Raw genomic sequence first — 113,970 nt, 5'->3', positions numbered from 1 at the left:
CCAGCCTCGCTGCTGCGCCGATCGGCGTTACGTCGCCTGCGCGCGCCGGGCGCGCACCAGCTCGATGACGATCGGGAGCAGCGACAACGCGACGATGAGGATCAGCATCATCTCGATGTTCTCCCGCACGAAGGCGAACTGGCCGAGCCAGAACCCGAGAACGGTGACGCCTGCCGCCCACACGACGCCGCCCAGCAGCGAGTACGTGAAGTAGCGACGCGCATCCATCCGCCCGACGCCCGCCATGACCGTGATGAAGGTGCGCACGATCGGCACGAACCGCGCGAGCACGATGGCCCGGTTGCCGTACCTGTCGAAGAAGCCCTGTGTCTTGACGACGTGCTCGGGCTTGAACAGCCGGGACTGCGGCTTGTCGAAGATCGCGGGTCCGGCCGCCCGGCCCATCCAGTAGCCGGTGGCATTGCCGACGAACGCCGCGGCCACGAGGATCAGGCAGACCAGCCAGAGCGGCGTGTCGATCGCGCCCTGCGCGACGAACAGGCCCGCCGTGAACAGCAGCGAGTCGCCCGGCAGGAAGAAGCCCAGCAGCAGGCCGCACTCGGCGAAGACGATCAGGGCGAGCCCCACGAGCGCCCACGGGCCGAGCCACGCGATGATCGAGTCGGGCTGGAGCCACTCCGGTCCGAGTGCGAGCGTCGTCACGGGAGGAGAACGTACCTGGCGGGGCGGTTCACCCGAGAGGCGGTAGCACCCCCGGGGCCAGGAGGGAGATCAGCGCGAGCACGGTGCCCAGGGCTGCGCCCCCGAGCAGGGCGACCAGCAGGGCAGCGGTGAGGTTGGCGCCGGGGGGTGTCCGCGCGGGCCGCGCCGCCCGCGGGGTGCCCCGCGGGGCACCCGAGGCCCGGGCGCTCAGCGCCTCGGCGACCCGGCGCTCGGACTCGTCGCTCGCGGTCACGGACGTCATGGTGCCGCACGCGGTGTCACGTGCGCGAACCCATCACCCGTCCGACCGCGTCGAGCGCGCGACTCGCCGTGGACTTCACCGTGCCCCTGCTGATCCCGGTGGCCTCGGCGATCTCGGCCTCGGTGAGGCCGCCGTAGTAGCGCAGCACGAGCACCTCGCGCTGGCGCGGCGGCAGCGTGGCCAGGGCGTCCACCACGGCCTGGTGCTCGGTGGACAGCATCGCCAGCGACTCGGCGGAGCGGGCGTTCACCTGGTGGGGAGGCACGTAGTCGCGGGCCGTGCGCCTGCGCCGCAGGACCGAGCGCGAACCGTTGACGACCGCGGTGCGCAGGTAACCCACGGCGGCGGCTTCGTCGCGCAGGCTCGACCAGTGCCGGTGCAGCCCGGTGAACGCCTCCTGTACGACGTCCTCGGCGGTGCTCGGATCGTCGACCAGCAGGACGGCGAGCCGGACCATGCGCATCCGGTGGTCGCGGTAGAGGTCGGAGAGCGTGAGGGGGGCGCCCGGTGTGGGCGCAGGGGCAGGCTGCGCGTCGAGGCGCCTCAGCCGAGAGAGCGTCGCCTCGACGGCGTTACCCCCGCCGCCACCCAGCACCCGACCGAGCCTAGTGCTTCCCGCCGAACCTCCGGCAGGGAGCACCGGTGCCCGCGCCGCTCCGCTCCGCCACGGGCGACGCCACGCGGGTGGTGCGCGATACTGCGCGCGGAAAGCTGCGGACGTCGAGGAGGGCCAGCCGTGCCGATCGCCACCCCCGAGATCTACAACGAGATGCTGGACAAGGCCAAGAGCGGCGAATTCGCCTACCCGGCCATCAACGTCACCAGCACGGAAAGCCTGAACGCCGCGCTGCGCGGGTTCGCCGACGCCGAGAGCGACGGCATCGTCCAGATCTCCACCGGCGGGGCGGAGTTCCTGTCCGGCACGAAGGTCAAGGACATGGTCACCGGTGCCGTGGGGCTCGCCGAGTTCGCGCACGTCGTGGCGAAGAAGTACCCGGTGAACATCGCGCTGCACACCGACCACTGCCCGAAGGACAAGCTGGACACCTACGTCCGGCCGCTGATCGCCATCAGCCAGGAGCGCGTGGACCGGGGTGAGAACCCGCTGTTCCAGTCGCACATGTGGGACGGGTCGGCCACCGAGCTGCACGAGAACCTGCGCATCGCGGCGGAGCTGCTCGACACCGCGGCCAAGGCGAAGATCATCCTCGAGGTCGAGATCGGTGTCGTCGGCGGCGAGGAGGACGGCGTCGCGAACGACATCAACGAGAAGCTCTACACTGCGGCCGGCGACTACGAGGCCACGGTCGAGGCGCTCGGGGGCGGCGAGAAGGGGCGCTACCTGCTGGCGGCCACCTTCGGCAACGTGCACGGCGTCTACAAGCCGGGCAACGTCAAGCTCCGGCCGGAGATCCTCAAGCAGGGCCAGGAGGTGGCCACCGCGAAGCTCGGGCTCGCGGCGGGCTCCAAGCCGTTCGACCTGGTCTTCCACGGCGGCTCGGGCTCGTTGCTCGAGGAGATTCACGAGGCGCTCACCTACGGCGTGGTGAAGATGAACATCGACACCGACACCCAGTACGCCTTCACCCGGCCCATCGCCGCGCACATGTTCTCGAACTACGACGGCGTGCTGAAGGTGGACGGTGAGGTCGGCAACAAGAAGGTCTACGACCCGCGGTCGTACCTGAAGGCCGCCGAGGTCGGGATGGCCGAGCGCGTGGCGCACGCCTGCGAGAACCTGAAGTCGACGGGCACCACCGTGCGCTGACACCCCCGGGTCGTGAGTGGGAACGAGTGCCAGGGCCCTCGTTTCCACTCACGGGTCGCGGAGCGGCAGGATGGCCCCATGAGTCTTGAGGGCAACCTGCTCGGGCCGGAACCGACACTGCTGCCCGTCGACCCGGCGGCCGCGGTCCTCGACCGGGGCGACGACCCGGCCGAGGTGGCGGCGGCGCACCCGACGTCCAGCCTCGCGTGGGCGGTGCTCGCCGAGGGCGCGCTCGCCGAGGAGCGCACGATCACCGCGTACGCCTACGCGCGCACGGGCTACCACCGCGGCCTCGACCGGCTGCGCCGCTCGGGGTGGAAGGGCTTCGGGCCGGTGCCCTGGTCGCACGAGCCCAACCAGGGTTTCCTGCGGGCCCTGGCGGCCCTGTACCGAGCGGCGGCGGCGATCGGCGAGGCCGACGAGGCGGAGCGCTGCCGCGTCTTCCTCGCCGACTCCGACCCGGCCGCGCCGGCCGCCCTCGGCCTGAGCTGATCGGTGCCCGCGGCCGCGCGGATGCGCGCCCGGCTCGCCGACGGGACCCGCCGGCTGCAGTTCTCCGCGCTCCCGATCGGGCAGTGCGCGGTCGCCGCGGGCCTTGCGTGGTTCGTGGCGAGCGACCTCGTCGGCCACGCGCGCCCGTTCTTCGCGCCGATCGCCGCGGTGATCTGCCTCGGGGTGTCGCTGGGCAGCCGGCTGCGCCGGGCGGCCGAGCTGGTGGTCGGGGTGGCGCTCGGCGTGCTCGTCGGGGACATCCTGATCTCGTTGATCGGCAGCGGTCCGTGGCAGATCGCGCTCGTCGTGGCGCTCGCGATGGCCACGGCGGTGTTCGCCGACGGCGCCACCCTGCTCGTGGCCCAGGCGGGCGCGTCGGCGGTGCTGGTGGCCACCCTGCTGCCGCCCGGTGACGTCGGCGGGCTCGACCGCTGCGTCGACGCGCTGATCGGCGGCGCCGTCGGCCTGCTCGTGGCCGCCGTGCTGCCTTCGGATCCCGTCGGCCCGGTCCGTCGAGAAGCGCGTGCTCTGCTCGACGAGCTGTCCAACGTCCTCGCCCGCACCGGTGACGCGCTGCGGGACCGCAACCCGGAGGCCGCGGCCGCGGCGTTGAACCGCGCCCGCGAGAGCCAGCCGCTGATCGACGAGCTGCGCGGCGCGTTGCGCGGCGGGCACGAGGTCACCCGCGTCTCGCCGTTGCTGCGCCCGCGGCGGCGCGTGCTGGGCAAGTTCGCGGAGCTGGCGGAGCGGTCCGACTACGCCATGCGCAACGCCCGCGTGCTCGTCCGGCGCGCGTACACCGCCCTCTGCGACGACGAACCGGCGGCTGCCGAGCTCGCCGACGTCCTGGCGGAGCTGTCCACCGCCGTCAAGGTGCTCACCGCCCAGCTCGGCCGGGACGGGGACCGGGAACGGGCGCGCGGACCGGTGCTCGAGACGGTCCGGCACGCGCGGCGGCTGCAGGCGACGTGGAGCCCGGGGCCGTCCGAGGTCGTGATCATGGCGCAGCTGCGTTCCATCGTGCTGGACCTGCTGCAGGCCACCGGGTTGACGCGGACCGAGGCGCTCGCGGCGATGCGGGACGCACCGGACGGGGGAGGCGACGCGAACTCCTGATGGAGGACGCATCCCGAACCCGGGGCTGACCGTCCGCGGTCGCGGCGCACGCGACACGCCGCGCCGTGCCTCCGTCCGGGTGGTCGTGGACCCGTTCGGGAACCCGACGCGGGCGCTCACCGTTCCCCGCGCGTGCATCTGCTCATGCGCTGGCTCCTCGCACCGCTCGCCCGGCTGATCTACCGGCCGGTCGTGCACGGGCTGGAGTGGGTGCCGCGGGAGGGGCCGGTCATCCTGGCGGCCAACCACCGCGCGGCCGTCGACACGGCGGTGATCGCGCTGACGACCGGGCGCCCCGTGTCGTTCCTGGGCAAGGAGGAGTACTTCGTCGGCACGGGCCTGCGCGGCCGCGCGCTCGCGTCGTTCCTGTCGGCCCTGGGGTACGTGCCGGTCGACCGGACGAACGCCAAGGCCGGGCTGGCCGCGTTGACGGCCGCACGCCGCGTGCTCGACGAGGGCGGCGCGTTCGCGATCTATCCGGAGGGCACGCGGTCGCTCGACGGGTGCCTGCACCGCGGCCACACCGGAGTCGCGAGCCTCGCCCTGGGTACGGGTGCCCCGGTGGTGCCGGTCGGGCTGATCGGCACCGAGCGGGTGCAGCCGGTCGGGGTCCGGATCCCGCGGCCCCGCCGGGTCGTCGTCCGGTTCGGGCCGCCGCTGGACTTCACCCGCTACGAGGGTCTGGAGGGCTCGAGCGCGATCCGCCGGGCGGTCACCGACGAGGTGATGGACGCGATCGTGCGGCTGTCGCACCAGGAGTACGTCGACACCTACCACGAGCGCCCGGCCGCCTGACGACGCTCCGTCGCGGTGCGTCACGGCTGGTCGAGCCGGTGATGTCGGGCATCGCCCGTCCGAGTGGCGCCGGAGGTGCGGCACCGCGTGCAGTAGGCGTCGCTCGCCCGTGAGAGGGTGCCGTGGTGAGCGAGCCATCCCGGTGGGGCCCGCCCGGCTTCGACGCGGCTTCCGGCCCGACGGTCCCCCTCCCGACAGCCCCTCGACAGCCAGTGCCCAGGCCGCCCGTGGCGACCCGACCGACGGCACCGCACCCCACGCGCCAGATGGCGCCGCACACGCGCCAGATGGCGCCGCCCCCTCCGCAGGCCTCCCGCAACGCCTACGCCGGCTACGACGACCCCGCGGGTGACGACGGCGCGGACTACGGCCGGGCCGACTACGAGCGGGCCGACTACGACGACACGCGCCGCGACGATCGCCGGCCTGCGCGGTCGCAGAGCCGAGGACAGCTCTTCGCCTGCGTGGTCCTGGTGCTCACGCTCATAGTGTCCGCCCTGCTGGGCGTGCTGACCTACCAGGCGCTCGTGTCGGTCGACCTCATCTCCGCGGACCCGTTCGGCAGCATGGCGGGCTGGGCGAGCACCCTCGGAGCGGTGGCGGTGGGCGCCATCGTGGTGTTCGTGCTCGCCGTGGTCGCGGTGGCCGTCGCCCGCCCGAAGGCGCTGGCCGGACTCGCGCTCGGTGCCTCGCTGCTGCTTCCCCTCGGGGCCGTCGGAGTGGGTGTCTGGTACGGGGGCGACGTGCTCCGCCAGAACGTCCAGAACGACATCGAGGCGGAGAGCGCCGAGGCGGCTCGCGCCTTCGTGGCGGAACTCGAGCGCAACGTCCCGGACATCGGGCCCCTGCGGGACCTGGTCCGAGGCCTCGCCGAGCAGAACGGCTGAGCCGCACCCGGCCCCTCCCACTCGGGGTCAGCTGTCGGCGACGCCCGGCGACGAGGGGTAGTCCAGACCCTCGGCCAGCAGGTCGAACGCCTCGTCGAGCAGGTCCGACAGGAGCGCTTCCGGACGGTGGACCTGCCACCCGCTCACGGTGCTCTCGAGCGCGCACAGGGTGATCGTCGCCACCAGCTCCGGTCGCCCGTCGCGCGCGGGGTCGACCCCCATCCGCAGCGCCAGCAGGCGGGCCAGCTCGCCACTGCGGAGCACACCCTGGTGCAGGGACGCCGCCCGCACCGTCGCACTGGTGAGGAGTAGTGCGCGGACGTCGCGGAGGCGGTGCTGGCCGTCTCCGGACCTGTCGTCCTCGTGCGAGCGTGCGACCCCGACGACGGCCCGGCGTAGCGCCGTGAGCACCGACTCCGCGGCCGGCCGCGCCTCCAGCGCTCGGATCACCGCCGTGACCTGGTCGTCCAGCAGCGAGACGGCGACCTCCTCCTTGGAGGAGAAGTAGCGGAAGAAGGTGCGAGGTGAGACGTCGATGGCTGCCGCGATCTGCTCGACGGTGGTGTTCTCGACGCCCTGGCGCGCGAACAGCGTGCACGCCGCCTCGGTCAACGCCTCCCGCGTCCTGCGCTTCTTGCGTTCACGCAGCCCCGCTTCGCTCACCGCAGCACGGTACGTCGAGCGGGGTGCGCCGGACAAACAGAAGTTGTCACTTGCTGACAAATGTCACGACATGACAGAATTTCGCCATGCCGAAGGCTCCGCACGCCGCACACCCGTTCTGGACGCTGCACCGTCAGGGCGCCCGACTCAACCGAGCGCTCTTCCGTTGGAGCGGAGGCCGCGTCGGAGGGACGTTCCGCGGCGTACCGGTCCTGCTGCTCGACCACGTCGGTCGCAGATCGGGAGTGGCCCGCACCAACCCCTTGATCTACCTCGACGATGCCCCTGACCTGGTTGTCGTGGCTTCGAAAGGAGGGTCCGACACGCACCCGGCCTGGTTCCACAACCTGATGGCGATGCCCACGACGGACGTCGAGCTGCCGGGAGGCGTTCGGCGCCGGGTGCGGCCGCGGGTCGCCGATGGGCCGGAGCGTGAGCGGCTGTGGGGCCACCTCGTGCAGATCTACCGCCCCTATGCGAGCTACGCGACCTACACCGACCGGGAGATCCCCGTCGTCGTCCTGGAACCCGCATAGGGCGAGATCGGCGGAACGCGGCTCAGGGCCGCACCAGCAGCCAGTCGTCGGTGTGCCGGTACCAGGTCCAGCGCGGCACCGCCCGCGGGTGGGCCACCCCGTCGACGATGACCGTGTTCGGCTCGAAGCCCACCTGCACCGCGCGCCCGCGACTCGAACCCGTGCCGCTCGTGGCGCGCGACGACACCGGACGCGTCCGGCCGTCGGGAGCCCGCCCGCTCCACCCGGCCCGTACGGAGATCCCTTCCGGACCGGGGGTGACGACGAGGCGCCGGGCCGGCCCGCGCAGCACGAGCACGTCGTCGCAGTAGCACTCGCCGCGCACGTCGTGCAGCTCCCCGCGGCCCACGAGCACGCCACCGCTGTCGTCGCGGACGAGCGGGACGCGCGAGGCCTTGCCCTCCACCGCCAGCGTGGCCGCGTGCGCTCCCGTGGGCAGCCCCCACGCCGCCGTCGCCGGTGACGGTGCTTGCGGCAGGTAGGCGACCTCGGTGCCCAGCCGGTCGGTGCGCAGCAACCGCAGCAGCACGGCCGCGAGGGCGGCGTCGGTGCCGCTCACCACCACGCGGCGGGGTCGGTGCTCGGCGAGTACGGGGTCGAGCGTGGCCCGATCCGGACGAGCGGGCAACGCCACTACCGGGAGGGCGGCGAGGGAGTCGGCACGGCGACTACCGTGCACGGGGAGCCGCGGTGCCTGCTCGGTGTCGGAGCAGGTCAGCAGCACCACGTCCGAATCGATCGGGTTCACTTGATCGGTTACCCTTCCCCGCCGCGTGTCGATGCGCGGCCAGGAGTGGAGTTTCACATGCCGGCGATCGTGCTGATCGGCGCCCAGTGGGGCGACGAGGGCAAGGGCAAGGCCACCGACATCCTTGCTGGCCAGGTCCAGTGGGTGGTGCGTTACCAGGGCGGCAACAACGCCGGCCACACGGTGGTGCTGCCCGACGGCCAGGACTTCGCCCTGCACCTGATCCCGTCCGGGATCCTCACGCCCGGTCTGCGCAACGTGATCGGCAACGGTGTGGTGGTGGACCCGGGGGTGCTGCTCGACGAGCTGTCCGGGCTCGAGGCCCGCGGCGTCGACACGAGCAACCTCATGATCAGCGCGGACGCGCATTTGATCATGCCGTACCACGTGGCCATCGACAAGGTCACCGAGCGGTTCCTCGGCAAGGCCAAGATCGGTACCACCGGCCGCGGCATCGGCCCGGCCTACCAGGACAAGGTCGCGCGCGTCGGCGTCCGGGTGGCCGACGTGCTCGACGAGAAGATCCTGCGCCAGAAGGTCGAGGCCGCTCTCGACCTCAAGAACCAGATGCTGGTCAAGGTCTACAACCGCCGGGCCCTCGACGTCGACGAGGTCGTCGACACCGTGCTGCAGCACGGGCGCCGGTTCGCCGAGCGGATCGCCGACACCCGCCTGCTGCTCAACAAGGCGCTCGAGAACGACGAGACCGTGCTTCTCGAGGGGTCGCAGGGCACCCTGCTCGACGTCGACCACGGCACCTACCCGTTCGTGACCAGCTCGAACCCGACGGCGGGCGGCGCGGCCGTCGGCTCCGGCATCGGGCCGAACAAGATCACTCGAGTGATCGGGATCCTCAAGGCCTACACGACGCGTGTCGGCTCCGGTCCGTTCCCCACCGAGTTGCTCGACGCGATGGGTGAGCACCTGCGCAAGGCGGGCGGCGAGGTGGGCGTCACCACCGGGCGGCCTCGGCGCTGCGGCTGGTTCGACGCGGTGATCGGGCGCTACGCCGTGCGGGTCAACGGGATCACGGACTTCTTCCTCACCAAGCTGGACGTGCTCTCCGGGCTGGAGAACGTGCCGATCTGCGTGGGCTACGAGGTCGACGGCAAGCGCGTGGACGACATGCCGATGACGCAGACCGACGTGCACCACGCCCTGCCCGTCTACGAGGAACTACCGGGCTGGTTCGAGGACCTGTCGGCCTGCCGGACCTTTGACGATCTCCCCGCGAACGCGCGGGCCTACGTGCAGCGGATCGAAGAGCTCACCGGGGCGCCGGTCAGTGCGATCGGTGTCGGGCCCGGGCGGGACCAGACGATCACGCGGGACGTCTGACGTCGGTGGCCTCGGCGACCGCGGTCGCCGGGGCCGCACGGCCGGCACGAACACGGCCAGTACCGCCACCACCACGAGCGTCGCGGCCGCCACCACACCCGCCTGCCCCGGCAGCGACGGCCGTTCCGGCCAGCCGAGCAGCATCACGCAGGCGGCTGCGGCGACCGCTCCGGCCAGGAGGGGTGCGACGGTCCGCGCGGTCGTCACCTGCCGCCTGGTCGATCGCTCGGAGCGGGATCGGGGATTGGCGTAGTTCACGCTAGGACAATCGGTCCAACGCGGGCTGGCGTTGCACCCGTCGTCGCTGCGTGACCGCGCGTGCGAGGCCTGTGACCAGCAGGAACAGGCCGTGGCGTGATCGCTGCTCCGGGTCAGACCGCGCAGTTGCCGGTGTCGACCTCGCGCCGCAGGCCCGAGGCCTGCTCCACGGCGCCCGCGACCTGGTCGACGGTGAGGACGAACCCGGTCTCCTGGTCGTCGAGCGCCGCACCGAACACCACGCCCACGACGCGGCCGTCCGGCGCGATCATCGGCCCACCGGAGTTCCCGGAACGCACGACCGCCCGCACGGTGTACACCTCGCGGGTGACCTCGCCGGAGTCGTAGATGTCCGGGCCCTTGAGGTTGATCAACGACCGGACCTTCGCCGCCGTGGCCGTGTACGGGCCGTCCAGCGGGTAGCCCACGATGATCGCGTCGTCGCCCGCGGCGGCGGCACCCGGATCGAACGACAGCGGATCGGCCTCCAGGTCGGGCACGCGGATCACGGCGAGGTCGACGGCCGGGTCGTAGAGCACCACCTCGCCGTCCAGCTCCCGCACCTTGCCCCGGCTCGTGCGGATCTCGACCCCGGTCTCGGCGGTGCCCGCGACGACGTGGGCGTTGGTCATGACGAGCTCGGGGCCGATCACGAAGCCGGTGCCCTCGAGCTGCCGGGCGCACGATGGCGCGCGCCCGCGGACCTTCAGCACGCTGCTCGCGACCTCGTCGACGACCGCGCTCTGGGCCAGCGCCGGGTCGGGCACACCGACCTCGGTGATCGGGGTCTCCGAGAACGGGCTCAGCACGTTCGGGAAGCCGGAGTTGTTGAGCAGCTGGCCCAGCTCGGCCGGCAGCGCCTTGGCGGCCTCCGGCATCACGTTGTCGACGGTGCGCAGGACGTCGGAACCCCGCACGGCCGACGCGAGCCCGGGGAAGCTCGCCGAGGCCAGCGGCAGGGCGACGAGCCACGCCGCGACCACGACCGTGAGGGCCTGCAGGATCGAGCCCAGCGTGGAGTCGACCTGCAACGAGCGCGCACCGGTGATGCGGTCGCGGATGCGCCTGCCGAAGAAGACGCCCGTGGTCTCCCCGAGCGCCACCAGCAGCACGACCACCGCGATGCTGACGATGATCCGCGTGGTGGGTGCCTCGACGCCCGCGGCCAGCAGGGGCGCCAGCCGCACGCCCAGCACGGCACCGGTGAGCACCCCGACGAACGACAGCAGCGCCACCGCCATGCCGTGGCGCCACCCGGAGACCGCCGCGATCAGAGCGAGCAGGACGACGACGACATCAACCCAGCTCACGTGGTCCCGGCCCCCGAGTTCATCCTGCGACCTCCCGCCGACCGGCCCGTGCCGCCGACCACGCAGCGTCGAGGCCGACCACCCGAGTGGTGTCCCACGAACGCGCCCATCCCCCACGATCCAACAGCGCGGACAATAGGCCCCCGGTGAAACCCCACACGAGCAGACCCGCCACGGTGAATGCCGGGCCGGTGTAGCCGGACGGGTGGCGCACCCGCAACCGGTGGGCCGGATCGGCGAGCGCGGCGACCGGCACGCGCACCACGCTCGCGGTCTCGCGCGGATCGACCGCGTGCACCGCGACCGGGCGCTCCCAGTGGGCGAGCACCGGGGTGACGACGAAACCCGACGGTGGGACGAACAGCTCGGGCAGCAACGCGAGCGGGACCACTCCGGACGGCTCCACGCCGGCCTCCTCCTCGGCCTCCCGCAAGGCCGTGGCCACCACGTCGGCGTCGTCGGGATCGGCCCCGCCGCCGGGGAAGGCCACCTGACCGGCGTGGTTGCGCAGCGTGCTGGCCCGCTCGACCAGCAGCACGTCCGGGCCGTGCGCGAGGTCCTCACCGAAGAGCATCAGCACCGCCGCGCGGCGCCCTCCGGTCGCAGGAGGGATCCTGCGGTGGCCCAGGGTCGCTGCGTCGACGTCCTCGACGCCCTGAAGCAGGGGCTGCAGCCACGCCGGGGCCCGCTCGGGTCGCAGGACGGGTGCGGTCACGACAACCGCTCCACGGCCTCGGCAACCTCGTCGGCGGTGGCGAACGGGGTGGGCGGGTCGACCCGCACCGCGGTGCCGTCGGCGCGCACCACGTACGAGGCGGGCAGCGCGGGTGGAACGTCCAGCGCGGCGCGCAGCGCGCCGTCCGGGTCGGTGACCGACGGGAGGGCCACGCCGAGCTCGGCGAGCAGGCCCAACGCGGCGCGCGGATCGTCGCGCACGTCGATGCCGAGCACGGGCACGGCGCCGGGCCGCGCGGCGTACTCGACGAGTGCGGGCAGCTCGTCGCGGCACGGCTCGCACCAGGAAGCCCAGACGTTGAGCAGGGCGGGGCCGCCGGCGAGCGCGGCGCCGACGTCGACGACGCCGGGGGCGCCCAGGCAGGGAACGGTGACCCCGGCCAGCGGGCCTGCGGGTGCCGTGCCGGTGGGGCCGGGGCAGGCCACCGAGCCCGCGGCCGCGCGCGCGTCGGCGAGCTCCGCGTCGGGCACCGGGGCCGGCTCGCCCGTGGCCGCGGGCGGGCGTTCGGGGGCCGGGGCGTCGTCGCGGGGCCATAGCGCGAACACGGCGACGGCTGCCAGCACCGCGACCACGACCGTGGTGACGACCTCCGAGCGGCGCATGCCCGCGCCAGGACCGGTCACGCGCTCGCCCGGACGCGGTCGCACACCGACTTCCGCGCTGCCACACCGACTGCAGTCGGTGTGGCAGCGCCAGGATCGGTGTGCGAGCGACGGCGGGCGGCGGCGGCGCGAAGGGTCACGGGGCGTCCGCGTCCTCGCGGCCGACCGGCGCCGGCGCGTCGTCGTCGGGGATGCCGACGATCTCGAGCAGGTGGGCCCGCGACGGGCCCTTGAGCAGCGCGGACGCCGCGATCGGGTCGGTGGGGCCGGCACCGAAGGTGGGGCAGTCGGCACTGAGCGAGCAGGCCCCGCACGCCGGCTTGCGCGCGTGGCAGACCCGACGCCCGTGGAAGATCACGTAGTGCGACACCATCGTCCAGTCGCGCTTCGGCACGAGCGCACCGATGGCGTGCTCGACCTTGACCGGATCCTCCTCCTCGGTCCAGCCCCAGCGCCGCACCAACCGGCCGAAGTGGGTGTCGACCGTGATGCCGGGGACGTCGAAGGCGTTGCCGAGGATGACGTTGGCCGTCTTGCGCCCGATCCCGGGCAGCGCCACGAGCTCCTCGAGCGTGCGCGGCAACTCGCCGTCGTGCTTCTCGACGACCGCGGCCCCGAGACCGATGAGCGAGCCCGCCTTGTTCCGGAAGAAGCCGGTGCTGTGGATCATCTCCTCGAGCTCCGCGCGGTCGGCCTGCGCGTAGTCGAGCGCGCTGCGGTAGCGGCGGAACAGCGCCGGTGTGACCGAGTTGACCATCTTGTCGGTGGATTGGGCCGACAGCACCGTGGCCACGGCCAGCTCGAGCGGCGTGGTGAAATCGAGCTCGCAATGGGCGTCGGGATGGGTGGCGGCGAGCGTGCGCAGCATCCGGCCGACGCGCCGGGCCCGGCCCAGCGCGGGCTCCCCCGCGGCGATCCGCTTGGCGAGGCGGGCCGCGCTCCGGGCCGTGGCCCGCGGTGCGGGAGCGGGCTCTGCGGCGCCCCGCGCCGACGTGCTGCGGGAGGCGGTGGTCACGGTGTGAGAGTACGGAAGCCCCCCGACAGTGTTGGATGGCCTCCGCTTCGCTGCGGCGGGTCGATCCGACGCAACGGACGGCACTCTCGTTGGCTAGGTAGCGACGGGAGTGCCGTTCGTTGGTGGTCACCGCGCTGTTCGTGGCGACATTGGTCACGAAATGGTCTCGGGATGGGAACGCGCCGACCCCCGCCGCCGCGTCGCCGGGCCCGGTGCGGGAGCATCAGCGTCGACATGACTGCCTGGTTGTCCGTCCTCGTGCCGCTGCTGGTGATGTTCTTCGCGCTCGGAATGGAGCGCGTGGAGTCCAAGCTGCGGGAGACCACCGTGCGCCCGGAGGAGCTCGAAGAGCTGCTCGAACGGCCCCGTCCCGACGAGGTCCGTGCCCTCTTCCGGCAGGGCTCGGGCCGCGCTCTGGAGCTGTTCCGGCTCCGCAACCGGAGTTCGCGAGGGCGGCGCCCCGGGCGTCGCAGTAAGGCTGCCTGAGCGGCAGATCAGGGCGATCCGGGGTGAATGTCCCCCGGTCGTGGGAGCAAATCGGCGGTTGCCGCGTCACCGACGGTGCGCGCACCCCCTAGACTGACGCGCCGGTGATCCGCCGCGGGGCAGCGGCCGGGACGAGGAGCGGTGCAGTGGACGAAGTTCTGATCCGCGCAGGGATCTTCCAGGGCGTCGAGCCCCACGCGGCCGACGCGCTGGCCCAGGCGCTCGAGCCTGCGGAGTTCCCGCGTGGGCACGTGATCTTCGCGGAGGGCGAGCCGGGCGACCGGCTCTACATCGTGGGCAGCGGCAAGGTGAAGATCGGGCGGAAGTCGCCGGACGGCAGGGAGAACCTGCTGATGGTGGCCGGGCCGTCGGACATGTTCGGTGAGCTGTCCATCTTCGACCCGGGGCCACGAACGTCCTCGGCCACGGCGGTCACCGAGGTCCGCACGTACACGATGGACCGGCCCGCGCTGCGGGAGTGGATCGGCAAGCGCCCGGAGATCGCGGAGCAGCTGCTGCGCGTGCTCGCCCGGCGGCTGCGGCGCACCAACAACGCGCTCGCCGACCTCATCTTCACCGACGTGCCCGGTCGCGTCGCGAAGGCGCTGCTGCAGCTGGCGCGCCAGTTCGGGTCCCAGGAGTCGGGCCTGCTGCGCGTCACGCACGACCTCACGCAGGAGGAGATCGCCCAGCTGGTCGGCGCGAGCCGTGAGACGGTGAACAAGGCCCTCGCCGACTTCGCCCACCGCGGCTGGCTGCGGCTGGAGGGCAAGAGCGTGCTGATCCTCGAGCCCGAGCGGCTCGCGCGCCGCGCCCGCTAGCTCCCCGCCTCGACGTACGAACGGCACTCTCGTCCGATAGACCGGGACGAGGGTGCCGCTCGTACGTTGCTTCGTCGGAACTGAGTGGTACGGCCGTACCAGAATGTGTCACGCTGGACGCGTGACAGCCGCTCCCGCCACCCTCGCCGACTACCGCGCTGCGCTCACCGCACCGGGAGCCGCCGTGCCGGTGCTCGCATCGGCTGTCGGCCGGTTCCCCATCGCGATGCTGTCGCTGGCCACGCTGCTCTACATCCAGCAGGTGAGCGGATCGTTCGCCGTGGCGGGGCTGGTCTCGGCGGGCACGATGATCGGTGTCGCGGCCGGGTCGGTCACACAGGGCCGGCTGATGGACCGGTTGGGGCCGACCCGGCCGTTGCTGGTGATCATCGCGTTGTTCGTGGTGGCGGTGTGCGCCCTGGTGGCCGCCGTCGAGACCGGGCAGCCGGTGCCGGTGCTGGTGGTGTTGGCCACGTTCTCGGGCCTGGTGCACCCCGCGCTCGAGGGCGCCTCCCGGTCGCTGTGGAGCGTGCTCGTGCCGCCGGGGCCCGCCCGTGCGGCGGCCCTGAGCTACGAGGCGATCAGCCTGGAGGCCTTCTTCATCCTCGGGCCCGCCACTGCTGCGTTCCTCGTCACCGCGCCGTGGCCCGGCCTCGGCCTGGCGGTGGCCGCCTCCGCGATGACGCTCGGCGCCACCGGCTTCGCGCTGAGCCGGCCGGCTCGTCGGACGGCGCCGATCCCCACCACGGGCCGGAGCACCCTGCTGGGCCCGCTCGCGAGGCCGGGGATGCGGACGGTGGCGCTCGCCGCGCTGGGATTCGGGCTCGTCGTCGGATCGGTGGAGGTCGGGGTCCCCGCCGTCACGGCGGCTGCCGGGTCGCCCGCGATGGGTGGGGTCCTGCTGTCCGCGTGGTCGGTGACGTCCGTGCTGGCCGGCGTGCTCTACGGCATGCGCCCCTGGCCCCGCCCGCTGCACCTGCGGATGCCGGTGCTGCTCGCCGTGTTCGGCGTGCTGGTGGCGGCGATGGCGTTGTCCGGGCCGACGGCCTCGCTGCCGGTGCTCGTGGTCACCATGCTCGTTGCCGGTGCGCTGATCACCCCGCTCGTCACCGGGCAGTCACTCGCCGTCGACATCACCGCCCCTCCCGGTACTGCCACCGAGGCGTTCGGGTGGGTGATCACCGCGGCCACCCTCGGCATCGCGACCGGGCAGTCGAGCGCCGGCGTCGTCGTCGAGGCGTATGGGCCGACTGTGGCGTTCCTCACCGGCGGCGCGGCGGGCGTGGTGCTGGCGGCGGTGCTGTGGTTGCGCCGCGCCACCCTGCTGCCCGGCCCCGTGGGACAGCCGGCCGTCGCGGCCTGAGCGGGGCTCGGCTAGGCGGTGCCGCGCAGGTGCTCCAGCTGGGCCCGCACCGACAGCTCCGCCGCGGGCCACACCGCGCGGTCGACGTCGGCGTAGACGGTCTCGACCACCTGTCGTGGCGACGCCTCGGGCCCCAGCCGGGCCAGGGCCGCCCGGACCTGCTCCAGCCGCTCCGCGCGATGGGCGAGGTAGGCCCGGGCGACGGCGGGAGCGTCGGGCAGTTCGGGTCCGTGGCCGGGCAGCACGGCCGTGCCGGGTGCGAGGTCGGCGAGCCGGTGCAGCGAGTCGAGATAGGGCCCCAGCGCGCCGTCCGGGTGCGCGATCACGGTGGTGCCGCGCCCGAGGATCGTGTCGCCGGTGAGCACGACCGGATCCGCGTCCGGCCCGGTGAGCAGGAACGACAGCGAGTCCGACGTGTGGCCGGGGGTGGCCACCACGCGCAGCTGCACCCCGGACTCGGCCACGACGTCGCCGTCGGTGAGGGCCTCCGAACCGAGCACGAGCGAGGGGTCGAGGGCCCGCACCGGCGCCCCGGTGAGCTCGGCGAACCGGCGCGCACCGCCCGCGTGGTCGGGGTGGCGGTGGGTGAGCAGCACCAGTGCCACCGGTCCGTGCGCGGCCACGCGCTGCAGGTGCCCCTCGTCCTCCTCGCCCGGATCGACCACGACGCACGACCTCGTGCCGGGCGCCCGCAGCACCCAGGTGTTCGTGCCGTCCAGCGTCATCGGAGAGGGGTTCTCGGCGAGCAGCACCGCGGCCAGCGGGGTGACCGGTCGCAGGACGCCGTACGCGGGACGGGTCATGCGCGACGATCCGGGAAACCGGTGGCGGGCACGGTGGTCTCGTCGGGCAACACCGCGACGAGGAGGTCGCCCTCCTTGCGCACCCCCGGGACGATGGGGCGGATCTCGCGCCCGGCCGCTGCGGCGAGCACAGCGGTGCTGTCGGCGTGCTCGGCGATCTCCTGGAGCGTGTACGACGTCGGGGGCATCAGCTGCATCTCGCCCCGCCGCCAGTGCTCCAGCGCCTCGTCCGGGTGCCACCACGTGGCTTCGACCGCCTCGGTGGTGTGCGCGTCGGCCTCCTGCCCGTCGGGCACCAGCGCCGCGAAGAACGCGGTGTCGTAGCGCCGCGGAGGGCCGGGCGGGGTGATCCAGCGGGCCCAGGGGCGCAACAGGTCGGCACGCAGCGCCAGGCCGCACTCGGTCAGGACCTCGCCCAGCGTGCGGCGGCGGGCCACGAGGTCGTCCCGGTGCCGTCCCACACCGGCCGGTGCGTCGGGTCCGGCGAGCAGCACCCCGCACTCCTCGAACGTCTCACGCACCGCGGCGTGCACCAGCGCGCCGCCGAGTTCGGCGGGGAGGCCGAACCGGTCTCCCCACCACCGGGGGTCGGGCCCGGTCCAGCGCGCGGCCTCGGTGCGGTCGCCTGCGTCGACGCCACCGCCGGGGAACACCGTCATCCCACCGGCGAACGCCATCCCCGCGACACGGCGCTGCAGGAACACCTGCAGGGGTGTGCGTCCGGGGGGCGGCGCGGGATGGTCGCGCAGCAGCAGCACGGTCGCCGCCGGTCTGGGATCGACTGGCGGGGAGGGCACGCCTGCACACTAACCCGGACCGGCAGGATGTGCGCATGGATGGGCTGCGGGTGGGTCTGGTCGGCGGTGGGCCGTGGGCCCGCACGGTGCACGGTCCGGGGCTCGTCGCCCACCCCGCCACCGAGGTGGCGGCGGTGTGGACGCGCCGGCCGGAGGTCGCCCGTGAGCTGGTCGGCGAGTTCGGCGGCCGCGCGTTCGCCGATCTCGAGGTGTTCCTCGACGCCGTCGACGCGGTCGCCTTCGCCGTGCCGCCCCATGCGCAGGGCCGGCTGGCCCTGCACGCCGCGGCTGCGGGCAAGCACCTGATCTGCGAGAAGCCGCTCGCGGGCTCGGTCGCCGAGGCGCGGGCCGTGGCGGACGCGGTGGCGGCCGCCGGGGTCCACTCCACGATGGTGCTGACCATGCGGCACGCGCCCGGCGTCCGAGACTGGCTCGCCGGGATGCCCGAGGAACCGGCGGGCCCGGACACCGTCGCCTCGGCCCGCTGGCTCTCCGGCTCGCTGCTGGGTGGGCCCTACGCCACATCGTCCTGGCGCATGGAGCACGGCGCCCTGTTCGACATCGGTCCGCACGTCATCGACCTCCTCGACGCGGCCGTCGGGCCGGTCGTCGAGGTGGCGTGGGCGCGGCACGACGAACCCGACCTGTGGCGCTTCGGCCTCGTCCACGCCGGCGGGGCGCAGAGCACGGTCACGCTCTCGATGAGCCTGCCCGTGGACCCGTCGGACATCGAGTTCACGGTCCTCGGCGGGGCCGGGCGCCACCGGCTCGCGGGCCGCGGCGCGGACGCGGCCACCTGCTACGCCGCCCTGCTCGACGAGCTGGTGGCTGCGGTCGACGGCTCCGGCCCGCCCCCCGCGCTGGATGCCGCACGCGGCATGCGCGTCCAGGAGCTCGTCGAGGCCGTGCGCACCGCCGTCCGCTGATTCGGCCCTGCCGACGGGTGATCGTTGCGGCGCGTGCACCGTGGCGGTCGGAATCGTGCTGGTGTGCGGGTGGGAACGACCGCGGGTCGGGGTGGGCCCGTGGTCGTCCCGAGGCGTGCGTCGCGGGCGTCGACCGCCGCGAGGTCGGCCGGATGTGGGCAGGTCAGCCGGCGAGGTCGGGTGGTGTGCTGCGCCGGCTGCCGTTCGTCATGGGGCCGGCCCCGCGGGCGAGGTCGGGCCGCCGGGTGAGTCGCGGCTTGCGGCCCTCCACCAGCTCGGCCTGGAGCCGGGCCAACAGCTGCCGGTCGGCGTCGCTGAGCCGGGCGAGCGATTCGGGACGCAGGCCGAGTTCCGGCCGGTCGGTCCCGGGCCCCGGCCGGGTGGGGGTCCGGTCGCCGGTCGTGTCCCGGCGGTCGTTCGGGTGGTCGCGCCGGTCGGGCCCGTCGTCCACGCGCTCGGGCTGGTCGGTGCCGTCGTCGGCGTCCTCGGCGTGGTGCTCGTCGGAGTCGTGCTCGTCGGGGTCGTGCTCGTCGGGGTCGTGCTCGTCGAGGTCGTCGGCGTCGGAGTCGTCGGCGTCGGAGTCGTCGGCCGAACCCCGGCCGTCCTCGCCGCCGGTGCCCTCGGCGACGCCCTGGTCCCCGGCGAACCGGTGCCGGGGCGTCGGGCGCGGAGCAGGGTGGTCCGCTGGTTCCGCGTGCCCGTCGTCCTCGCCGGTGCTCCGCGGGTGCTGGCCGTTGCGGTCGGGCCGCTCGTCGAGAGCCGACGGCGCCATCGCCCAGGTGCCGGAGAGCCACTCCTGCGACCACTCGTCGTCGGGCTCCGGCTCGGGCTCCGGCTCGGGCTCCGGCTCGGCGGCGGGCGCCGGACGTCGCGCGTCCAGCCCGAGCGGGTCGTCGTGAACGGTGGGGTCCAGCAAGGGGTCGAGCAACGGCTGGTGCAGCGGCCCGTTGAGCGGGTCGCTCAACGAGTTGAACGCGGGCGTCTCGCGCCGCTCCGATGCGTCGAGCTTCCGAGGGGGGAGCTGCGCCCGGTCCGGTGTCGCGCCGAGCGCGGTGCCGGTGGGGCCTGCGTCCGGTGGCGGGTCCTGGTCCCGGTCGTCGTCGTCGAGACGGCGCACCGTGGGGCGGGGTTCGGTGACCGGCATGGGCCGAGGGGTCGGGTGCGGGCCGGTGCGCCGGACCAGCGGGATCGGAGGCGGGACCGGGGCGCGCGAGATCGGCATCACCGTCGGCCGTGGCCGGGTGGTGGGTGCCGGGCGAGGCCCAGGCCGGGTCTCGTCGCGCACCGGGACGGGACGGGGTGGCGCGAGCGGGTGCGGCGCCGGTGGTTCGGTGGGGGACTCGTCGCCGCGTGCGGGCGGTCGTTCCTCGTCGCGCCGGTCGTCGCGCCGGTCGTCGCGCCGGTCGTCGCGGATGTCGTCGGCGACGTCGTCCTCGCGCCAGTCGTCCTCGTCGTCGCGGTGGTTGTCGCGGTGGTCGAAGTCGTCGTCGTGGTCGGCGTACCCGTCGACACCGCGGAGGCGGCGGTCGTCGCGGGGCAGGACGGGGACGTCGGCCGGCCAGACGCTCCGGAGCTCGTCGCGGGAGTGCTCGTCCTGGTGGTAGCCGTTGCGGGACTCCCCGCGGTAGCCGTCGCCGAGATCATCGTGGTAGCCGTCGGGCCGGTCGTCGTGGCCCGTCCCGTCGCCGTCGGGCCTGCCGTCGGCGGCGGGGCCGTCCTCGTCCACGGTGCCGTTCCACTGCTCGCGGGGCGGCGTCATCGGGTCGTGCTCCGGGCCGGGTACCGGGTCGTCGTCCGCCGGCCCGCCAGCCGGAGGCCGGCCGTTCTGCCCCGCGAGGGGGAACCGGTCGAGCCGGTGCGTGCTGGCGACGTCGTCGACGAGCGGCCGGGGAGAGGGCGCGGGGGTGCGGCGGTGGTCGAGCGGCGCTTCCTCGCGGGGGTGTGGTGGCGCGGGCTCGGGGTCCCGCTGCCACGCCGGCGGCTCGTCGTCGGCCAGGGCCGGGGGCGCGGCGAGCACGTGCCGTTCCGGTGCCGGGCCCGGGGTGGGCCGCTGGACGGCCGCGCGCGTGGTGGTGGGGAGCACCGCGGTCGCCGCGGTGTCGTCCGTGGCCGCGGGCTGCAGCGGCTCGCCGTCGTCGCTGCGCAGCAGCACCGCGTTGTCCAGCGCCGCTGCGTGGTAGTCGGACAGCGGACCGTGCGCGGCGAGCACCTCGACCGAGCCGCTCGCGCCCGCCCGTTCGAGGGCCGCGGCGAGCTGGTAGGCGAGCACCTCGGCCGGCCGGGCGGTGCCCGGCAGCTGGACGAGGACGACGGGGTGCGGGAGCGGCCCGGGCGCGGTGCCCGCAGGGGTGACGCGGCGGGTGAGCAGGACCCGGCAGCCGGCGAGCGTGCGGGCCGGGAGGCCACGCAGGGTGGCGGCGACGGGGTCGTCGTCGTGGGGGGCGGTGAACCGGTGCTCGGTGCCGTCCTCGTCGCGGGGCGCCGGGAGCGCCGCCGCGGGACCCAGATCGGTGCGGGCCACCCGGGCCGCGGCGACGAGCGCCTCGCGCAGCGGGCCCGGCAGCACGGCGCGGGCGGCCACGAGGCTCGCCGTGAGCATCTCGACGGCCCGGGCGTCCTCCCCGACGGCCACGAGCTCGCGTGCCCAGTTCAGGAGGTCGTCGTCCACCCTGCCGGCCAGTGCCAGCAGCAGGTCGTGCGTCGTCCCCTGCGACGTCCGGTCCCCCATCTGGCCTCCTTCCGTCCCGTCGGCGGCTCCCCTCACGCGCCGACCAGCGCCGCGGATCTCCAGAGCGGCGCCGAACCGATGATGGCTGCCTGGTGGTACGCGGGGGGTTCTCCGTGCGGTGGGAGCACCTCCACGCACGGTGTGCGGTCGCCGTGGGCGCGCAGCAACCGTTGGAGCGTGCCCGCGAGCTCCCAGGGCCGCTCGGCGCCGAGCACGAGCACGACGCGCTGGCTGCCGCGCCAGCACTGGCGCAGTTCGACGCAGCCGGGGTGGGACCGGACGACGGCGAGCACGGCCAGGGCCGGGGTGTCGACGGTGCGGTCGCCCGGCCGGAAGGCCGCGGGCGGTTCGTGCGGCGCCGACGCGGGCAGGACGGCGTCGAGCAGCGGGTGGGTGGAGCCGACGGCCGCCTCGAGCAGGCCGCGTTCGTCGTCGGTGAGCCCGACGCGGTGACGCAGCAGCTCGCGCGGCACGGTGGCGCCGAGGACCTCGCGCCCGCCGTCGGCGAGCCAGTCGCGCATGCGCCACAGCAGCTCGTCCGGCAAGCGGCCGGCCAGGCGCAGCAGCAGCTCGTGGCAGGCCGCGTCGGGACCGGTCACGCGGTGCCCAGCTCGACGATCAGCTCCACCTCGACCGGTACCCCGAGCGGCAGCTCCGCGACGCCGACGGCGGACCGTGCGTGCAGGCCCGCCTCGCCGAAGACCTCACCGAGCAGGTCCGACGCACCGTTGATCACCTTCGGCTGACCGGTGAAGCCCGGCGCCGACGCGACGAAGCCGACGACCTTCACGATGCCGGCGACGGAGTCGATGCCCACGAGCGAGTGGACGGCCGCGAGCGCGTTGAGCGCGCACAGCCGGGCCATCCGGTAGGCCTCGTCGGCGTCGACCTCGGCGCCCACCTTGCCGAGCGCGGCCGGCTTCCCGTCGACGAACGGCACCTGGCCCGCGGTGAACACCAGCGAGCCGCTGCGGCGCGCCGGGATGTAGGCACCCGCGGGCGCGGGCACGGACGGGAGCGTGATGCCCAGCTCGGTGAGCCGCGCGCTGGGGGAGGTGGCCGCGCTCATCCGCGCACCGGCCGCTTGAACCACGCCACCAGCTGCTCCGGGTTGGCGGCGGCGGTGACGGCGACGAGCTCCCAGCCGTCGCGCCCGAAGTTGTTCAGGATCGCCTGGGTGTTGTGGATCAGGACCGGTGCGGTGAGGTACTCCCACCTGGTGACCTCGCCATTGCTCATGGAAAGTCACTGTAGCCAGCGCCTCACCCGCTCGGGCGGCCGGTCGGGCTCACCTTTCGTAATCTGGGACGGTGACGTCTTCCGGTTGGCCAGCAGCGCTGTCGGCCGCCCGCCTCCACGTCGTCTCGGGGAAGGGCGGCACGGGCAAGACCACCGTGGCCGCAGCCCTGGCGCTGGCGCTGGCCTCGGGTGGCAGGCGCACGCTCCTCGTCGAGGTGGAGGGGCGGCAGGGCATCGCGCAGCTGTTCGACACCGCCCCGTTGCCCTACGAGGAGCGCCGGATCGCCGTGGGGCCCGGTGGTGGGGAGGTCCGCGCGCTCGCCGTGGACGCGGAGGCAGCGCTGCTGGAGTACTTCGAGCTGTTCTACCGGCTGGGCATGGCCGGCCGGACGCTGCGCCGGATGGGGGCGATCGAGTTCGCCACCACCCTCGCGCCCGGCCTGCGCGACGTGCTGCTCACCGGCAAGGTCAAGGAGTGCGTCAACCGGCGCGACGCCGATGGCCGGCCCGTGTACGACGCCGTCGTCCTCGACGCTCCGCCGACCGGGCGTGTCCTGAGCTTCCTCGACGTCACCAAGGCGATGGCCGACCTCGCCCGCAGCGGGCCGATCCACAGCCAGGCGGAGGGCGTGGTGCAGGTGTTGCACTCGCCGCTCACCGCCGTGCACCTGGTGACGTTGCTGGAGGACCTGCCGGTCACCGAGACGCTCGAGACCGTCGACGAGCTCACCGAGGCGGGTTTCCCGACCGGCGCCGTGTTCGTCAACCGGGTGCGGCCGCAGTGGCTGCCGGAGCGCTCGGTGGCGGCCGCGGCGGGCGGGCGCGTCGACGCCGCCCGCATCCGGTCCGGCCTCGCGTCCGCGGGCCTCGACCTGCCGGCGGACGTGGTGGACGGGCTCGTGGCCGAGACGGTCGAGCACGCCGTGCGCGTGCACGGTGAGGCGGCGGCGCTCGGACGGCTCGAGGCGGCCACCGCGTTGCCGCGCCTCGAGCTGCCCCAGCTCGTGGAGGGGGTGGACCTCGGGTCGCTCTACGAGCTCGCCGAGACGCTGGCGATGCAGGGCGTCGGCGTGCAGGACGCCGAGGTGACCTCGTGAGCCCGCGCACGGCGCCCGCGCTGGAGATCGACGCCCTCCTCGACGACCCGCACACGCGCATCGTCGTGTGCTGTGGCTCCGGTGGCGTCGGCAAGACCACCACGTCGGCGGCGCTGGCGATCCGCGCGGCCGAGCGGGGCCGGCGCACGGTCGTGCTCACGATCGACCCGGCGCGGCGCCTCGCCCAGGCTCTGGGGCTGGAGGCCCTGGGCAACGACCCCGGTCGGGTGTCGGCGGCGGACGGTGATCTGCACGCGATGATGCTGGACATGCGCCGGACCTTCGACGAGATGGTCCACGCCCACGCCGAGCCCGACCGCGCCGAGGCGATCATCGCCAACCCCTTCTACCAGACCATCTCCACGTCGTTCTCCGGCACGCAGGAGTACATGGCGATGGAGAAGCTGGGGCAGCTCGCCGCCACCGGCGAGTGGGACCTCATCGTGGTGGACACGCCGCCGTCGCGTTCCGCTCTGGACTTCCTGGACGCCCCCCAGCGGATGTCGACCTTCCTGGACGGCCGGATGATCCGGTTGCTGTCGGCGCCCGCCCGTGCCGGCGGGCGGAGCCTGCGCAAGCTCGTGGGCGCGGGGTTCACGCTGTTCGCCAAGGCGGTGTCCAGCATCCTCGGCGGGCAGCTGCTGGCCGACGCCTCGGCGTTCGTGCAGGCCTTCGACACGATGTTCGGCGGGTTCCGGGAGCGGGCCGCCACCACATACGCCCTGCTGCGGGCGCCGGGCACGGCGTTCCTGGTGGTGGCCGCCCCCGAGCCGGACGCGCTGCGCGAGGCCGCCTACTTCGTCGACCGCCTCTCCGATGAGGAGATGCCGCTCGCCGGGTTGGTGCTCAACCGCACGCACCCGGTGCTCGCCGACCTCTCGGCCACCAAGGCCCGCGCGGCCGCCGACGAGGTGCGCGCAGCCCCGCTCGCCGCCGCCGTGCTGCGGCTGCACGCCGACCGCATGGACCTCGCCGAGCGCGAGGAACGCCTGCTCACCCGCTTCACGGGCGCCCATCCCGGCGTGGCCGTGGCGAGGGTGCCGGTGGTGGCGCGCGACGTCGCCGACCTCGACGGCCTCCGCGAGGTCGGCGAGCGGCTCGCCGACACCCGCGGGTCGGCTGCGGAGCCGCTGCGCAGCGCCCGCTAGGGGCGTGGGCGGCGAGAACCCTGACGTCGACCTGATCATGGAACGGGCGGCGATGATCAGCGAAGCCGTCGGTGACCCGGCTGACCTCGACGCCGTGCCGGCCGGCCCTGGAGGCTCTCAGGCCGATTCGTGCAGATCCGGCTCCTCCTCCTGCTCGTCCACGGCCGCGAGCTCGTCCGCCGTCTCCTCCGCCGAGGACGCGTAGTGCGCGGCGCGGGCGTCGTGCAGGAGGTCGTACCAGGACCGGACCTCCGGGCGGGCCCGCAGGAGCGCGCGGCGCTCACGCTCGGTCATCCCGCCCCAGACGCCGAACTCGATGCGCCGGTCCAGGGCGTGGGCGAGGCACTCGGTGCGCACCGGGCACGCCCGGCAGAACCCCCGCGCCTCACGCTGGCGTGCCCCCGTGACGAAGAGCCCGTCGGCGTCGGTCGTCCGGCACCGCGCGGCTGCTCGCCAGTTCCACCGCCCCGTCATGGTCGTCCTCCCCGGATCCCCGTACGCATGAACCCTGTGCTCGTCATGACCAGCACAGACGAATTCTGAGAGCGCGCGGTTCCATCGGAAACCGAGCAAAACTACTCAATCCGTGGACGGGTCACCCGCCCGGCGAAGGGGGGTCACCCGCGTACCCTGACGACCTGTGAGCTTCCCGCGCCATCTCGCCCGGCCGATCGGCCTGCTGCTCGGGCTCGGGCTCCTTGCCGGGATCGTCGTCGGGGGCATGGCCTTCCCGATCACCGCGGGACTCGGGCTGGTCGCCAGCGACACGGGCGACAGCGTCAACACCGTCTCCGCCGACCTCGTGGACGGTCCCCTGCCGCAGACCACCACCGTCACCGACTCGGCGGGCGCCCCCATCGCCCGGTTCTTCGAGCAGAACCAGAACCGTCATTCGGTCACGGCCGCCGAGATTTCCCCCGCGATGAAGGCCGCGATAGTGGCTGTCGAGGATCGGCGGTTCTACCAGCACCAAGGCGTCGACTGGCAGGGCACGCTGCGTGCGCTGGTCGCGAACTCCGCCTCCGGTGACGTCGTGCAGGGCGCGTCCACGCTCACCCAGCAGTACGTCAAGAACTACATGCTCTACGTCGCGGCGGAGACCGAGACGGAGCGGCTCAAGGCCACCGAGCAGACACCGGCGCGCAAGCTCAAGGAAGCGCAGATCGCGCTCCAGATGGAGCAGTCGCTGCCCAAGGACGAGATCCTCACCCGGTACCTGAACATCGTCTCGTTCGGCAACGGCGCGGCGGGTATCGCCTCGGCTGCGCGGCTGTACTTCAACACCACGCCCGACCAGCTCACCGTGCCGCAGGCGGCCCTGCTCGCCGGCATGGTCAACAGCACCTCGGCGTTCGACCCGGTGCGCAACCCGCAGGCGGCGACCGAGCGGCGCAACATCGTCATCCAGCAGATGCGCGACCAGCAGATGATCGACGAGGCGCAGGCGCAGGCCGCCTTCGCCACCCCGCTCGGCCTGGCCGACCCGCTCAACACACAGCCCAACGGCTGCAACGGCGCGGGTGACGCCGGCTTCTTCTGCAAGTACGTGGTCGAGTACCTGACCGAGGCGGGGTTCTCGCTCGAGCAGCTCAACCGCGGTGGTTACACGATCAAGAGCACCCTCGACCGCAACGTGCTGCAGCAGATGAAGACCGCACTCGACGCCGAGGTGCCCCCGGACCAGCCCAACGTCGCGAACGTCATGTCCTTGGTGGAGCCGGGCACCGAGAAGCACCGGGTCCTCGCGATGGGCTCGAGCCGCACCTTCGGGCTGGACGCCGAGGAGCTGGAGACGAGCTACGGACTGCCGTACGAGCCGGTCAACCTCGGTGCCGGCTCGGTCTACAAGGTCTTCACCTCCGCCACCGCGCTGGAGAAGGGGCTGGGCATCAACTACCAGCTCACGGTTCCGCCGAGCGGGTACGCCTCGCCGATCTACACCGACGGCGGCGGCCGCCCCCTCCCGGTGGCCAACTCCAGCGACAACTACGCGCCGCGGCTGAGCCTCACCGACGCTCTGGCGCAGTCGCCCAACACCGCGTTCATCAAGCTGGAGGAGTTCACCGGCGTCCCGCCGGTGGTGGACATGGCGGTCCGGCTGGGCATGCGCTCCCTGGCCACCACCCCGTTCGTCGACCCGGGCACCGGCCGGGCCACGGACCGCTCGATCGCCGAGGTCACCAAGGCCCAGAACCTCGCCTCGTTCACCCTCGGGGTGAGCCCGACGAGCGTCCTCGAACTGTCCAACGTCGGTGCTACCCTGTCCAGCGACGGCACCTGGTGCCCGCCCAGCCCGATCGAGTCGGTCACCGACTCGGAGGGCAACCCGGTTCCCATCACCGAGGCGCCGTGCGAGCAGGCGGTCGAGCCGGGGCTGGCCAACGCGATGGTCAACGCGCTCAGCAAGGACGACCTCCCCGGCGGCACGGCGGCCCGCGCGGCCGGTGAGGTCGGGTGGAACCGTCCGATGTCGGGCAAGACCGGTACCACCCAGCAGCACAAGTCGGCGGCGTTCCTGGGATTCGTGCCGCAGATGTCCGGCGCGGTGATCACGTTCGACAACTCGCGCGCCCCGCGCCCGCTCTGCGACAGCGGGGGCGCGCCCTTCGCCTGCCGCAGCGGCAACATCTTCGGTGGCAAGACCCCCGCGGAGACGTGGTTCGGCACGATGCAGTCGGTGCTCGCGAACCAGCCGGTGCTCCCGCTGCCCCCGGTGGAGGAGCGCTACCTGGAGGGCGGCGCGGAGTCGCGGGTGCCCGACGTGATCGGCGACCCGGAGAACGAGGCGCGTGGGGAGCTCGAACGGGCCGGTTGGGCCGTGTCCGCGCGCAGCGTCGACAACGCCGCCGAACGCGGCACCGTCGTGGGGCAGAACCCGAACGGCTCCGCCCTGCCCGGCGAGACGATCGAGCTCAGCGTCAGCAGTGGCACCGTGCCGCCACCTCCCGCCGCTCCCGGCGAGGACGACGACGGGGATGACGGGGACGGCGGCGATGGTGACGACGGGGACGACGGCGGCGGCGACGGCGACTGAGCGCCGGCGACACACGCGCATCGAGACCCCGACTCGCGGAAGGGGTGGCACCCCACCCACCCGCGAGTCGGAGTCTCGCCGTACGTGAGTCGCGCTGCGGGATCGACCGACGGTGGGATCGGCGCGGCGCGCGCTCCGCGTCCTCCCGGCATCGGACGGATCACCGATCTACCATGCGTCCCCGTGACGGTGGGGCCGGGTGATCGGCGGTTCGGCCGGGACGGCTCGGGCGCCGACGCCGCCGTCCCCGAGCCTCGGGCTGCGCCTGCCGGGGACGGGCCGCCGGGCGACGACGTCCGGGCGCCGGCGCCACCCCCTGTGGTGCCACGGCAGCGCCGCCCCGCCGTGCCATCCGACCGCCACGAGCTGCCGCCGCGTCCCCGGGTCGTCCCCGACCCGGCGATCCTCGGGTTGTCGCGCATCACCCGGGGCCGGGTCGGATCGCGGCTGTTCACGTTGTTCTTCGTGCTGGTGTTCACGGTGATCGTCGTGCAGATGGTGGCCGCGATCCTGGACCACCCGTGGTGAAACGCCCGCGCACCGGGTACCTGGAGGTCGTGCTGAGAGGCCACTGTGACTGGCTACCGCCCAGGTCCGGAGCCTGTCAGCACCGCCGACTACCCTGTCGGCGGACGGCGAGCCCGCGTCCGGCCTGAGCACCCGCTGGTACGCGGCCCGCCCGCCGAGGAGGTGAGGAGCGATCGCGCCCGAGCCCTCTCCATCCCGCAGCGCGGGGGAGGTGCCGCGGTTGTCCGCGCCCACCTCCCACCGGGTCCGCAGCGTGCTGGCCATCCCGGCGTTCCGGCGGCTGTGGCTGGTCACGTCCGTCGCGGGCATCTGCGACTGGATGAGCCTGCTCGCATTGTCCGCGCTCGCCACCCAGCTCACCAGCGGTTACACCGCGCAGAGCTTCGCGCTCGGCGGCGTGGTGGCCACCAAGCTGCTGCCCGCGCTGGTGCTGGGGCCGTTGGCCGGCGCGCTCGCCGACAAGTTCGACCGCCGCCGGGTCATGGTGGTGTGCGACCTGCTGCGGTTCGTCCTCTTCGTGTCCATCCCGCTCGTCGGATCGCTGTGGTGGCTGTTCATCGCCACCTTCCTGATCGAGATCTGCGCGCTGTTCTGGATCCCGTCGAAGGACGCGTCGGTGCCGAACCTGCTGCGCAGGCCCGACCAGGTCGAGACGGCCAACCAGCTCAACCTGGTGATGACCTACGGCGTCGCTGTGATCACGGCGTCCGGCCTGTTCACGGTGTTGTCCAGCGTCGGTGGGTTCTTCGGGGGCGCGGATTCGGCGTTGCCCACCGTGTTCCTCGCGCTGGTGCTCAGCGGGGTGGCGTACCTGATCATCGCGCTCACCGTGCTCTTCCGGATCCCGGAGATCTCCGGACGCGCCACCGAGCAGCGCGCCGCCGCGCCGGGCCTGCTCGCGCTGCTCCGTGACGGCGCCACGTTCGTCGTGCGCACCCCGCTCATCCGCGGGCTGGTCATCGGCATCATCGGCGCGTTCGCCGCCGGCGGCACCGTGGTCGGATCCGCCACCCTGTACGCGGCCAGCCTCGGTGGCGGCAACGCGGCGTACGGGGTGCTGTTCGCGTCGGTGTTCATCGGGCTCGCGCTGGGCATGGGCGCGGCGCCGCGGATGGCCCGCCGGATCCCGCACAACCGCCTTTTCGGGGCGGCGATCGTCGCGGCCGGCGTCGCGCTCGTGCTGGTGGCGGTGAGCCCGCACCTGTTCGTGGCCATCGGCGCGGTGATGCTGGTCGGCGGGTTCGCCGGTATCGCGTTCCTCACCGGCCTCACGATCATCGGCTTGCAGGTGGCCGACGAGATCCGCGGCCGGATCGTCGCGTTCGTGCAGTCCATCGTGCGGCTCACGCTGCTCGGCTCGATGGCGCTGGTCCCGGTCATCGTCGGCCTCGTGAGCGCCCGCCGCGTCGACGTCTTCGGCTACCCGTTCCTGATCGACGGCACCCGGGTCGTGATGCTCGCCGGTGGTGCGGTGGCCTCCGTCGTGGGGATGTTGGCCTACCGGCAGATGGACGACCGGCGCACCGAACCGATCCTGCCCGACCTGCTGGCGGCGCTGCGGCGTGGCGAGCCGCGCCAGGGTGCGGGCGTGCTGATCGCCGTGGAGGGCGCTCCCGCGGAGGAGACCACCGAGCAGGCCGCGCGGCTGGCCGAGCGGTTGCGCGCGGCGGGCTACCCGGTCGTCGTGCCCGACGGCGGCCAGCGCGACCGGGAGCGCTGGAGCGCCGCCACCCGGGAGGCGGCGCTGTCCGGGGCGCGTGCGAAGGCGCTGGCCGCCGCGGCCGTGCGGGCCGACCAGGTCGAGCGGGTGATCCGCCCGGCGCTGGTGCAGGGCGCGGTGGTGGTCGTCGACCGCTTCCTGGTCAGCCCGCTGGTGCAGTTCGGCGTGGCGGCGGGCGGGCACGTCGAGCTCGACACCGGCGAGCTGGAGAACCTCGCGGCGTGGGCCACCGGCCGGTTGCGGCCGGACGTGTCCGTGCTGCTGGACAGGGCACCGTCGGATGCCGCGCCGCGAACGGTCGGCGTGGCCGGGGAGGAACACGTGCGGGTGCAGCGCCTGCTCACGCGGATGGCGGCCGCGGAGCCGCACCGCTACGTCGTCGTCGACGCCGACGGCTCGCCCGACGAGGTGGCCGAGCGCGTCTTCCGCGGGCTGGCACCGGTGCTGCCCGAGCCGGCGCAGCGGCCGGCCGACGCGGAGGTGGCGCCGTGACGGTCTGGGACGAGGTGGTCGGCCAGCCCGCTGCCGTCGCGGAGCTGAGCGCGGCAGCGTCCGACCCGTCCGCGATGACCCACGCGTGGCTGTTCACCGGGCCGCCCGGCTCCGGTCGCTCCGTGGCCGCCCGCGCCTTCGCCGCGGCACTGCAGTGCCCGCAGCACGGGTGCGGCGAGTGCAGCACGTGCCACACCGTGATGGCGGGCACCCACTCCGACGTGCGCGAGGTCGTGCCCGAGGGGCTGTCGATCTCGGTGAAGTCGATGCGGCAGCTGGTGCAGCAGGCGGCCCGCCGCCCGGCCACCGGCCGCTACCAGATCCTGATCATCACCGACGCCGACCGGCTCACCGAGAACGCGGCCAACGCGCTGCTGAAGTCGATCGAGGAGCCGCCGGAGCAGACGATCTTCCTGCTGTGCGCTCCGTCCGACCACCCCGAGGACGTGTCGGTCACCATCCGGTCCCGGTGCCGGCCGGTCCCGCTGCGCACGCCGGCGGCGCCTGCCATCGCCGACGTGCTGGTCCGCCGCGACGGGATCGATCCCGAGACCGCGAGCTGGGCCGCGTCCGTCTCGGGCGGGCACGTGGGCCGGGCCCGGAGGCTCGCCCGCGACGACGCCGCCCGCTCCCACCGCGAGCTGGTGCTGGGCCTGCCGCTGCGGGTGCGCACGCTGGGCGACGCGTTCTCCTACGCGGGCGACCTGGTCCGCGACGCGAAGTCGGAGGCGGGCGAGCTGAGCGAGAGCCGTGACGCCGCGGAGCGCGAGGAGCTCGCGGTCGCGATGGGAGCCGGCGGCACCGGCAAGGGCGTGGCGGCCGCCGCGCGCGGGGCCCGGGCCGCGGAGCGCGACCTGGAGCGCCAGCAGAAGTCGCGCAACACCCGCACCCAGCGCGATGCGCTGGACCGCGCGCTCGTCGACCTGGCGGGGTTCCTGCGCGACGCGCTGGTCGTCGGCAGCGGGGCGCAGGTGCCGCTCACCCATCCCGACCGGGAGGCCGACACGCGCCGCGCCGCCACGGACTGGAAGCCGGAGTCGGTGCTGCGCCGGTTGGAGGCCGTGCTGGCGTGCCGCACGGCCCTGGACCAGAACGTGAAGCCGGAGATCGCGGTCGAGGCGATGATGAGCGCGTTGCAGCGCGGCTGAGCGTCGCGGGAGGCAGGGTTCGTCGGCGCCGTCCGGCAGAATCGACCGGGTGGGGCACACCGCGGACACCTCCGTCTCGGCACGTGAGGCCGAGGTGCTGTCTGCTGTCGGGGAGCACCTGAGCAACGCCGAGATCGCCGCGCGGCTGTTCATCTCGGTCCGCACGGTCGAGAGCCACGTGTCGTCGCTGCTGCGCAAGCTCGGCGCCCAGGACCGCAGGGCGCTCACACTCCTCTCCGGGCAGCGCACGGCGGCGGTTCCGTCGCCCGCGCTCCCGCCTGCGCTCACCTCGTTCGTCGGCCGCGCCCGGGAGCGGGCCGAGCTGGCCGCCATGCTCCACGGGGAGCGGCTGCTCAGCGCCGTCGGCCCTGGTGGCGTGGGCAAGACCCGCCTCGCGCTCGCCGTGGCCGGTGACGTCGCCGAGCGGTTCGCCGACGGCGTCTGGTATGTCGATCTCGTCCCGGTCACCGACGCGTCCATGATCGCTCCGACGGTGGCGGCGGCGTTGGGGCTGGCCGAGCAGCAGGGCCGCACCCGCCAGCAGACGGTGCTCGACTGGGCCACCCGGCGGCGCACGTTGCTGCTCCTGGACAACTGCGAGCACCTCCTCGACGGCGTGGCCGAGCTGGTGGAGCGGTTGCTCGCCCACGGTCCGGACGTCGTCGTGCTGACCACGAGCCGGGCGCGGCTGCTGCTGCCGTTCGAGCGCGTGTTCCCGGTGGCCGGCATGTCCGCGGCCGAGGAGGACCCGGACGGTGACGCCGTCGCGCTGTTCGCGGAGCGTGCCGCGGCCGCCGGCGTCGAGATCGGCGACGGGGACCGGCGCCGGGTCGCGCGCGTGTGCCGCGCTCTCGACGGCGTGCCCCTGGCCATCGAGCTGGCTGCCGCCCGGCTGCCCGCGCTCGGCGTCGACGGGCTGGAGACCGGGCTCGCCCACCGGCTGCAGCTGCTCACCGGGGCGCGCCGCGTCGACAGCAGGCACCGCTCGCTGCGCTCCACGCTGGACTGGAGCTGCGCGCTGCTGGATCCGCAGGCCCGGGCGGTGCTGCGGCGGGTCGCGGTGTTCGCCGGCCCGTTCCGCGTCGGGAGCGCGGCGGCGGTGGCCGGCTCGCCACCGGTGTCGGAGCACGATGTCGGCAACCACCTCGCGGCGCTCGCCGACCACAGCCTGCTCGTGCCCACCGCGGGCCCCGACGGCACCCGCTACCGGGCGTTGGAGGCGGTCCGCCAGTACGGCGTGGAGCAGCTCGAGGACGAGGGCGAGCTCGACGGGTGCCGGGCGCGTCACCTGGGGTGGGCGCGGGAGGCCGGCGCCGAGCTGCTCGCCGACGGCTCCGTCGACACGGCGGGCTGGCGAACGCAGTTCGACCGGCTCGCCGACGAGCTGCGCGCTGCCCTCGGCTGGGCGGTGGCCACCGGCTCGCCCGACGCGTACGAGGGCAAGGCCCTGCTCGCCACGCTGTGCCACCGTCGCGGCATCGCGGGCGAGGCGCAATGGCGCTTCGAGCAGGCCGCCGACCTGGCGCCCGACCCGCAGCGCGCGGCCGCGGCGCTGCACCGGGCCGCGAGCGTGGCCGGGGGACGGCTCGCGGGTGACGACGCGATCCGGCTGCATCGCGCGGCCGCCGATGCCGCGGTGCGCGCGGGCGACCCGGCCGCCGCGGCCGTGGACCTCGCGCGGGCCGCGGAGCTGTGGAACCGGGCGGCCGGCACCATGACCGCGCCTCCTTCCACGGTGTCGGTGAGCGCGTTGCTCGACGAAGCCCGCCGGTACGCGGGCGACGACCCGCAGGCCCTGGCGGGGATCGCGGCGGCGGAGGCGTTCGCCGTCCCGGAGACCGATGGGGACGCCACGGAGCTCGTCCGCGCGGCGCTGGAGGTCGCCCAGCGCTCCGGTGACCCGCTGTTCGAGAGCGGTGTGCTGGACCGGCTCACCACGATCCAGCTCTCCCGCGGCGAGAGCCGCGCCGCCCTGGCGAGCGCGCGGCGCCGGATCGAGCTGCTGGCTCCTGTCGCGCTCGACCCCGGCGCCAGTTTCGAGCTCTCCGACGCGCACGTGATGGCGGCGGAGTCGGCCATCGCAGCAGGTGACCTCGGGGAGGCACGCCGCCTCGCGGAGCGCCTCCGCGACCTGCCCCTGCACCGCGAGGTCGGGCACGTCGCGGTCGCGCGGCTGATCGTGGTGTGCGTCCTGGAAGGCGATTGGCACCGCGCGATCGACGCGGGCACGCGCTTCCGGGAGGGGTGGGAGCGGGCCGGGAACCCGCGCGTGCCCACCCTCCGCCGGGCGGCGCGTGCGATGGCCACCGTGCACGGGATGCGCGGCGACACCGAGGCTCGCGCCGAGTGGCTGCAGATCTTCTCCGCGCTGGTGCCGACCGCGTGCCAGACGGACGACCAGCACTGCACCGTGTTCTTCGAGGGGCTCCTGCTGCTGCACCTCGGCCGCGCCGACGAGGCGGTGCGGTTGCTGGAGGTTCCGCCGCAGGAGCTGCGTCGGCGCTGGTACCAGAGCATCTGGCGGCCGTGGTACACCGCGACGTGGGCGGAGGCCGCGGCGCTGGCCGGCGCGCCCGACGCGGCCGAGCGGATCGCCTCGGTCCGGGCCACCACCGGCGACAACGTGGTCACCTCCGCCCTGCTCGACCGGGCCGCGGCCCTCGTCACGGGCGATCGTGGTGGCATCCTCGCCGCGGCCGACGCGCTCGACGCCGCCGGCTGCCACTACCAGTGGGCGCGCAGCCTGGTCCTGGCCGGCGGCGCGGAGCGGGAGAAGGGCGCGGCGGCGATGGCCGCGCTGGGTGGCGTGGTCGTCTGAGGCCCGCACGCACGGAGCGCACGTTCCGTGGTGGCTCCGTGCTCGGCACGGATGTTCCGGGGGCCGCGGCGGACGACCGTTGCAGGCATCGCCACCGCAACCCCGAGGACGTGACCACGATGCTGAACCAGCTCCACACCGCCGCCGACATCGCCGCCGACCGCCGCCGCACCCTGCTGGCCGAGGCGCAGGCGTACCGGCTCGCCCACGCCGCCACGCTCGGGGCGTCGACCGCCGCCGCCCGGCCGCCCCGTCGGGGGTGGCTCCGGGTCCTACCCGCCCGACGGGCGGCCGGCACGGCGTGACGGGAGTGCGCCGGCGTACCGCACGGCGAGCGCACGGACGTGCTCGACGAGCTCCGGCGGTTCGGTGACGTGGAAGTCCAGGCCGAGCATCCCGATCCACACCGCCACGATCTCCAGGCTGTCGCCGCCGGTCACGAGCACGCTGCGGTGCTCGTCGACGGTCTCCACCACGCCGACCGTGGGATTGATGCGGGCCAGCACCTGCTCCGCGGGTGCGTCCACCTCGATCCTGGTGTGCACCGACCAGCCGGTGAAAGCCACCTCGCGCAGCACGAACGCCGTGTAGTCGCCCCCGGGGAGCGGGTCCGGCGTGAACCGGGGCCCGCCGGGCACCTTGATCCGCATCCAGTCGGCGCGGTAGCTGCGCCACTCCCGCGAGCGGCGTTCCCGCGCCACCACGTACCACCGCTGCTGCCAGCTCACCAGCCGGTACGGCTCGGCGTCGATGTGCTCGGCGTCGCGGTACGCGAAGCGGATGCCGACGCCGTCCCGCACCGCGACCGCCAGCTCGGTGAGCAGGCCCGGGTCGACGGGCGGGTCCGCCACGTTGGTGCCGGTGTTCGCCGGGCCGGTGGAGGTGCTGTCGTGCAGGGCGCGGACGCGGCGGCGCAGCCGGGACGGCAGCACGTGCTCGAGCTTCGCGAGAGCCCGCGCCCGCGCCTCCTCGACGCCGCGGACCGCCGTGACCGCCTGCAGCCCGACCGCGACGGCGACGGCCTCCTCGTCGTCGAGCAGCAGCGGCGGGAGCTTGCCGTGGTCACCGAGCCGGTAACCGCCTGCGGGGCCACGCAGCGTGTCGATCGGGTAGTCGAGCGCCCGGAGCCGCTCGACGTCCTTGCGCACGGTCCGCTCGCCCACGCCGAGCCGGGCGGTGAGGTCGGCGGCCGACCAGGTGCGGGGCGTCTGCAGGAGGCCGAGCAGGGCGAGCAACCGTCCGGACGTCTCGCGCACATCGCCTCCGAGTACAGGAACGAAACATGCCGGTACTGGTCATAGCGTAGCCACCATGACCAGCACCCAGACGCTCGACATCCGCTCCTTCGAGGTCGCGATCCCGCAGGCCGACCTGGATGCGCTGCAGCACCGGCTCGAGATCACCCGCCTCCCCGAGCCCGCCCCCGGCGACGACTGGAGCTACGGCACACCGGTCGGCTACCTGCGCGAGATGGTCGAGCACTGGAGCAGCTCGTTCGACTGGCGGGCCCAGGAGGCCCGGATGAACGAGTTCCCGCACTTCCGCACGGAGGTCGAGGGGCAGACCGTGCACTTCGTCCACGTCCGGTCGGCCGTCGAGGACGCCACTCCGATCGTGCTCACCCACACCTACCCGGGCTCGTTCGTCGACTTCCTCGACGTGATCGGCCCGCTGACCGACCCGGTGGCCCACGGCGGCCGCGCCGAGGACGCCTTCCACGTCGTGATCCCCTCGATCCCCGGCTTCGGGTTCAGCACCCCGCTGGCCGACGGGGACTGGACGATGGCCCGGGTCGCCCGGACCTGGGACGCGCTGATGCGCGGGCTCGGCTACGACTCCTACGCTGCGCACGGCAGCGACGGCGGGGCGATGGTCTCGCGCGAGCTCGCGATCCTGAACCCGCCCGGGTTCCTCGGCGCCCACGTGCTGCAGCTGTTCTCCTTCCCGTCCGGCGACCCCGCCGAGTTCGAGCGGATGACGCCCGCGGACCACGCGGCCCTGGAGTTCGCCGGCTGGTTCCAGACCGTGAACGGCTACGCGCTCATGAACGCCTCGCGGCCGCAGACCATCGCCGCGGCGCTGTCCGACTCGCCGGTCGGCCAGCTCGCCTACAACGAGCTGTTCGAGAACTTCGGCAACGGCACGAGCCTGGTCGGCCGGGACCAGGTCCTCACGCAGGTGTCGCTGTACTGGCTCACGAACACCTCGTCGACGGCGGTGCGCTACCACCACGCCGAGCGCAACGCCGCGCCGGTCGTCAACCACGGGCCGATCGGCGTCACGGTCTTCGCCGACGACTTCAGGTCCATGCGACCGTTCGCCGAGCGGGACAACACGAACATCGTGTCCTGGACCGAGCGGCCGCGCGGCGGCCACTTCGCCGCGATGGAGGTGCCGCAGGACCTCGTGGAGGAGATCCGCGCCTTCTACGCGTGACCGCTGGACGGCATCTCGAAGAAGATCATCGGGTTGTCGCCCTTCCCCCTGATCGGCTTCAGACCCAGGTCGTCCCGCAACACGGTGAGCGTGTCGTAGGCCGTGCGGCTCTTCGCCCGCGACGGTGTGAAGAACGGCACTCCGCGCTCGTCCAGCCAGCGCACGACGACCTTGCCCTCGTGCAGGGGCAGGGTGGCGCGGAAGTGGTAGACGTCGTGCACGCTCACCGGGATCCCGGCCGGCACCCGCGGGAACAGGTGCTCGAGGTACCAGCGGGCGAAGCGGCTGTTGTGCGCCGCGTCCACGAACAGGTAGCCGGTGTCCGCCGGGACCTGGTCGAGGTTCTCCTTGATGTCGCCCCGCACGAACGTCCACCGACCCTCGGCGAGGTCCCGGGGCACGTTGCGCACGACGTTGTCGATCCGGTCGAAGCTGTGCAGCTGTCCCGACCCGTTGTCGCGCAGGGCGCTGAGGATCCAGGACGTCGACCACCCGTGGAACGTGCCCAGCTCCATGACCACCGCAGGCCGCGCCTCCCGCAGCAGCAGGTAGGTGATCTCCGCCTCGAGGTCGTCGAGCTGCGGCGTCATCCGCGACCCCATCGCCTCCGCGAACGCCCGCTGCTGCGTCCCGACCGCGGCCAGGTCGTCGGAGTAGGCGCGGTAGAGCGCCGTGACGAACCCCAGGTCGATCTGCTTCAACGGAGGGACCTCCAGGCGGTTCGGGACGGGCGGCGCCACTGTATCGGCCGGTCAGCGGCGGGCCGGGGAGGGCGACGGGGCCCGCCGGGCGGTCGCTACACTGGGCCGCGCACCACCTGCCGCCTTAGCTCAGTCGGTTAGAGCGACGCACTCGTAATGCGTAGGTCTGGGGTTCGACTCCCCAAGGCGGCTCCAGTCCAGGGCCTCGATTAGCGATCTTGGCCGCTCCAAGTGGAGCTATACGTGGAGCCATCCCACGCTTACCGTGAGTCTCATGGCCAAGACGGGGACGGCCGGTAGGCGGCAGCGAGGCGAGATCGAGACGCTGCCCAGCGGCTCACTGCGGGTCCGCGTGTACGCCGGGATCGACCCGCTCACCGGCAAGCGGCACCACCTGACGGAGATCGTCCCGCCCGGTGCACGCGCGGCGAAGGCGGCCGAGAAGGCGCGGACGCGGCTGCTAGCGGAGGTGGACGAGCAGCGCAACCCGCGCACCCGCGCCACGGTGGGGCAGATGCTCGACCGGCACCTGGAGATGCTGAACGTCGAGCCGACGACGCTCGACAGCTACGAGGTGTTCGTTCGCAACCACATCAAGCCGCTGCTCGGACACGTTCAGGTAGGCCGGATCGACGGCCAGATTCTGGACTCGTTTTACAAGCAACTCCGGCGCTGCCGAACCCACTGCAAGGGCAAGGCGTTCGTCGAGCACCGGACGGACGCCGAACACGAGTGCGACAAGCGCTGCAAGCCGCATGTTTGCCGTCCGCTCGCGGCAGGTTCGCTTCTGAAGATCCACGCGATCCTGAACGGCGCGGGCAAGCGCGCCGTCCGGTGGGGTTGGGTCGGTCGCAACCCGTTCGAGCAGACGGAGCCGATCCCGGTGCCGCACCCGGACCCGCAGCCGCCGACGGCCGCGCAAGCCGCCGCGATCGCAGATGAGGCATGGCGCGACCTCGACTGGGGCATGATGGTCTGGCTCGCGATGACCACCGGCGTGCGACGTGGCGAACTGTGCGCCCTTCGTTGGGATCGGGTCGACTTCGAAGCGGCCGTCCTGAGCATCCGGTCGAGCATCGGTCAGCGCGGTGCGCGGACGTGGGAGAAGGACACCAAGACCCACCAGCAGCGCCGGATTTCGCTCGACGCGCAGACCATCGGGCTCCTCGCGGCGTACCAGCGGCACTGCGCATTGCGGGCGGGCTTCGGCACGTCGATGCCCGGCGCAGCCCGGATCTTCTCGTTGATGCCGGACGGCTCGACCTGGATCAAGCCGGACACGGCGAGCCAGCGCTACGAGCGCATGTGCGCGCGTCTCGGATGGGACATGCACATCCACCAGCTCCGCCACTACTCCGCAACCGAGCTGATCGCTGCTGGTGTCGACGTGCGCACCGTCGCGGGTCGGTTGGGCCATGCTGGTGGCGGGGTCACGACGCTCAGGGTCTACAGCGCGTTCGTGGCGGAGGCGGACCAGCGGGCGGCCGGGTCGCTCGCCAGTCGTATGCCTGCTCTACCTGTGCGCCTCACGGTGGTTGGTGGTTCGCCCATGCATGCCCCTCCCGAGGAGGATAAGGAACCGGCGAACCCCTACCAGCGTATTGCTGCCGACCTCCGCGGAGCGATCGCCTCAGGGGCTCTTGTAGCGGGCGCACAGCTTCCTACCATTGAGGAGTTGACTGACCGGTACGGCGTATCGCACGGGACGGCGCAACGGGCCATTGCAGACCTGCAAGCTGATGGCCTCGTAATCGTGAGCCGCGGCCGACGAGCCAAGGTCGCCGGGTAACTGCGCGCGTTGAAGCCGCTGTGGGAACGAGGTGTCGTCTCATGTCTGTCCTGTCGGGAACGGCGATCTCTGATGTGCGAAACGCGGATCACTGATTTGCTGGGGATCGCCTTCGTGGCAAGGCGGATTGGCGACGCCGTATGGTAACGGCCTAGGAGCGTTCGCTCGACGAGACACAGTAGTAGCTACACCGCGAGATTGGTCAGGCTAGTCAAATGAGAACCCAAAGATTCCACCTCCTTCGACGTCGCTCAAGCCAACGTCGAGATCGTACGGATTCGGATCAAAGCTGCCTTCAGTTACAACGGACCCAACAAAGTCTGAGTTCATGGTAACGATGTATTGAAAGCCGTACTCTTCCGCAAGCCTGGCCCCGATATTAAGGCAGGAAGCTACTTGCCGGTGATCGACCGCATCAAATAGATGACTATCGTGAACAAGTAGGCCGGGGCTGCGGCCAAGTGACATGGAGGTGACCATAAGTGTCATGTCCAGGAGGAACGTCTCGACACCGCGAATGCCGTCACTCGCGTCTCCAGATATGTGTGGAGTTACTTTGACGATACCGTTCTTCGTTGGACTCACAAGCAGATCGGCAGTCCGGTCCACGTATACTTCCGACCCCAGCTCGCGAAAGAGCGCAAGAGGGCCGGACACCAGAAATGCCTGCCGCTCCTGCAGCTCTTGACGAACAAGACGCTCGGACTCTGCTCGCTTTGACTTGACTGTGTTCGCCATCTCGCCGACAGATGCGGCGACCTCTAAGCGTCGTTCGAGATCCGAAATTTGACTGTCAAGCTGCGAAACGCGTGTTTGTGCGCTGACGAAAGTGTCGAAGGCTACCGAGCTCCGCAGGATATTCATGACATTGGCGCGGTCGGCATCTTCCTGCACACGCCTCGCTGAAAGTAAAGCAATCTGAGTAGCAACTTCATCTTGCTCAGCCCTCAGATACTGCGCCCGGTTCCTGGCGACGGACTGGTGAAACGCAACAACTTGATCGAACCTTTTTGAAACTTGATCGGGCAGAACTAGCCCCAGTTCGGAGTACATTCGTCCAATGCGCCGCTCTGAAAGGTCCTCCCCGAGATTGGGAAGCTCGGCATTGATTGCTCGTTCTAGCTCGCTAGAGCGATTCGAGAGCGCGAGCAGATCCTCGTTGATCCTCTTTATGGACTGACTCAGCTCATTCGCGCGTTGTTGGTTCGACTCGTACTCGGCATCGACTTTGAAGCCAGAAAGCTGATCTGCCAGCCGCTCGCGCTCTCTGCTTACACCTGCCAGCTCCGAACGTAGTTGTGCCTCGTCTAGCTGAAGATGCTGTAATGCGCCCTCGCTGATGGCCTGATTAAGCGCTTTTCGTTGCCGCTCCAAGGCCGCTACCTCGCCTGGCGCCGCCGCGATGTTCGGCGCCAGGCCAAGGAGATATCCGAGCTTGAGCCCGACAACCCAATCGGCGTCCGTAGGCAACGCCCGAGTTGGTGTACCAAACTGATTGCGCAGGAAGTATGCCCACAAAGAACTGGATGTAAGCTCAGTCGGCTTGTCCTCTCTCAGGGAGAAAAGGACCTCTTCCTGGGCCGTCCGCCACTCCGCCACTCTCAGATCATGGCGATTCTCCAAGTAGGACCAGCCAACGACTGACAATCGAGTTTGCGGTTCCGAAACACCTCGCGTGACTGAGACTTCCTCGTCGCTGCCCGCGACACCGGGAAGTAGCAGGTCTAGGCGAAATCGCCATCCTTCGAACTCCGGCCGACGAAATCGCGACGGTAAAGTACCTCCCAGTAGGTACCGAATCAGGAGGACGAGGCTGGTTTTTCCGGTGCCATTGCGGCTATCGCCTTGAGAGGACTCATCCCTTCTCTCAGCGATGACGAGGTTCATTCCCTCGCGAAACTCGACTGTCTTGAATCGAGAATCGTTCGCACTAAGCCGGAGGAGCCGCATGTGCCCTCCTGATTCGGCCATCTGCCGTGTAGTCGACGAGACCCAAGGCGTAAAGCATCGACATCGCCAAGACGAACCAATCGAAGGTAAGACGTTCTCTTATGCTTCGCGCCTGCCAATCGGCCTGGAAATCTTCCCATGCTTCGGTAATAGACTTGGGTTGCTCTAGCGTTGCCACGATGCTTTCGCCGACAGCTAGCAGAGACCGGTCGGCGCTAATGCCTTTCGTCGGTAGGATCATTGTCTTCCCTGCACGGAGTGTTCTGAGTGCGATTCGTGTCCGGACCAGCCTGGAGGAGGCTCCTCAAATATGTGGCACTGATCAAAGAAGTAGGAAGCGATCGCGAATACGCACTCAGCACGTCTTGTTTCAACGCGCACATTCCCTCCCCCGATGCTGATGTAAAGTCTCTCGATCACCTCTTTCGGTATCGTTGTGACGGCCGCGTGGGATTGATATATCTGCGTCAGGTTTCGAGCTACCTTGTCTTGTAGCTCCGGATCTGAGTTCTCATCGAACCAGCGAGCTATTGCTGGGTTCATGCGCCGGCCCGAATTCAGCTCGACCCTGGTGTCTAGCGGGATTCTGTTGTAGTCGAGTTTGGTCGGTTCGACTTCTCGAAGAGCTTCCATGCCGGCATCTAGAACGGTATCGTCCGCACTTAATGACCCGAGTAGGGGAAGTACGTCCTCAAGGGTAATGTCCTGAGATCCGGGGACCCCCGGGAAGATGCGGTCGAGATCTTCAGCTGCAAGCCTGCTTACAACTTCGTTCCAGAGCTTCTGTACACTCCACGTCAACGCACGAATTGGGCGAGCCTGACCGACTTTGTGGTCTTGTTGAATCAAGTGTAAGGCTCTTAATGCTTCCGGCCCAAATGGAGCATTCGTCACGAACGTCCAGGTGGTCATTTCTGGCCACTCGGATAGTGCTCGGATGAAGTCTGAGTTCAGCTTCCTTGCTAGGGCGCGTTCCCCGCCATCTCGCGCACGCGATCCGTAGCAGGCATATATCGTCTTCCCCATACTTCGTGCACCATCGCAGCCGCCGTCGCCGAGTGAGCCGGCAGGGGCGGGATTGACATAGTCGTCGTAGTGACTTGTCATCAATTCTTCGAAGTATGCCTCGAACTCGCTGCCGGTCTTTAATGAGCGTTCTGAATGCTTGGCGTGGTACCAGTCTTTCCAGTTCGCAGAGGGTAGCAGTAGTACCAAGGTTCCTCCGTCGCCTCCGCGCCATGGGTGCGTGTTGGCGAGAACGTTACCGTGAGGGCTGGCACTTCGCGTGGGCCTGATGGGTGCGATGCGATCCGTGTTCCTGTCTCGTCCGCGCCGAGGGTGAGGCCCACGAGTTGGTCGCAGCGTCGCCTACTTTCATCGCAGCCGCGTGCAGTGCAGTGACCGGAGGGTCGCCCGCCCGCCCGCGCGCTAGCTGCGCTTGCGGCTGCGTCGGACGTACGCCCGTCCTCGGACAGGCGGGAAACTCGGAGCACCGATGCTAGCGGCGTGGCGAGTGGGGATCGGCGGCCAGCGGTGATTGGCGTACGTTGCCGCCGTGACGGAGGAGCACGGGACGTGGCGGACGTTCGGCGAACGAACGGTCTACGACAATCAGTGGGTGCGGTTGGGACTGGTCGACGTCGAGGCGCCGGACGGCCGTAGGTGGGACTACCACGTCGTGCACCTGGCACGGATCGCGATCGCGCTGATGGTGAACGAAGCGGACGAGGTCCTGATGCTGTGGCGGTACCGGTTCGCCACCGAGCAATGGGGCTACGAGTTACTCGGCGGCCTCGTCGACGAGGGCGAGGAGTCCGTGGCGACAGCCGCACGTGAGGCGGCCGAGGAGTCCGGGTGGGCGCCGGTTGGTGAGCCGGAGAAGCTGATCAGCTTCGAGCCGCTGCCAGGGAACGTGACGGCGCCGATGGACGTGTATCTGTGGCGCGAGTTCGAGCACGTCGCCGAGCCGACGGACGCCGAGGAGGCTGGTCGGGTCGAGTGGGTGCCGCTGGCGCGGGTTGTCGAGCTCGCGCAGCGGGGCGAGTTGCTCGGCGCGGGCACGCTGGTGGCGCTGTTGTACTTCCTCGCCTCACGCGGTGGCGCGCCCGCCGGTGGGCAGGACGAGGGCGGCGAGGCGTCGTAGGTGGCGGTCGGAGTGGATCTGTTGGGCGAGTTGTCGCGCGGTGCGGGCGTGGGTGAGGGCGGCGTCCCGATCGCCTGCGGCGGTGTGGGCGAAGGCGAGATCGACCAGTAGGGCCGCGCGGACTCGGACCCATGACTGCGGGAGGCGGGCGAGCGCGCTGCCGAGGTCGTTGATCGCTTCGTGGTCGCCGAGTTGAGCGAGCGCGTTCCCGCGCCAGCGGTCGAGGTGTGCGCCGCCGAGGAACAGGAACGGCAGCGCCGGGTCGACGGAATCTCCTGGGAGCTGCGCGTGGGCATCGTCGAAGGCGCGCAGCGCGGCCTCACGCTGCCCGGTGGCGGCGAGGGTCTCCCCGTGCGCGGCGGCGAGCCACGCGCGCAGCAGGGCCGGTCCGTCAGCGGCGAGGGCGCGGGCGTGCGCGGTCTGCTCGGCGGCGTAGGTGTTCTCGCCGAGCGCGGTGAGCACGAAGCCCTGTTCAGCGGTGGCGTGCGCGAGTAGCAGCGTTGAGCCAGCCTCGCGCGCGGCGTTCTTGGCACGCTCGTAGTGGCTCCACGCCTGGGTATGGTCGTCGCGGTCGAGAGCCTGCCAGCCGGCCAGCGTGGACGCTTCGGTGAGCGCCTCGGCCAGAGAGGCGCGGTGCCCGGCGGCAGGCCCATGCGCGAGCAGGCCTCCCACCTGGTCGATCTGTTGGCGGAGCTGGTCGAGCTGGGTGAGGCCGCCGAACTGGCGATCGAGACGGCGGGTGTTCTCGATCTGCGCGCGGAAGGCGGCGATGGTCGTCGGGTCGACCGTGCGTGCGGCGGCGATCCGTGCGCGCAGGTCGTCGGCAGGGCCGGGCACGTCGGTGGCCGGGAAACCGAGTTCGGCGTCCGTGCGGCCGTAGACCTCGCGGAACAGGCGCCGGTACTCGGGCAGGCCCACGGCTTCGTGGCCGTTCTCCCAGCGGGAGAGCTTCGTCTTCAGGCTCGCCGCGGTCATGATCGGGATGCGGCGAGCGTGTGCGTGCCGGGTGAGTAGGGAAATGGTGGTGGCGGCGGAGTAGCCGAGTTCGTTGCGGACGGCCTGGAGCTTCGTCCGATGCGCCACGTGCCACCACCCATCAACCGCGCTGACCTGCAGGGTTAATAGGAGTTATCAGGTCTGGCGATAACTCCTGCCATCTGTGGGGAGCGACTTCAGGAGCGTTTTCTGGTTGGCATGAGCTACATGTCAACCACCATTCCGAGGCCTGTCGGCGCCAAGTTGGGCTTGGACGTCGATCAGTCGTTCCTCGATCGAGCGCAGGTGTCCTTCGATGGCGGCGAGCCGTCCGGCGACGGCGTCAGCGGGCAGCGTCACCGGCGCGCTTGGGTCGGGCGGGTTGTGCCCGCCCAGCACGGCGTGCAGGTGGCGGGGGTGCCAGCCCAGGGCCACGGACAGGGCTTCGAGGGTGCGGGCGCTGCGCCGGCGCTGGGCGGTGTTGCGGTGCAGCTCGCGGACAATCGCCTGCGAGACGTGCGCCCGGTCGGCCAGATCGCGCTGGCGCATACCGAGTTCGGTCAGCCGCGCATCCATCGCCCGCGCCACAGCCGCCCAGTCTTCCGACACCGATTCCCCGCTCCCTCTCGCTCACCACCGTGATCGTCGAGGTTAGCCGGGTCCTCTGATTGCTCGGGGCCGATTCGCCGCACTCGCGCGCCTTTCGACCCGTTCCACGCCAATGAGAGCTGATATCAGCTCTCGAATAGCTGAAATTATTTCTACGTTTGATGGAGACGAGTCATGAGCGAGCACGATCACGACAAGGAACACGGCAACTCGGCCGCGGTGCGGCCGGTCTTCTACACCGTCGCCGAGGCCGCCCGGCTGCTGCGGGTGGACCGCGCGACGCTCTACCGGGCAATCCGCGAGGACGCCTTCCCCGCGGTGCGGGTCCGGTCCCGGTACGTGATCCCCGCAGTGGCGGTCGAGCGGATGGCCGCCGACGCCGCCGAGTCGGGCGGATGCGTCGACGTGGCGGCGATCGCGGCCGGTCCGCGGGTGGCCCGTGAGGTCGCTCGGATCGTCGGGGGCCGGTCATGAACGGCCGGCAGGGCGAGGCCGGCGGGCCGGACGAGGGCGCAACGCACGAGCAAACGGCGGCCGAGTTGGACGCACTCGCGCGCGTTCCGGGCGAGGTGCTGTCCCAGCTGGTGGCCACACACGGGCTGTGCCTGTGGGAGATCACCTACGGCGACCCGCCGGACTGGACCGGCGAGGGACCGCCGGACCGCGAGTTGGCGGCGCGGCTGTGCGCGGGATGCCCGGTCCGGCGCGAGTGCCTCGAGTTCGAGTTGCGCACTGCCGGGGCGCAGACGGTCGGGGTGTGGGGCGGTCTGTCCGAGGACGACCGGCGGGCCCTGCACGCGGTGTGGCAGGCCCGCGCGGGCCGGAGCGACGAGGACGAGACCAGCGGCGAGCAGCTGGAGGGAGGTGAGTGGACATGAGCGGCGGGATCACGCTGACCTCGGGTGAGCTGTTCCTCGGCGGGATGGCCGCGTTCGCGGTGCTCGCGATGGTCGTCAAGACGCGGGCGAGCACGAAGCGGGCGCGGGCGGCGGCGGAGATCGCGCAGGCCGGAACCGCGTCGGTGTCGCTGGTCGGGCGAGTGCTCGTCACGGCCGGCGTGATCGTCGGCGTCCAGTGGCTGGTGATCACCTACGCGGCGACCAACACGACGCTGCTGCTGGTGGTGCTCGCGCTGCCGGCGCTGTTCGCCGCCTACACGCTGACCAAGACGCTCACCGTGACCCAGGTGCGGCCCTCGAAGCGGGGTGCGCGGTGATGCCCGAGAGCGAGGCGGGCCGGGACGACGAGAGCGTCCCGGCCTCGCCGGTCCTCGAAGCGGAGCTTGTGGCGGCGCCAGCCCTGGACGGAAGCGCGCCGGGGACCGAGGTCGCGCGCTGGCAGCAGGTGACCCTGCTGCCGCCCACCTGGCGCGCTCGCTGGGCGGCCCGGTGGGGCTCGCGGGCGATCGCCCGCCAGACCGTCCGGGACGCGATCGCCCGGGTGCTGCGCGCGCCGTGGCGAGCGGTTGCGGCGGTCGCCCGCGGGGCGGTGCACCTCGCCCGCGCCTGGCGGCGGTGGGTGCGGGTGCACGACTACCGGGAGGCGGCCGAGCAGGCCGAGAAACTGGCCGACAAGTTCGTGGAGATCCGCGCGCTCGCGCTGTTCCGGTGGAAGATCACCGTGGCCGTCCTCGTCGTGTCCGGGATCGTGGTGGCGATCGCGGCCAGCATCAATGGGCCGCGTGTGCTGTGGCTCCTCGCGGTCACGGCGGCCGTGGTGCTGGCGTGGGTCGGTCGCCGCCGGGACGGCGCCCCGGGCCGTACCGCCGTGCTCGCCGGCCCCCGGTCGCTGACCTGGACGATGGACCCACAGGTACTGGTCGACGCGTTCCGAGACGCGAAGCTGATCGGCAAGGACGAGACGCTGCGGCTGGTCGAGCGCGCCCACAGACAGGGCAAGGGCTGGGCGATCACCGTCGATCTCCCCGCCACCCGCAAGGCCGCCGACGTGATCAAGCAACGGGACGCACTCGCGTCCGCGCTCGCCGTCGACGAGGTGCAGCTGATCGTCGAACGCGTCCGCGGACGTGGCGGGCACGCCGGCCGGGTCGCGATGTGGGTCGCCGACGAGGACCCCTACGCCACCCCGCCCATCCCGACACCGCTGATCACCGCCGACCAGTGGGACGCGTGGGTACCGGTGCCGTTCGGCCGTGACGCCCGGGACCGGCGGGTGGCGCTGCCGCTGGTGTGGACTTCGCTGCTGGTCGGCGCGATCCCCCGCCAGGGCAAGACCTTCGCGACCCGGCTCCCGGCGGCCGGCCTGATCCTGGACCCGCACACGCGGCTGTACGTGTTCGACGGCAAGGGCGGCAAGGACTGGAAGGCCGCCGAGTCGGTCGCCTACCGGTTCGTGTGCGGCGACGAACCCGCGCACGTGGAGGCCGTGCGGGACGGACTGGTGGAGCTGGTCGCCGAAACCCAGGCCCGGTACGCGCGCATGGCCGAGCTGGACGACGTCATCTGCCCCGAATCGAAGATCACCCCGCAGATCGCGCGGAACCGCGACCTCAACATGCCGATCACCGCGGTGATCATCGACGAGGTGCAGGTGTACCTGGAGAACCCCACGAAACAGGAGGTCGGCGAACGCAAGACCACGATCGGCGGCTACATCGCCGAACTGCTCACCTACCTCGCGAAGAAGGGCCCGGCCGCGGGCATCATCGTCATCCTCGCCACCCAACGGCCGGACTCGAAGACGATCCCGTCCGCGCTGCGGGCGGTGCTCGGCTCGCGGTTCGCGCTGCGGGTGATGGACTGGCGCGACTCGAACATCATCCTCGGCGAGCAGATGAACACCCGCGGCTACGACTCCAGCAAGCTCCTGCCCTCGCACAAGGGTGTCGGGATCCTGCGGCCCGACGGGGAGTCCGACGCGGGCGCTGACACCGTGGCGCAGATGGTTCGCTCGGACTACATGCCCAACCCGGACTGGCGCGCCATCTGTGAACGCGGGCGGGCGCTGCGCGAGGCCGCCGGAACGCTCGACGGGCACGCCGCCGGGGACGAAGCCAACCGCGCGGTCGACCCGGCCATCGTGATCCGCGCGCTCGGCGCTGGACCCGCCCCTGCCGAGAACGACGGCCCGACACCGGGTCTTCCGGAACCGCTCGCGTCGGTGGTCGTGCACCTCGGCGACGAGCTGAACCGACGCCCGTTCGTACCCACGGCCGAGCTGGTCGCCGCGCTCGGGGTCGAACCGACCGGGTTCGGACGCGACATGGGCGAGCTGGGATGCGCGCCGCGTCCCGGACGCATCACCGACACGGACGGCACGGTCCGGCAGGTCCGCGGGTACATCACCGCGGATCTCCGGGCGGCGGTCGAGCGCTACCGGGCAGGTGGGTAGCCCGTCACAAACCCGAAGGGCCCGTCACAGCGGCAGTGACGGGCCCTTCGGGTCTCTGAACAGGCGGAACACGTGGTGGTGACGGGCGTGACGGGTAGGGGAAGCACGTCACGCCCGTCACGATCGGGGCCCGGGGAGCGGGCTACAGACCGAGTCGTGTGACTCGGGCAGGCCGCAGACGAGCAGCTTCGGTCGCCAACGCCGCGATCACGCACGGCCACGGCGAGTGCGGGGTGCCGCGACCGGGAGTCGTGCATTCCACGCACCACTTGCCGTCCGCAGTCGGGGTGTGAGCGGCGGAGATTCGCTCGATCACGTCTGGCATGGTCGCGAGCACGGCCGCGAACGTGCGCCAGCCCGCAGCATCGCCGGTCATCTCGGACTCGACTGCAGTCGGCTCAGGTGCTGGATCGCCCACCGTTGGCAACGTCGCGGCTCGCGCTCGTGGCGACGACACACGGCGGGGGCTGGCCCGCTCGCCGGAAGCTTGATCACGCGCCTGCATACCCGGCACCGCGCTCGAACCTGCACCGTCCCACCCCCATGCCACCGAAAATCGCCCTCCGGGCCGAACCTCTGACAAACTGAAATCAGCGTTGCGTCAGCGGGCGCGGATCGGAACGACACAGCGCGGACATAGGGGCGACACTCACCCGCCGTCCGCGGTACAGCGGCGGATCCAGGAGGGCAACAGCGTGGAAGCCAGCGGCAGCCCGAAGCCCCCGCGCACCCTGCTGGAAGCCAAGATCCGCGAGCGCAACATGACGCTGGAGGAGTTCGCCGAGTACGCCGAGACCTTCGCCCGCGAGAACGGCGAAACCGGCACGCTCAGCGTCCGCCAGCTACAGCGCCTGCTCGCCCCACGCCTCGACCGCCCGGCGGGGATGCCGCGACCGGCAACCCGCCGCCTCCTCGAAGGAATCTTCGGCGCGCCCACTCTCGAGCTGCTCGGCCCGCCGACCCAGCGCGCGCCGCACGAGCGCGCGGACTTCGCCGAGTGGGAGGTGAGCGCTGCCGAACTGAACCGACTCGTCGCCACGGCCGAACGCGTCGATGTCGAGACGCTCCGGCTGCTTGCCGACCAGATCGAGAACACCCGCCGGCTCGACCGCCGCTTCGGCGCGACCGCCCTACTCGGCGCCCTGCGGCTGCACGCCCAACACATCGAAGCGCTGTTCGCGCACTGCACCAACGACGCCACGACCCGCGCGCTCGCGGCAGTGCTCACCGACGCCCATACCCTCGCCGGATGGCAGTCGCTCGACCGCGGGGAGGTCGGACGCGCGTGGGACCACTACCAGCGCGCTTGCGACGCCGCCCGCGCCGCCGACTCGGCCGCTCTGCACGCTCACGCCCTCGCTGAACAAGCCGTCGTGCTTGCCGACATCGGGCGCACCACTGACGGCGCCGCCGTCAGCAGTCGTGCCCGCGAGATCGGACGCGGGGGGCCACCGTTGCTGTGTGCGTGGCTCGCCGCCGCCCACGGCGAGGCCCTCGCCGCTGACGGCCAGCAAAACGCGAGTCTTCACGCCTACACCGACGCCGAACTCCTATTGCCCGTCAGCGTCGAGCGCGACGACAAGGGGCCCTATCTCGCCCTTGACTCCGTACACCTCGCTCGCTGGCGAGGTCATGCCCTCGCCCGCTTCGGATGCACGGAAGCCGTCACAGTGCTCTCAAAAGCGCTGATCGACCACGATGTCGAGTTCAGCCGTGCCGAAGCTGGACTGCGGGTAGACCTCGCGCTCGCGTACCTCGCATGCGGTGAGCACGACGCGGCCCGCGAGCAGCGCACCGCCGCATCTGGTATCGCTGAGGCTGTCGGGTCTGCCCGGCAGCGTCGTCGGCTGCAGCTCGTCGCAACAGGCGCTCTTGGCCAAAAGTTCCGTAAGTGGGCTGCAGGCGATTAGTGTTGATTCATCTCCCCTGTGTACAGGCTTACCCACATCCTGCGGGCCTGTTCTGGCAAGCTGAGAGGATCGGTATGGGCGAGCCTCGCTACCTCCGAAAAGGCCGACGCCCGTCGCGCGACGACATATTATCGAACGCCTCAAACCAAGCGGTCGGACGATAGTCTCCGATTCGCATCACCTGGTTCAGCTCTCCGTCGGGGTCCTCGATGCCGTCCAGATCTTCACTAAACAGTTCAAGTATGTCTTGATCTTGAAGCAACGTGTCTTTGACAGCCTCCCAGTCGACGTCATCGGAGTGCTCCGGAAGTTTGTAAAAGAGGCCGCCGGGTTCGTCGATCCACTCGTCCTCGACCATCGAGTCCGCGTACTCCACCATGCGATGGATGGCCATCTCCTCGCCTGGGCAGGTTGGCCGCGGCCAGTGGCCCTGTTCGAGATCGGAGACCAGGTCGTCGTATGACCGCGCAGCTTGTCGGCGCCAGACGGCATCCTGTCGCCAGGTTATGCGCGGATAGGTGTCGAAGACGGACCAGTCCGCGTGATTGGGGTCGACAGGCTCGTCCCCGAACTCGACGACGTCGTCGTAGGCGCCGTCCGCCAGTACCGAGCCAGCTGAAGCTAGCGCCATCGCGGTCCGCGGAGTTATCTGGAAACCTTCGCACCTGGGGCAATTAGCTTTACTGCAGCGGCACGGCTGAAAGAGCGTCGTCCAGTCTGGCTCGACGTGTATCGCATTCCCTTTTTCGTCGATCTCACGTGCTCCGACGCTGCTCCCGAGGGTCTCGATATGCGTGCTCGAATATGCCTCGAAAGGGTCGGCGAGGTGGACTACGGCGTTCAGAACATCCTCTCGAATATACTCGCGCTCAGTAGCGCGAGTTTTCTCCACGTCGTCACCACTGTAGTCGGTTGAATCGATTGCGGACAGCGCTTCCCGTTCAACCGCACCGGCGTCTCGTACTTCGATGATTACTTCCATCTCTACTTTGAACCTGCGTAGCCCTGGGTCGTCGGTGACCATGACCTTCCCTCGTGTGTGACGCGGATCGGGTGTGTAGTGGCCGAGGCTAGCGATGTTCGTTGCCCTCAACCTCAAGTTGGGCAAACGTTGCGCTGGTTGGCCGCGGTCCGCGCGCCGTTGAGACGAGGCGTCCCCTCCGGGTCTGCTGTCGCATTGGCATGCTGGTAGGCCGCCGCCGGTCGCCAGTGGCGATCGACTGGGTAGCAAGGGCTCGTGACCGCGTCCGTTCGAGTGATCTTCGGGTGCAAGGTCATGGAGCCAGTCGTGGAGCGATGTGTGGCCGAACGGTGCCTCTGGAGCCATGTGCACCAAAACAGGAGGTACTAAAACACCAGGTAGACGCTGTGGTCCGCGCTGGAGGGGGCACTCGTAATGCGTAGGTCTGGGGTTCGACTCCCCAAGGCGGCTCCACAAATTCCCTGGTAGATCGATTGCCAGGCGATCATGACATCTCGTCCTGTGTACACAGATGACCGGTGTGTGCGACGTGTGTGAAGGTTGATCGTCGCGCGTACACACACTTGCCGTCAGGGACACTGGTCCAGTGCTTCACCCCCTGGTCGATACGTCGGCGTGGTTGGACCTCGCCAAGCGACGCGACGGCCAGAAGCTCATCCATGCCCTGGGGCAGGTCGTCATGGACGGCGACGGCGGCCGTGTGGAGCCTGTGTCAGTCCGGGCGCTTCCGGAGCGCTCGGAGCTGCTCGCGAACGTCGTCGAGGTCCCAGCGGGCATGGCCCTTCGGGGTCTCCAGGGTCGGCACGAGCGTGCCCTCCTGGCGGTACTGCTGGATCAGGCGGGCAGAGACGCCTAGCTCAGCGGCAAGTTCAGCCGTGAGCAGCAGACGTCGCTTCGGTACCACCCCCCGACGGTATGCGCGCCTTCGTGCGCCCGCTGCTGTCTACGCGGAGTCTGCGGCGTACGCGGGTTCTGCGGACTTCGCGGTATCTTCGGGTATGACGTTCTGGCGAATCGATCTTCCCGACGGCGGGACCGTGTTCGGTGAGGCCGAGACGAGCGCGGGCGCGCGGTGATAGACGGCCTGGCTCGAGGTTCTGTGGAGCTGCACGGCGACCGTTGGCGGTGGGCGGTCGACGACCACCGCGGGCTCGCCGACACCCGTGCTGAGGCGTGGGAGACCGTGGCAGACGTGTTGTACCGGCCGTTCCGCGGGACGCACCTCTGTGCCCCTCGCGGCCTCTGGGTGAGGGAGCCGTGACCTCCGTGCGAGGCGGCCCGCTCCGGCTGGTGCCACTCAGCAGGGATGGACTACGCCGGACCGGCGGTTCGTCGCGAGGAAGACCGGGTACGGGGGCCGAGCCAGCGTCTGGCGCGTGGTCGATCAGCGGTCGTGCCGCGCCGTCGAGGTCCGGGGCATGCCCGCTGTACGGGCCGCGATCCGTGGAGCCTTGGAGCGTCGCTGAGTGGAGCGTTGACACCCCCGTGGCCCCCGTAGCCCCCGGAGAGGGCTCTGCGGGGCTTCGTGTGGGCTCTCGCAGGCAGCCGCTGATTGCGCCGGGCACGGTATGACTAGCGCGACAGCCGACAGCCGACTACTCGAACGCCGAGACCGACCGGCGCCATGAGATCGAGGAGGCCGTTCACGCGGTCGACTCGACTCCGGCCCGGGTTCGAGGTCTCCGCGCTGTCGTTAATCCGTCTCGGTCGGGACAACGCCGTGCACGAGTGGACCGAGGTAGCGACCGTGCCCATCGGGAGCTCGACTCCCCCGAGGCGGCTCCACAAGTTCCCCGGTTGTTGCGGTGTACCTGCGCGAGGGCAGGGACTACCTGAAGACTGCAGCCGACGCGGTGCACAAGGTTCGGAGCCCGGTGGCGGTGGCAGCAGCGGTCGAGGGAAGCGGCCATCGCCGGCGTAGGTCTATCCGGGACCACAGACCGAGCCGATCGGCCACAACCCGCGTGTGAACTCCCGGTCGCGGCTCTTCGGGCCGGTCGGGAGCGGCTTCGTGCCGTCCGGCTTGTTCGGGTGGCACAACCGCGGGTCAGCCCCGGGGTCCGGGTAGCTGTGCGTCCACAGCTCCCGCGCCTGATCGAAGACGACCGTCCGGGCGCAGTGGTGGCACGCGTAGAGCCGGCGGTTCCGGGCCGCGGCGCCAGCACGGTTCGCGGTCTCGACGTCTGGCGCCAGGCCGTGCACGAACTGCCCGGACGACGTCCGGACCTCGTAGTAGACGCCGTCCCCCTCGGGCCTCACCGAGACCGCCGGCGGGCCAACCAATACGCGACGACGTCCCGAAAACTGAGTCCTATGTAGCCAGGGCGCCCGAATCGTTCCCGCCTGATAGACACGCTGTCACTCCTGCAGTCCGCACCGACCGATCAGACCGATCGTCGTAGCGTGGCGTGCCACCTGGCAGAGGCAACCAGGGGGCACATCAGGGGGCACAGGTGCCCCCATCTCTGAAGTGTTCAAGGGTTACTGGCCTGCATACCAGGTTTGTTCGGTCACTGTTGCATATTCTGATGAGCTATCATGGCGGTGTGACACCGGACACGGAGGGCCGTCCCGCCTGGGCCGAGCGTCTCCACAGAGAGCGGACGGCCCGCGGCTGGACGCAATCGGATGTTGTGCACGCTATGCGTACGTTCTCTGATTCGCCATTACCGGCGGGCTTGCTGGATCAATGGAAACGTTGGGAACGCGGTCGGAACAAGCCTGATGAAGCGTACCGTCCACTGATCGCCGCCACGTTCGGCACCGTCGTCGAGTCCATCTTCAGTTCGGGTCGGACGCCGTACCGGCCGAACCAGCCTGACGATTTGCTGATTGCCCGAAGCGGGATGGACACACACGAACTGGTCCAGCGCATCCGGCGGTCCTCGGTGGATGACGTCACGCTCGACGCGCTTGCGCTCACGGTCGAGCAGCTGTGTTGCGAGTACGCGATGCGCCACCCGGCAGATCTGATCGCGGACGGGCGGGCATGGCTGGCGCGTATCACGCGCTTGCTCGACGAACGCCTGACGTTCACGCAGCACTGTGACCTACTCGACGCGGCGTCGTGGCTGACGCTGCTGATCGGCTGCCTGGAGTACGACACCGGCGACTACCGGAGCGCTGAGGCGACGCGGACGGGGGCCCTGCAGCTCGGAACGGAGGCGGGCAACCCCGCCGTTGTCGGGTGGGGCCACGAGATGCGGGCGTGGTTCGCCCTGACTACCGGTAGGTATCGAGAGGTCGTCGAGGCAGCGCAAGCGGGCCAGGACGCGGCCCGGAACCGCTCCGTGTCCGTTCAACTCCTCGCTCAGGAGGCCAAGGCCTGGGCCAGGTCCGGGAATCAGCGGAATACAGTCCGCGCGCTAGAAAAGGGTCGAGTGTTGCTCGACTCGCTGCCCTACCCGGAACGTCCGGACAATCATTTCGTTGTCGACCCGGAGAAGTTCGACTACTACGCGATGGATTGCTATCGCTTGATCGGTGACGATCAGCTGGCCGAGCTGCTCGCGCGCGAGATCATTGGCAAGACAGTCACGCCTGACGGGCGCGTGACGGCACCCATGCGGCGGGCAGAATCGCTGCTGACGCTCGGAGTCGTCGCCGCGAGAGCGGGCGATCTGAGCTCGGCCATCGAGTACGGAAACGATGCATTGTCGATTGACCGGAAGTCTCAGCCCTCGCTCTATATGGTGGCATCCGAGATGACCGACGTTCTCAGCGAGCGGTATCCGGGCGAGCCGGCGGCCCGGGACTTTCGGAAGCTCGTCGACCAGCTGACCACCACCGGGATGGGAACGTCGGAGGATGACCGAGCCGTGCCGCTGACCCCCTGAACGCCGGGGGCGGCCGCCTACCTGCGGCTGTCGAACTCGCTCGCCACGTCAATCCACAGGTGTGGGCGACGCGACCTTGACGACCGTCTTCCCCCGGGTGCCGCCGGACAGTGCCTGGTTGAGGGTGTCGCGGGCGTTCTCCAAGCCTTCGACGACGGTCTCGTCGTACGACAACGAGCCCTCCCCCAGTGCTGCAGCGAGCTTTCCGATGATCTCGCTATAACGCGCGACGTGGTCAGTGACGATGAACCCTCGTAGGGTGGCTCGCTGCATCAGCAACTGGTTCACATTGCGCAGACCCAGTTGGTCGCCGTTGTCGTTGTAGTCGTCGTACTCGGATATCAGCCCGCACAGCGTGATACGCGCTCCGACGTTCAGCCGGCTCAGGACGTGATCCATGATCGGCCCGCCAACATTCTCGAAGTCGACGTCGATGCCATGGGGGGTCACGTCGTCGAGCGCCTTGCGCCAGTCGTCCGAATGTCGATCTACGCACGCGTCGAAGCCGAGTTCCTCCACGAGGCGGCGGGACTTCTCAGCGCCGCCTGCTATGCCGACAACCCGAGCGCCGCGCTGCTTCGCCAGCTGGCCGGCGATGGAGCCGACAGCCCCTGCAGCGGCAGAGACTACGAACGTCTCCTCCGGCTGCGGATCGCCCAGTTCCACACCGATGAACGCTGAGATGCCAGTGTGTCCGAGCACTCCGAGGAAGGCGGACAGCGGCGCCGGCAGCGGATCGGGAAGGACAGTGAAGGGAATTTCGAGGACGGAGTCGTCGGCAACACAATATTCCTGCCAGCCGGTGAAGCCGAGGACGAACGCGCCGACCGGCAGGTCTTCTCGCCGACTTTCGACGACTTGCCCCACGCCGAGACCCCGCATGACCGCGCCGAGCGCGACCGGCGGGATGTAGGACCGAATCTGGCTCATCCAGACGCGGTTGGTGGGATCGAGTGAAAGGTAGAGCGTGCGAACCAGCGCCTGCCGATCGGCGATTTCAGCAACGGGTTCCTCGCCCCACTCGAGATCCCCCTCGCCGACTCGGCCCTGGGGCCTGTTGCGCAAACGAAACAGCCGATTGATGGGCGAGTTCATGATCGATCCCCGTTGGTCGCGAGCAGTGACGTGGCTGGTCAACCTGCGGCACAAGTGCCGCAGCAAGGGATGTCCGCAAGACTGTCAGGAGACTAGACCATGCGTTGATGATAATCAACAGCACGTCGAGACTGGCGACCCGCCGACTGTGTCCTTGCAGATGAGCGGCTCGGCGCAGCGTAGTCGACAGTGTGTTGACTACTACCGACACCTCGTGCAGTGTGGGCTGGGACACCGGCTGAGACATCGGCCGACGAGAAGATGGAGGCGGCGTATGAGCGCGCAGGCGGACAACCGCGCGACGGTTGAGCGCTTCTGGAAGGCCCTCGACGAGGGCCCGCCTCGCGGCGCGGCCCTGGAGGCCTGGAAGGACACCTTCGCCGAGGACGGCGTCTGGGAGATGCCCTTCGCGCCCGAGCCGCTGGCCAAGAGCGTGCCGGGGCGACACCTCATCGGTCATTTCATCGACTGGTTCTTCAGCTCGGTTCCGGACCTGCGCGTCGACTCGCTGACGGTGCACGACACCACTGACCCGGAGCTCTTCGTCCTCGAGCTGCGTGGAACGGCGACGGTGTCGCAGACCGGAAAGATCTACGCGAACACCTATTGCACACACATGCGGATCCGGGACGGCAAGATCGTCTTGTTCCGTGAGTACTTCAACCCTGACGTCGTCCTCGGGGCGTTCGGGCACGACGAGATCGCCAAGGGCATGTCGTCTGTTCTTGCCGCTGCTGGAGTGGAGGTCGGTCAGTGAAGTTGGAACCGGAGTTCAGCTACACCGCAGAGCTTGCCGAACCGCAGGTCGTCGGCCCGGGCCCTTACGGGCTACGCCAGGTCCTCGCCGTCACGGGGGGCAAGGTCACCGGCAAGCGAATCAGCGGAACAGCAGCCCCCGGTGGCGGCGACTGGCTGCTGGCCGGCGACGACGGCTTCGGCCGGCTCGACGTGCGCGCGCAGTTCTACACCGACGACGGTGCGGTCATCTACATGAATTACCAGGGCCTGGTCGAGGTGACGGAAGCAGCCGCAGGCGCACTCGGTGGCGGCGCAACGGGCACCGACTTCGGAGACCACTACTTCGTCACGACGCCACGCCTCGAATGCGGCGACCCCAGGTACTCCTGGGTCAACCAGACCATCTTCGTGGGGCAAGGACGCGTCCAGCCCGGGCCGGTCGTCGAGTTCCAGGTCTTCCGGGTCGACGCATGACACCCACCACCGGTTTCGGCGAGTCCCTCCCGCTCCGGGGGTGACGGCTCGCATGAGCGTGCTGCATGCGCAGGTCGAGCAGCTGTTGCACTCTGTGTCCGCACGCCCGACTCCGCAGCCGTGGGAGATTCCCATTGCCTCCTACAGGCAGGCCGGCGAGGACTTGCGGGCGCTGTCGGGCCCCGTTGACGAGAGCTGCGCAGTAGAGGATTTCACGATCCCCGTTCGCGAGGGGGTAGTCGCGGCACGGTGCTACCGCCCTCCCGTAGCTGGATCCACCCTGCTCCCAGGCGTTGTCTACCTGCACGGCGGGGGGTTCGTACGGGGGAGCCTGGACACCCACGATCGACTCTGCCGGGAGCTCTGCGTGCAGGGCGGGCTCGTCGTGGTCTCCGTCGCGTACCGGCTGGCACCGGAGAACCGGTACCCAGCTGCCCAGAACGACGCCGCCGACGCATTCTCGTGGGTGAGCGAGCATGGCGACGGGTCAGGCATCGACGTCGAGTCGCTCGCGATCGCCGGCGACTCCTCAGGGGGTGCGCTGGCGGCAGGCATCGCACTCGCCTCGCGCGCACAAGGCCCGCTGGTCAAAGCGCAGGGTCTGCTGTGTCCCGCTCTCGATGCCACCATGAGCGGCGAGTCGGTGGAACGGTATGCGGATGGTCCGTTCCTCACCCGGGCCACGCTCGAGTGGGCATACGACCTGTACGTCCCCGACGCCGATGACCGCCGTTCGAGCCTCGCCTCACCGTTGCTGACGCAGGACCTGACAGGTGCCCCACCGGCGGTCATCGTCAGTGCTCAGGTTGACCCCGTTGCCGACGATGCCCAGCGGTACGGCGAAAGGCTCGCGGCAGCAGGAATCGAAGTCCGACGCCATGAGTACGAGGGCATGCCGCACAGCTTCCCGTTGCTGGCCGGCGTACTGGACGATGGTGGTCACGCCATCACCGTATTCGCGAGAGAGCTCTCCGAACTACTCGCATAGGTTCTTATCGCAGTTTGCTGGATAGCCACGGCTCGTGATCCCCCAACACGCCCAGGGTGCAACAACAGAAAGAGGAACGAGGACTGACATGGCCACTGCATCAGACGTCGACCAGATCCAGCCTTCAACCTCTCGCGACGGCGAGAGCTACGTCTCGCACCGTGACGAGATCCACTTCAAGATGACCGGCGATTTCATGACGGGTGTGGACTTCTGGATCCACGCGACCGGCGAGACCACCAACGGTCAGCTGATCGTCATCGAGACGAACTGGGTCCGCGGTACCGAACCCGTCTGGCACATCCACCACCGCGAGGAAGAGGGCTTCTTCGTGATGGACGGCGAGATCGCTATCCACACCGAGGCCGGTTCGTACAGCGCCAAGCGAGGCCAGTTCGTGTGGGGGCGCAAAGATCAGCGGCACACGTACGAGGTGGTCGGTGACGAGGCTCGGATCCTCGTGGTGTTCGTGCCCGGACCCGAAAGCAAGGGTTTCGAGCCCGACGGCGGAATCGACAAGTACTTCTACGAAGCCCGCGATCGTGAGCTCCGGACGCCCGAGCAGCTGCAGGCGGAAGTCGAGAACCTCAAGGAGAACTACGGCTTGGAGATGTTCCCGGATCTTCCGCACCCGCGTGACCGCAAGGGTGAGGTCTGACTTCATCTGGGATATCCGGCCATTGCTGAACAACGGAGTAGCTGTGACCATCGACGTTTCCCTCGACACCGTGCCGCACTGGATCGCCGGCGCGGCCGTCTCCCCGACGAACGGGCCGCGAGCCGAGATCCACGATCCGGCTACCGGGCGTGTGGTCAGGACCGTCGTGTTGGGCGGTGCTGATGCCGTCGAGGAAGCTGTGGCCGATGCGCGGACCGCGGCGGCGGCCTGGGCGGCCACCCCGGCTCCGGCACGCGCATCGGTACTCCACCGGTTCCGTGCCTTGCTGCACGAGCACATGGACGAGCTCGCATCGCTCATCACCTCCGAACAGGGCAAGACGATCGCGGATGCCCGAGGAGAGATCGCCCGCTCCATCGAAGCCACCGACGTGTCGCTCTCGGTCGTACAGCAGCTCAAGGGTGAGTACGCCGACCAGGTGGCCAACGGTGTCGACACGTACTCCTTCCGTCAGCCTCTCGGTGTGTGTGCGGGCATCACGCCGTTCAACTTCCCGGTGATGGTGCCGGTGTCGATGTTCACCGCCGCCATCGCCTGCGGCAATGCGTTCGTGCTCAAACCGAGTGAGCGGGTGCCGTCGGCGTCGGTACGGCTGGCACAGATGATGAGCGATGCCGGTCTGCCTGCCGGTGTGTTCAACGTCGTCCACGGTGGCTCGGAAGCGGTCGAGGCGATTCTCGATCACCGCGATGTCGCGGCGGTGTCGTTCGTCGGATCCACCCGGGTCGCGCGCATCATCTACCGCCGCGCGGCCGAGGCAGGCAAGAAGGTCCAGGCCCTCGGGGGTGCGAAGAACCACATGGTGGTGATGCCCGACGCCGACCTCGATGCGGCTGCCGATGCACTGGTGTCAGCGGCCTACGGCGCCGCAGGTCAGCGATGCATGGCCGTGACCGTCGCGGTCGCCGTCGGCGAGGCGGGAGAGGCATTGGTCGCCAAGACCGCCGAGCGCGCGAACGCGTTCGAGGTGGGCCCAGGGGCCGCGCCGGGCACCGACATGGGGCCGTTGATCTCAGAGGTCGCTGTCGACCGGGTCCGCGGGGCGCTGGGGCTCTCCGTCGAGCAAGGGGGCCGGCTGGTCGTCGACGGCCGCGAACGATCGACGCACGGAGCCGGCTACTTCATCGGTCCCAGTCTCGTCGACCACGTCAGCGTCGAGAGTGACCTCTACCGCGAAGAAGTATTCGGACCGGTGCTGAGCGTGCTGCGCGCCAGAGACCTCGAGCACGCCCTGCAGATCGTGAACGACAACCCCTACGGAAACGGCGCCGCCATCTTCACCGGCAGCGGCGCGGCCGCGCGGCGATTCACCCGGGGCGTGCTGGCCGGAAGCGTGGGGGTCAATATTCCCATCCCCGTGCCGATCTCCTGGTTCGGCTTCGGCGGTTGGGGGGACTCGCGATTCGGGGACGACGGGCTCAACTACGACGCCTACCGCTTCTACACGAGGTCCAAAGTCGTCACCCAGCGGTGGACGGAGCCCGCGCCGGGTCTTGCTCCGCACTTCGTCGCGGCGTCAGGTCAGTAACGCGGCCACGAAGGAGCTGACATGTCCGAGAACAGTTCCACCTCGCCGCCCGGTTCCCACCTTCCGCGCCTCGATCACGTCGGAATACTCGTGCGCGATCTGGATTCTGCCGTCGCACACTGGTCCGGTCGGTTCCAGGTCGAGGTTGCTCGAACGGTCGAGGCGCCGGCCATGAGTATCAGCGCGGCCTTCCTCAACGTTTCCGGGGCAGAGGTCGAGCTGTACACCTTGCACGACACGGATGCGCTTGACGCGGCTCTCGAAGGCGCACCGGCCAAACTCGATCACATAGCACTACGGCTACACCACGCCGACGGCCCTGAACTCGCCGGATGTGCAATCCGAGGGCCTGGTAGAGCGGATCCCATCGCAGCACCAATTCGGATGGGAGATGCGACACATGTCTGGACCGAGCCGCCCGGGATCGACGTTCTTCTTCAGCTGATCAGGCCTGGCGGGTAGAGCTGTCCGGTAGGACTGCAGAACAATGAGCGGCTCGGTGCACGAGACGCCAACGAAGTCACACTCAAGGAGGAGTGCAATGGGGCGCATGGAAGGAAAGGTCGCGCTGGTCACCGGCGCAGCCCGAGGTCAGGGACGAGCACACGCGATCCGCCTCGCTCAAGAAGGTGCAGACATCCTCGCGTTCGACTGCCCGGCGGATGGAAGGGTTCCCTACCCCGTCGGCACGTCGGATGAGCTCGCGATCACGGTCAAAGAGGTAGAGGCGCTGGGCCGGCGGGTCATCGCGCACGAAGGGGACGTCCGGGAGCAGGCCGCGCTGGACGAGCTGGTCTCTGCGGGGGTCCAGGCTTTTGGCGGGCTCGACGTCGCAGTGGCCAACGCCGGCATCTGGACCGTGCACCCCTTCGCAGATGTTCCCGAGGACGAGTTCCTGGATGTGCTCAACGTCAACATCATGGGGGTCTGGCGGACCCTCAAAGCCGTGACTCCGGCCATGAAGTCGCGCGGAGGCGGGTCGGTGATCGTCACCTCGTCCGGCAACGGCGTCGAGGGATCTCCGCACTACGTCCACTACGTCGCGTCGAAGCACGGCGTGCTCGGCCTGGCGAAGAGCGCAGCCCTCGAGTTCGGCCAGTTCGGCATACGGGTCAACTCGTTGCTTCCCGGACCTACCGACACCCCTGCGCTCGACTGGCAGGGTGGCTACGACCTGTGTGCAGGAAAGGGGCCGGGCCAGGGAGTCAAGGAGGACCTGCAGGGAGCGAAGTACTGGTCGGTTCTGCGGGATGTGGGCCTGCTGCCGACGCGAGCCATGAGCGAGGCCGTCCTGTGGCTCGCATCCGACGAATCACGGTGGACGACCGGCCTCGAGATGCTGGTCGACGGGGGCCACATGCTCATGCCGGGGCTGAACATGGCGAAGATCGCGTCGGACAACCAGTAGCGTCCGCGCAGAAGAAGGGCGGCTTCACCGGGGCTTCCACTCGCGGCCGTAGACGGTCCGCAGCCAGATGGTGGTCATGGTTTCGAGCATGTCGTCCAGCGGTATTGCATTTTCGCTGCGCAGGCTCATCAACGAGAGGTTGCGTTCGCCCATCCACATCAACGCAGCAGCCAACGACCTGGCCGGCGGTCCACCGATCGCCACGCCGGTGGCCCGGTCCCGCTCGATGCCGGCGGCCGCTGCGTCGATGAACCGACCGAGGATCGCGTCCCATTGCTCCTGCAGGGCCGGCTCGGCCGCAGCGGCGTCGGCAACTTCACGAAGAACATGACCGTGCTGTTCCCACACCTGGATGACCTCGTTGACGGCTTGCTCGATCGCCGCCTCCGGCGGCATGCCGGCGGGCCGGTCAAATATCAGTTGGGACGCTCCGAACACGTCAGCCGTGACCCGCGAGAGCAGCGCGGACAGCACCTGCCACTTGGATTCGAAGTAGAAGTAGAACGACGACCGGGACAGCCCCGCGCGATTGGTGATGTCGTGGATCGAGATGTTGCGCAAGGGCATCGTGCGCAACAGGTCGTAGGCGCCCTCGAGAAGGGCTTGCTCGCGCCTGTCGCCCTTGATGTTCCGCCGGCCCACCCGTGCTTCCGCTGTGCTCAGGCTGAACGAGGAGTTGGTCGCCACAAGCGACATGATAGATCAGGTCGACCACCGGGCGCGCACACAAGGTGGAGTTGGGCACCGGATCACGGGAAGTGGGCAGTTGTGATCAAGGCCGGGCCACCGCTCTGCCTGCGTTCGACGAAGATTCGGAACAGGAGCAACCGTGTCGAACCTCGCTGAAGATCTGGTCGCGGCCGCGCGTGAATACGGAAGCCGCCCGGCCGTGAAGCTCGACGAGTACGTCCTGTCCTATGGGCAGCTGCATCACCACGCCTCGGCTGTGGCCGGCGACCTGCGCGCCCGGGGCGTGCAGCCGGGCGATCGGGTGGGCCTGATGATGCCGAACGTCCCTGCGTACGCAGTGCTGTTCTACGGCATCCTGCTGGCAGGCGCGGTGGCGGTGCCGATGAACCCGTTGCTCAAGTCGCGTGAGGTCGAGTACTACCTCGACGACTCTGGCATGACACTGGTGTACGGGTTGGACGGTAGCGATGCGGTCGTCCCGGCTGCGGCGGCGAAGCTCGGGATCCGGTCGGTCTCGGTGCCTCCTACGGGTCCGACCGACTTGTCCGGCGAACCGGTCCGTGAAGCCACCGATCGTGCCGACGACGACACCGCCGTGATCCTGTACACCTCCGGGACCACCGGGCGGCCCAAGGGTGCGGAACTCACCCACCGGAACATGTCGACCAACGTTGCGACGACGGTGGACACTCTGATCGAAGTGGGTCCCGACGATGTGATCCTGGGTTGCTTGCCGTTGTTCCACGTGTTCGGCCTCACGTGCGCGCTCAACGCAGCGGTGAAGGCAGCTGCGCTGTTGACCCTCGTCCCCCGCTTCGAGGCGAGCAGGGCATTGCAGGTCCTGGCCCGCGATCGTGTGACGGTTCTCGAAGGTGTGCCCACCATGTACGCCGCGATGTTGCACTCTCCTGATGCCGGCACCACGGACACGTCCTCGCTCCGCACCTGTATCGCTGGTGGCGCCGCCATGCCCGTCGAGATCCTCAGGGCGTTCGAGAAGGAGTTCGCCTGCGAGATCTATGAGGGCTACGGGCTCTCGGAGACCGCACCCATTGCCTGTTTCAACCAGCCCGGGCACGAACGCCGACCCGGCACGATCGGGATACCTGTACGCGGCTGCCGGCTGCGGCTCGTCGACGACGACGGCGCGGACACGCCTGACGGCGAGCCGGGCGAGATCGCCATCCAGGGCGAGAATCTCATGAGGGGCTACTGGAAGCGCCCTGAGGCCACCGCCGAAGCCATCCCCGATGGGTGGTTCCGTACCGGGGACATCGCCACTCGCGATCGCGACGGGTACTACACCATTGTTGACCGGAAAAAGGATCTGATCATCCGCGGCGGGTACAACGTCTACCCCCGCGAGGTCGAGGAGGTTCTCTACGAGCATCCCGCTGTCGCCGAGGCAGCGGTGATCGGCATCAAGCACGTGGACCTCGGGGAGGAGATCGGCGCGGCCGTGGCACTCAAGCAGGGAGCACGTGCCGAGACCGAAGAGTTGAAGGAGTTCGTCCGAGGTCGACTCGCCGCCTACAAGTACCCACGCGAGGTGTGGATCGTCGACTCCTTGCCGAAGGGTCCGACCGGCAAGATCCTCCGGCGAGAGGTCTCGCCACCGGTGGAGGTCCGACCCGTCGGGTGATCCTTCGGGAGCGATGTCGAGAACCGGTCGGTGGCGACGTCCCCTGGACGGATCGACGACACGACCGCTGGAGGATCGACCATGGCGCGCATCCAACGCTTCGACCACGTCGGCATCACCGTCGCCGACCTCGACACCGCGACGGAGTTCTTCGTCGGGCTCGGTCTCGAGGTCGAGGGCACGCGGATGGTCGTGGAAGGCGAGTTCCTGGACACGGTGATCGGGATCCCCGGCTCCCGCACCGAGGTCGTCATGCTGCGGCCGCCCGACGGGGGCACCCGGCTGGAGCTGTCGAGCTTCGTCCGGCCAGGCCACGAGCCGGGGTCGCCGGCGGCGATGGCCACCGAGCTGGGGCTGCGCAACGTGGCCTTCGAGGTCGACGACCTCCAGGCCACCGTGGACCGGCTGGCCACGCACGGGTACGGGCTGGTCGGCGGTGTCGGCGAGTACGAGGGGTTCTGGCGCATGGCCTACGTGCGCGGGCCGGAGGGGATCATCGTGTCCCTGGCCGAGCGCATCGGGTGACGCGAGCTCCTTGCGCATGATTGTCCGACAGCCATACAGTCGGACGTCAGTTCGTAGTGGCGAGCAAGCCGACCCGAGGGAGCAGGGATGCCCGACGCGGGCCTCGAAGTCGTCCAGGTCAAGTACGGCGAGCGGATGGTCGACCGCAGCGTGGTGTTCCACGACTACGCGCAGTACGGGCTCCCCGACGCCGAGCTGCACATGGAGTACAACTTCTGGGTCATCCGCGACGGGCAGACCGTGATGCTGCTGGACACCGGCTACGACATCCCGGCGCGCGACTGGCTCGGAGAGATCCCGGTCGTGTCGACGCCGGACGGCCTGGCATTGCTCGGCGTCGACCCGGCGGACGTGTCCATGGTGATCACGTCGCACTTCCACTACGACCACATCGGTTACCTGCGGCTGTTCACCAACGCGCGGGTGGTCAGCGGACGGGCCGAGTACGACTACTGGTTCGGCAAGTGGGAGCGCGGCGAGCTCGAGGGCGAGTTCACGATCGCCGAGCACCTCGAGCCCGTGAAGCGCGCCGAGGACGAGGGCCGGCTCTGGCTGATCGACGAAGAGACCGCCGTCCACCCCGGGATCACCGTCTACCCGGTGGGCGGGCACTGCCCGGGCGAGCTGCTGACGAAGGTCCAGGGCCGCTCCGGCCCGCTGATCCTGGCGGTGGACGCCGCGCACTTCTACGAGCAGGTCGAGAACGAGTGGCCGTTCTTCGCGTTCACCGATCTCCAGGAGATGCGCTCGGGTCTCTCGTTCATCAACGAGCTCGCCGCCCGCACCGGCGCCACGGTCATCCCGGGCCACGACGGCCGCGTGCGGGACAGGTTCCCCGCGGTGGACGGGGCGGCAGCGCACATCGCCACGGTTCTCGGCTGATCGACGAACGCTGACCGACGAACGGGGAGGAGCGAAACCGATGGTGGATCGCCTGAAGGACAAGGTCGCGCTCATCACCGGCGCGGCCCGCGGCCAGGGCCGTGAGATGGCCGAGCTGTTCATGCGCGAGGGCGCGAAGGCCGTCGTGTCGGGCGACGTCCTCGACGCCGCCGACGCCGCCGACAGCAAGGTCACCTTCGTGACGATGGACGTCACGCAGCCCGATCAGTGGAAGTCCGTCGTGGCCGACGTCGTGGCCGCGCACGGACGACTCGACATCCTGATCAACAACGCCGCGGTGTGCGAGTACGAGCCGATCCTCGAGACGACGGACGAGCAGTACGACCGGGTGCTCGACATCGATCTGAAGAGCATCTTCCTCGGCATGCGCGCCGTGCTGCCGCAGATGATCGAGCAGCGGGCCGGCTCGATCATCAACGTCTCGTCCATCTGGGGCCTGGCCGGCGTGCCCAACTCGTACGCCTACCAGGCAGCCAAGGGTGCGATCCTCAACGTCAGCAAGAACGTCGCGGCCACGCACGGCCAGGACGGGGTGCGCTGCAACTCCCTCCACCCCGGCTACATCCTCTCGCCGATGAACGAGCACCAGGCACCCGAGATCAATGCCGCGCTCATCGCAGGCACCGTGCTCAAGCGACCGGGCGTGCCGATCGAGACCGCGTACGCGGCGTTGTTCCTCGCCAGCGACGAGGCCAGCTACGTCACCGGCACCTCACTGGTGGTCGACGGGGGCTATCTCGCCCCCTGATCCCAGGGGCACGGAGGTGTGCCAGAGCCGGGCAGATGACTTCTCGGCGCGCCGGCGGTCGTACCCCCATGACACACGAACCCGCCCCCGGTATCCGGGTGGCTCGCGATCTCGTCCTCCTCGTGGCCCGCATCGGCCTCGGGATCATCATGCTGGGGCACGCCAAGCTGATGTACGACTTCGGCGGTGGTCTCGGCGGCGTGGGGGAGCTCTTCGCGCAGACGGGCGCCCCTCTACCCGCTGTCACCGGGCCGGCCAACGTCCTCTTCGAGTTCGTCGGCGGCATCACGATGATCCTCGGCCTCGGGGTGCCGATCGTCGGCGTCCTGATGGCGCTGAACATGGCCGGGGCGTGGATCCTGGCGCACCCCGGCGGCCTGTACGCCATGGACCACACCGGCCCCGAGCTGGTCATCGCGGTCGGGCTGCTCAGCCTCGTCCTCGCCGTGGTCGGCTCCGGCAGGTTCGGGCTCGACCACCTGATCGTCGGGCGCGGCCGTCGGAAGGTAGGGCCCGCGGCCGCCTGAGCGGCGCATCACCCGGCCACCTCGTCCAGCGGCGACGCGGTGCCCTCCGTGAACGCCTCGGCGAACGCCGCCGCACCGAGCGCCGCGCGGGCAGTGCCGGCGATCCGGTCGACGTCACCGCGCTCCGCGGGAGGCAGCGGGGCTCCGACGGCCTCCCGCCCCGCGCTCGCCGCGCCGAGCAGCCGGGCGGCGCGGACGTGGTCCCCTGCGACCGCCGCCGCACCCGCCAGCCCTTCGACGGCGAGCGCGACGGCCCGCGGCTCGCCGACCTCGCGGGCCGCGGCCAGCGCCTCGCTGTGCAGGGTGGCGGCGCGGGTGGCGTCCCCCCGCAGCTCCGCGACGAAGCCGAGCTCGGCCAGCAGCAGCGTGATGCCGTAGTACGCGACCCCGTAGTCCGCATGCAGCGTGCGGTTCCGCGCGAGGGCAGCGCCGAGGTGCGCCTCTGCCACGTCGAGGATCCCCTGCCGCCGCGCTCCGAGCCCGAGGCCGACCTGGGCGTACTCGGCGGCGAACGGGTTGCCCTGGTCGTTCGCGAGCCGGCGGGCGCGCTCGTGCAGCTCGCTGCCGGCGGCGAAGTCACGCGTCAGCAGCGCGATCCGGCCGAGGCCGGAGAGGCGGTAGGAGGCGTCGGTCCACAGCTGCAGGCCCTCCGCGATCCGCAGGTCCTCGCGGTGCAGCCGGGCCGCCGTGTCGTGGTCGCCGGTGACCTCCGCGTGGTAGGCGAGCATGTCGTCGGCCAGCAGCCTGCCCCAGCGGTCACCCAGCTCCACGAACCGGCGGAGGCTGTCCGTCGCGGCGCGCTCGGCCGCGGCGAGCTCTCCCCGGAACATCGCCACCTTCGCCCGACTGCTCTGCGCCGCGGCGATCCCCCAGCCGTCATCGACGTCGCGGAACGCGGCCAGCGCGGCCGCGCTGAGCTCGTCACCGGCGGGAACGTCGCCGAAGTGCAGGTGGGCGTGCGCGAGGAACCACTGCGCCCGCGCCCGCTCCCGTGGTGCGTCCACTCCGTCGTAGGCGGCCAGGGCCGCCCGGCTGCCGCGCAGGGGGTCGTCGCCGTCACCGACGAGCATCGCGAACGCCGCTTGCCAGGCGCTGGCACGCGCGACGGCGGCGGGCGGTCCCCCGACCGCCAGGGCGCCACCGAGGGCCCGGCGCGCCTCCCGGTGCCGCCCGCGCAGGTACCAGTACCAGGACATCGCATTGACGAGCCGCAACGCGCCCTCGCCCGCGCCGCGGGCGACGGCGCCGTCGAGGGCCACGCGCAGGTTCGCGCTCTCGGCGTCGAGGCGCTGCAGCCAGCGACGTTGGTCGGGGCCATAGAGATTCGGCTCGGCCCGCTCGGCCAGCGCGGTGTGGTGGTTCTGGTGGCGCACCTGCACGTCGTCGAGCTCTCCGGCCGCCGCGAGCTGCTCGCGCCCGTAGGCCGCCACCGACTCGAGCAACCGGTACCGGGGGCCGTCCGCGTCGTCCGGGGAGCCGGCGACGACCAGGGACCGGTCGACCAGCCGGGCAAGGACGTCGAGAACGGCATCCGGCTCGACGTCCTCCCCTGCGCAGACCGCCTCCGCAGCGCCGAGAGTGCACCCACCGGCGTGCACGGCCATCCGGCGCAGCACGGCGCGCTCCGGCGCGGCGAGCAGCTCCCAGCTCCAGTCGATCACTCCCCGGAGCGTGCGCTGCCGTTGCGGGGCGTCGCGCCTGCCGCCCGCGAGGAGCCGGAACCGGTCGTCCAGGCGTTGGGCGACGCCGTGGACGCCGAGCGCCCGTACCCTCGCCGCGGCCAGTTCCAGTGCCAGCGGTAGCCCGTCGAGCCGGGCGCAGATCGCGGCGACCGCGGCGGCGTTGGTCGCGTCGAGGGCGAATCCGGGGGTGGTGGCGGCGGCGCGCTCGGCGAACAACTGGACAGCGCCCGATGCGGCGACGGCGGTGAGGTCGCCCGGTTCCGCGGGCAGGCCCAGCGGCGGGACCTCCTGCAGTGTCTCCCCGGCCACGGCGAGCGGCTCGCGGCTGGTGGCCAGCACGCGCAACCCCGGCGCGGCCGCGAGCAGTGCCGCGACGAGCCCGGCGGCCCGCTCGACGACGTGCTCGCAGTTGTCCAGCACGAGCAGCAGAGCCTGGGACCGCAGCGCGTCGCACAGCTGATGGGTCAGGTCGGCGGGGCGCCCGCCGGTCTCGTCGCGGATCCCCAGCACCGCCGCCACCAGCTCGGCCACCCCTGCCACGGACGCGTCCGCACGGTGGCCCGCTCCGATCGCGGTGAGGTCGACGAACCACGCGCCGTCGGCGAACTCCCCGGCGACCTGCGAGGCGACCTCCAGCGCGAGCCGGGTCTTGCCGACCCCGCCCGGGCCGGTCAGCGTCACCAGCCGACCCGTCGCGAGCCGGTCACGTGCCGCCGCGACCGCCGCGGACCGGCCGACCAGCCCGGTCACCGGCGCCGGCAGGTTGCCGCGGGGGCGGGCGCTCGACGTCGCGGGCACCGGCACGGCCGCCAGCGCGGGATCGTGCCCGAGGATCGCCTGGTGGAGCGCGACCAGCTCCGGACCGGGGTCGAGGCCCAGTTCCTCGACCAGCCGCGTGCGGAGCGTCCCGAAGCTCCCCAGCGCCTCGCCCTGCCGGCCCGCGCGGTAGAGCGCGAGTACGTGGGCGGCCCGCAGCCGTTCCCGCAGCGGGTGCTGCGCCACCAGGTCGCCGAGGTCGTCGGCCAGCAGCGCGTGCTCGCCGAGGGCGAGGCGGGCCTCGGCGAGTTCCTCGACGACGGTGAGCCGCTGCTCGTCGAGGCGGGCCATCGCGGCCCGGGCGAACTCCTCGTCGCGGAAGTCGGCGAACGCCGGGCCGCGCCAGAGCGCGAGCGCGTCCGCGAGCAGCGCAGCCTTCGCGGCGGGATCCGGCGTGGCGCGGGCCTGCGCAGCGAGCGCGGCGAACCGCGCGGCGTCCACCGCCTCGTCGCCGACGTCGAGGACGTACCCGGACGCCACGGACGCCACCAGCTCGCGGCCGCCCGGCTCGGCGTCCGCCAGCGCCCTGCGCAGCTGCGACACCTTCGCCTGCACAGCGCGGACGGGGCTGCCAGGCCGTCGCCCGCCGGCCCACAGGTCCTCGGCCAGCCGATCGGCCGACACCGGGTGTCCGTCCTGGGCGAGCAGGGCCGCGAGCAACGCGCGGACCTTCAACTCGGGCACCCGCACCGCCCGCCCGTCCGCCGTCCGCACGTCCAGCGGTCCCAGCACCCCGAAACGCACGTCCCGACGGTAGCCCGGCGCGTCCGAACGGGATCACAACAGGACCCGAGCCGGATCCGAACACCGCCGGCGCACGGTGGGTCCTGTCGCAGCGAGAACACACGAGAGGAACGAGAAGATGAACGCCACCCTCCCCACCACCCGCGAGATCCGGCTGGCCGCGCGCCCGGTGGGCGAGCCCCGCCCGGAGGACTTCGCGCTCGCCCACGCCCCGCTGTCCGCGCTGAGCGACGGGCAGGTCCTGGTGCGCAACACCTGGATGTCGGTGGACCCGTACATGCGGGGCCGGATGGACGACATCCCGTCGCCCGTGCTGCCACCCTTCGCGATCGGCGCCCCGCTGGAGGGCTCGGCGGTCGGTGAGGTCGTCGCCAGCCGCGCTCCCGGCGTCCCCGTGGGCGCCACCGTCGCGCACTTCCTCGGCTGGCGCGAGCACGCCGTCCTCGACGCGGAGGCCGCGACCGTGGTGGACACCGCCCTCGCCCCCGCGCAGGCCTACCTCGGCCCGCTCGGCACGACCGGGCTCACCGCGTACATCGCGCTCACCGAGATCGCTCCCGTGCGTGACGGCGACGTCGTGTTCGTCTCCGCCGCGGCCGGCGCCGTCGGCAGCGTGGCAGGACAGCTGGCCCGCCGGTTCGGTGCCTCGCGCGTGATCGGCTCCGCAGGAGGGCCGGAGAAGGTGAAGAAGGTGGTGAGCGACTTCGGGTTCGACGCTGCCGTCGACCACCGCGCCGGTCCCATCGCGGCCCAGCTGGCCGCTGTCGCGCCCGACGGGATCGACGTCTACCTCGACCACGTCGGCGGCGAGCACCTGGAAGCGGCGATCGGTGCCCTGCGCGTCAACGGCCGGGCCGCCCTGATCGGGGCGATCAGCGGGTACAACGCCACGGAGCCCGTACCCGGGCCGAGCAACCTGATCGACGCCGTGAGCAAGCGGCTGTCGCTGCGCGGGATGCAGGTGGGCGACCACCTGCACCGGTTCGGGGAGTTCATCGGGCTGGCCGCTCCGCTGCTGGCCGACGGCAGCCTGCACACGGAGCAGACCGTGGTCGAGGGCCTCGACGAGGCGCCGGCGGCCCTCCTGGGCGTGCTCCGCGGCGCCAACGTCGGAAAGATGCTCGTCCGGCTGCGCGGCTGACCAACTTCCTTCTCTCGTTCGGGGGACGATCAGCCGCGCATCCGGCGCCGGTAGCGCAGCGGCGACTCCCCCACCTCCCGTGTGAACGCGGTGCTGAAGGCGCTGTCCGACGAGTAGCCCAGCTCGACCGCCAGCGCTCCGATGCGGACATCGCCGTCCCGAAGAGCGCGCTGCGCCAGCAGCATCCGCCACCGGCTGAGGTAGGTCAGCGGCGGTACGCCCGCCACGGTCCGGAAGCGCTCGGCGAACGACGTCCGCGACATCGCGGCGGCCCGCGCCAATTCCTCCAGCCCCCAGCGCCTTCCGGGTTCGGCGTGCAGGAGGCCGACCGCCGGACGCAACCGCTCGTCGGTGAGCACCCGTAGCCATCCCGGGGGCAGCTCCGCCTGGTCGACGTAGGCCCGCAGCACCTCCAGCAGCAGGAGCTGGCCGTACTGCCGTATCGCGAACGCCGAGCCCATCCGGTGCCCGGTCGCCTCATCGAGGAGCCGGTCGAGGCTGCCGCGCAGACGGGCCGCAGTGGCAGCCGCTCCCCGTACGTGCCCGACCGGCGGGAGAGCTTGCAGCAGCAGCGCCCGACCGGCCGGGTTGAGGTCGACGTGACCGCCGATGACGATGTCGTCGGTACCGGAGTCGGCGCCGACGAGGCGGGTGAAGTCCGCTTCGGGCTCGATCTCGCGGCGCGGCCCGTCGCCGTCGCCGCCTTCGAGCTCCAGCCATGTCCTGTCGTTCAGGATGGCGACGTCGCCCCGCCCGAGCTCGATCGGCCCGTCGCCGCCGTCGGTGGTCAGCCGGGCCCGCCCGCAGACGATCGCGAGGTACTTCAGCCGGCCGCCGGTGGCCGCGCGCGACACCCACGGGCCCCGCATCGCGAAGCCCCCCGACACCACACCGCGGACCTCCACGAGGTCGAACACCTCGGAGAGCTGATCGCCCGGCACTTCCGTACGGTCGCGCAATAAATGCGGACCGTCAACCATTCACAGTACGGACAGGTGCTCGCACAGTGGTGGCATGGTTCAGAAGCAGCACCCCATCGGCTCCGGCTTCACGGCGGCATCGACCGCCGACGAGGTCCTCCAGGACGTCGATCTGGCCGGCACGAACGCCATCGTCACCGGCGGCCACGTCGGGCTCGGCCTGGAGGTCACCCGAGCGCTCAGCAAGGCCGGCGCGTCCGTGACCGTCGGCTCGCGCAACCCGGACCGGGCAGCGCCGGCGCTGGCCGGGGTCGAGCGCGTCGAGATCGGCCGGCTGGACCTCCTCGACCCGACGTCGGTCGACGCCTTCGCCACCCGCTACCTCGATTCCGGCCGTCCCCTCCACATCCTGGTCAACGGCGCCGGCCTCATGGGAGGTCCGCTGGTGCGCGACGCCCGCGGCTACGAGTCGCAGTTCGCGACCAACCACCTCGGTCACTTCCAGCTGACCCTGGGTCTGCTGCCCGCGCTGCGCGCTGCCCACGGCGCCCGGGTGGTCAACGTGTCGTCCGGGGGTCACCGGCTCTCCGACATCCGGTGGGACGACCCGCACTTCACCACCGGCTACGACGGAATGCTCGCCTACGGCCAGTCCAAGACCGCCAACGTGCTGTTCGCCGTCGAGTTGGACCGCCGGTGGGCCGACGCGGGGATCCGCGGCTACGCCGTGCACCCGGGGGTCGTCGTGAGCACGAACCTGGGCAACTCGATGCCCGAGGACCATGTGCGGGCCATGAACCTGGCGATGGGGCTGATCGACGAGTCCGGTCGGCCGGTCATCGATCCCGACCGTGAGATGAAGACGCCGCAACAGGGCGCGGCCACCATCGTGTTCGCCGCGGCCGGCCCGCAGCTCGCCGGCATCGGCGGTGTCTACCTGAAGGACAACGACATCTCGCCACTGGACGACGCACCGGAGCCCATCGACTTCGGCACCGAACCGATCGTCACGTCCGACGTCGTGCCGCACGCCGTGGACCCGGGATCGGCACGACGCCTCTGGGACCTGAGTGAGCGGCTGCTGACGGCGTAGGGCACGGCAACCAGCGTCACGGGGAGACCTGGACGCGGTGGTGTTCTCCGTCTGACAGGAATGCCGCCAGTACTCGGCCCTCCTCGGCTACGGCTGTGCGGTCGGTTCGGGAGAGGCGGCGCAGCGGGGTGACGGTCACGGCGCCGGCCTCGACCGTCCAGGTGGCGGCGACACGGCCGTCGACCAGCACTGGCCGTTCGCCGGCCACCGACAGGCCGCGGTGGGCGTCGTCGACGATCCGACTGCGGTCGTCGTAGCCCAGGATCGCGTTGTCGAACGCCGGCAGGAAGCGCACCGGGGCCGGGGTGTCGGGGTCGGGGCGGGGCGCGTCGGGGAGGTCGAGGAGGACGCGGCCGCGCTCGTCCCGGAAGGAGATCAGCTCGTCGCGGACCGCCGCCACCGCGCGGGGCAGCCCGGCGAGGCCGCACCAGGCACGCAGGTCGGCGGTGGCCGCAGGGCCGAACGCGGCGAGGTAGCGCCGCACCAGCGTCTTCCCGACCGGGTCGGCTCCGTCCGCGGCCGACGGCTCGACCTCCCGGCCCAGCCAGGACGACATCGGAACGTTCTGGACACCGGCGATCGTGCGCCACAGCCCGCGGGGCGGGAGTTGCACCATCGGGACGAGGGCGGCGACCACGGTCTCGCCGAGCACGCGCGGTCCCGGCCCCGGCCGGTGTTCGGCGAGCACGCGCCCGAGCTCGGACATGGAGCGGGACCTGCCGTCGGCCATGACCGCGCGGCCCGCCGCGGCGAGCTCATCGAGATCGATCCCGGCGAGCTCGCGCCGGTACACCCCCAGCACCCGCTGCCGCAGCATCGCGTCGTGGCGCGATCGCCATGCCAGCGCGTCCCGGGCCGTGACCAGGTGGACCGTGCGTCGCATGAGGTGGGTGCGCACCACCTGCCGGTCCACGAGCAGACCCGACAGCGTTGCCGGGTCGAACGAGCGCAGCCGCGACCAGAGCCCGACGAAGGGTTCCTGCGGTTCCTGGGCCTGCAGGCCGCACAGGTGTGTGACGGCATCGACGACCGGGACGTCGGCCCGCTCGAGCAGGAACTGCCGGGCGAGCATCGCGCGGCCCAGCGCCCGCGCACCGATGGTCTGCGTCGGAGCGCGCATCGTCTCGTCTCCGTCCCGTCGGTCTGCAGGGTGTCGAGCGGCGCGGGAGGTGGACCAGTACCCGGCGGCGCCAGGATCTCGGCAGAAGCGGACAACTGCTGGCCTCTTCTCGCGGGCCGGCTCGGTGGTGTGCGCCACATCGGCACGGGTGCTGCCCGTCGAGCCACCGGCGGGGATGGCCGCTCACGGTTCGTAACTGCCCCGCTCACCCATCGTGTCGGGCTGGGTAGCCTCGCCTTCATGATCAACTTGGTGCGATGGCTCCGGCGGTACTTCCGCCGCGGGCGCCATCGCGTCAGGCGGGGGCACCGCTCGAGCGTGGAGCTGCGTGCGCCGCACGGGCGGCGACGTCACGAGCGGTGAGCGGCCATCATCGTCCGCCGAGCCCACCATCGGTCGGCACTTCCGCCCACACCGTCTTCCCTGTGCTGTCGGCGCTCCAACTCCACCGCGTCGCCAGACCGTCGATCACCCGCAGGCCCCGCCCCCGCAGTGCCGACAGGCTCGGTGGGCGAATCCGCGGCGGGTCGGGAGAGGCGTCGCTGACGGCGATCCGAACGGATCCGTCGGAGAACGTGGCCCGCACGTCCACCTCGCCGTCGCCGTGCTCGACGGCGTTCGCGGCGAGCTCGTTGGCGACGAGGAGTACCGCATCGTGGCTGTCGCCGGACGCGTCCAGCCGGCTGAGGGCGGTGTCGAGCTCCTGCCGCATGCGCCCCACCGCGGCGGCCGAGGACGGGAAGTGCCAGCGCAGCACCGGCGACCGCCCCACTCCCACGTCGCCGGATCGTTTCGAACCGCTCACAACACTCACCTCCGACCTCAGCGTCTAACCCATTCCCGGTTCGGGGGCCGCTACACGGACCTGGTCCCCGTGAGGCCAGGCCGCTCAGAAGCGCTGGTCCAGGGCGAGCAGGATGATGGTCGTGACGCTCATCGCCATCGAGGAACACTGGGTCATGCCCGAGCTGGCCGCCGCTCTCGGCGCCGTGCCGCACCAGGATCGCGACGAGAGCCTGGCCTTCAACGAGATGGGTGACAACCGGCAGCGCCTGGAGGACCTGGGGGCAGGCCGAATCGCGGCCATGGACGCTCAAGGCATCGACGTGTCGATCCTCGCCCTGACGCCACCGGGGACCCAGCCGCTGCCCCCCGCGGATGCCCTGCACCTGAGCCGCGCCGCGAACGACGTCGCCGCGGCGGCCGTCCGCAGCAACCCGTCCCGGTTCCGATCGTTGTCCACGCTGCCCATGTCGTCGCCACGAGATGTTGCAGGCGAGCTCGAACGAGCGGCGGCCACGGGTCACGTGGGCACCATGGTCTACGGCCGCTCGGGAGACCTCGTCCTCGACGATCCCGTCTACGACGACTTCTTCGCGGCCGCATCCGAGCTCGGCCAACCGGTGTTCATCCATCCTCAGATTCCGTCGACTGCTGTTCGGGACGCGTCCTACCGCGGTTTCGATCCCATGACCGATCTCGCCCTCGCCACCTTCGGATGGGGGTGGCACCTGGACGCCGCGACGGCGGCGCTGCGGCTGGTACTCCGCGGTACCTTCGACCGGCATCCCGACCTCCAGGTCGTGCTCGGCCACTGGGGGGAGATGCTGCTGTTCTGGTTGGACCGGGCCGACAGCCTTTCCCGCGTCGCCGGATTGCAGCGATCGGTGTCCGACTACATGCGGTCGAACTTCTTCATCACCACCTCCGGCATGCTCAACCCGGCGCTCCTGCAGCACGCCCTGTCGGTGACCTCCGTCGACCGGCTGATCTTCTCCACCGACTACCCCTTCCAGCAGCCGACCCGCGAGGAGATCGATTCCTTCCTGGGGGAGTTCGCATCCGATGCGGAGCGCCAGAAGTTCTCGTCGGCCAATGCGGCATCCCTGTACGGCCTCGACATCTGAGACGAGGTCGGCGGGCGGAAAGCAATTGTGGTGACAGGGCCCGGCGGCGACTCGGTGTGAGACGCGGGGTTGTCCACAGCTGTGGAGGGCCGTGGGTGAGGATGGACGGCATGAACAGCGTTCGTTGGGGAGTGGTGGGCCCGGGCCGGATCGCCGCGAAGGTGGTGCGCGATTTCGCGCACCTGCCCGATGCGGAGGTCGTCGCCGTCGCGTCCCGGTCGGCCGAGCGTGCCCAGGCCTTCGCCGCGGCGAACGGCATCGGCCGTGCCCACGGCTCCTACCGGGCGATCGTCGAGGACGACGAGGTCGACGCGCTCTACATCGCCACGCCGCACCCGCAGCACCGCGCGGTGGCGCTGGCGGCGTTGAAGGCGGGGAAGGCGCTGCTGGTCGAGAAGGCGTTCACGGTCACGCCCGCGGCCACCCGCGAGATCGCCGCGGCCGCCACGGAGGCCGGCGTGTTCGTGATGGAGGCGATGTGGACGCGCTTCCAGCCCGCGGTCGTGCGCCTGCGTGAGCTGCTCGCGGCCGGCGCGATTGGGGACGTCCGCAGCGTGCAGGGCGAGCTGGGCGTGAACGCCCCCATCGATCCGCAGGACCGCTTCTACAACATCGCCGCGGGTGGCGGCGCGCTGTTCGACCTGACGGTGTACCCGGTCTCGTTCGCCCAGATGCTGTTCGGCGCGCCCGACACCGTCGTCGCGCACGGCACCCTCGCGCCGTCGGGCGTGGACGTCGAGGAGGCGGTGCTGCTCGGCTGGGCCGACGGCCGCACGGCCTCGCTGTTCACGTCGCTGCGTTGCGCCACGCCCGGACAGATGCGGGTGTTCGGCAGCGCCGGCTGGATCGACGTCCTGCCGCGCTTCCACCACCCCGACACGATCGTGCTGCACCGCACCGGCCGGGACCCCGAGGAGATCACGGCACCGGCCACCGGCGCCGGTTACGCGCACGAGCTGCGGGAGGTCACCGACGGCGTGCTCGCGGGGCGGCCGGAGAGCGCCGTGATGCCGCTCGTCGACACGATCGCCGTCCAGGACGTGCTCGGCGCCGTCGCCGACCAGCTCGGCATGGTGCCGCAGGAGGGTCCCGCCGAGTTGCCGTGACCGGGCTTGCGGGAATTACGTAAATTCGTAATAGTTGGTGCATGACCGCTGAGCCGTGGCGTGACCTCGACGCCCGGCTGCGCGCCGTCGAGGCCCGGCTCGGGATCGAGACCGCGTCCGAGGAACCGCCATCGGGGCCCGCGGACGCAGGCGTCTACTGGGTGCTGCAGGGCCTGCGGGAGCAGCTGGCCGGCGTCGAGGGCGGCGGAGTCGTGCTCGCCGGGACCGTCGACACGGCCGCCGGCCGCGCCGAATGGCAGTACGGCCTCGCAACCCAGGCCCTCCTCGCGCTCGACGAGGGTGCCACGGGCAGCGCGGCGGCGCGCCTCGCTGCGCTGGGACACCCCGTGCGCCTGCGGCTCCTGCTCGCCGTGCTGAACGGGCACACGAGCCCGGCCGCGCTCGCCGAGCTGGCGGGCATGGGGACCACCGGGCAGGTCTACCACCACGTGCGCACGCTCACCGGTGCCGGATGGCTGCGCTCGAGCGGCCGCGGCCAGGTCCAGGTTCCCGCGGAGCGCATCGTGCCGCTGCTCGTCGCGATCGTGACCGCGCTGTGAACGGGCGCGTCGTGACCCCCACGGGGAGAGCTCCTGGCACCGGGCGGCGCGTGCTCGTGATCGTGATGTGCGTCCTGCCGGCGCTGGCGGCCGGGCTGCTCTGGCGCCCGGCCCCGGGACCGCTGCCGAGCGGGCACGTCGGCGACGCCGGGTTGGCCGAGCTGGCGCGCGACGTCATCGGGCCGGACCGGCCCGCGCTGGCCGTCGCGGCCGTGACCGCGCAGGACGTGCGTACCGCCGCGATCGGCGCCGGCCTGCAGGACCGGTTCGAGATCGGCTCGATCAGCAAGGGCCTCACCGGCCTGCTGTTCGCGGACATGATCGGCCGGGGCGAGGTGACGCCCGAGACCCGCGTGGGTGCCCTGCTCCCGCTCGACCCGCCGCTCGCCGACGTCACCCTCGCGCAGCTCGCCACGCACCACTCGGGCCTGACGTCGCAGCCCGAGACGATGGGGCAGTTCCTGCGCAACTACTGGGGATCGCTGGCCGCCGCCAACCCCTACGACGCGACGCTCGCCGAGCGGCTCGCATCGCTCGAGGGTGCCGAGCTCACCGAGCCGCCCGCCACCTACTCCAACACCGGGTTCGAGCTGCTGGGCGCCGCGCTCGCCGCGGCGGCCGGCGCGTCATACCCGCAACTGCTGGCCGAGCGGGTGCTCGGGCCGCTCGGGATGCAGGACACGATCGTCCCGGTGTCCGCGGCCGAGCTCGGCCCAGGTGACGTGATCGGCGAGACCGGGGGTGGCCGCCGCGCCGACCCGTGGCTCGGCGAGGCGGCGGCACCTGCGGGTGCCGTGCGGGCCGACGTGACGGACATGGCCGTGCTCGCCCGCGCGCTGCTCACCGGCGAGGCACCCGGGATCGACGCCCTCGCCCCGCGCCTGCCCTTCGACGAGGAGGACCGCATCGGCTGGGCCTGGTTCACCCGGACCGACCCCGAGACCGGGCACGAGGTGGTGTGGCACAACGGCGGCACCGGTGGCTTCACCGCGTTCATCGGGATCGATCGACAGGCGGGAGTGGGCGTCGCCGTGCTCTCCGCGGTGGGCGAGTCGCCGAACCACGTGACGCGGGCCGGGTTCAGCCTGCTGGCACGGATCGGAGCGGACGCGTGAGTGCTGTGGTCGGGCCCGTCGTGCTGGTGGTCGCGCTCGCGATGGTCACCGGGCAGGTGTTGCGGGCGTGGTCGGTCCGGTTCGCGGCCCCCGACCGGTACGTGCTGGTCAGCGCAGGCGTGGAGGCGGTCGTGGCGCTCGCGGCGGTGCGGGCCGTGGCGCCCCCGCCCGTTCCGCTGTCGTGGCTGTGGGTGGTCGCGGTGGGTGCGGTCGGGTTCGGCCTCGCCGGCGCGGTCCTGCGCTGGCCGACGCTGGGGTGGGCGCCCACGGGCGAGGACGGGCCGGATCGCGGCGTGGCGCGGCGCCGGGCGGCCCTCGCCGCGGTGTACGCCGTGATCGGGGCAGGCGCGCTCGTCGTGCTCGCCTGACTCGGTTGAGGTCGAGGTCGGGCGGGGCCGGTCATGGGATGGTCTCCTCGCCGGGCAGCTCGTCGCGCAGGGCGGACAGCCGCGGGAACAAGGGCTTGAGGGTCGGGTAGAGGTCGCGGTACACCGCGTAGGCCTGCCGGTAGCGCCCACGGACCGCCGGATCGGGGGTGCGGACCTCGGCCACCCGGCTCATCCGGGTCGCGGTCGCGGGCAGGTCGGTGACACCGGCCAGCCCGACGCCTGCGGCAGCGAGCATCGCCGCACCGAGCGCGGTGGTCTCGACCGCGGCGCTGATCGCAACCGGCCGCTCGAGGACGTCGGCGAGCAGCTGGGTGAGCACCGGTGAGCGGGAGGCACCGCCCATCACCACGACGCGCTCGATCGGGCGGGCGGTGGCCTGCTCGACGAGCTCGACGGTGAGGCGCTCCTCGTAGGCGAGGCCCTCGAGCACCGCGCGGAACATCTCGGCCCGGCCGTGGCCGTCGGAGAGCCCGATGAAGCAGGCCCGCGCGTCGGGGTCCCAGTGCGGGGACTCCGCGCTGGTCAGGTAGGGCAGGTAGAGCAGCCCGCGGGCCCCCGGCGGGACCGCGGCGGCCAGCTCGCCGAGCTCGATCTCGCCGCGACCGGTGGCCGCGTCCGGGCTCGCCACGAGGTCGCGCAGCCACGCGATGGACAGCGCGCCCGAGGACAGCAGCGCCTCGAGGGTGTAGGCGCCGGCGACCGGGCTGGCCAGGGTGCGGAAGGCGCGCGTCCACACGTAGTCGTCGCTGTGGGTGCCGAGGGTGAGGCCGGTGCCGAGGTTGAGGTAGGCCGTTGCCGCGTCGACCGCGGCGCCGAGGCCGGCGCACTGCCCGTCGCCGGCGCCGGCCACGACGGGCAGGTCCGGGGGCAGGCCGGTCGCCGCCGCGGCATCCTTGGTCACACCGCCGAGGACCGCGCCGGGCGGCACGAGCCGCGGAAGCTGGTCGGGGTGCAGTCCGGCCGCCGCGAGCAGGCCGGCATCCCAGTCGAAATTGAGCATGTCCAGCAGGGAAAGCGGGTCGGCGCTGGCCCAGCTGGTGGCGCGCTCCCCGGTCAGCCTGCCGACCAGGAACCCGTGCACGTCCACGACGGTGGCGGTGCGGGCCAGCGCCGCGGGCTCGTGCTCGGCTAGCCATGCGAGCTTGTACAGACTCGGCGTGGTCGACGCCGGCTTGCCGGACCGCTCGTGGACGGCGGTGCTGCCGAGCCGGGCGATCTGCTCGCCGGCCCGGGTGTCGAGCCACATCACCGCCGGCCGGACGGGGTGGCCGTCCGCATCGAGGCAGGCGAAGGTCTCCCGCTGGTGGGTGAGTGCGAGACCGACGGGTTCGTGGCCGCCTGCGGCGAGCAGCGCGGCGAGCTCGGTGAGCGCGCCGCAGGCCGCGTCCCACCAGTCCTGCGGATCCTGTTCCTGCCAGCCGAGGCGGGGGCTGCGTCGGCCGTACCCGCGACGGGCCTGGGCGACGGCCGCGCCGGCCGCGTCGAAGGCGACGGCCTTCGCCCCGGTGGTGGAGCAGTCCACACCGATCACGACGGGGGTCCTGGTGGGCACGGGGGTCTCCGATCGGGTCGACTTCGTTCAGTGCTGGGGGAGCGCGGCCTCGACCAGCAGCTCGACGGGGTCGTGCTCGTCGGCGAGGATGGCGCGCACGGCGCGCAGCAGCGGCAGCCGCGGCCACGCGTCGGGGGCACGCTGGTCCACCAGGCGGGCCGCCAGCGCGGCCGCGGGCACCCCCTCGACGGTCTGCTCCGCGCCCTGCATCGCCGCGAGCGCGGCCCGCGCGGTTTCGCCGCGCCCGATCCGGGTGCCATAGACCTTGTTGCGCCCGGACAGCCCGGTGACCTCGAGGTCGCCGACCCCGGCCAGCCCGACCGCGGTGTCGGCGCGGCCCCCGACGAGCTCGGTGAGCAGGACCAGTTCGCCCACGGCCTTCGCGAACACCGCGGCCTTGAGGTCGTGCCACGGCGTGCCGTCGCGTTCGGAGCGACCGTCGGCGACGCCGAGGGCGATCGCATACACGTTCTTCATCGGCGCGCACACCTCCACACCGACCTCGTCGGCGCTGCTCTCCGCACGGTAGCCGGGGGTGGCGACGCTCTTGGCGACCTCGGCGGCGAGCGCGCGGTCGGCGGCCGCGAACACGGCGGCGGTCGGCCGGCCCGCGGCGACCTCGTTGGCCTTGCACGGCCCGCCGACGGCGATCACCGGCGGGGGCGTGACGCCGCGCTCGGCGGCGGCGGCCCGCACCGCCTCGGGGAGCAGCCGGATCCGGCCCGCGGCGTCCGGCGCGAAGCCCTTGCTGGTCAGCAGCACCGCGCGCGTGCCCGCCATCGCCGGGGCCGCGCGGCGGGCAACCTCCTCGACGCCGCCGGAGGCGACGGCGAGCACCACGAGCTCCGCGCCGTCGAGCGCGGCGTCCAGATCGGCGGCGGTGAACAGCCGGGTCCCCGGCGCGAGCGGCACCCCGGTGCGGGGGTGCGGCTCGCCGGCCCGGCAGGCCGCGAGCAGGTGGTCGTCGAGCCAGGTGCCCCACAGCCGCACGCCCCACCCGGCGTCGCGGAACGGGGTGGCCAGCGCCGACCCCATCGCACCGGCGCCGAGGATCGCGACCTCGCGGGGGCGGGCCGGCGCGCCTGCGCTCATCGGACCGCCGCCCGGGCGCCGTCCAGGGCGACGAGCTTGGCCACCTTCGACGCCGACCGGCCGCCCTCGTACTCGCTGGCCAGCCAGGCGTCGACGATCGCTCGGGCCAGCTCGGGGCCGACGGTGCGCGCGCCGATGGCGAGCACCTGAGCGTCGTTGGACTTGCGGGCGCGCTCCGCGCTGTAGGTGTCCGCGGCCTGCGCGGCCCGCACGCCGGGCACCTTGTTGGCCGCGATGGCCATCCCGATCCCGGTGCCGCACAGCAGCACCGCGCGGTCGTGGGTGCCGTCGGCGACGCGCTGGGCGACCTGCACCGCGACGTCGGGGTAGTCCTCGCCGGCCGCGGATGCGGTGGCGGGCCCGTAACGGTCGACGCGGAAGCCCCGGGCAGCGAGGTGCTCGGCGAGCACCTCGCTCAGGGCGATCGCCGCATCGTCGTTGCCGAGGGCGATGGGCTTGTCGGACATCGAGCGCCTCCGAGGGTGGTCGGCCGCCCAGTGCGGCTCCAACACGAGAAACGTTGCCTTTAACAGTAGACACGTGAGATTTCTCGTTAGCAACCCTTGACACGGGGTTTCTCACGTGAATGATGTGCGGAACAACGCATGCCATGTGAGAACAGCGCCTTCGTTGGCGCGGACAGCGGAGGCGTCATGGCGGACACCACCCTGGAATGCCGCGGACTGGTCAAGGCCTTCGGCGGGGTCCCGGTCCTGAAGGGGGTGTCGCTCGCCCTCGACCCGGGCACCGTCACGGCCCTGGCCGGGGAGAACGGCGCCGGCAAGTCCACCCTGATGAAGATCGTGTCCGGGCTGGTGCGCCCGGACACCGGCGAGGTCCTGGTGGCGGGCCGCCCGCTGCACCGGGCCGATCCGCGGGAGGCCAGGGGCCTCGGCGTCGCGATCGTGCCCCAGGAGCTCGCCCCGATCAGCGACATGACCGTCTACGAGAACCTCTTCCTCGGCCGCGAGCTGCGCACCCGCGTGGGGCTGCTGGACCGCCGCCGGATGGCCGCGCAGGCCCGCGAGATGCTCGCCGTGTTCGACGTCGACATCGACCCCGCCACTCCGATGCGGCGGCTCGGCGTGGCGCTGTGCCAGCTCGTCGAGATCGTCAAGAACTCCAGCTGGGGCGCCCGGGTCCTGCTGCTCGACGAGCCCACCTCCGCCATCCCCGAGCGCGAGGTGGACCGCCTCTACGGCGTGGTCGGCAAGCTGCGCGAGCGTGGCGTGGCGATGCTCTACACCACGCACAAGATGGAGGAGATCCGCGCGGTCGCGGACCGGGCGGTGGTGCTGCGCGACGGCGAGCTCGTCCTCGACCGCGCGGTCGCCGACCTGGCCGACGACGAGATCGTGGCCGCGATGATCGGCCGCGAGCTCGGCGGGCTGTTCCCTGCGACCGTCGAGCCCGGCGGCGGCGCCCCGGTCCTCGAGGTCGACCGGCTGCACGTCGCCGGGTTCGCCGAGCCGGTCAGCTTCACCGCCCGGCCGGGCGAGGTCGTCGGGCTCGCCGGACTGGTCGGGGCCGGCCGCACCGAGCTCCTCGAGTCGATCTTCGGGGCGCGACGGCGGGTCGGTGGCGAGGTCCGCGTCGGCGGCCGGCCGGCGCGCCCGTCCCCCGCCGGGTCGATCGCCGCGGGCATGGCGCTGGTCCCCGAGGACCGCAAGGGCGCGGGCCTGGTGCTCTCGATGAGCGTGCTCGACAACGGCTCGCTGCCGCGGCTGCCGACGTTCTGCACCGGCGGCTGGCTGCGCCCGCGGCACCGGCAGCGGCGCATCGGCGAGGTCATGGAGTCGGTCGGGCTGCGCAGCCGCGGGCTGTCCCAGCAGGTGGCCACCCTCTCCGGCGGCAACCAGCAGAAGGTCGTGCTGGCCCGCTGGCTCACCCAGCACGTCGACGTCCTGCTGCTCGACGAGCCCACCCGCGGCGTGGACGTCGGCGCCCGCAGCGAGATCTACCGCCTCGTCGCCGAGCTCGCCGCCGCCGGGATGGCCGTCGTCATGGCCTCCTCGGACATGCCCGAGGTGCTCGGGCTGTCCCACCGGGTTCTGGTGATGCGCGGCGGCGCGGTCGCCGGCGAGCTCGACCGCGCAGCCCTCGATGCGCCCGACGTGCAACGCACGATCTTCCACCTCGCCGCCGGATCCGATCCCGAGACCGGCGAGCCCCAGCCCCTGACCACCTCAGCGCCAAGGACGGCCTGACATGACCGTGCAACAGACGAGCCCGCCCACCCCGACCCGCCCCGCAGAAGCCGCCACGGCCCGCCGGTTCCGCAGCACCTGGGTCCAGGACCTGCTCACCCGGCACGCAATGGTCGTGGTGATGCTGCTGGTCATCGCCTACTTCAGCTACCGCAGCGCGCGCTTCGGCACGCTGGAGAACTGGCAGACGATCGCGATCGCGGCCGCGCCGTTCGCGCTCATCGCGCTCGGCCAGACCCTGGTCATCCTCACCGGCGGCATCGACCTGTCCGTCGGCAGCGTCATCGCCGTCAGCGCGATGGCCGCCGCCGCCACCGTGAAGGACCATCCCGAACGGCTCGCCCTGGCCGTGCTCGTGGGCCTCCTCGTCGGGCTCGCCGCGGGCGCGGTGAACGGCTTCCTGGTCTCCCGGCTCAACGTCCCGCCGTTCGTGGCGACCCTCGGCATGCTCACCACGGGCTCCGGGCTGGCGTTCGTCATCGGCGCCGGCGCCCCGATCAACGGGCTCCCGGAGAACTTCGGCGCGATCGCCAACACCCGTGTCCTGGGCGTCCAGGTCCCGGTGCTCGTCATGATCGTCGGGATCGTGGCGCTCGCCCTGGTCATGTCGCGCACGGCGTACGGGATGCGCGTCTATGCCGTCGGTGGCAACCGGGTCGCCGCCGAACTCGCCGGCATCAAGGTCCGCCGCGTCCTGTTCAGCGTCTACGCCTTCAGCGGGCTGCTCGCCGGGCTCTCCGGGGTCATCCTCGCCTCCCGCGTGATCTCCGGTCCACCCACCCTGGGCACCGGCTACGAGCTCGACGCGATCGCGGCCGTCGTGATCGGCGGCGCCAGCCTGATGGGCGGGCGCGGCTCGATCTGGGGCACCGCGCTCGGGCTGCTGCTCATCCAGACCCTCAACAACGGCTTCGACCTGCTCACCGTCCCGGCCTACTGGCAGAGCGTCATCAAGGGCGTGCTCATCGTCGCGGCGGTGGCCGTCGACGTCTGGGCCAGCAACCGCCGTTCCTGAACCGCGGACCACGGAAGGACCCCACATGATCACGAAGTTGCGCCGCGCGTTCACCGCCGTCGGCACCGCCGCCGTCCTGACCACCAGCGCCGCATGCGGCGCAGGCGACCCCGCCGCCGACGCCGCCATGCAGATCGGCGTCACGGTCTACGACATGTCCTCGTTCATCAGCCAGGGACGCGAGGGCATGGAGGCCTACGCCGCGGCCCACGACATCGACCTGGTGTGGACGTCCGCGGGCGACGACGTCAGCACCCAGGCGAGCCAGGTCGAACAGCTGGTCAACCAGGGCGTCGACGCCATCATCATCGTCCCGGTGCAGGCCGACTCCCTCGGTCCGCAGCTCGCGCAGGCCGAGGCCGCGAGCATCCCCGTCCTCGCCGTCAACACCACGCTCTCGGCGGACGCCGGCCTCGCCGCGACCGTGCTGCCCGACGACGTCGCCGCCGGCGAGCAGGAGATGCGGATGATGGCCGAGCGCCTCGGCGGGCAGGGCGAGATCGTCATCCTGCAGGGGCCGCTGGGCTCCTCGCCGGAGCTCGGCCGCACCCGGGGGATCGAGAACGTCCTGCGCGAGTACCCCGGTATCCGGGTGCTGGCACAGGACACCGCGAACTGGGAGCGTGCCGAGGCCGTCAACAAGGTGAAGAACTGGTTGGCCGGCTTCGGCGACCAGGTCGACGGCATCGTCGCCGAGAACGACGACATGGGTCTCGGCGCGGTGCAAGCCCTGAACGAGGCAGGCAAGGACATCCCCGTCGTCGGTATCGACGGCATCGAGGACGGCCTGCGCGCGGTCCAGAACGGCGACTTCATCGGCACGTCGCTGCAGCACGGCCGCGTCGAGCTCGCCGCGGGCCTGGCAGTCGCGAAGCGCATCGTCGAGGGGCAGCCCGTCGAGGAGGAGTACGTCTACCGGATGCCGCCGGTGACCACCGCCAACGTCGACACCGTCATGGATCACGTCGTCACCGGCAAGGACGCCTTCCTGCAGCAGCTGCCGGCGCTGGTCGAGCGAAACCTCGGGACCGGTGACATCGCCGACGAGGAGCTCGCCGGCGGTGCCTGAGTCGCCGATCGGCTGCCGGGCCCGTGGGAGGATCGCCCCCGCGGGCCCGGCGGTCCGTGCCGACCATCGCCAGCGAATCAGGGGATCGATCGTGGACACCGACGAGCAGTCCTCGTCCCGGGCCTCGAAGCAGCGCACCCGGCAGTTCGGCATCGCAGAGACCGTCATCGCCGAGGGCACCGTCCGCATCGAGGCCCTGGCCGAGCGATTCGGCGTCAGCGTCATGACCGTGCACCGCGACCTCGACGAGCTCGAGAACCAGGGCGTGCTGCGCAAGACCCGCGGTCAGGCCACCGCCCTGGCCTCGAGCCTCTTCGAGTCCAACACCGCGTTCCGGCTCGGGCAGAACCAGGCCGACAAGGAGGCGCTCGCGCACGCGGCCCTGGACTACGTCGAGCCAGGCCAGGCCATCCTCATGGAGGACTCGACCACCGGGATCTACCTCGCTCGGCTGCTCCCCGCACGCGCCCCGTTGACGGTCATCACCAACTTCCTCAGCGTCGCCGCCGAGCTCGCCCGGGAATCGGGGATCACGCTCAACCTGCTCGGCGGTCAGTACTACGGGTGGTGCGACGCCACCATGGGCGGGATGACCCTCGCCGCGATCAAGGCCATCCGGGCCGACACCTTCATCACCTCCACCTCGGCGATCACCGACGACGTCTGCTTCCACCAGACGCAGGACACCGTGCTGGTCAAGCGCGCCATGTTCGAATCCGCAGCTCAGCGGATCCTCTACGTCGACCACACGAAGTTCGACCGCCGTGCACTGCACGCCCTGCTCCCCCTCACGGACTTCGATGTCGTCATCGTCGACGCCGCCACCCCGGCAGAGCACCAGCGTCGGTTGCGGCAGAAGGGCGTGGAGGTGGTGGTCGCTCCGTCGCGATCGCGCACCGGCACGGCCACATCTTCCGCCGGTCGGGAGCTGTCCGACTTCGGGCCGGACAGGTCGGCCTGACCCCGGACACCGCGGCGGCCTCGCTCGTCGTACGCGCCTGACTTGCTCGATCTGCGCATCTTCGTGACCTTGAAGTGCTTGCTTCGAGCAATTCCACGGGTCGAGGATGGCTCGGGCCCGATCACCGGGCCCGATCACCGCCCTCGACGAGGAGAGCCCTCCACGTGGACCTTCAACTCCTACTGGCACTGGTCCTCGGGATCGCGACCATCATCGTGCTGGTCCTGCGGACCCGGCTCGACGCGTTCGTGGCGCTGCTCGTCGCCGCGGTCGTCACCGGCGCGGTGGCAGGCCAGAACGCGGGCGACATCGTCTCCTCGATCACCACCGGCTTCGGCAACACGCTCGCGTCGATCGGCATCGTGATCGGCCTCGGCGTCGGGATCGGCAAGATCCTCGAGGTGTCCGGCGCGGCGGGCGCGCTCGCCCACGCGTTCCTGCGCCTCTTCGGCAAGGGCCGCGAACCGTGGGCGATGGCGAGCACGGGCGCCCTCGTCTCGATCCCGGTGTTCTGCGACTCCGGATACGTGATCATGAATCCGCTGGCGCGCTCGATCGCCCGCGCCGAGCAGCGCGGCTACGTCACGCTCGCCCTCGCGCTCGGCGCAGGCATGGCGATCACCCACTGCCTCGTGCCGCCGACCCCGGGACCGCTCGGCGTCGCCGGCATCATCGGCGCCGACCTGGGCGGTCTCATCCTCGTCGGACTGGTGTTCTCCGTGCTCCTCCTGCCGGTCGCCGTCGTGTACGCCAAGTGGCTCGGCCCGAAGCTGGAGAGCGAGGTCAGCCCGGCCGTGCGCACGGCGGTCTACGGGACGACCGGCGGGAGCGGCACCGCGCGCACCACCACGATCGAAGGTGGACCCGGTACCGAGGACGCGGGCGAGGCCGCCGGGACGCCGTCCGAGCTCGGCACTCCGCCCGAGGGCGCCCGGCCGCACCGGGTCGGCGCGCTCCTCGCGTCCGTCCCGCTGCTGGTCCCGTTGCTGCTCATCGTGGCGAACACGGTGGCCACCGCGATCGACCGCAACAACCAGGGTGCCCTGACCGGCGAGGGCTACGTCGCCTCCGACTGGGCCGCGGCACTCGCGTTCATCGGCAACCCGGTCATCGCACTGGTCATCGGGATCGCGCTCGCGGTCTACCTGCTGCTCCCGCGGTGGACGCCGCGCGGTCGGGTGCACAACTGGCTGGCCGACGGGGCGGCATCGGCCGGCCTGATCATCCTGATCACCGGTGCCGGTGGCGCGCTCGGCCAGGTCCTGCGGTCCTCGGGCGTGGGGGACGCGCTGGCCGAGGCGATCGCGGCGATCAGCCTGCCCGGCGTCCTGGTGCCGTTCCTGGTCTCCACGCTGGTCCGCCTGGCGCAGGGGTCCGGCACGGTCGCGATGATCACCGCGGCATCCGTGACGGCGCCGCTGGTCGGCTCGCTCGGGCTCAGCCCGCTGGTCGCGGCGCTGGCGTGCTGCGCGGGCGCGCTCGTGACGAGCTACTTCAACGACTCGTACTTCTGGGTCGTCACCCGGTTCACCGGGCTGGACGGGACGGCGGCGCTGCGCGGCTGGTCGGGGATCACCACGGCCGTCTGGCTGGCGTCGCTCCCCCTGCTGCTCGTGGCCGACCTCGTGCTCGGCTGACCGGTCGTGTCGGAGCTGCGCCGCGGTACCCGGTCCCGGCACGAGCGGCTGCTGGCGCTGCTGCGGGCCGGGACCACGCACGTCGAGGCCCTCGCCGCGGCGCTGGACGTCTCGCCGTCGACGGTGCGCCGCGACCTGGGCCGGCTGACCCGCCAGGGTGCGGTGACCCGGACCTACGGCGGGGCGGTGACGGCCGCGGCGTTCCACGAGCGCGAGCTCAGCGAGCGGGTGCGGCTGGAACCGGCCGCCAAGGCTGCGATCGGCGCGGTCGCCGCGGGCCTGCTGCCCGAGAGCGGCACGGTCTTCCTCGACTCCGGCTCGACCTGCGCCCGGCTCGCCGAGCACCTCCCGGGCCGCGACGGGCTCACCGTGGTGACGCGCAGTCCGGAGATCGCGCTCTTCCTCGCGGGTGCGGCCGGACTGGAGGTCGTGCTGGTGGGCGGGTCGGTCACCGCGAAGAGCCACGGGCTGGTCGGCCCGCTGGCGGCGCTGGCGCTGGACCGGCTGGTCGTCGATGTCGCCTTCCTCGGCGGCGACGCCGTGCACCCGGTGCACGGTGTCGGCGAGCCGACACTGCCGGAGGCCGCGGTGAAGGAGAAGGTCGCCGAGCGGGCCCGCCGGGTGGTCGTCCTCGCCGACGCCACCAAGCTGGCCCCGCACGCGGTGCCGTGCTGGGCGCCGCTGCCCGCGGGGTGGACGCTCGTCACGGACGAGGCCGACCCGGAGGTGCTCGACCCGTACCGCGCGGCCGGGGTGACCGTCGTCGGCGTCGCGCCGGAACGCCCCTGACGGCGTCAGGTGGTGGGCAGCGCCTGCCCGGCCGCGGCGCCCGTGCGCCGCTTCTCGCGGCGCGCGACGACTGCGGTGAGCCCGGCCGCCAGCAGGCAGGCCACGGCGCCCATCGCCAGCCCGGCGCGGCCGCCGAAGTGCTGGCTGACGTAGCCGGCGATCGGGCCGCCGATCGGTGTGGAGCCGAGGAACGCGACCGCCCACAGCGCCATGACGCGCCCTCGCATGTGCGGGGCGGAGGCCAGCTGCAGGGTGCTGTTGCCCGTGGACTGGAACGCCACGCTCGCGGCGCCGACCAGCGCCATCCCCACGAGCGCGACCACCAACGTGGGGGCCAGCGCGGTCGCCAGCATCGCGACGCCGAACGCGGCCGCCGCGACGGCGAGCGACCACATGCCGGTGCGGCCCCACGCGGCCATGCCGAGGCCGCCGACCACGGCGCCCACGCCCATCGCGGCGGTGAGGAAGCCGTAGGTGCTCGCGTCGCCCCCGAAGGTCTCGCTCGCGACGATGGGCAGGACCACCTGGAACTCGTAGGCGAGGCAGCCGACCAGCGCCATCATCACCAGCGGCACGGCCAGCACCGGGGTCCGCCGCACGTAGTCGAGGCCCTCCCGCAGCTGGCCGGGTGCGCGCGGGGCGGGCGCCGAGGGGGTGAGGGCGGTCCTGTCGAGGCGGGTCAGCGAGGCGATGACGGCGGCGAAGCTCGCCGCGTTGAGCAGGAAGCAGACGGCCATGCCGCCGGTGGCGATGACGATGCCGGCGAGGGCGGGCCCGACGGCGCGGGACACGTTGGCCAGCACCGAGTTGAGGCTCACGGCGTTGCGCAGGTTGTCGGGGCCGACGAGCTCCTGGACGAACGTCTGGCGGGCCGGGTTCTCGACGCTGCTCACCGCGCCGAGCAGGAAGGCGAGCACGTAGACGTGCCACAACGCCACGGTGCCGGTGGCCGTCAGCACGCCGAGCAGCACGGCCTGCGCGCCCATCACGGAGAGCAGGCCGACCAGCAGCGTGCGCTTGTCCAGCCGGTCGACCACCACGCCGGCGTAGGGGCCGAACAGGAGGATCGGCAGCGTCTGCAGGGCGACGACCAGCCCGACGGCGGTGGCCGAGCCGGTGAGCTGCAGGACCAGCCAGGACTGGGCGATGGTCTGCATCCAGGTGCCGGCCAGCGACACGGCCTGGCCGCCGATGAAGAGGCGGTAGTTGGGGATGGTCAGGGAGGCGAAGGTCTGACGGCGCAGGGCGTCGAGCGGGGCGAGCGCGCGCTCGCCGATGAGGGTCATCCGTTCTCCGTTCGGGGGGCGAGTTCGTCGGCCAGTGACTCGAGGGCGGACAGCGCGGCGAGCAGTTCGTCCGCGCGGGCCGGGGGCAGCGCGGCGAGCCGGGCGCTCAGCAGCTCGCTGCGCTCGGCGCGCAACCGCAGCTGCTCGATGCGGCCGGCCTCGGTGACCTCCACGAGGACGACCCGGCCGTCTGCGGGGTCGGGCAGGCGCCGGAACAGCCCGGCGTCCTCCAGCTTCGCGACGATGCGCGAGAGCATCGTGGGGTTGACGCCCTCGACGTCGGCCAGCTCGGAGATCCGGATCGGTCCCAGCCGCATCACGCTGGCCAGCACGGACGCCTGTGTGCGCGTGAGCTGGTCGCCCCGGGAGAGCCGGTCGAGGAAGCGGGAGATGCGCCCGAGCGCGATGCGCAGGCGGGCGACGTCGTCGTCGTCGAATCCCGCGGTCACGTGCCCTCCCAGATTATTTGTCTGCCGACAAGCAACTATACGCCTGCGCGGGAGGGTCGGGGCGCGAGCCGCGTCACGCCGGGCCGGTGCTCCCCCGGACGACGAGGTGGGTGGCCAGCTCCAGGCGCGGCGGCGGGTCGGGGATGCCGTCCTCGCCCGCGGCGAGCAGCAGCCGCACGGACTCGGCGGCCATCCGGGCCAGCGGCTGGCGCACGGTGGTGAGCTGCGGGGCCATGAGCTCGCTGAAGGCGATGTCGTCGAAGCCGACGACGCTGAGGTCCTCCGGGATGCGCAGCCCCCGCTCGGCCGCCTCCTGGTACACGCCGAACGCCTGCATGTCGGAGCCCGCGAAGATCGCCGTCGGCGGGTCTGGCAGGTCGAGCACGGTGCGGGTGCCCGCCCGGCCGCCGGTGGGCCGGAAGTCGCCGAAGTGCACGAGCCGCTCGTCGACCGGGATGCCGGCCCGGGCCAGCGCGGCGCGGTAGCCCTCGACGCGCTCCTGGCTGCAGACGAGCTGCGGGCGTCCGGAGAGCACGGCGATCCGCCGGTGGCCCAGCGCCACGAGGTGCTCGACGGCGCTCACCCCGCCCGCCCAGTTCGTGGCGCCGACCGTGGCGAACTCGGGCGCGCTCCCGCCGACGGGGTCGAGCAGCACGACCGGCGTGTGCAGCGCGGCCAACTGCTCGAGGGTCTCCGGCCCGGCCTCGCTGACCACGAGGACGAGCCCGTCGGAGCGGCGCGTGGCCAGTCGGTCCAGCCACCGGCGTTCGCCAGCGGGCTCCCCGTCCGCCGAGGTCACGGCGATCTGCGTGCCCGACCTGCGGGCCTCGGCCTCGGCTCCGCGCAGCACCTCGACCACCCAGGGGGAGTCGAGGCTCGGCAGCACCATGTCGACGAGCCCGACGGGGCGGCTGCCGCCCGACGCGCGCCGGCGGTAGCCGCGCTCGGCCATGATCTGCTGCACGCGCTTGCGGGTGGCCTCCGCGACGTCCGAGCGGCCGTTGAGGACCTTGGACACGGTCGGCACCGAGACCCCGGCGAAGGCGGCGATCTCCGCGATCGTCACGCGACGGCTGGGCATGAACCCTCCTCCGACCGAAAGTTTCGAGGACTACGAGCTCCAAGCGAACATGCTTGACGGGCGATGGGGCGCAACTTACCGTCAGCGCCGCAAGTCGCAAGTATTCGAAACTTTCGGCTACCGGAAGGGCTCCATGAGCACCGACGTGTCCCCGCGCGCCACCGTCGGCGAGCGGTCGCGGATCGACCGGCTCATCGCGGGCATGGGCCTCGAGGAGAAGCTCGCCCAGCTCGTCGGGCTGTGGGAGGGACGCGGCGGCTCGGGCGAGGGCGGCGACGTCGCCCCGATGCAGGACGCGATGCAGGCCGTGGAGAGCGAGTTCGCGGCGTTCGCCGCGCACGGCCTCGGCCAGCTCACCCGCCCCTTCGGCACGGCTCCGGTCGACCCGGTCGAGGGCGCCAGGGCGCTCGCCGAGAAGCAGCGGCTGCTCACCGCGGACACCCGGCTCGGGATCCCCGCCCTCGTGCACGAGGAGTGCCTCACCGGGCTCGCCGCGTGGAAGGCGACGACCTTCCCCGCGCCGCTCGCGTGGGGTGCGAGCTTCGACCCCGCGCTCGTCGAGGAGATGGGGGCGGCGATCGGGGCGTCGATGCGCAGCCTGGGCGTGCACCAAGGCCTTGCCCCGGTGCTCGACGTCGTGCGCGACGCCCGTTGGGGCCGGGTGGAGGAGTGCATCTCCGAGGACCCGTACGTCGTCGGCACGATCGCCACCGCCTACGTGCGAGGCGTGCAGTCCACCGGCGTGCTGGCCACGCTCAAGCACTTCGTCGGCTACTCGAACTCGCGGGCCGGGCGCAACCTCGCCCCGGTGCACGCCGGCCCGCGCGAGGTGGCCGACGTGCTCCTGCCGCCGTTCGAGATGGCCGTCCTGGACGGCGGCGTCGGCTCGGTCATGAACTCCTACGCCGAGATCGACGGTCTCCCGGTCGCGGCCGACGCCGCCCTGCTCACCGGTGTGCTGCGGGAGCGGTGGGGGTTCACCGGAACCGTCGTGGCCGACTACTTCTCCGTGGCGTTCCTGCACACCCTGCACCGGGTGGCCAACGACCTCGGCGACGCCGCCGCGCAGGCGCTCGCGGCCGGGATCGACGTGGAGCTGCCCACCGGCACCGCCTACCTCGAGCCGCTGGCCGAGCGGGTGCGCTCGGGTGCGCTGCCGGAGGAGGTCGTCGACCGCGCCTGCGCCCGCGTGCTCGCGCAGAAGGCGCAGCTCGGCCTGCTCGACCGGACGCCGCAGGACTACGCGGACATCGACGCCGCGGCGATCGACCTGGACCCGCCCGCGCACCGGACTCTGGCCTCCCGGCTGGCCGAGGAGTCGGTCGTGCTGCTCGCCAACGACGGCACCCTGCCGCTCGCTGCGCCCGCCCGCGTCGCGGTGGTGGGACCGAACGCGGACGACACCGCCGCCCTGTTCGGGTGCTACAGCTTCGCCAACCACGTTCTGCCCCAGCACCCGGGCTTCGAGCTGGGCCTCGACGTGAACAGCGTGCTCGACGCGCTGCGCGGTGAGCTGCCCGCCGCGGCCGTGGTGCACGCGCGCGGCGCGGACGTCGACACCGACGACACCAGCGGGTTCGCCGCCGCCGTCGCTGCCGCCCGCGAGGCGCAGGTGTGCGTGGCGGTGGTCGGCGACCGGGCCGGGCTGTTCGGCCGCGGCACCTCCGGCGAGGGCTGCGACGCCGACTCGCTCGACCTGCCCGGCGTGCAGCGCCGTCTCGTCGAGGCGTTGCTGGAGACCGGCACGCCCGTCGTGCTCGTGCTGCTCACCGGCCGCCCCTACGCATTGGACTGGGCGCTGGACCGCTGCGCCGCGGTCGTGCAGGCGTTCTTCCCCGGGCAGGAGGGCGCGGCAGCGGTGGCAGGCGTGCTCACCGGTCGGATCAACCCCTCGGGCCGGCTGCCGGTGAGCCTGCCGCGCTCGGTCGGCGCCCAGCCCTACAGCTACCTGCACCCGGCGCTGGGCGGGGCGAGCTCGGTGAGCAACCTCGACACCGCACCCGTGCGCCCGTTCGGGCACGGGCTGTCCTACACCACGTTCGCCCTGGACGACCTGCGCATCGACGAGGCCCGCGTGCCCACCGGCGGCGCGATCGTGGCCCGCTGCCGCGTCACCAACACCGGCGACCGGGCGGGCGCCGAGGTCGTCCAGCTCTACGCCCGCGACGTCATCGCCTCCGTGACGCGGCCGGTCGTGCAGCTGCTCGGCTACGCCCGCGTGCACCTCGAGCCCGGCGAGAGCGCCGAGGTCGTGCTCGACGTGCCGACCCACCGCCTGGCGTTCAGCGACCGGCGCATGGTCCGGGTGGTCGAGCCGGGCACGGTTCCCCTGTTCGTCGGCCGCAGCTGCGTCGACCCGGTGCTCACGGGCGAGGTGGAGTTGACGGGTCCGGTGCACGAGATCTCGACCGCCGACCGTCGGGTCGTGCGGGTGGAGGTCGACCGGGGCTGAGCCCGGCGCGGTCCCGACGCTCGAGATCGACGTGGTGGGGATCTGGGCGCTCGCGCAGCCCTGACACGTCGATGTCGGTGACCGAGGAGATCCCCGCGGATCTGCTCGCCGTCCGGGGTGAGCCGTCCATGATCCCGACTTTCGGTTGGCTGTGGTTGTCCGCACGACCACAGCCAACCGATACCGGGGATCTTCGCTGTGCAGCGGCGGCCGCGGGTGGGCGCGCGGCTGAAGTGGAGCGTCTAGTCGGTGACAGCTGTGACGTGCGTGCCGTCGTTCGTGGTGCACAGCACAAGGGCCGTGCCGGAGGTCTTGTCGGCCAGGAGCCCGCGCTCCCCGGCGCAAGGCTGGCGGGCGACGTCGCTGGACGCGAGGACCCGGACGCGCTCCGGCGTCTCCGCATGACGGAACTCGGCCAGCGTGACCAGGCTGCCGGAGCGTGTGAGGGCAAGAATGGGCGAATAGGTTCCCATGTCCATGGGTCCCTGCCAGCCGTCGAGGAGGCGGGCGCCGTCGACGTCCGCCAGCCCGACGACCGGGTCTCCCGGCTTGGGGGAGACGGCCCACCATCGGTCGAAGCCGCGGGAGAACATCATCACCACGGTGTCGCCCCACACCTCCGCCAGGTAAGTGGATCGGCTACGGACGAACGTGAGGTCCGGCGCCACATTCGCCTCCGGTGACAGCGTCCACTCCGGTGTTGAAAAACCGTCGATGCTGATGCTGGTCCGCGCTCGGTACCCCTTCCCGGCGCAGTCCATGGCGGTCTCCACCACGGTGGCGGAATCGGAGGTCGAACGAATCCGCACTGGGCCGCTGCTGCAGCCGGGCGGAGGGGCGGGTACGGGTGTCTCCGACGCGGCGAACTGAGGTGCCAAAGTCGGAACCCGGTAGGGCGGGGGCCGCGTCCCGCGCAGCTCTTCCGGGGTCGCCAGGTCGGGCAGGTTCACGACGGTGGCCAGGTCGGAGCAGTAGTCCACGAGTAGCTGTCCGGTCGACCCTCGTGGCCGGAGTACTCGGCGAGATAGGCACAGACTCCGTAGCGGCCGGACCGTGCAACGAGCTCGGCGTCGCTGCGCCGTACCGTCACGACCCCCCGATGCTCGGACGCCAGATGCGCGTACTGCGCCTGAGGAAGCCCCACCAGCCGCGGCGGAGACTCCACCTCGGCCGGTCCGAGGAAATACCATGCGACGGGACCCGCCGCGGGGGAGCACCGAACTGCCCACGACCTGTCCCGTGTAGGTGTCGACGGCGAGCAGGACGGTGCCGATCAGGACCAGTACGGAGCATCCTTCGCCGACCGCCACCTGGGTCAGCTCGGCCGTCTCCTGCCGGTGCACGGTGAGGGACCAGCGCGGGGTGCCGTCCCGCGCGTCGTGCCCGATGATGACGGAGCGCTCCGCGGACTCCTCCAGCGCGACGAGGGTGGCACGGGCCCGACCGTCGCGGCCGCAGGTGCTGAGTGCCGCCGGACCCGCGAAGTCGTGCTGCCAGGAGACTCGGGTCGGCTGTTCCGGCAGCAGGGGGATGTTGTTGCGGTCCCATTCGACCGAGCCCTCGTGGAGCCGGTCCTCCGGCACCGGCACGGACTCGGCGAGCGGCCCCCACCAGGGTTCGAGTGCCGCCATCCGCAGCTCGTTGGCCCCATAGGCCGTGCCTGCCCCCGACAGCCCGCCCACGAGCACCCCGACGAGTCCCGCGGCCATCGCTCGGCGGGCGGTCCTGGTCGGAGGCTGCCCTTCACCGTCCGCCGGCCCGGGTCCCATCCACGGATCCTGTCGGCGGACCAGCACCACGACACACAGCACCAGGACCACGGCAGCCGCCAGGGCACAGGCCAACGGGGCTGCCGGCGGGTTGGCCGGATACAGCCTGAGCCACCACTCGGGCGGGACGTCCCCGGGCCAGGGGTGAGCCCGGATCCGCTCCTGCGTCCGCCCGTCCAGCTCGACTTCCTCCCGTGGCGAGGTCTGGAAGCTCACGACCCCCGCCACCATCGCCGTGCCGCCGAGCAGGCCCGCCCAGGTCGTGTACCGGCGACCCCCGACCCCCACCAGGAGCAGCACCACCGCCGCCACCAACGGAGCCGACACCCACCAGGGGACGTGGCCGTAACCTTCCGGCCACGAGGTCCACGGGAGGACGAGCACGGAAACGACGAGCGCCGCGGCGGCCGCGAACGTGAACGGTGCCCACCACCGTGGTCGTCGAGGCCGTTCCGAACCTGCGTTCCCGGCCACGCGGCTCCCCCCGGATCAGCGAACGCTCCGCACGAGACGCTAGGAAGTGCGACGCAGGTCGATGTCGGGTGAACACCTGACACCCGCCGGTCGAGCGCGTGTGTGGCCGATCACGGGGTCACCGCGCCCCTGACAGCTTGTCGGGGTTGGTGACCGAGTAGATCCCGCAGATCTGCTCGCCGCCCGGCGCGAGGTCGAGCACCAGGACGGCGAACGGCGCGTCGCCCACGAAGAGCACCGCCGAGGGATCGCCGTTGACCCGCCGGTAGCGGACGGCCAGGCCGGGGGGCCGGGTGCTCGCGACCTCGATGAACAGCCCGGCGACGGCGTCGCGGCCGTGGACCGGGTGCAGGCTGACCGCAGGCCCCTTGCCACCGCCGTCGGTCCACAGGGTGACGTCCGGCGCGAGCACGGACATCAGTGCGTCCAGGTCACCGCCGAGGGCCGCGGTCAGGAACCGGTCGGTCGCCTCGCGTCGCCGCCGCGGGTCGGCCGGGTAGCGGGTCCGGCGGGCGCGGACGTGCTCGCGGGCGCGGTGGGCGACCTGCCGGACCGCCGTGGGGTTGCGGTCGAGCATCTCGGCGATCTCGGTGTACGCGAAGCCGAACGCCTCGTGCAGGACGAAGACCGCGCGCTCGAGCGGGCTGAGCGTCTCCAGCACGACGAGCAGCGCCATGGAGAACGACTCGGTGCGCTCGACGTGCTCGGCGCCCTCGTCGAGGGGCGTGACGACGGGCTCGGGCAGCCACTGCCCGACGTAGGTCTCCTTTCGCCGGGTGAGCGCGGCCCGCCTCGCCAGTGCGTGGTTGACCGCGGTGCGCACCAGGTACGCCCGCGGGTTGTCGATCGGCGCCCCGCCGTCGCCGCCCGCGCGCGGCACCCACGACAGCCAGGTCTCCTGCAGCACGTCCTCGGTGTCGGCGACGCTGCCGAGCATGTTGTAGACGATCGAGAACAGCAGCTCGCGGTGGTCGACGAACTGCTGGGTCGCCGCGTCCTGCGGCCGGATGCCGGACATCGTGAGAACCCCTTCCCAGCGGATTCCAGCACAGAGGGGTGCGGGGGCCCGGAACGTGACACGGGAGTGAGGAGCGTCTCAAGGCGGTCGCGCCGATGTCACGCTCGATGCGGTGCAGGCCTCCTGTCCCCGCGGGCCCACGATCCGGGTCCGCGGAACCGACGGGAGAACCGATGCGCACCTTGATCCGCGATGTCCGCGTCTTCGACGGCGATGTCACCACGCCGCGATCCGATGTGCTGATCGACGGCGACGGCATCGCCGCGCCGGACGCGCAGCCGGTGGACGTCGAGGTCGACGGCTCCGGCCGGACGTTGCTGCCGGGCCTGATCGACGCCCACACCCACGCCGTGGACGGCAGCCTCGCGCAGGCGCTGGCCCACGGCGTCACCACCGAGCTCGACATGTTCAGCCTGCCGTCGAACATCGCGCGGCAGCGCCTGCTGGCGGCCGAGCGCGACGACGTCGCCGACATCCGCTCCTCCGGGGTGCTCGCCACGCCGCCCGGCGGGCACCCGAGCCAGCTGCTGGACGCGCTCGACGGCGCCGCCCGTGCCGTCTTCGGTGACGCGGCGGGCGAGTTCGACACGATCACCGACGGCGGCAGCGCGCGGGCCTTCGTCGAGGCGCGGCTCGCCGAGGGCGCCGACTACCTGAAGATCGTCGTCGACGACGGCGCGACGGCGGGCGCATCGCTGCCGGCCCTCGCACCCGGCGTCGTGGCCGCGCTCGTCGAGGCGGCGCACTCCGCGGGCCTGCGCACGATCGCCCACGCGGTCACCGCGCGGGAGGCCGCGATCGCGCTCGACGCGGGCATCGACGGCCTCGCCCACGTGTGGTCCGACGCCGGAACGGCCGACTCGTGCGAACGGCTGGCGCAGCGGGTGGCGGCCCACGACGTGTTCGTGGTGAGCACGCTCGGCTGGTTCGAGGTATTGGACCAGCACGGCGGCAACGTCGAGGTCATCCGCAACACGCCCGTCGACGCGACCGACGGGATCGCATCCGCGGCCGGCCCGGTCGCCGTGGCCGCGGCACTGCGCAGGGCGGGCGTGCCCGTGCTCGCCGGCACCGACGCGACCCCCTTCGCCCCGGCCCACGGGGCGGGCATGCACCGGGAGCTGGAGCTCCTCGCCATGGCCGGTCTCACCAACGAGGAGGTGCTCGCCGCGGCGACCAGCGTGCCGGCACGGCACTTCGGCCTGGCCGACCGCGGCCGGATCGCTCCCGGGCTCCGCGCCGACCTCGTGCTCGTGGCCGGGGATCCGACCACCGACATCACGGCGACGAGCGCGATCGTCGACGTCTGGCGCCGCGGGGTACGTCGAACCCGGCCGTAAGCGGTCCATGATCCCGACTTTCGGTTGTCTGTGGTCGTCCGCACGACCACAGACAACCGATACCGGGGAACTTCGCTCAGAGCCGGAGCCAGGAGGGCTGGCGCTCCGGCCGGAAACACTCGATCATCAGCCGCGTCGATCGGGTCACGGACTGGGCGGGCAGTGGTGCGGTGAGAGGCCAGGCCGGGGAGTCCGTGCGGCTGCTGGGACGGTTCGGCCGGCGGTACGCGGCCGCGGTGCGGCTCGCCGTACTGATGCTGATCGGGGCGATCGCCCTGCTCGAGGCACCACCGGAGAACGTCACCGCCGTGGCCGTCTCCGTCGCGGTCCTGACGGCGTGGACCTGCGCGTACGCGTGGTTGCTGATCGGGGCCGGCGGAGTCGCACTGCCCCTCGTCCTCGACGTCATCATGATGCTCGGCGCCTGCACGGGCACCTGGACCGATGTCGTCGGGGACGAGAACCGCGCCCCGCTGAGGCTGCTCATCACGTTCGCCGCCGTGACCTACCAGTGGTACACACCGCCGCTCGTCGGTGGCGTCGCCGCGCTGGTGACGATCGGCGGCATGCTCGCGAGCAGCGCCATCGCGGGAGCGGACGCGAACACGATGCGCGGGCAGGCGTGGGTCCTGGTGGCGGCAGCGCTGTCCCGGGCCGCCTGGATGCTCGTCCTGCGCGCCGCGACGCGGGCCGACGAGCTGGCGGCCGAGGCCGAGCGGGCGCGCCGGGAGGCGCAGGTGGAGGCGGCCGCCCGGGCCGACGAGCGGGAACTCGCGAACGCGCTGCACGACACCGCCGCCACCACTTTGCTCATGGTGGGCACCGGCCGGGTGCCCGCGGGTGCCGGCTGGCTGGCGCCGCAGGCGCGCCGCGACCTGGAACGGCTGCGTGCCGATGACCGACGGCCGCCGGAGCACGCCGACCTGGTCGCCCTGCTCCGCGAGGACCTCGACGCGGTGCACCTCGCCGTCGAGTTCGAGGGGCCGGCGCAGCTGCCGCTGCCCTTCGACGTGGCGAGGGCGATCGCCGATGCGACGCGGGAGGCGCTCAACAACGTTCGCCGCCACGCCGGTGTGGACCGGGCGACGGTCCGGCTCAGCAGTGACGCCGGCGGCGTGCGGCTCGAGGTCGCCGACGTCGGGAAGGGTTTCCCGGTGGACGACGTCCCGGACACCCGCCGCGGGCTGCGGCACTCGGTACGCGGCCGGATGAGCCGCGTCGGGGGCACGGTCGCGATCACGTCGACCGTCGGGGCCGGCACCGTCGTGCGGCTGGGATGGCCTGCCGGGAACGGATGAGCTACAGCCGGCGTCGGGGTGGTTGGGTGTCACCGAACACGTCGACCTGCGGCGTACGGGGGGAAGATGCGGCGTCCGATGGGCTGCGACGCTGCGTACCCGGTGGGTGACGGTGGCGAGGAGCTGGCTCGGTCGCAGCTGCTGCGCGGCCTGCGGATCGCGACGCTGCTCGTCGCCGCGGTCATCGCCCTCGGGCTGGGCGGGTCCAACATGGTGCGCCACCTGGGGGCCTACGACGATCCACTCGCGCAGGTCGGTTCGTTCGCCCTGCTGGCCGCGGTGCTCGCCGTCGAGGCCGTACTGCTCGCCCTGCGCCGTCCGTGGGGCCGGTGGCGCCGGCCCGCCATCGCCGTGGTGCTCGCGGCGTCCGTGCTCTCGTCGGTGTCCGTGCCCGACGGGCACACCTCGACCACCGTCGACTGGATGTTCGGTGCTGCCAACTTCGTGGGCCTCGTGGTGCTGCTCGACCGCCCGGTGCGGGTCGTCGGCGCGTTCCTGTTCGCCCACGAACTGATCGCGCTGCTGAACCTGCTCCTGCTCCACGACGTGACCCGCGACGCGCTGCTGCGGCTCGCGACCGGTTCCGTGAACGTTCTGGGGGTCCCGCTGTGCGTGGCCGTGGGGGCGGCCGCGGTGCGCAGGATCCATGCGGCGGCGGTGGCGTCCCGGCAGGAGATCGAGCGGGTGCGCACCGAGGAGGCCGTCGCGGCGGAGTCCCACCGGCGCAGGCAGCACCGCTTCGCCGAGATCTCCGCAACGAGTGTTCCGCTGCTGGAAGGCCTTGCCGACGGATCGCTCACGCCCGAGGGGCCCGGGGTCCAACGCCGCTGCGCCATCGAGGCCGCCCGGATGCGGCGCCTCTTCGCCGAGTCGGACGCGGTCGAGAATCCCCTGCTGCACGAGCTGCGTCATTGTGCCGACGTCGCCGACCGCAAAGGTGTGGTGGTCGAGCTCGTTTCGCGCGGCCACTGGCCGACGCCACCGGTGGCGGTCCGCCGCGACCTCACCGATGCGGCGCTCACCGCACTCGCGACGGCCGCCTCGTGGGCCCGGGTCACGGTGATGGGAGATGCCGACTTCGTGTCGGTCGATGTCGTCGCCGACTGCGCCGATTTCAGTGTCCCCGCTCCGGCGACCCACGGCGTGCGGATCGAGGCGTTCACCAATGACGACACGGTGTGGATCGAGGCGCAATGGCAGCAGGTTCGGTAGCGGAGCACGCGATCACGGCAGTGATCGTCGACGACCACGCGGCGATCGCCGCGGGAGTGCGGTCGTGGTGTGAGAACGCGCTGCCACCCATCGAGCTCATCGACGCCGAAGGCAGGCTCGCCGATGTCTGGACCGGGAGTGGGGCCATCGCGGACGTCGTGATCTTCGATCTCGAGCTCGTACCCGGGAACCCGGATTTCGGTGAGCTCCGCAGGCTGGTCGACAGCGGTCGGCGGGTGGTCGTCTACTCTCAGCACGCCGACGATGTCACCGCGCTCAAGTGCATCGATCTCGGAGCGCTCGCGTACTTGACGAAGAGCGAAGGCCCGGAGCACCTCGTGCCGGCAATCCGCGCGGCCGCGCAGGCGGAGCCGTACACCGCGCCGTCGCTGTCGGGCGCGCTCGTCGTCGACGACGCACCGGGCCGGCCACGCCTCTCGCCCCGCGAGACGCAGGTTCTGCGGGCCTGGTTCGCGTCCTCGTCGAAAGAGCTCGTCGCCGCGAAGCTCCACATCACCGTCAAAACGGTCGACACCCACATCACCCGCGTCCGGGTGAAGTACGCGGACGTCGGCCGGAGGGCCCGCACGAAGAGCGATCTGGTGAGCCGGGCGCTCGAGGACGGGCTCATCACGCTCGCCGAACTCAACCGCCCGACCCCGTCCGGCACCTTCGCCGGCCACCGGGCGGTCGAGCCCGGTCGACCGCCCTCATGATCGCGAGTATCGGGTGCCCATTGCTGTCACCACGACGATGAGCAACCGATACTTCGGATCACGGAGTGCCGATTCCGTCGACGATCGCCCGCACCAGTTCGACGTGCGCCGGCCGTGGCTCGGTGACGGTGTCGGAATCCTCGCCGTAGGACGCGTCGATCACGAGGACGTGGTCGCCGAGGTTGATCCGGGCGCTCAACGCGCCGCCCTCCGCGATGACTATCCGGGCGCCGTCGCCCAGATCGGAATGGGTGACCTGGTCCGGCGCGACCGCTCTCCCCTTCGCCGCCGCCGGGTCGGTCACCAGGCTGATGTCCAGGCTTGCGCCGTCGCCGCCGAAGTGGCAGTTCAGGGCATCCCCGCCGGATTCGACGGACCGGGCCATCACCAGTTGCCTGCCCACGGCCTCGGTGGCGTGGTCGAGATCGATGCCCGCGCACCGGCCCTGCGGCGCCCCGTTGGTGATCGTCACTTCGTCGGGCAGCCGTTTCATCGCCGTCGTGAGCAGGGTGGCCGCGGCGGGCCCCTCGATCTCGGGCATGCCGCTGCCGCCGTCGCGGTAGGCGTAGAAGAGGTGGAGTCCCCGGTCGCCGTCGAGCGTTCGAATCTCGATGAAGTGGTTCGGGGTGTCCACAGCGCCGTAGGCCACGACCTCGGTGCGGTCACCGAGATTGTCGAGGGACCCCACGTTGTCGAACGTCTCGAACGGTGCGAAGAACCGCTCGGCGTCCGTGTCCGCAACCGTACTGAGCTGCATGCCCATCATTCCCGGGATGTCCTCGGGGAAGTACCTGCAACTCGCGCTGAGGCTGCCGTCCGTCAGCGCCATCGCCGAACGGGACGTCACGTACATCGCATCGACCCCGAGTCGCTCGGCGACTTCGCGCGGTGTGACCAGGCTGCACTCGTCGAACCCGTCGGCCGGCCTCGGTGCCACACTCGGGGATTCGCCGACAAGGTCGGGCGTTGCCGCGCCATCGGCGCTGCAGCTCGCGAGTGCCAGCCATGCCGTGGCTCCGAGCACACCGAGCAGCCGGCGGGACATCTTGGTCTGTCCCAAGGATCGGGAACGAGTGGACACGCGGCCTACCTCACGATGTTCTGAGAAGGTCGCCGGGCAAGCACGGCCCGGCAACGCACGATGATCGACAATTGAGATGAGTCACGGAGCCGCCACGCTGCACTAGCTCCGGCCGAATGCGACCACGTCCACCTCGCCGACGTTCTCGTCGCGGTGAACCATTCGGAACATGACGAAACGCTCGCCCGTCCAGACCGCCTGCTGGTTGTCATCGCCGAACCGTCCGCTCCTGAGGTGCTGCCGGAGCTCGCCGTCCTCGTGGGCCTCTTCGGCGATCGGCAGCAAGGGGGACACCGCGCCCGTGGCGGGGTCGACCGACAGCAGCAGGCCGGGGACGTCGTTGGCGTTGGCCGACTGGTAGGTGACGACGCTGCCGTCGGTCGTGGGCACCAGGTGCATCGCGCGGCCGTCGACCATGCCCGTGCGCCACGCCTCCGCACCCGTGCCGAGGTCGACGGCCACCAGTTCGTTGCGGAACTCGGTGCTCTCCATCCCCGGATAGGCGCGCTCGGCTCCGGGGTTGATCTGCTCGGGGATCGTGGTGAGGATCAGCTTGCCGTCGACGATCCGCGACTGCGCGCAGTGCGCGAGCCCGCGATCGCCGCACGGCGAGAGGAAGCGGCTCTCGTCGTCGGCTCCTCTCGGCCGCGAGAGGAGCGTGGCGACCTCGTTCGCCTGTCGGTCCACGCGCACCGTCTCGATCGTGTCGTCGCCCGCCCGGTACAGCTCGACCACCAGCGGCTCGACCGAGAGCACGCTGCGGACCTCCAGCGGCTCGCCGGCGCGCTCCACGGGCGCCCTCCACGACCACTGCTCGTCGAGGTCCGTGTTGTAGATCCGGAGCCCGCTGAGGGCGACGTCGCTGCCCGGCGGCCGCTCGCGACAGCTCACCCGCGCGACCAGCACGTCGTCGACCACCGCGTACGCATCCTCACGGCACTGCCCCTCCTCGGCGACCGCGACGTGCTTGCCCGTGTCGATGTTGAACAGGTGTCCGCCCGCCCGGGTGCCGAGCAGCACGAAATCGCCGAACGCCGCAGGCACGTCGGCCAGGGTGACCTCCGTGCGCTCGATCGTCGGGATCACCGTGGTGAACACCTCCTGGCCGGAGGCGATGTCGACCACCGTGAGCGTGCCGCAGTTGTTCAGCTCGCCCTCGACCGCGCGCAGCAGCGCCACCCGGTTCCCGGACCGCTGTGGGGACGAGGGGCAGTCGTCCTCCGGATCGCCGGAGAGTGCGAGCTCCCAGGCCTCCTCGCCGGTGGCCAGGTCGTAGGCGACGACGCGGCCGGGCAGCCGGCGCACCAGATGGGTGTCGGTGACCCAGTGATCGCCGGTCGGCTGCACCCCCGGGGTGACACCCTGGGGGATCCGCCACAGCTCCTGCGCGGTGCCGGTCTCGTCAGCCGCGGCGGCCCAGTCCTGCGCGGCAGGAGCGCCGGACCGACCTCCGCCGCCCGACGACAGGAGCAACCCACCGACGGTGCCGACGACCGCGACCGACACGGCGATGGCCGCTGCCACGAGGAGCCGCCGCTGCTTTCCGCCGCCCGGCGCCGGTGGCGGAACCGGCCGGCTCTGCCCGGCGGTGTTGGTCGGGCGGGCCTCGGCTCCGCGGCCGAAGGCGTCCTTGAGCCTGCCGAACCCGTACAGCAGGTAGCCGATCGCGATCACGCCCACCAGCAGCCCGGCGATCATGAGGGCGAACCCGTCCTCGCGGGGGTCGAGGAACTCGTAGAGGGAGCGGTAGATCCCGGCGCTGAGGAAGAACGCCAGGTAGGCCAGCGGGAAGGCGATCCAGGTGAGCGGGTGCCACCAGCGGGCCGCCACCTGGTTCCGCCCGACGGCGAGCCAGTCCACGAGCACCAGCAGCGGCGTGTAGACGTGCTCGAACGGCAGGTAGCCGAGGTCGCCGCCCATGATGCCGAAGAACGTGCCGGCGACCAGGAGGAGGAGCACCGCGGTGGCGCCGCGCAGCCAGGGCGAACGCGGCTCGTGGCGCGCGCCGCCGGTGAAGGCCGGGTACAGCAGCAACCCGATGTAGGCGGCGGCGGTGAACAGGCTGGCCTGTTGGCTGAGGCCCTCCAGGTTCTGCGTCCAACCGGTGGCGTCGCTGAACCCGTACAGCGCGCTGCCGACGATCACCAGCCGCCAGAGGCTGACCCCGGCCAGCACCCCGGGCGACACCCGCCGCGCCGGCACCGGTGACACGCTCGCTGCATCGTCCCGGGTGAACAGCCCGCGGCCCGGCAGGAGGATCGGCTGCGTCAGATCCATGTCTTCCCGACCATGTCGAACCGGGTCGGGGATCCTCATGGCGACCTTCAATCGTCTTCTCCGGGGAGCGATGACGGCCTCGACGCCGCACCTGTCGCGCGTGATCCTGATGCAGCCGGGCGTCTGCTGTTGCCGGGTGAACACCTGACAACGGCCGCCGCAGGCTCCTGCCCGGGGACCACGGAGACGGCGACGAGGCGGATCGCCGGTCCGTGGGGCACGATGTCGTCGACCGACCGGACCTCGTCACCCGATCGCCCGAAGATCGAGATCAGCTCCGCAGTGATCCGTTGATGATCCCCGCCGAGGATGGGTTCAGATGCAGGTGCCGTCGCAAGCGGAGACCGCGCCGGCCCGCGCCGCTGGGCGGGCGGCGGACGTGCTCGCGATGCACCGGCTGGCTCGGCGCGCCGACGGGGGCGAGACGCTGCTGCGCTGGCTCGCCGGCCGAACGGGAGGCTGGGTCGGGCTGCTGGAGCCGTCCGGCACGGTCCTCGTGGGCAACACGCCGGCCCTCGACGCGGCCGGGTCGTCGCTCGTCACCCGCGGTCTTGACGACATGCACGCACGTGGCCTGCAGACCTTCGCAGCCGACGACGGGCCGACGCGGAATGCGGTGTTCCTGGCCGTCGACCTGCCGGGCGGCGCGGAGAACCCGGTCCTCGCGTTCGTCGGCGCGGACTCGGTGCCGCGGTCACTCGCGGCCGACGCGGCGACACTGCTGGGGACCTGCTGGTGGGCCGAGGCGATCCGGCGCAACCGGCAGCGGGTGGAGGACACCGAGGCGGGTTGCCGCGAGGCCGTCCTGCACCTGCTGATGTCGCGCCAGGTCTCCACGGCCCGGCAGCTGGCGTCGGCGCTGTCCCCACGGCTACCGGATCCGGTCCGGGTCCACGTCGTCGACTGCGGAGCCGACGACCGCGCGGCCGTGATCCGCCGGTGCACGGAGCTGTCCGGGGGCATGGCCTGGGTCGTGCGTTGTCCCGTGCACGTCCGCCAGGTGATCGTCATCGCCCCCGGGTCCACGAAGGGGCTCCCGCGATGGGGCCGGCCACTGGAGGTCGCGATCGCGTCCGAGGTCGGCGGCAGCGTCATCGGGGCGAGTGACGTGGTCGGGCTGCGTGACACGGCCGTCGCGTACGAGCAGGCGTTCCACGCCCTCGCCGTCGCCCGCGGCCGGGTGCAACGCTGGGCCTGCTTCGATTCCCGGTTGGAGCTCGCCGCGATCCTGGCGCCGCACGGCCTGCAGTGGGCCACCGGGCTGCTGGAACCGTTGACGACCTACGTACCGGCGCGGGCGACGGACCCGGACGCCCACGAGCTCGCGGCCACGGTCCGATCCTGGTTGGCGTTCTCGACGGCCGCCACGCGACATCTGAAGATCCACCGGAACACGTTGTCGGCTCGGTTGCGGCGCATCGAGGAGCTCCTCGAGCTCGACCTCGGCCGTGCGGATCAGCAGGCCGTGCTGGATCTCGCCCTGCGGATCAGGTCGACGCCACGCGCCTCCGGGCCACCGGGGCCGGCCGACCCGGCTCGGGTGGTCGCCCTGGACGACCTGCTGACCATGCCCGCGGCCCAGGAGTGGGCACGGAACCTGCTGCGCCCACTTCGCGAGACCGCGCACGCGTCCCGGCACGAAGCGACCCTCCGCGCATGGCTCGACAGCGGCTCGCGGCTCAGCGCCACGGCCGTCGTGCTCGGGATCTCCGTCGCCGCAGCCCGCAAGCGATGCGCCCGGCTGGAGCAGCTCCTGCGGCGGTCGCTGCTGCACGCTCCCGACGCACGGCACGATCTGTGGCTGGCCCTGCACGCTGCGGATCTCGGGCGCCGGGCCGGACACGCGTGACGCACAGATCTGAAACCGGCGCGAGCCGCCGGTGGGCGAACTGCGCACTCCCGCTGTGGTCCGCCCGCTCGTAGCGTGCTCCACGCGGGCCCCGGGGACGGGACCAGATGTCGCACCGCCCGGACTCGGAGCAGGCTGCACGGCGACGCGGGCGCGGGACCGGGATGCGAGGGGTGTCCCGGTGCTCGAACGCGATTCGACCGGATGTCGCCCATCACCCACGTTCGGCAACGCGTGCTGGCACGGATCGAGGGCGGGATGGCAGGCGGCTCGGCGGCAGATGACCTGATCTCCGCCGTGATCGTCGACGATCATGTCGCGATCGTCGCCGGGGTCCGGTACTGGTGTGAGCGGGCGGTGCCGCCGATCCGCGTCGTCGACGCCGGGGGGCGGCTCGCCAACGTCTGGACCGGGCCGGGTGCGGATGCGGACGTGGTCGTTCTCGACCCGGAGCTGGTGCCGGGAGATCCCGGTTTCCACGAACTCCGCAGGCTGGTGGGCAGTGGACGTCGCGTGATCGTGTACGCCCAGCACTTCGACCGACCCGCCGCGATCAGGTGCGTCGATCTGGGAGCGCTCGCGTACGTGACGAAACGTGATGGGCAGGAGCACATCGTCGCGGCCATCCGAGCGGCCGCGCAGGGCCTTTCCTACTGCGTGCCGAACCGACCGGATGCACACCGCGCGGATCGGCCCGCGGACCGCCCCCGGCCGTCCCCGCGGGAGCTCGAGGTGTTGCGAGCCTGGTTCGGGACGACGTCCAAGGACCTCGTCGCCGTCAAGCTCAACATCACCGTCAAGACGGTCGACACCTACATCACACGGGTGCGGGTGAAGTACGCCAACGCCGGACGGGCGGCCCCGACCAAGAGCGAGCTGCTGAGCCGGGCGCTCGAGGATGGGCTGATCACGGTCACCGAGCTCGACCATCCGTGATCACCGGTCGGGCGGCGGTCGCGACCGCTGCCACCGACGCCCGCTGCCGCGGGTCAGCCGATCAGAAGCGGCCGCCGCCGCCCCGGCGCCCGCGCCGGGAGGAGCCGCCGAAGCTGCCGGGCGAGCGGTGGAAGCCGCCGCCCTGCCGCCGTCCGCTGCTGCGGTACCCGCCCGCTGCGCCGGAGAGGATCCCGCCGAGGATCAGGCTGCCCAGGTCCACGCCGGTGCTCGACGCGGGACGCGACCACTGCGTCACGTCCGCGCGCGCCAGCCGCAAGGCCTCCTGGGCGAGCGCGTCGGCCTGCTGCGCCTCCCGCAGCGCGGCCACCGGGTCCGGGCCGCCGGCCTGCTGGAGGTGGCGGCGGGCCTCGGCCAGCCGGGTGCGGGCGTGCGGGCCGACGGCGCCACGGCGCGTGGCGACGAAGTCCTCCGCGGCCGCGACCGTGGAGCGGGCGGTGAGCACGGACTGTTCGAGCGCGGCGGCTGCGTGACGTTGCCGGTCGGCGGCAGCACGGGCCTCGGCGATGCCCGCGTCGAGGGCACTGCCGGCTTCGCCGAGCAGCCGCAGCGCGGCGATCGGATCCGGTTGCGCGCTGCTTGCGGCCTCGCCGGCGGCGGCGATCGCGGCGCCCGCCCGCGCCACCACCGGGGCCAGCGCGTCGCCCCCGATCGCGCGGGCCTCCGCGAGGTCCTGCTCGGCCTCGGCGCGGGCCGCCGGGACCCGGGCGGTGGCATCAGCCAGCTCGGACTCCCGGCGGGCGATCCCGTCGAGCAGCGTCTCGGCCTGCGTGACGGCGTCCTCGGCCGCCCGGGCGTCGACGACGGCGGCCGCCTGGCCCGAGACCCCGTCGTCCGGGGCGGCCGAGCCTGGGGCGGTGAGCCCTGCCCTGGCCTCCTCGAGCTCGGATGCTGCCGCCGTCAGCAGTTCCCGCGCCTGTGCGATGTCGCCGTCCACGGGCTCCAGCGCCGTGGCCGCGTATCGAGCCTGCAGCGCCGACCAGGCCGTCTCGGCCTGCGGGAGCCGCGCCACGACCGCGTCGAGCCGGATCTGCAGCTCGGCGACGTACTCGGGCGCCCGTGCCTCCAGGCCGCGCATCGCGTCGAACGCGTCGACGTGCGCGTCCAGCCGGTCGTCGGCGGCTGCGGCGATCGCGATGATCTCGCCGTGCAGGGCCCGCTGCGTCCGTTCGTCCTCGGGCTCGTCGTCGCGCCCGTTGTCGTCGAGCCGCTGGCGCAGCGTGAACGCGCGGAGCATGTCGGCCCGCGACTGCTCCAGCGCCGCGGCGAACCCCGCCACCGCCTCGTCCCCGAAGTGGGCGCGGGCGGCGGTGAGTTCCTGCTCCGACGTGCGCACGGCGTCGTCGACCTCGATCAGCGCGGCGCTGGCGCGGTACGCGAGGTCCTCGGTCGACCGGTCCCCGAACTCGTCCGGGGCGTCGCTCGCCGGTGCCTTCCCCCGCGCCTGCTTCCGCCGGTGGAGCGCGTAGGCGCCCACCCCGGCCACCGCCAGGCCACCGGCCACCACCAGCCCGGTCGGGAATCCGCCACCGCCGCCCGTGCGCAGCCCGTCGGCCATCGCGACGGCGGCGCCGGCCCAGTCGTCCGCGCCGAGTCGGGGTTCCACCTGCTCGGAGCGGATGTCATCGACAGTGGACTCCGAGAGCGGGAACCCCTCCGCGACCGAGACGCCGTAGGCGCGGTCGGTCACGGCCACCGCGAGCAGGACGTCCTCGTCGCCGAGCTGAGACGTCGTGGCCGCGTCGTCGGCCCAATCCTGACCGCCGGCCCCGTCGAACGACTCGACGAAGACCACGAACAGGTCCACACCGTCCTCGGCGCGCAGCCGCTGGATCGCCGCCTCGATCTCCGCCGCCTGTCCGGGCGCCAGCACGCCGGCCCGGTCGGTGACGCGCTCGGCGAGGCGCGGCGGCGGTTCCGCGGTCGCGATGCCGGCGGACAGCACCAGCGCGGCCAGCACCCCGAGCAGGACGGACAAGCGGCGCACCAGGACCTCCGATGATCGGCGGCCCGAGAGGCAGGGCCTGATCTACATCCCTGCCATCATCCCGCCTCCGGGCCACGCTTCCCCGATTGGCCATCGGCACTCGCGTGCGGGCGGGCGAGGATGGTGGCATGGCCGCCGTCGATCTCCGCCCGATCCCCGTCACCCGCGACCCCGCCAGGCGGCTGACGCAGCTGTTCGCCGGCCTCGCGCTGTACGGGGTGAGCATGGCGATGCAGATCCGCAGCGGCCTGGGCCTCAACCCGTGGGACGTGCTGCACGAGGGCATCGTCGTCCAGACGCCGCTCAGCTTCGGCACGATCACGGCGATCACCGGGATCGTGGTGCTGCTGCTGTGGATCCCGTTGCGGCAGCGTCCCGGCATCGGCACGGTGGCCAACGTCGTGGTGATCGCGGTGGTCGTCGACCTCGTGCTCGCAGTTTTCCCCGCACCCGACGCGCCGGCGGCGCGGATCGCGCTGCTCGTCGGCGGGGTCGTGCTGAACGGCCTCGCGACCGCGGCCTACGTCGGTGCGCGCCTCGGCCCCGGACCCCGGGACGGGCTGATGACCGGGTTCGCGGCCCGGACCGGTCGATCGGTGCGACTGGTCCGGACCGCCATCGAGGTCGTCGTGCTCGCCACGGGTTGGTTGCTCGGCGGCACCGCAGGAGTGGGTACCGTGCTCTACGCCGCGGCGATCGGACCGCTCACGCAGGCGTTCCTCCCGCTGGTCGCGGTGCGCGAGCGCTCCTGACGCCCTCGGCAGGTCAGGCCACCGCCGCGGCCACGTCCTCGGCGGGCACCGGCTCGATGTCGGCGAGCCGCCACGGCTGCACGACCAGGACGAGCACGAGCAGCGACAGCACCAGGCCGCCCGCCATCGTGGTCGCCATCGCACCGGCGTCGTTGCCCAGCACGCCGACCAGCGGCGAGACGGCCGCGCCGACGCCGAACTGCACCGCGCCGAGCAGGGCGGCCGCCGTACCCGCGGCCTCGCCGTGCCGGGAGAGGGCGAGCGCGGGTGCGTTCGGCAGTGCCAGCCCGACCGAGAGCAGCACCAGCCAGAGCGGCACCAGCACCCCGAACAGCCCGCCGGTGCCCGAGCTCGCGAGCGTGAGCAGCAGCAGGCCGGCCGTCGCGCCGGCGATGATCGCGCCGAGCAGGAGCTGTCGCGGCTCGAAGCGGCGCAGCAGCACCGGGTTGAGCTGGCTGGCGATGATCATCCAGATCGCCCCGCTGCTGAACGCGAGGCCGAACTGCTGCTGGTTGAGCCCGAACTGCTCCTGGAACACGAACGAGGCGCCGGAGACGTAGCTCATGACCGCGGACATGGCCAGGCCCGCGACCAGGATCAGGCCGAGGAAGGTGCGGTCGCGCAGCAGGCTGCCGTAGGTGCGCATCGTCCCCAGTACGCCGGAGGTCCGGCGGCGCTGCGGCGGCAGCGTCTCCGGGAGCATCCGGGCGGCGATCGGGAGGAGCACCAGGCTGTAGAGCGCGAGGACGCCGAAGAGCCCGCGCCACGAGGTGAACTCCAGCACCTGGGCGCCGAGCGTCGGCGCGAGCACCGGCGCCGCACCCATCACGAGGATCAGGCGCGAGAGGAGGGTGGCCGCGGCCCGTCCGGTGTAGAGGTCGCGCACGATCGCCATCGCGATCACCGCGCCTGCTGCGGCGCCGAGGCCCTGCAGCACGCGGAGGCCGCCGAGCACGGCCACGTTGGGCGCGACGATGCTCAGCAGGGAGGCGAACACGTGCACGGCCGCACCCGCGAGCAGCGGCCGCTTGCGTCCCAGGCGGTCGGAGAGCGGGCCGATCAGCAGCTGGCCGAGCGCGAGCCCTGCGAGGGTGCCGGTCAGGGTCAGCTGCACCGTCGCCGACGTCGTCAGCAGCTCACTGGTGATCGTCGGGAGTGCGGGGAGGTAGAGGTCGATGGTCAGTGGTCCCAGCGCGATGAGCGAGCCCAGCACCAGGACCAGCCGGAGGCGATCCCCCCGGGTGTCCGGTACGGCCTGTGGGACACGATCGGGAGTCAGCGTCACTGGTCGCTCAAGGCAACACGCGGGTGCACGGATTCCCCAGCTCGAGGATCTGTGGGGCAGGACACGTGTGGGGGGCGGTAGCGTGGCCGCGCGTGCGGATCTCCGAGCTGACCACCCCTGCCCTGCTCGTGGAGCGGGACCTCCTGGACGCGAACCTCGCCACGATGAGCGCCGCGCTGCCGGGCCCGCGGCTGCGCCCGCACGTGAAGGCGCACAAGACCACGGCGCTCGCGAGACGCCAGCAGGCCTCGGGCCACTCCGGCTTCACCTGCGCCACCGTGCGCGAGTGCGAGGTGATGGCGGCCGCCGGGCTGGGCGCGGACCTGCTGCTCGCCAATGAGGTGCTCGACGCCCGCCGCCTGGGCTCGCTCGTGGCGGACGGCGCCCGGGTGACGACGGCCGTCGACTCGCCCGAGACCGTGGCGGCCGCAGCCGGCGGTGGCGTGCGCGAGGTGCTCGTGGACGTCAACGTCGGGCTGAACCGCTGCGGCTGCCCGCCCGAGCGCGCCGGCGAGCTGGCCGCCGCGGCCCGGAGCGCGGGCCTCGAGGTGCGCGGCGTGATGGGGTACGAGGGCCACCTGCAGCTCGTGAGCGACCCGGAGGAGCGCAAGCGACGCACCGGCGAGGCGATGGCGCTGCTGCAGGCCGCGGCGGCCGACGTGGGAGGCGAGGTCGTCAGCGCAGGCGGTACCGGCACCTACCGCGACAACATCTGGGCCACGGAGATCCAGGCCGGCTCGTACGCGCTCATGGACACGGCCTACGACGCGGTGGGGCACCCCTTCGGGCAGGCGCTGTCGGTGCTCGGCAC

General features: G+C 71.8%; 106 protein-coding genes and 1 tRNA gene (1 of these 107 cut by a window edge). 63 read left to right on the top strand and 44 right to left on the bottom strand.

The genetic code is table 11. From position 1 onward, the window contains the following. Positions 1–27 precede the first annotated feature (27 nt). Genes CFP66_RS09150 through CFP66_RS09140 form a run of 3 tightly spaced genes read right to left on the bottom strand, consistent with a single transcriptional unit; the run spans position 28 to position 1,520 of the window. On the bottom strand, positions 28–663 hold the full coding sequence (locus CFP66_RS09150) for a DedA family protein (RefSeq protein ID WP_094922143.1): 636 nt from the start codon (positions 661–663) through the stop codon (positions 28–30). A gap of 28 nt (positions 664–691) precedes the next feature. Further along, positions 692–916, bottom strand: a complete 225-nt coding sequence (locus tag CFP66_RS09145; protein WP_143517184.1) for a hypothetical protein — start codon at positions 914–916, stop codon at positions 692–694. A gap of 25 nt (positions 917–941) precedes the next feature. After that, positions 942–1,520 (bottom strand): SigE family RNA polymerase sigma factor, encoded by a 579-nt coding sequence (locus tag CFP66_RS09140; protein WP_233159250.1) that lies wholly within the window; start codon positions 1,518–1,520, stop codon positions 942–944. 141 nt (positions 1,521–1,661) lie between these two features. Here CFP66_RS09140 and fbaA point away from each other — a divergent pair, with 141 nt between their 5' ends. The 5 genes from fbaA to CFP66_RS09115 all read left to right on the top strand — a co-directional run bounded on the left by fbaA (position 1,662) and on the right by CFP66_RS09115 (position 5,983). Continuing rightward, on the top strand, positions 1,662–2,693 hold the full coding sequence (gene fbaA, locus CFP66_RS09135) for a class II fructose-bisphosphate aldolase (RefSeq protein WP_094922138.1): 1,032 nt from the start codon (positions 1,662–1,664) through the stop codon (positions 2,691–2,693). Between the two features lie 78 nt (positions 2,694–2,771). Next, positions 2,772–3,185, top strand: a complete 414-nt coding sequence (locus CFP66_RS09130; RefSeq protein ID WP_094922137.1) for a DUF3151 domain-containing protein — start codon at positions 2,772–2,774, stop codon at positions 3,183–3,185. Positions 3,186–3,188: 3 nt separating this feature from the next. After that, positions 3,189–4,301, top strand: coding sequence for an aromatic acid exporter family protein (locus CFP66_RS09125; protein WP_233159249.1), 1,113 nt, complete (start codon positions 3,189–3,191; stop codon positions 4,299–4,301). Between the two features lie 144 nt (positions 4,302–4,445). After that, a complete protein-coding gene (locus CFP66_RS09120) occupies positions 4,446–5,096 on the top strand; it encodes a 1-acyl-sn-glycerol-3-phosphate acyltransferase (RefSeq protein WP_094922408.1) in 651 nt (216 codons plus the stop codon). A 287-nt stretch (positions 5,097–5,383) separates the two neighbouring features. Continuing rightward, positions 5,384–5,983 carry a hypothetical protein gene (locus CFP66_RS09115; protein ID WP_143517183.1) on the top strand — a complete coding sequence of 200 codons (600 nt, stop codon included), beginning with the start codon at positions 5,384–5,386 and terminating at the stop codon, positions 5,981–5,983. 27 nt (positions 5,984–6,010) lie between these two features. On the opposite strand, the gene CFP66_RS09110 is transcribed toward CFP66_RS09115, so the two are convergent. Continuing rightward, the gene (locus tag CFP66_RS09110) at positions 6,011–6,646 is read right to left on the bottom strand and encodes a TetR family transcriptional regulator (protein WP_094922134.1); all 636 of its coding nucleotides are present in this window, start codon (positions 6,644–6,646) and stop codon (positions 6,011–6,013) included. An 86-nt stretch (positions 6,647–6,732) separates the two neighbouring features. On the opposite strand from CFP66_RS09110, the gene CFP66_RS09105 reads away from it, so the two are divergent. Further along, positions 6,733–7,182 (top strand): nitroreductase/quinone reductase family protein, encoded by a 450-nt coding sequence (locus tag CFP66_RS09105; protein WP_094922132.1) that lies wholly within the window; start codon positions 6,733–6,735, stop codon positions 7,180–7,182. Positions 7,183–7,204: 22 nt separating this feature from the next. On the opposite strand, the gene CFP66_RS09100 is transcribed toward CFP66_RS09105, so the two are convergent. Continuing rightward, positions 7,205–7,930, bottom strand: coding sequence for a hypothetical protein (locus CFP66_RS09100; RefSeq protein WP_233159248.1), 726 nt, complete (start codon positions 7,928–7,930; stop codon positions 7,205–7,207). A gap of 57 nt (positions 7,931–7,987) precedes the next feature. On the opposite strand from CFP66_RS09100, the gene CFP66_RS09095 reads away from it, so the two are divergent. Beyond that, positions 7,988–9,268 carry an adenylosuccinate synthase gene (locus CFP66_RS09095; RefSeq protein ID WP_094922131.1) on the top strand — a complete coding sequence of 427 codons (1,281 nt, stop codon included), beginning with the start codon at positions 7,988–7,990 and terminating at the stop codon, positions 9,266–9,268. 371 nt (positions 9,269–9,639) lie between these two features. On the opposite strand, the gene CFP66_RS09090 is transcribed toward CFP66_RS09095, so the two are convergent. The 4 genes from CFP66_RS09090 to nth all read right to left on the bottom strand — a co-directional run bounded on the left by CFP66_RS09090 (position 9,640) and on the right by nth (position 13,090). Beyond that, positions 9,640–10,836, bottom strand: coding sequence for a MarP family serine protease (locus CFP66_RS09090; RefSeq protein WP_094922129.1), 1,197 nt, complete (start codon positions 10,834–10,836; stop codon positions 9,640–9,642). 19 nt (positions 10,837–10,855) lie between these two features. Then, the gene (locus tag CFP66_RS09085; RefSeq protein ID WP_094922128.1) at positions 10,856–11,551 is read right to left on the bottom strand and encodes a CoA pyrophosphatase; all 696 of its coding nucleotides are present in this window, start codon (positions 11,549–11,551) and stop codon (positions 10,856–10,858) included. Beyond that, a complete protein-coding gene (locus tag CFP66_RS09080; protein WP_233159247.1) occupies positions 11,548–12,195 on the bottom strand; it encodes a TlpA disulfide reductase family protein in 648 nt (215 codons plus the stop codon). The genes CFP66_RS09085 and CFP66_RS09080 overlap by 4 nt, the downstream gene beginning before the upstream one ends. A gap of 115 nt (positions 12,196–12,310) precedes the next feature. After that, a complete protein-coding gene (nth, locus tag CFP66_RS09075; protein ID WP_369804998.1) occupies positions 12,311–13,090 on the bottom strand; it encodes an endonuclease III in 780 nt (259 codons plus the stop codon). A gap of 333 nt (positions 13,091–13,423) precedes the next feature. Between nth and CFP66_RS09070 the strand changes: the two genes are divergently transcribed. From CFP66_RS09070 to CFP66_RS09060, 3 genes are all read left to right on the top strand, one after another. Beyond that, positions 13,424–13,675 (top strand): hypothetical protein, encoded by a 252-nt coding sequence (locus CFP66_RS09070; protein ID WP_094922125.1) that lies wholly within the window; start codon positions 13,424–13,426, stop codon positions 13,673–13,675. Positions 13,676–13,821: 146 nt separating this feature from the next. Then, positions 13,822–14,496 carry a Crp/Fnr family transcriptional regulator gene (locus CFP66_RS09065; protein WP_094922123.1) on the top strand — a complete coding sequence of 225 codons (675 nt, stop codon included), beginning with the start codon at positions 13,822–13,824 and terminating at the stop codon, positions 14,494–14,496. A 121-nt stretch (positions 14,497–14,617) separates the two neighbouring features. Then, positions 14,618–15,859, top strand: coding sequence for an MFS transporter (locus CFP66_RS09060; RefSeq protein ID WP_233159246.1), 1,242 nt, complete (start codon positions 14,618–14,620; stop codon positions 15,857–15,859). Positions 15,860–15,870: 11 nt separating this feature from the next. Here CFP66_RS09060 and CFP66_RS09055 read toward each other — a convergent pair whose 3' ends face one another. Beyond that, positions 15,871–16,662: an MBL fold metallo-hydrolase gene (locus tag CFP66_RS09055; protein WP_094922120.1), complete on the bottom strand. Its 792-nt coding sequence runs from the start codon at positions 16,660–16,662 to the stop codon at positions 15,871–15,873. Continuing rightward, positions 16,659–17,459 (bottom strand): hypothetical protein, encoded by an 801-nt coding sequence (locus tag CFP66_RS09050; RefSeq protein ID WP_094922119.1) that lies wholly within the window; start codon positions 17,457–17,459, stop codon positions 16,659–16,661. Before CFP66_RS09050 ends, CFP66_RS09055 begins: the two co-directional genes overlap by 4 nt. Positions 17,460–17,494: 35 nt before the next feature. On the opposite strand from CFP66_RS09050, the gene CFP66_RS09045 reads away from it, so the two are divergent. Then, the gene (locus tag CFP66_RS09045; RefSeq protein WP_094922117.1) at positions 17,495–18,385 is read left to right on the top strand and encodes a Gfo/Idh/MocA family protein; all 891 of its coding nucleotides are present in this window, start codon (positions 17,495–17,497) and stop codon (positions 18,383–18,385) included. A 163-nt stretch (positions 18,386–18,548) separates the two neighbouring features. On the opposite strand, the gene CFP66_RS09040 is transcribed toward CFP66_RS09045, so the two are convergent. From CFP66_RS09040 to CFP66_RS48480, 4 genes are read right to left on the bottom strand one after another with little or no spacing between them, the layout of a single operon-like run. Further along, on the bottom strand, positions 18,549–21,113 hold the full coding sequence (locus tag CFP66_RS09040; RefSeq protein ID WP_094922116.1) for a hypothetical protein: 2,565 nt from the start codon (positions 21,111–21,113) through the stop codon (positions 18,549–18,551). A 32-nt stretch (positions 21,114–21,145) separates the two neighbouring features. Beyond that, complete coding sequence (locus tag CFP66_RS09035) at positions 21,146–21,712, bottom strand: hypothetical protein (protein ID WP_094922114.1); 567 nt, start codon at positions 21,710–21,712, stop codon at positions 21,146–21,148. Then, a complete protein-coding gene (locus CFP66_RS09030; protein ID WP_094922113.1) occupies positions 21,709–22,182 on the bottom strand; it encodes a RidA family protein in 474 nt (157 codons plus the stop codon). Before CFP66_RS09030 ends, CFP66_RS09035 begins: the two co-directional genes overlap by 4 nt. Continuing rightward, entirely contained in the window at positions 22,179–22,352 is a 174-nt protein-coding gene (locus CFP66_RS48480; RefSeq protein ID WP_094922111.1) for a hypothetical protein, read from the bottom strand. The genes CFP66_RS09030 and CFP66_RS48480 overlap by 4 nt, the downstream gene beginning before the upstream one ends. Before the next feature lie 71 nt (positions 22,353–22,423). Between CFP66_RS48480 and CFP66_RS09020 the strand changes: the two genes are divergently transcribed. Together CFP66_RS09020 and CFP66_RS09015 are read left to right on the top strand one after the other, a co-directional pair. Further along, positions 22,424–23,449: an ArsA-related P-loop ATPase gene (locus tag CFP66_RS09020; protein ID WP_094922110.1), complete on the top strand. Its 1,026-nt coding sequence runs from the start codon at positions 22,424–22,426 to the stop codon at positions 23,447–23,449. After that, positions 23,446–24,597 carry an ArsA family ATPase gene (locus CFP66_RS09015; protein ID WP_094922107.1) on the top strand — a complete coding sequence of 384 codons (1,152 nt, stop codon included), beginning with the start codon at positions 23,446–23,448 and terminating at the stop codon, positions 24,595–24,597. The genes CFP66_RS09020 and CFP66_RS09015 overlap by 4 nt, the downstream gene beginning before the upstream one ends. Before the next feature lie 117 nt (positions 24,598–24,714). Here CFP66_RS09015 and CFP66_RS09010 read toward each other — a convergent pair whose 3' ends face one another. Continuing rightward, positions 24,715–25,071 carry a WhiB family transcriptional regulator gene (locus tag CFP66_RS09010; protein ID WP_094922105.1) on the bottom strand — a complete coding sequence of 119 codons (357 nt, stop codon included), beginning with the start codon at positions 25,069–25,071 and terminating at the stop codon, positions 24,715–24,717. Between the two features lie 166 nt (positions 25,072–25,237). On the opposite strand from CFP66_RS09010, the gene CFP66_RS09005 reads away from it, so the two are divergent. The 6 genes from CFP66_RS09005 (at position 25,238) to CFP66_RS08980 (ending at position 34,642) form a co-directional block, all read left to right on the top strand. After that, a complete protein-coding gene (locus CFP66_RS09005) occupies positions 25,238–27,631 on the top strand; it encodes a penicillin-binding protein (RefSeq protein ID WP_233159245.1) in 2,394 nt (797 codons plus the stop codon). A 183-nt stretch (positions 27,632–27,814) separates the two neighbouring features. After that, positions 27,815–28,159, top strand: a complete 345-nt coding sequence (locus tag CFP66_RS09000) for a hypothetical protein (protein ID WP_094922103.1) — start codon at positions 27,815–27,817, stop codon at positions 28,157–28,159. 211 nt (positions 28,160–28,370) lie between these two features. After that, on the top strand, positions 28,371–30,371 hold the full coding sequence (locus tag CFP66_RS08995) for a bifunctional MFS transporter/dTMP kinase (RefSeq protein ID WP_369804991.1): 2,001 nt from the start codon (positions 28,371–28,373) through the stop codon (positions 30,369–30,371). Further along, positions 30,368–31,519 carry a DNA polymerase III subunit delta' gene (locus CFP66_RS08990; protein WP_094922100.1) on the top strand — a complete coding sequence of 384 codons (1,152 nt, stop codon included), beginning with the start codon at positions 30,368–30,370 and terminating at the stop codon, positions 31,517–31,519. Before CFP66_RS08995 ends, CFP66_RS08990 begins: the two co-directional genes overlap by 4 nt. Positions 31,520–31,568: 49 nt before the next feature. Further along, complete coding sequence (locus tag CFP66_RS08985) at positions 31,569–34,337, top strand: LuxR C-terminal-related transcriptional regulator (protein WP_094922098.1); 2,769 nt, start codon at positions 31,569–31,571, stop codon at positions 34,335–34,337. Positions 34,338–34,447: 110 nt separating this feature from the next. Beyond that, on the top strand, positions 34,448–34,642 hold the full coding sequence (locus CFP66_RS08980; protein ID WP_143517182.1) for a hypothetical protein: 195 nt from the start codon (positions 34,448–34,450) through the stop codon (positions 34,640–34,642). Here the strand turns inward: CFP66_RS08980 and CFP66_RS08975 are convergent. Next, entirely contained in the window at positions 34,610–35,593 is a 984-nt protein-coding gene (locus CFP66_RS08975; RefSeq protein WP_094922094.1) for a YafY family protein, read from the bottom strand. The two genes, CFP66_RS08980 and CFP66_RS08975, sit on opposite strands and share 33 nt — an antisense overlap. 55 nt (positions 35,594–35,648) lie before the next feature. Between CFP66_RS08975 and CFP66_RS08970 the strand changes: the two genes are divergently transcribed. Continuing rightward, positions 35,649–36,773, top strand: coding sequence for an epoxide hydrolase family protein (locus CFP66_RS08970; RefSeq protein WP_094922093.1), 1,125 nt, complete (start codon positions 35,649–35,651; stop codon positions 36,771–36,773). Here CFP66_RS08970 and CFP66_RS08965 read toward each other — a convergent pair. Then, positions 36,764–37,474, bottom strand: coding sequence for a class I SAM-dependent methyltransferase (locus tag CFP66_RS08965; protein WP_094922402.1), 711 nt, complete (start codon positions 37,472–37,474; stop codon positions 36,764–36,766). The genes CFP66_RS08970 and CFP66_RS08965 overlap by 10 nt on opposite strands. A 118-nt stretch (positions 37,475–37,592) precedes the next feature. On the opposite strand from CFP66_RS08965, the gene CFP66_RS08960 reads away from it, so the two are divergent. Next, positions 37,593–37,669 (top strand) — tRNA-Thr (locus CFP66_RS08960). Positions 37,670–37,748: 79 nt separating this feature from the next. Then, positions 37,749–39,263, top strand: coding sequence for a tyrosine-type recombinase/integrase (locus CFP66_RS08955; protein ID WP_094922400.1), 1,515 nt, complete (start codon positions 37,749–37,751; stop codon positions 39,261–39,263). Positions 39,264–39,470: 207 nt separating this feature from the next. Here the strand turns inward: CFP66_RS08955 and CFP66_RS08950 are convergent, their stop codons facing one another. The 3 genes from CFP66_RS08950 to CFP66_RS47085 form a co-directional block, all read right to left on the bottom strand. After that, positions 39,471–40,862 carry an ABC-three component system protein gene (locus tag CFP66_RS08950; protein ID WP_158228050.1) on the bottom strand — a complete coding sequence of 464 codons (1,392 nt, stop codon included), beginning with the start codon at positions 40,860–40,862 and terminating at the stop codon, positions 39,471–39,473. A 331-nt stretch (positions 40,863–41,193) separates the two neighbouring features. Beyond that, entirely contained in the window at positions 41,194–41,454 is a 261-nt protein-coding gene (locus CFP66_RS50240) for an ABC-three component system middle component 6 (RefSeq protein WP_369804990.1), read from the bottom strand. Then, the gene (locus CFP66_RS47085) at positions 41,451–42,428 is read right to left on the bottom strand and encodes an ABC-three component system protein (RefSeq protein ID WP_143517181.1); all 978 of its coding nucleotides are present in this window, start codon (positions 42,426–42,428) and stop codon (positions 41,451–41,453) included. Before CFP66_RS47085 ends, CFP66_RS50240 begins: the two co-directional genes overlap by 4 nt. A gap of 340 nt (positions 42,429–42,768) precedes the next feature. On the opposite strand from CFP66_RS47085, the gene CFP66_RS08945 reads away from it, so the two are divergent. Then, positions 42,769–43,356, top strand: a complete 588-nt coding sequence (locus CFP66_RS08945; RefSeq protein ID WP_094922090.1) for an NUDIX domain-containing protein — start codon at positions 42,769–42,771, stop codon at positions 43,354–43,356. On the opposite strand, the gene CFP66_RS08940 is transcribed toward CFP66_RS08945, so the two are convergent. Together CFP66_RS08940 and CFP66_RS08935 are read right to left on the bottom strand one after the other, a co-directional pair. Further along, complete coding sequence (locus CFP66_RS08940; RefSeq protein ID WP_094922088.1) at positions 43,303–44,439, bottom strand: hypothetical protein; 1,137 nt, start codon at positions 44,437–44,439, stop codon at positions 43,303–43,305. The genes CFP66_RS08945 and CFP66_RS08940 overlap by 54 nt on opposite strands. A gap of 123 nt (positions 44,440–44,562) precedes the next feature. Beyond that, positions 44,563–44,940: a helix-turn-helix transcriptional regulator gene (locus CFP66_RS08935; RefSeq protein ID WP_094922087.1), complete on the bottom strand. Its 378-nt coding sequence runs from the start codon at positions 44,938–44,940 to the stop codon at positions 44,563–44,565. Positions 44,941–45,114: 174 nt separating this feature from the next. Here CFP66_RS08935 and CFP66_RS08930 point away from each other — a divergent pair, with 174 nt between their 5' ends. From CFP66_RS08930 to CFP66_RS08910, 5 genes are all read left to right on the top strand, one after another. Then, the gene (locus tag CFP66_RS08930; protein ID WP_094922085.1) at positions 45,115–45,414 is read left to right on the top strand and encodes a helix-turn-helix domain-containing protein; all 300 of its coding nucleotides are present in this window, start codon (positions 45,115–45,117) and stop codon (positions 45,412–45,414) included. Continuing rightward, complete coding sequence (locus CFP66_RS08925) at positions 45,411–45,818, top strand: WhiB family transcriptional regulator (protein WP_094922083.1); 408 nt, start codon at positions 45,411–45,413, stop codon at positions 45,816–45,818. Before CFP66_RS08930 ends, CFP66_RS08925 begins: the two co-directional genes overlap by 4 nt. Next, positions 45,815–46,156 (top strand): hypothetical protein, encoded by a 342-nt coding sequence (locus CFP66_RS08920; RefSeq protein WP_094922399.1) that lies wholly within the window; start codon positions 45,815–45,817, stop codon positions 46,154–46,156. The genes CFP66_RS08925 and CFP66_RS08920 overlap by 4 nt, the downstream gene beginning before the upstream one ends. Beyond that, positions 46,156–48,291, top strand: a complete 2,136-nt coding sequence (locus CFP66_RS08915) for a cell division protein FtsK (RefSeq protein WP_094922082.1) — start codon at positions 46,156–46,158, stop codon at positions 48,289–48,291. Before CFP66_RS08920 ends, CFP66_RS08915 begins: the two co-directional genes overlap by 1 nt. Before the next feature lie 695 nt (positions 48,292–48,986). Further along, positions 48,987–50,201: a hypothetical protein gene (locus CFP66_RS08910; RefSeq protein WP_094922080.1), complete on the top strand. Its 1,215-nt coding sequence runs from the start codon at positions 48,987–48,989 to the stop codon at positions 50,199–50,201. 88 nt (positions 50,202–50,289) lie between these two features. Here CFP66_RS08910 and CFP66_RS47080 read toward each other — a convergent pair whose 3' ends face one another. From CFP66_RS47080 to CFP66_RS08890, 3 genes are all read right to left on the bottom strand, one after another. Next, complete coding sequence (locus tag CFP66_RS47080) at positions 50,290–51,225, bottom strand: hypothetical protein (protein WP_143517180.1); 936 nt, start codon at positions 51,223–51,225, stop codon at positions 50,290–50,292. Positions 51,226–51,895: 670 nt separating this feature from the next. Next, on the bottom strand, positions 51,896–52,087 hold the full coding sequence (locus CFP66_RS08895) for a MerR family transcriptional regulator (RefSeq protein ID WP_233159244.1): 192 nt from the start codon (positions 52,085–52,087) through the stop codon (positions 51,896–51,898). A gap of 1,019 nt (positions 52,088–53,106) precedes the next feature. Continuing rightward, positions 53,107–53,442, bottom strand: a complete 336-nt coding sequence (locus CFP66_RS08890; protein ID WP_094922077.1) for a hypothetical protein — start codon at positions 53,440–53,442, stop codon at positions 53,107–53,109. 287 nt (positions 53,443–53,729) lie between these two features. On the opposite strand from CFP66_RS08890, the gene CFP66_RS08885 reads away from it, so the two are divergent. Further along, entirely contained in the window at positions 53,730–55,019 is a 1,290-nt protein-coding gene (locus tag CFP66_RS08885; protein ID WP_198961329.1) for a tetratricopeptide repeat protein, read from the top strand. 48 nt (positions 55,020–55,067) lie between these two features. On the opposite strand, the gene CFP66_RS08880 is transcribed toward CFP66_RS08885, so the two are convergent. Continuing rightward, positions 55,068–56,114, bottom strand: a complete 1,047-nt coding sequence (locus tag CFP66_RS08880) for an NADP-dependent oxidoreductase (RefSeq protein WP_094922074.1) — start codon at positions 56,112–56,114, stop codon at positions 55,068–55,070. A 274-nt stretch (positions 56,115–56,388) separates the two neighbouring features. On the opposite strand from CFP66_RS08880, the gene CFP66_RS08875 reads away from it, so the two are divergent. From CFP66_RS08875 to CFP66_RS08845, 7 genes are all read left to right on the top strand, one after another. Then, positions 56,389–56,871, top strand: coding sequence for a nuclear transport factor 2 family protein (locus CFP66_RS08875; RefSeq protein ID WP_094922073.1), 483 nt, complete (start codon positions 56,389–56,391; stop codon positions 56,869–56,871). Continuing rightward, positions 56,868–57,326, top strand: a complete 459-nt coding sequence (locus CFP66_RS08870) for a DUF3237 domain-containing protein (protein ID WP_094922071.1) — start codon at positions 56,868–56,870, stop codon at positions 57,324–57,326. The genes CFP66_RS08875 and CFP66_RS08870 overlap by 4 nt, the downstream gene beginning before the upstream one ends. A gap of 52 nt (positions 57,327–57,378) precedes the next feature. Continuing rightward, on the top strand, positions 57,379–58,314 hold the full coding sequence (locus CFP66_RS08865) for an alpha/beta hydrolase (protein WP_094922070.1): 936 nt from the start codon (positions 57,379–57,381) through the stop codon (positions 58,312–58,314). 34 nt (positions 58,315–58,348) lie between these two features. Continuing rightward, a complete protein-coding gene (locus CFP66_RS08860; protein ID WP_198961328.1) occupies positions 58,349–58,972 on the top strand; it encodes a cupin domain-containing protein in 624 nt (207 codons plus the stop codon). Between the two features lie 43 nt (positions 58,973–59,015). Continuing rightward, positions 59,016–60,521 (top strand): CoA-acylating methylmalonate-semialdehyde dehydrogenase, encoded by a 1,506-nt coding sequence (locus CFP66_RS08855; protein ID WP_094922067.1) that lies wholly within the window; start codon positions 59,016–59,018, stop codon positions 60,519–60,521. Between the two features lie 21 nt (positions 60,522–60,542). Continuing rightward, the gene (locus CFP66_RS08850) at positions 60,543–60,983 is read left to right on the top strand and encodes a VOC family protein (RefSeq protein WP_094922065.1); all 441 of its coding nucleotides are present in this window, start codon (positions 60,543–60,545) and stop codon (positions 60,981–60,983) included. Positions 60,984–61,062: 79 nt separating this feature from the next. Then, positions 61,063–61,929 (top strand): mycofactocin-coupled SDR family oxidoreductase, encoded by an 867-nt coding sequence (locus CFP66_RS08845; RefSeq protein WP_198961327.1) that lies wholly within the window; start codon positions 61,063–61,065, stop codon positions 61,927–61,929. Between the two features lie 24 nt (positions 61,930–61,953). On the opposite strand, the gene CFP66_RS08840 is transcribed toward CFP66_RS08845, so the two are convergent. After that, a complete protein-coding gene (locus CFP66_RS08840) occupies positions 61,954–62,616 on the bottom strand; it encodes a TetR/AcrR family transcriptional regulator (RefSeq protein WP_198961326.1) in 663 nt (220 codons plus the stop codon). Between the two features lie 142 nt (positions 62,617–62,758). Here CFP66_RS08840 and CFP66_RS08835 point away from each other — a divergent pair, with 142 nt between their 5' ends. The 5 genes from CFP66_RS08835 to CFP66_RS08815 all read left to right on the top strand — a co-directional run bounded on the left by CFP66_RS08835 (position 62,759) and on the right by CFP66_RS08815 (position 66,964). Further along, positions 62,759–64,261, top strand: a complete 1,503-nt coding sequence (locus tag CFP66_RS08835) for a long-chain fatty acid--CoA ligase (protein WP_094922062.1) — start codon at positions 62,759–62,761, stop codon at positions 64,259–64,261. Positions 64,262–64,342: 81 nt separating this feature from the next. Continuing rightward, the gene (locus tag CFP66_RS08830) at positions 64,343–64,786 is read left to right on the top strand and encodes a VOC family protein (RefSeq protein ID WP_094922061.1); all 444 of its coding nucleotides are present in this window, start codon (positions 64,343–64,345) and stop codon (positions 64,784–64,786) included. Positions 64,787–64,873: 87 nt separating this feature from the next. Further along, positions 64,874–65,668 carry an N-acyl homoserine lactonase family protein gene (locus tag CFP66_RS08825; RefSeq protein WP_094922059.1) on the top strand — a complete coding sequence of 265 codons (795 nt, stop codon included), beginning with the start codon at positions 64,874–64,876 and terminating at the stop codon, positions 65,666–65,668. 40 nt (positions 65,669–65,708) lie between these two features. Continuing rightward, positions 65,709–66,437 carry an SDR family NAD(P)-dependent oxidoreductase gene (locus tag CFP66_RS08820; RefSeq protein ID WP_094922058.1) on the top strand — a complete coding sequence of 243 codons (729 nt, stop codon included), beginning with the start codon at positions 65,709–65,711 and terminating at the stop codon, positions 66,435–66,437. Positions 66,438–66,505: 68 nt separating this feature from the next. Then, positions 66,506–66,964 (top strand): DoxX family protein, encoded by a 459-nt coding sequence (locus CFP66_RS08815; protein ID WP_158228049.1) that lies wholly within the window; start codon positions 66,506–66,508, stop codon positions 66,962–66,964. Positions 66,965–66,972: 8 nt separating this feature from the next. Here CFP66_RS08815 and CFP66_RS08810 read toward each other — a convergent pair whose 3' ends face one another. Further along, positions 66,973–70,206 (bottom strand): BTAD domain-containing putative transcriptional regulator, encoded by a 3,234-nt coding sequence (locus CFP66_RS08810; protein ID WP_094922055.1) that lies wholly within the window; start codon positions 70,204–70,206, stop codon positions 66,973–66,975. A 118-nt stretch (positions 70,207–70,324) separates the two neighbouring features. On the opposite strand from CFP66_RS08810, the gene CFP66_RS08805 reads away from it, so the two are divergent. Beyond that, positions 70,325–71,347, top strand: a complete 1,023-nt coding sequence (locus CFP66_RS08805; RefSeq protein ID WP_094922053.1) for an NADP-dependent oxidoreductase — start codon at positions 70,325–70,327, stop codon at positions 71,345–71,347. A gap of 29 nt (positions 71,348–71,376) precedes the next feature. On the opposite strand, the gene CFP66_RS08800 is transcribed toward CFP66_RS08805, so the two are convergent. Continuing rightward, the gene (locus tag CFP66_RS08800) at positions 71,377–72,288 is read right to left on the bottom strand and encodes an AraC family transcriptional regulator (protein WP_094922051.1); all 912 of its coding nucleotides are present in this window, start codon (positions 72,286–72,288) and stop codon (positions 71,377–71,379) included. 73 nt (positions 72,289–72,361) lie between these two features. Between CFP66_RS08800 and CFP66_RS08795 the strand changes: the two genes are divergently transcribed. Beyond that, positions 72,362–73,360, top strand: coding sequence for an SDR family NAD(P)-dependent oxidoreductase (locus CFP66_RS08795; protein WP_143517179.1), 999 nt, complete (start codon positions 72,362–72,364; stop codon positions 73,358–73,360). Positions 73,361–73,376: 16 nt separating this feature from the next. On the opposite strand, the gene CFP66_RS08790 is transcribed toward CFP66_RS08795, so the two are convergent. Together CFP66_RS08790 and CFP66_RS08785 are read right to left on the bottom strand one after the other, a co-directional pair. Continuing rightward, positions 73,377–74,480 carry a winged helix DNA-binding domain-containing protein gene (locus CFP66_RS08790; RefSeq protein ID WP_094922049.1) on the bottom strand — a complete coding sequence of 368 codons (1,104 nt, stop codon included), beginning with the start codon at positions 74,478–74,480 and terminating at the stop codon, positions 73,377–73,379. Positions 74,481–74,850: 370 nt separating this feature from the next. Further along, positions 74,851–75,258, bottom strand: a complete 408-nt coding sequence (locus CFP66_RS08785) for an ATP-binding protein (RefSeq protein WP_143517178.1) — start codon at positions 75,256–75,258, stop codon at positions 74,851–74,853. 142 nt (positions 75,259–75,400) lie between these two features. Here CFP66_RS08785 and CFP66_RS08780 point away from each other — a divergent pair, with 142 nt between their 5' ends. The 5 genes from CFP66_RS08780 to CFP66_RS08760 all read left to right on the top strand — a co-directional run bounded on the left by CFP66_RS08780 (position 75,401) and on the right by CFP66_RS08760 (position 79,536). Further along, on the top strand, positions 75,401–76,387 hold the full coding sequence (locus CFP66_RS08780; protein WP_233159277.1) for an amidohydrolase family protein: 987 nt from the start codon (positions 75,401–75,403) through the stop codon (positions 76,385–76,387). A gap of 110 nt (positions 76,388–76,497) precedes the next feature. Further along, on the top strand, positions 76,498–77,493 hold the full coding sequence (locus CFP66_RS08775; RefSeq protein WP_094922393.1) for a Gfo/Idh/MocA family protein: 996 nt from the start codon (positions 76,498–76,500) through the stop codon (positions 77,491–77,493). A gap of 41 nt (positions 77,494–77,534) precedes the next feature. After that, positions 77,535–78,053: a helix-turn-helix domain-containing protein gene (locus CFP66_RS08770; RefSeq protein WP_094922045.1), complete on the top strand. Its 519-nt coding sequence runs from the start codon at positions 77,535–77,537 to the stop codon at positions 78,051–78,053. Between the two features lie 50 nt (positions 78,054–78,103). Beyond that, positions 78,104–79,168, top strand: coding sequence for a serine hydrolase (locus CFP66_RS08765; RefSeq protein ID WP_158228048.1), 1,065 nt, complete (start codon positions 78,104–78,106; stop codon positions 79,166–79,168). After that, the gene (locus CFP66_RS08760) at positions 79,165–79,536 is read left to right on the top strand and encodes a hypothetical protein (RefSeq protein WP_143517177.1); all 372 of its coding nucleotides are present in this window, start codon (positions 79,165–79,167) and stop codon (positions 79,534–79,536) included. The genes CFP66_RS08765 and CFP66_RS08760 overlap by 4 nt, the downstream gene beginning before the upstream one ends. Before the next feature lie 31 nt (positions 79,537–79,567). Here CFP66_RS08760 and CFP66_RS08755 read toward each other — a convergent pair whose 3' ends face one another. From CFP66_RS08755 to CFP66_RS08745, 3 genes are read right to left on the bottom strand one after another with little or no spacing between them, the layout of a single operon-like run. Beyond that, the gene (locus tag CFP66_RS08755; protein WP_094922041.1) at positions 79,568–81,109 is read right to left on the bottom strand and encodes an FGGY-family carbohydrate kinase; all 1,542 of its coding nucleotides are present in this window, start codon (positions 81,107–81,109) and stop codon (positions 79,568–79,570) included. A 27-nt stretch (positions 81,110–81,136) separates the two neighbouring features. Then, positions 81,137–82,201, bottom strand: coding sequence for an NAD(P)H-dependent glycerol-3-phosphate dehydrogenase (locus tag CFP66_RS08750; RefSeq protein WP_094922039.1), 1,065 nt, complete (start codon positions 82,199–82,201; stop codon positions 81,137–81,139). Then, positions 82,198–82,668, bottom strand: coding sequence for an RpiB/LacA/LacB family sugar-phosphate isomerase (locus CFP66_RS08745; protein WP_094922391.1), 471 nt, complete (start codon positions 82,666–82,668; stop codon positions 82,198–82,200). The genes CFP66_RS08750 and CFP66_RS08745 overlap by 4 nt, the downstream gene beginning before the upstream one ends. 186 nt (positions 82,669–82,854) lie before the next feature. On the opposite strand from CFP66_RS08745, the gene CFP66_RS08740 reads away from it, so the two are divergent. The 6 genes from CFP66_RS08740 (at position 82,855) to CFP66_RS08715 (ending at position 89,879) form a co-directional block, all read left to right on the top strand. Next, positions 82,855–84,408, top strand: a complete 1,554-nt coding sequence (locus CFP66_RS08740; protein ID WP_094922038.1) for a sugar ABC transporter ATP-binding protein — start codon at positions 82,855–82,857, stop codon at positions 84,406–84,408. A 1-nt stretch (position 84,409) separates the two neighbouring features. Continuing rightward, on the top strand, positions 84,410–85,423 hold the full coding sequence (locus CFP66_RS08735; RefSeq protein WP_094922036.1) for an ABC transporter permease: 1,014 nt from the start codon (positions 84,410–84,412) through the stop codon (positions 85,421–85,423). Positions 85,424–85,448: 25 nt separating this feature from the next. Continuing rightward, complete coding sequence (locus tag CFP66_RS08730; RefSeq protein WP_094922035.1) at positions 85,449–86,492, top strand: substrate-binding domain-containing protein; 1,044 nt, start codon at positions 85,449–85,451, stop codon at positions 86,490–86,492. Between the two features lie 91 nt (positions 86,493–86,583). After that, positions 86,584–87,453 carry a DeoR/GlpR family DNA-binding transcription regulator gene (locus CFP66_RS08725; RefSeq protein ID WP_198961324.1) on the top strand — a complete coding sequence of 290 codons (870 nt, stop codon included), beginning with the start codon at positions 86,584–86,586 and terminating at the stop codon, positions 87,451–87,453. Positions 87,454–87,617: 164 nt separating this feature from the next. After that, positions 87,618–89,090, top strand: coding sequence for a GntP family permease (locus CFP66_RS08720; protein WP_094922033.1), 1,473 nt, complete (start codon positions 87,618–87,620; stop codon positions 89,088–89,090). A gap of 6 nt (positions 89,091–89,096) precedes the next feature. After that, complete coding sequence (locus CFP66_RS08715; RefSeq protein ID WP_094922032.1) at positions 89,097–89,879, top strand: DeoR/GlpR family DNA-binding transcription regulator; 783 nt, start codon at positions 89,097–89,099, stop codon at positions 89,877–89,879. Positions 89,880–89,884: 5 nt separating this feature from the next. Here CFP66_RS08715 and CFP66_RS08710 read toward each other — a convergent pair whose 3' ends face one another. The 3 genes from CFP66_RS08710 to CFP66_RS08700 form a co-directional block, all read right to left on the bottom strand. Continuing rightward, positions 89,885–91,165, bottom strand: coding sequence for an MFS transporter (locus CFP66_RS08710; RefSeq protein ID WP_094922030.1), 1,281 nt, complete (start codon positions 91,163–91,165; stop codon positions 89,885–89,887). Then, on the bottom strand, positions 91,162–91,614 hold the full coding sequence (locus CFP66_RS08705) for a MarR family winged helix-turn-helix transcriptional regulator (RefSeq protein ID WP_198961323.1): 453 nt from the start codon (positions 91,612–91,614) through the stop codon (positions 91,162–91,164). The genes CFP66_RS08710 and CFP66_RS08705 overlap by 4 nt, the downstream gene beginning before the upstream one ends. A gap of 73 nt (positions 91,615–91,687) precedes the next feature. After that, positions 91,688–92,695, bottom strand: coding sequence for a LacI family DNA-binding transcriptional regulator (locus CFP66_RS08700; protein ID WP_094922028.1), 1,008 nt, complete (start codon positions 92,693–92,695; stop codon positions 91,688–91,690). Between the two features lie 133 nt (positions 92,696–92,828). Between CFP66_RS08700 and CFP66_RS08695 the strand changes: the two genes are divergently transcribed. Then, on the top strand, positions 92,829–95,147 hold the full coding sequence (locus tag CFP66_RS08695) for a glycoside hydrolase family 3 N-terminal domain-containing protein (protein ID WP_094922027.1): 2,319 nt from the start codon (positions 92,829–92,831) through the stop codon (positions 95,145–95,147). A gap of 242 nt (positions 95,148–95,389) precedes the next feature. On the opposite strand, the gene CFP66_RS08690 is transcribed toward CFP66_RS08695, so the two are convergent. Together CFP66_RS08690 and sigJ are read right to left on the bottom strand one after the other, a co-directional pair. Next, entirely contained in the window at positions 95,390–97,390 is a 2,001-nt protein-coding gene (locus CFP66_RS08690; protein ID WP_143517176.1) for a hypothetical protein, read from the bottom strand. 118 nt (positions 97,391–97,508) lie between these two features. Further along, positions 97,509–98,408 (bottom strand): RNA polymerase sigma factor SigJ, encoded by a 900-nt coding sequence (gene sigJ, locus CFP66_RS08685; RefSeq protein WP_094922023.1) that lies wholly within the window; start codon positions 98,406–98,408, stop codon positions 97,509–97,511. Between the two features lie 173 nt (positions 98,409–98,581). On the opposite strand from sigJ, the gene CFP66_RS08680 reads away from it, so the two are divergent. The 4 genes from CFP66_RS08680 (at position 98,582) to CFP66_RS08665 (ending at position 102,974) form a co-directional block, all read left to right on the top strand. Further along, positions 98,582–99,748 (top strand): amidohydrolase family protein, encoded by a 1,167-nt coding sequence (locus tag CFP66_RS08680; RefSeq protein WP_094922022.1) that lies wholly within the window; start codon positions 98,582–98,584, stop codon positions 99,746–99,748. A 170-nt stretch (positions 99,749–99,918) separates the two neighbouring features. Continuing rightward, entirely contained in the window at positions 99,919–101,046 is a 1,128-nt protein-coding gene (locus CFP66_RS08675) for a sensor histidine kinase (protein ID WP_094922020.1), read from the top strand. A 66-nt stretch (positions 101,047–101,112) separates the two neighbouring features. Then, positions 101,113–102,258 (top strand): hypothetical protein, encoded by a 1,146-nt coding sequence (locus CFP66_RS08670; protein ID WP_143517175.1) that lies wholly within the window; start codon positions 101,113–101,115, stop codon positions 102,256–102,258. Further along, a complete protein-coding gene (locus CFP66_RS08665) occupies positions 102,240–102,974 on the top strand; it encodes a response regulator transcription factor (RefSeq protein WP_094922017.1) in 735 nt (244 codons plus the stop codon). Before CFP66_RS08670 ends, CFP66_RS08665 begins: the two co-directional genes overlap by 19 nt. Before the next feature lie 58 nt (positions 102,975–103,032). Here CFP66_RS08665 and CFP66_RS08660 read toward each other — a convergent pair whose 3' ends face one another. Together CFP66_RS08660 and CFP66_RS08655 are read right to left on the bottom strand one after the other, a co-directional pair. Further along, positions 103,033–103,803, bottom strand: a complete 771-nt coding sequence (locus CFP66_RS08660) for a hypothetical protein (protein ID WP_143517174.1) — start codon at positions 103,801–103,803, stop codon at positions 103,033–103,035. 354 nt (positions 103,804–104,157) lie between these two features. Then, entirely contained in the window at positions 104,158–106,332 is a 2,175-nt protein-coding gene (locus tag CFP66_RS08655) for a PQQ-binding-like beta-propeller repeat protein (RefSeq protein ID WP_094922014.1), read from the bottom strand. Positions 106,333–106,651: 319 nt separating this feature from the next. On the opposite strand from CFP66_RS08655, the gene CFP66_RS08650 reads away from it, so the two are divergent. Further along, positions 106,652–108,181 carry a PucR family transcriptional regulator gene (locus CFP66_RS08650; RefSeq protein ID WP_198961322.1) on the top strand — a complete coding sequence of 510 codons (1,530 nt, stop codon included), beginning with the start codon at positions 106,652–106,654 and terminating at the stop codon, positions 108,179–108,181. Between the two features lie 234 nt (positions 108,182–108,415). After that, entirely contained in the window at positions 108,416–109,117 is a 702-nt protein-coding gene (locus CFP66_RS08645; protein ID WP_233159243.1) for a response regulator transcription factor, read from the top strand. A gap of 61 nt (positions 109,118–109,178) precedes the next feature. Here CFP66_RS08645 and CFP66_RS08640 read toward each other — a convergent pair whose 3' ends face one another. Next, positions 109,179–111,122 carry a TPM domain-containing protein gene (locus CFP66_RS08640; protein WP_094922013.1) on the bottom strand — a complete coding sequence of 648 codons (1,944 nt, stop codon included), beginning with the start codon at positions 111,120–111,122 and terminating at the stop codon, positions 109,179–109,181. 128 nt (positions 111,123–111,250) lie between these two features. On the opposite strand from CFP66_RS08640, the gene CFP66_RS47850 reads away from it, so the two are divergent. Further along, positions 111,251–111,874 (top strand): YitT family protein, encoded by a 624-nt coding sequence (locus CFP66_RS47850; RefSeq protein WP_158228047.1) that lies wholly within the window; start codon positions 111,251–111,253, stop codon positions 111,872–111,874. A 13-nt stretch (positions 111,875–111,887) separates the two neighbouring features. On the opposite strand, the gene CFP66_RS08630 is transcribed toward CFP66_RS47850, so the two are convergent. Continuing rightward, positions 111,888–113,159: a multidrug effflux MFS transporter gene (locus CFP66_RS08630; protein WP_255413832.1), complete on the bottom strand. Its 1,272-nt coding sequence runs from the start codon at positions 113,157–113,159 to the stop codon at positions 111,888–111,890. A gap of 92 nt (positions 113,160–113,251) precedes the next feature. Between CFP66_RS08630 and CFP66_RS08625 the strand changes: the two genes are divergently transcribed. Then, positions 113,252–113,970 carry the 5' portion of an alanine racemase gene (locus CFP66_RS08625; protein WP_094922011.1) on the top strand. Its footprint extends 274 nt past the window's final position, so 719 of the gene's 993 nt are visible here — the first part of the coding sequence; the start codon lies at positions 113,252–113,254; its stop codon lies beyond the right edge, outside the window.

The organism is Pseudonocardia sp. MH-G8, assembly GCF_002262885.1.
GTDB lineage: Bacteria > Actinomycetota > Actinomycetes > Mycobacteriales > Pseudonocardiaceae > Pseudonocardia.
The sequence above is the reverse complement of the archived record's forward strand: the minus strand, read 5'-3'. Positions and strand labels throughout refer to the sequence as shown.

Coding starts and splice junctions, on each gene's coding strand:
- CFP66_RS09130 (WP_094922137.1), top strand. CDS start 2,772: ATGAGTCTTGAGGGCAACCTGCTCGGGCCGGAACCGACACTGCTGCCC.
- CFP66_RS09120 (WP_094922408.1), top strand. CDS start 4,446: ATGCGCTGGCTCCTCGCACCGCTCGCCCGGCTGATCTACCGGCCGGTC.
- CFP66_RS09115 (WP_143517183.1), top strand. CDS start 5,384: ATGGCGCCGCCCCCTCCGCAGGCCTCCCGCAACGCCTACGCCGGCTAC.
- CFP66_RS09105 (WP_094922132.1), top strand. CDS start 6,733: ATGCCGAAGGCTCCGCACGCCGCACACCCGTTCTGGACGCTGCACCGT.
- CFP66_RS09095 (WP_094922131.1), top strand. CDS start 7,988: ATGCCGGCGATCGTGCTGATCGGCGCCCAGTGGGGCGACGAGGGCAAG.
- CFP66_RS09070 (WP_094922125.1), top strand. CDS start 13,424: ATGACTGCCTGGTTGTCCGTCCTCGTGCCGCTGCTGGTGATGTTCTTC.
- CFP66_RS09055 (WP_094922120.1), bottom strand. CDS start 16,662: ATGACCCGTCCCGCGTACGGCGTCCTGCGACCGGTCACCCCGCTGGCC.
- CFP66_RS09045 (WP_094922117.1), top strand. CDS start 17,495: ATGGATGGGCTGCGGGTGGGTCTGGTCGGCGGTGGGCCGTGGGCCCGC.
- CFP66_RS09040 (WP_094922116.1), bottom strand. CDS start 21,113: ATGGGGGACCGGACGTCGCAGGGGACGACGCACGACCTGCTGCTGGCA.
- CFP66_RS09030 (WP_094922113.1), bottom strand. CDS start 22,182: ATGAGCGCGGCCACCTCCCCCAGCGCGCGGCTCACCGAGCTGGGCATC.
- CFP66_RS48480 (WP_094922111.1), bottom strand. CDS start 22,352: ATGAGCAATGGCGAGGTCACCAGGTGGGAGTACCTCACCGCACCGGTC.
- CFP66_RS09010 (WP_094922105.1), bottom strand. CDS start 25,071: ATGACGGGGCGGTGGAACTGGCGAGCAGCCGCGCGGTGCCGGACGACC.
- CFP66_RS08970 (WP_094922093.1), top strand. CDS start 35,649: ATGACCAGCACCCAGACGCTCGACATCCGCTCCTTCGAGGTCGCGATC.
- CFP66_RS08955 (WP_094922400.1), top strand. CDS start 37,749: ATGGCCAAGACGGGGACGGCCGGTAGGCGGCAGCGAGGCGAGATCGAG.
- CFP66_RS50240 (WP_369804990.1), bottom strand. CDS start 41,454: ATGATCCTACCGACGAAAGGCATTAGCGCCGACCGGTCTCTGCTAGCT.
- CFP66_RS08930 (WP_094922085.1), top strand. CDS start 45,115: ATGAGCGAGCACGATCACGACAAGGAACACGGCAACTCGGCCGCGGTG.
- CFP66_RS08925 (WP_094922083.1), top strand. CDS start 45,411: ATGAACGGCCGGCAGGGCGAGGCCGGCGGGCCGGACGAGGGCGCAACG.
- CFP66_RS08920 (WP_094922399.1), top strand. CDS start 45,815: ATGAGCGGCGGGATCACGCTGACCTCGGGTGAGCTGTTCCTCGGCGGG.
- CFP66_RS08915 (WP_094922082.1), top strand. CDS start 46,156: ATGCCCGAGAGCGAGGCGGGCCGGGACGACGAGAGCGTCCCGGCCTCG.
- CFP66_RS47080 (WP_143517180.1), bottom strand. CDS start 51,225: ATGGTCACCGACGACCCAGGGCTACGCAGGTTCAAAGTAGAGATGGAA.
- CFP66_RS08880 (WP_094922074.1), bottom strand. CDS start 56,114: ATGAACTCGCCCATCAATCGGCTGTTTCGTTTGCGCAACAGGCCCCAG.
- CFP66_RS08875 (WP_094922073.1), top strand. CDS start 56,389: ATGAGCGCGCAGGCGGACAACCGCGCGACGGTTGAGCGCTTCTGGAAG.
- CFP66_RS08865 (WP_094922070.1), top strand. CDS start 57,379: ATGAGCGTGCTGCATGCGCAGGTCGAGCAGCTGTTGCACTCTGTGTCC.
- CFP66_RS08850 (WP_094922065.1), top strand. CDS start 60,543: ATGTCCGAGAACAGTTCCACCTCGCCGCCCGGTTCCCACCTTCCGCGC.
- CFP66_RS08845 (WP_198961327.1), top strand. CDS start 61,063: ATGGGGCGCATGGAAGGAAAGGTCGCGCTGGTCACCGGCGCAGCCCGA.
- CFP66_RS08830 (WP_094922061.1), top strand. CDS start 64,343: ATGGCGCGCATCCAACGCTTCGACCACGTCGGCATCACCGTCGCCGAC.
- CFP66_RS08825 (WP_094922059.1), top strand. CDS start 64,874: ATGCCCGACGCGGGCCTCGAAGTCGTCCAGGTCAAGTACGGCGAGCGG.
- CFP66_RS08820 (WP_094922058.1), top strand. CDS start 65,709: ATGGTGGATCGCCTGAAGGACAAGGTCGCGCTCATCACCGGCGCGGCC.
- CFP66_RS08815 (WP_158228049.1), top strand. CDS start 66,506: ATGACACACGAACCCGCCCCCGGTATCCGGGTGGCTCGCGATCTCGTC.
- CFP66_RS08805 (WP_094922053.1), top strand. CDS start 70,325: ATGAACGCCACCCTCCCCACCACCCGCGAGATCCGGCTGGCCGCGCGC.
- CFP66_RS08795 (WP_143517179.1), top strand. CDS start 72,362: ATGGTTCAGAAGCAGCACCCCATCGGCTCCGGCTTCACGGCGGCATCG.
- CFP66_RS08790 (WP_094922049.1), bottom strand. CDS start 74,480: ATGCGCGCTCCGACGCAGACCATCGGTGCGCGGGCGCTGGGCCGCGCG.
- CFP66_RS08780 (WP_233159277.1), top strand. CDS start 75,401: ATGGTCGTGACGCTCATCGCCATCGAGGAACACTGGGTCATGCCCGAG.
- CFP66_RS08775 (WP_094922393.1), top strand. CDS start 76,498: ATGAACAGCGTTCGTTGGGGAGTGGTGGGCCCGGGCCGGATCGCCGCG.
- CFP66_RS08770 (WP_094922045.1), top strand. CDS start 77,535: ATGACCGCTGAGCCGTGGCGTGACCTCGACGCCCGGCTGCGCGCCGTC.
- CFP66_RS08750 (WP_094922039.1), bottom strand. CDS start 82,201: ATGAGCGCAGGCGCGCCGGCCCGCCCCCGCGAGGTCGCGATCCTCGGC.
- CFP66_RS08745 (WP_094922391.1), bottom strand. CDS start 82,668: ATGTCCGACAAGCCCATCGCCCTCGGCAACGACGATGCGGCGATCGCC.
- CFP66_RS08740 (WP_094922038.1), top strand. CDS start 82,855: ATGGCGGACACCACCCTGGAATGCCGCGGACTGGTCAAGGCCTTCGGC.
- CFP66_RS08735 (WP_094922036.1), top strand. CDS start 84,410: ATGACCGTGCAACAGACGAGCCCGCCCACCCCGACCCGCCCCGCAGAA.
- CFP66_RS08730 (WP_094922035.1), top strand. CDS start 85,449: ATGATCACGAAGTTGCGCCGCGCGTTCACCGCCGTCGGCACCGCCGCC.
- CFP66_RS08710 (WP_094922030.1), bottom strand. CDS start 91,165: ATGACCCTCATCGGCGAGCGCGCGCTCGCCCCGCTCGACGCCCTGCGC.
- CFP66_RS08700 (WP_094922028.1), bottom strand. CDS start 92,695: ATGCCCAGCCGTCGCGTGACGATCGCGGAGATCGCCGCCTTCGCCGGG.
- CFP66_RS08695 (WP_094922027.1), top strand. CDS start 92,829: ATGAGCACCGACGTGTCCCCGCGCGCCACCGTCGGCGAGCGGTCGCGG.
- sigJ (WP_094922023.1), bottom strand. CDS start 98,408: ATGTCCGGCATCCGGCCGCAGGACGCGGCGACCCAGCAGTTCGTCGAC.
- CFP66_RS08680 (WP_094922022.1), top strand. CDS start 98,582: ATGCGCACCTTGATCCGCGATGTCCGCGTCTTCGACGGCGATGTCACC.
- CFP66_RS08670 (WP_143517175.1), top strand. CDS start 101,113: ATGCGGCGTCCGATGGGCTGCGACGCTGCGTACCCGGTGGGTGACGGT.
- CFP66_RS08665 (WP_094922017.1), top strand. CDS start 102,240: ATGGCAGCAGGTTCGGTAGCGGAGCACGCGATCACGGCAGTGATCGTC.
- CFP66_RS08660 (WP_143517174.1), bottom strand. CDS start 103,803: ATGGCGCTGACGGACGGCAGCCTCAGCGCGAGTTGCAGGTACTTCCCC.
- CFP66_RS08655 (WP_094922014.1), bottom strand. CDS start 106,332: ATGGATCTGACGCAGCCGATCCTCCTGCCGGGCCGCGGGCTGTTCACC.
- CFP66_RS08650 (WP_198961322.1), top strand. CDS start 106,652: ATGCAGGTGCCGTCGCAAGCGGAGACCGCGCCGGCCCGCGCCGCTGGG.
- CFP66_RS47850 (WP_158228047.1), top strand. CDS start 111,251: ATGGCCGCCGTCGATCTCCGCCCGATCCCCGTCACCCGCGACCCCGCC.